The organism is Streptomyces sp. NPDC058373 (assembly GCF_042723275.1).
In the GTDB taxonomy this organism is placed as follows: Bacteria; Actinomycetota; Actinomycetes; order Streptomycetales; family Streptomycetaceae; genus Streptomyces.
The window spans coordinates 1-101,180 of the sequence record NZ_JBHXJE010000020.1; the positions used below are offsets into that span (position 1 = coordinate 1).

Annotated in this window: 84 protein-coding genes, 4 tRNA genes, 2 pseudogenes and 1 riboswitch; of the genes and pseudogenes, 49 read left to right on the forward strand and 41 right to left on the reverse strand. The window is 72.6% G+C overall.

The window, feature by feature from the left end; translation table 11 throughout:
• The first annotated feature begins 322 nt into the window (after positions 1-322).
• Both ACFWMZ_RS14295 and ACFWMZ_RS14300 read left to right on the forward strand, forming a co-directional pair.
• A complete protein-coding gene (locus ACFWMZ_RS14295; protein WP_003949502.1) occupies positions 323-619 on the forward strand; it encodes a type II toxin-antitoxin system VapB family antitoxin in 297 nt (98 codons plus the stop codon).
• 196 nt (positions 620-815) lie between these two features.
• Positions 816-1,541, forward strand: coding sequence for a LytR C-terminal domain-containing protein (locus tag ACFWMZ_RS14300; RefSeq protein WP_383172798.1), 726 nt, complete (start codon positions 816-818; stop codon positions 1,539-1,541).
• 78 nt (positions 1,542-1,619) lie between these two features.
• Here the strand turns inward: ACFWMZ_RS14300 and upp are convergent, their stop codons facing one another.
• Complete coding sequence (gene upp, locus ACFWMZ_RS14305; protein ID WP_383172800.1) at positions 1,620-2,255, reverse strand: uracil phosphoribosyltransferase; 636 nt, start codon at positions 2,253-2,255, stop codon at positions 1,620-1,622.
• A gap of 663 nt (positions 2,256-2,918) precedes the next feature.
• On the opposite strand from upp, the gene ACFWMZ_RS14310 reads away from it, so the two are divergent.
• The 7 genes from ACFWMZ_RS14310 to ACFWMZ_RS14340 all read left to right on the forward strand — a co-directional run bounded on the left by ACFWMZ_RS14310 (position 2,919) and on the right by ACFWMZ_RS14340 (position 7,717).
• The gene (locus ACFWMZ_RS14310; protein ID WP_383173039.1) at positions 2,919-3,125 is read left to right on the forward strand and encodes a hypothetical protein; all 207 of its coding nucleotides are present in this window, start codon (positions 2,919-2,921) and stop codon (positions 3,123-3,125) included.
• Positions 3,126-3,389: 264 nt separating this feature from the next.
• Positions 3,390-3,932 (forward strand): hypothetical protein, encoded by a 543-nt coding sequence (locus ACFWMZ_RS14315; protein WP_383172802.1) that lies wholly within the window; start codon positions 3,390-3,392, stop codon positions 3,930-3,932.
• A gap of 142 nt (positions 3,933-4,074) precedes the next feature.
• Positions 4,075-4,503 carry a tRNA adenosine(34) deaminase TadA gene (gene tadA / locus ACFWMZ_RS14320; protein ID WP_383173041.1) on the forward strand — a complete coding sequence of 143 codons (429 nt, stop codon included), beginning with the start codon at positions 4,075-4,077 and terminating at the stop codon, positions 4,501-4,503.
• A 78-nt stretch (positions 4,504-4,581) separates the two neighbouring features.
• A tRNA-Ser gene (locus tag ACFWMZ_RS14325) sits at positions 4,582-4,666 on the forward strand.
• 376 nt (positions 4,667-5,042) lie between these two features.
• Complete coding sequence (locus ACFWMZ_RS14330; RefSeq protein ID WP_383172804.1) at positions 5,043-5,219, forward strand: hypothetical protein; 177 nt, start codon at positions 5,043-5,045, stop codon at positions 5,217-5,219.
• A 360-nt stretch (positions 5,220-5,579) separates the two neighbouring features.
• Positions 5,580-6,464, forward strand: a complete 885-nt coding sequence (locus tag ACFWMZ_RS14335) for an RNA polymerase sigma factor SigF (RefSeq protein ID WP_383173043.1) — start codon at positions 5,580-5,582, stop codon at positions 6,462-6,464.
• A 230-nt stretch (positions 6,465-6,694) separates the two neighbouring features.
• Complete coding sequence (locus ACFWMZ_RS14340) at positions 6,695-7,717, forward strand: RNA polymerase sigma factor SigF (RefSeq protein ID WP_383172806.1); 1,023 nt, start codon at positions 6,695-6,697, stop codon at positions 7,715-7,717.
• A 223-nt stretch (positions 7,718-7,940) separates the two neighbouring features.
• On the opposite strand, the gene ACFWMZ_RS14345 is transcribed toward ACFWMZ_RS14340, so the two are convergent.
• Positions 7,941-8,150 carry a hypothetical protein gene (locus tag ACFWMZ_RS14345; protein WP_383172808.1) on the reverse strand — a complete coding sequence of 70 codons (210 nt, stop codon included), beginning with the start codon at positions 8,148-8,150 and terminating at the stop codon, positions 7,941-7,943.
• Positions 8,151-8,424: 274 nt separating this feature from the next.
• On the opposite strand from ACFWMZ_RS14345, the gene ACFWMZ_RS14350 reads away from it, so the two are divergent.
• From ACFWMZ_RS14350 to ACFWMZ_RS14365, 4 genes are all read left to right on the forward strand, one after another.
• A complete protein-coding gene (locus ACFWMZ_RS14350; protein WP_383172810.1) occupies positions 8,425-8,928 on the forward strand; it encodes a MarR family winged helix-turn-helix transcriptional regulator in 504 nt (167 codons plus the stop codon).
• A 113-nt stretch (positions 8,929-9,041) separates the two neighbouring features.
• The gene (locus ACFWMZ_RS14355) at positions 9,042-11,558 is read left to right on the forward strand and encodes an MFS transporter (protein WP_383201699.1); all 2,517 of its coding nucleotides are present in this window, start codon (positions 9,042-9,044) and stop codon (positions 11,556-11,558) included.
• A gap of 546 nt (positions 11,559-12,104) precedes the next feature.
• A complete protein-coding gene (locus tag ACFWMZ_RS14360; RefSeq protein WP_383172814.1) occupies positions 12,105-12,929 on the forward strand; it encodes a YceI family protein in 825 nt (274 codons plus the stop codon).
• 223 nt (positions 12,930-13,152) lie between these two features.
• Positions 13,153-13,614, forward strand: a complete 462-nt coding sequence (locus ACFWMZ_RS14365) for a PPOX class F420-dependent oxidoreductase (RefSeq protein ID WP_383172816.1) — start codon at positions 13,153-13,155, stop codon at positions 13,612-13,614.
• Between the two features lie 52 nt (positions 13,615-13,666).
• Here ACFWMZ_RS14365 and ACFWMZ_RS14370 read toward each other — a convergent pair whose 3' ends face one another.
• Together ACFWMZ_RS14370 and ACFWMZ_RS14375 are read right to left on the reverse strand one after the other, a co-directional pair.
• Complete coding sequence (locus ACFWMZ_RS14370) at positions 13,667-14,539, reverse strand: TetR/AcrR family transcriptional regulator (protein ID WP_383201702.1); 873 nt, start codon at positions 14,537-14,539, stop codon at positions 13,667-13,669.
• Positions 14,529-16,088, reverse strand: coding sequence for an MFS transporter (locus ACFWMZ_RS14375; RefSeq protein ID WP_383172821.1), 1,560 nt, complete (start codon positions 16,086-16,088; stop codon positions 14,529-14,531). Before ACFWMZ_RS14375 ends, ACFWMZ_RS14370 begins: the two co-directional genes overlap by 11 nt.
• 145 nt (positions 16,089-16,233) lie before the next feature.
• Between ACFWMZ_RS14375 and ACFWMZ_RS14380 the strand changes: the two genes are divergently transcribed.
• A complete protein-coding gene (locus ACFWMZ_RS14380) occupies positions 16,234-17,106 on the forward strand; it encodes an endonuclease/exonuclease/phosphatase family protein (RefSeq protein WP_383201705.1) in 873 nt (290 codons plus the stop codon).
• Between the two features lie 24 nt (positions 17,107-17,130).
• Here the strand turns inward: ACFWMZ_RS14380 and ACFWMZ_RS14385 are convergent, their stop codons facing one another.
• The 3 genes from ACFWMZ_RS14385 to ACFWMZ_RS14395 form a co-directional block, all read right to left on the reverse strand.
• A complete protein-coding gene (locus ACFWMZ_RS14385; RefSeq protein ID WP_383173045.1) occupies positions 17,131-17,781 on the reverse strand; it encodes a winged-helix domain-containing protein in 651 nt (216 codons plus the stop codon).
• A gap of 276 nt (positions 17,782-18,057) precedes the next feature.
• Positions 18,058-18,948: a DUF2797 domain-containing protein gene (locus ACFWMZ_RS14390; protein WP_383201708.1), complete on the reverse strand. Its 891-nt coding sequence runs from the start codon at positions 18,946-18,948 to the stop codon at positions 18,058-18,060.
• Positions 18,949-18,980: 32 nt separating this feature from the next.
• The gene (locus tag ACFWMZ_RS14395; protein ID WP_383201711.1) at positions 18,981-19,475 is read right to left on the reverse strand and encodes a GNAT family N-acetyltransferase; all 495 of its coding nucleotides are present in this window, start codon (positions 19,473-19,475) and stop codon (positions 18,981-18,983) included.
• 128 nt (positions 19,476-19,603) lie between these two features.
• Between ACFWMZ_RS14395 and ACFWMZ_RS14400 the strand changes: the two genes are divergently transcribed.
• Positions 19,604-19,954 carry a hypothetical protein gene (locus ACFWMZ_RS14400; protein ID WP_383201714.1) on the forward strand — a complete coding sequence of 117 codons (351 nt, stop codon included), beginning with the start codon at positions 19,604-19,606 and terminating at the stop codon, positions 19,952-19,954.
• Between the two features lie 52 nt (positions 19,955-20,006).
• Here ACFWMZ_RS14400 and ACFWMZ_RS14405 read toward each other — a convergent pair.
• Together ACFWMZ_RS14405 and ACFWMZ_RS14410 are read right to left on the reverse strand one after the other, a co-directional pair.
• Positions 20,007-20,079, reverse strand: a tRNA-Arg gene (locus tag ACFWMZ_RS14405).
• Positions 20,080-20,445: 366 nt separating this feature from the next.
• Positions 20,446-20,536, reverse strand: a tRNA-Ser gene (locus tag ACFWMZ_RS14410).
• A 205-nt stretch (positions 20,537-20,741) separates the two neighbouring features.
• On the opposite strand from ACFWMZ_RS14410, the gene ACFWMZ_RS14415 reads away from it, so the two are divergent.
• Together ACFWMZ_RS14415 and ACFWMZ_RS14420 are read left to right on the forward strand one after the other, a co-directional pair.
• Complete coding sequence (locus ACFWMZ_RS14415; protein WP_383201717.1) at positions 20,742-21,224, forward strand: SSI family serine proteinase inhibitor; 483 nt, start codon at positions 20,742-20,744, stop codon at positions 21,222-21,224.
• 165 nt (positions 21,225-21,389) lie between these two features.
• Positions 21,390-26,999 carry a PAS domain-containing protein gene (locus tag ACFWMZ_RS14420; RefSeq protein ID WP_383201720.1) on the forward strand — a complete coding sequence of 1,870 codons (5,610 nt, stop codon included), beginning with the start codon at positions 21,390-21,392 and terminating at the stop codon, positions 26,997-26,999.
• Positions 27,000-27,131: 132 nt separating this feature from the next.
• On the opposite strand, the gene ACFWMZ_RS14425 is transcribed toward ACFWMZ_RS14420, so the two are convergent.
• From ACFWMZ_RS14425 to ACFWMZ_RS14450, 6 genes are all read right to left on the reverse strand, one after another.
• Positions 27,132-28,781, reverse strand: a complete 1,650-nt coding sequence (locus tag ACFWMZ_RS14425) for a long-chain fatty acid--CoA ligase (protein WP_383201723.1) — start codon at positions 28,779-28,781, stop codon at positions 27,132-27,134.
• Positions 28,782-28,995: 214 nt separating this feature from the next.
• Positions 28,996-29,553 carry a SigE family RNA polymerase sigma factor gene (locus ACFWMZ_RS14430; protein WP_383172837.1) on the reverse strand — a complete coding sequence of 186 codons (558 nt, stop codon included), beginning with the start codon at positions 29,551-29,553 and terminating at the stop codon, positions 28,996-28,998.
• Positions 29,554-29,723: 170 nt separating this feature from the next.
• A complete protein-coding gene (locus tag ACFWMZ_RS14435) occupies positions 29,724-30,905 on the reverse strand; it encodes a glycoside hydrolase domain-containing protein (protein WP_383201726.1) in 1,182 nt (393 codons plus the stop codon).
• 308 nt (positions 30,906-31,213) lie between these two features.
• Positions 31,214-31,525, reverse strand: a complete 312-nt coding sequence (locus tag ACFWMZ_RS14440) for a hypothetical protein (protein WP_383172841.1) — start codon at positions 31,523-31,525, stop codon at positions 31,214-31,216.
• 292 nt (positions 31,526-31,817) lie between these two features.
• Positions 31,818-31,904, reverse strand: a tRNA-Ser gene (locus tag ACFWMZ_RS14445).
• Positions 31,905-31,956: 52 nt separating this feature from the next.
• A complete protein-coding gene (locus tag ACFWMZ_RS14450; RefSeq protein ID WP_383172843.1) occupies positions 31,957-33,363 on the reverse strand; it encodes a S1C family serine protease in 1,407 nt (468 codons plus the stop codon).
• Between the two features lie 263 nt (positions 33,364-33,626).
• Here ACFWMZ_RS14450 and ACFWMZ_RS14455 point away from each other — a divergent pair, with 263 nt between their 5' ends.
• The 3 genes and pseudogenes from ACFWMZ_RS14455 to ACFWMZ_RS14465 all read left to right on the forward strand — a co-directional run bounded on the left by ACFWMZ_RS14455 (position 33,627) and on the right by ACFWMZ_RS14465 (position 36,664).
• Positions 33,627-34,484, forward strand: a complete 858-nt coding sequence (locus ACFWMZ_RS14455) for a glycerophosphodiester phosphodiesterase family protein (protein ID WP_383201790.1) — start codon at positions 33,627-33,629, stop codon at positions 34,482-34,484.
• Positions 34,485-34,785: 301 nt separating this feature from the next.
• A pseudogene (locus tag ACFWMZ_RS14460) lies at positions 34,786-35,411 on the forward strand (ATP-binding protein).
• 260 nt (positions 35,412-35,671) lie between these two features.
• Positions 35,672-36,664, forward strand: a complete 993-nt coding sequence (locus ACFWMZ_RS14465; RefSeq protein WP_383172845.1) for a DUF5926 family protein — start codon at positions 35,672-35,674, stop codon at positions 36,662-36,664.
• Between the two features lie 882 nt (positions 36,665-37,546).
• Here ACFWMZ_RS14465 and ACFWMZ_RS14470 read toward each other — a convergent pair.
• The gene (locus ACFWMZ_RS14470; RefSeq protein ID WP_383201728.1) at positions 37,547-38,248 is read right to left on the reverse strand and encodes a bifunctional DNA primase/polymerase; all 702 of its coding nucleotides are present in this window, start codon (positions 38,246-38,248) and stop codon (positions 37,547-37,549) included.
• 618 nt (positions 38,249-38,866) lie between these two features.
• On the opposite strand from ACFWMZ_RS14470, the gene ACFWMZ_RS14475 reads away from it, so the two are divergent.
• On the forward strand, positions 38,867-40,273 hold the full coding sequence (locus ACFWMZ_RS14475; protein ID WP_383172849.1) for a PP2C family protein-serine/threonine phosphatase: 1,407 nt from the start codon (positions 38,867-38,869) through the stop codon (positions 40,271-40,273).
• 133 nt (positions 40,274-40,406) lie between these two features.
• A complete protein-coding gene (locus tag ACFWMZ_RS14480; protein ID WP_383172851.1) occupies positions 40,407-41,885 on the forward strand; it encodes an aminopeptidase P family protein in 1,479 nt (492 codons plus the stop codon).
• A gap of 173 nt (positions 41,886-42,058) precedes the next feature.
• On the opposite strand, the gene ACFWMZ_RS14485 is transcribed toward ACFWMZ_RS14480, so the two are convergent.
• The gene (locus ACFWMZ_RS14485; protein ID WP_383172853.1) at positions 42,059-42,508 is read right to left on the reverse strand and encodes an ATP-binding protein; all 450 of its coding nucleotides are present in this window, start codon (positions 42,506-42,508) and stop codon (positions 42,059-42,061) included.
• A gap of 224 nt (positions 42,509-42,732) precedes the next feature.
• On the opposite strand from ACFWMZ_RS14485, the gene ACFWMZ_RS14490 reads away from it, so the two are divergent.
• The 9 genes from ACFWMZ_RS14490 (at position 42,733) to ACFWMZ_RS14530 (ending at position 53,117) form a co-directional block, all read left to right on the forward strand.
• Positions 42,733-43,503 carry a hypothetical protein gene (locus ACFWMZ_RS14490; RefSeq protein WP_383201731.1) on the forward strand — a complete coding sequence of 257 codons (771 nt, stop codon included), beginning with the start codon at positions 42,733-42,735 and terminating at the stop codon, positions 43,501-43,503.
• A 140-nt stretch (positions 43,504-43,643) separates the two neighbouring features.
• Complete coding sequence (locus tag ACFWMZ_RS14495; protein WP_383201734.1) at positions 43,644-44,453, forward strand: YcnI family protein; 810 nt, start codon at positions 43,644-43,646, stop codon at positions 44,451-44,453.
• A 78-nt stretch (positions 44,454-44,531) separates the two neighbouring features.
• The gene (locus tag ACFWMZ_RS14500) at positions 44,532-45,185 is read left to right on the forward strand and encodes an SCO family protein (protein ID WP_383201793.1); all 654 of its coding nucleotides are present in this window, start codon (positions 44,532-44,534) and stop codon (positions 45,183-45,185) included.
• Positions 45,182-45,718, forward strand: a complete 537-nt coding sequence (locus tag ACFWMZ_RS14505) for a copper chaperone PCu(A)C (RefSeq protein WP_383201736.1) — start codon at positions 45,182-45,184, stop codon at positions 45,716-45,718. Before ACFWMZ_RS14500 ends, ACFWMZ_RS14505 begins: the two co-directional genes overlap by 4 nt.
• Before the next feature lie 6 nt (positions 45,719-45,724).
• Positions 45,725-47,851 carry a copper resistance protein CopC gene (locus tag ACFWMZ_RS14510; RefSeq protein ID WP_383201739.1) on the forward strand — a complete coding sequence of 709 codons (2,127 nt, stop codon included), beginning with the start codon at positions 45,725-45,727 and terminating at the stop codon, positions 47,849-47,851.
• A gap of 6 nt (positions 47,852-47,857) precedes the next feature.
• Positions 47,858-49,102: an iron uptake transporter deferrochelatase/peroxidase subunit gene (gene efeB, locus ACFWMZ_RS14515; RefSeq protein ID WP_383201742.1), complete on the forward strand. Its 1,245-nt coding sequence runs from the start codon at positions 47,858-47,860 to the stop codon at positions 49,100-49,102.
• 135 nt (positions 49,103-49,237) lie between these two features.
• Entirely contained in the window at positions 49,238-50,173 is a 936-nt protein-coding gene (pheA, locus tag ACFWMZ_RS14520) for a prephenate dehydratase (RefSeq protein WP_383172866.1), read from the forward strand.
• An 821-nt stretch (positions 50,174-50,994) separates the two neighbouring features.
• On the forward strand, positions 50,995-52,266 hold the full coding sequence (gene serS, locus ACFWMZ_RS14525; protein ID WP_383172868.1) for a serine--tRNA ligase: 1,272 nt from the start codon (positions 50,995-50,997) through the stop codon (positions 52,264-52,266).
• 26 nt (positions 52,267-52,292) lie between these two features.
• Positions 52,293-53,117, forward strand: coding sequence for an HAD family hydrolase (locus tag ACFWMZ_RS14530; RefSeq protein WP_383172870.1), 825 nt, complete (start codon positions 52,293-52,295; stop codon positions 53,115-53,117).
• 105 nt (positions 53,118-53,222) lie between these two features.
• Here the strand turns inward: ACFWMZ_RS14530 and ACFWMZ_RS14535 are convergent, their stop codons facing one another.
• From ACFWMZ_RS14535 to ACFWMZ_RS14550, 4 genes are read right to left on the reverse strand one after another with little or no spacing between them, the layout of a single operon-like run.
• Entirely contained in the window at positions 53,223-53,942 is a 720-nt protein-coding gene (locus tag ACFWMZ_RS14535; RefSeq protein ID WP_383172872.1) for an ABC transporter permease, read from the reverse strand.
• A gap of 13 nt (positions 53,943-53,955) precedes the next feature.
• A complete protein-coding gene (locus tag ACFWMZ_RS14540; protein ID WP_383172874.1) occupies positions 53,956-54,867 on the reverse strand; it encodes an ABC transporter ATP-binding protein in 912 nt (303 codons plus the stop codon).
• A complete protein-coding gene (locus tag ACFWMZ_RS14545) occupies positions 54,864-55,745 on the reverse strand; it encodes an ABC transporter permease (protein ID WP_383172876.1) in 882 nt (293 codons plus the stop codon). The genes ACFWMZ_RS14540 and ACFWMZ_RS14545 overlap by 4 nt, the downstream gene beginning before the upstream one ends.
• Positions 55,742-56,803 (reverse strand): ABC transporter ATP-binding protein, encoded by a 1,062-nt coding sequence (locus ACFWMZ_RS14550; RefSeq protein ID WP_383173051.1) that lies wholly within the window; start codon positions 56,801-56,803, stop codon positions 55,742-55,744. Before ACFWMZ_RS14550 ends, ACFWMZ_RS14545 begins: the two co-directional genes overlap by 4 nt.
• Before the next feature lie 402 nt (positions 56,804-57,205).
• Between ACFWMZ_RS14550 and ACFWMZ_RS14555 the strand changes: the two genes are divergently transcribed.
• Both ACFWMZ_RS14555 and ACFWMZ_RS14560 read left to right on the forward strand, forming a co-directional pair.
• Positions 57,206-59,023 carry an SDR family oxidoreductase gene (locus ACFWMZ_RS14555; RefSeq protein WP_383201745.1) on the forward strand — a complete coding sequence of 606 codons (1,818 nt, stop codon included), beginning with the start codon at positions 57,206-57,208 and terminating at the stop codon, positions 59,021-59,023.
• A 473-nt stretch (positions 59,024-59,496) separates the two neighbouring features.
• The gene (locus tag ACFWMZ_RS14560) at positions 59,497-59,955 is read left to right on the forward strand and encodes a hypothetical protein (protein ID WP_383201748.1); all 459 of its coding nucleotides are present in this window, start codon (positions 59,497-59,499) and stop codon (positions 59,953-59,955) included.
• A gap of 25 nt (positions 59,956-59,980) precedes the next feature.
• Here the strand turns inward: ACFWMZ_RS14560 and ACFWMZ_RS14565 are convergent, their stop codons facing one another.
• Positions 59,981-60,883: an LLM class flavin-dependent oxidoreductase gene (locus ACFWMZ_RS14565; protein WP_383201750.1), complete on the reverse strand. Its 903-nt coding sequence runs from the start codon at positions 60,881-60,883 to the stop codon at positions 59,981-59,983.
• A 165-nt stretch (positions 60,884-61,048) separates the two neighbouring features.
• On the opposite strand from ACFWMZ_RS14565, the gene ACFWMZ_RS14570 reads away from it, so the two are divergent.
• On the forward strand, positions 61,049-61,942 hold the full coding sequence (locus ACFWMZ_RS14570; RefSeq protein WP_383201753.1) for a Cof-type HAD-IIB family hydrolase: 894 nt from the start codon (positions 61,049-61,051) through the stop codon (positions 61,940-61,942).
• A 16-nt stretch (positions 61,943-61,958) separates the two neighbouring features.
• On the opposite strand, the gene ACFWMZ_RS14575 is transcribed toward ACFWMZ_RS14570, so the two are convergent.
• The 6 genes and pseudogenes from ACFWMZ_RS14575 to hisC form a co-directional block, all read right to left on the reverse strand.
• The gene (locus ACFWMZ_RS14575) at positions 61,959-63,002 is read right to left on the reverse strand and encodes a peptidoglycan DD-metalloendopeptidase family protein (RefSeq protein WP_383172886.1); all 1,044 of its coding nucleotides are present in this window, start codon (positions 63,000-63,002) and stop codon (positions 61,959-61,961) included.
• Positions 63,003-63,129: 127 nt separating this feature from the next.
• A pseudogene (locus ACFWMZ_RS14580) lies at positions 63,130-64,852 on the reverse strand (GAF domain-containing protein).
• A gap of 89 nt (positions 64,853-64,941) precedes the next feature.
• A complete protein-coding gene (gene cydD / locus ACFWMZ_RS14585) occupies positions 64,942-68,646 on the reverse strand; it encodes a thiol reductant ABC exporter subunit CydD (protein WP_383201757.1) in 3,705 nt (1,234 codons plus the stop codon).
• Positions 68,647-68,734: 88 nt separating this feature from the next.
• On the reverse strand, positions 68,735-69,736 hold the full coding sequence (gene cydB, locus ACFWMZ_RS14590) for a cytochrome d ubiquinol oxidase subunit II (RefSeq protein WP_383172892.1): 1,002 nt from the start codon (positions 69,734-69,736) through the stop codon (positions 68,735-68,737).
• Between the two features lie 14 nt (positions 69,737-69,750).
• Positions 69,751-71,259, reverse strand: coding sequence for a cytochrome ubiquinol oxidase subunit I (locus ACFWMZ_RS14595; RefSeq protein WP_383172894.1), 1,509 nt, complete (start codon positions 71,257-71,259; stop codon positions 69,751-69,753).
• Positions 71,260-71,450: 191 nt separating this feature from the next.
• On the reverse strand, positions 71,451-72,533 hold the full coding sequence (gene hisC / locus ACFWMZ_RS14600; RefSeq protein WP_383172896.1) for a histidinol-phosphate transaminase: 1,083 nt from the start codon (positions 72,531-72,533) through the stop codon (positions 71,451-71,453).
• Between the two features lie 386 nt (positions 72,534-72,919).
• Between hisC and ACFWMZ_RS14605 the strand changes: the two genes are divergently transcribed.
• From ACFWMZ_RS14605 to ACFWMZ_RS14615, 3 genes are all read left to right on the forward strand, one after another.
• A complete protein-coding gene (locus ACFWMZ_RS14605) occupies positions 72,920-74,041 on the forward strand; it encodes a LacI family DNA-binding transcriptional regulator (RefSeq protein ID WP_383172898.1) in 1,122 nt (373 codons plus the stop codon).
• Between the two features lie 183 nt (positions 74,042-74,224).
• Positions 74,225-75,292: a metallophosphoesterase gene (locus tag ACFWMZ_RS14610; protein WP_383172900.1), complete on the forward strand. Its 1,068-nt coding sequence runs from the start codon at positions 74,225-74,227 to the stop codon at positions 75,290-75,292.
• 398 nt (positions 75,293-75,690) lie between these two features.
• A complete protein-coding gene (locus ACFWMZ_RS14615; RefSeq protein ID WP_383172902.1) occupies positions 75,691-76,620 on the forward strand; it encodes a hypothetical protein in 930 nt (309 codons plus the stop codon).
• Positions 76,621-76,773: 153 nt separating this feature from the next.
• Here the strand turns inward: ACFWMZ_RS14615 and thiC are convergent, their stop codons facing one another.
• Complete coding sequence (gene thiC / locus ACFWMZ_RS14620; RefSeq protein WP_383201760.1) at positions 76,774-78,567, reverse strand: phosphomethylpyrimidine synthase ThiC; 1,794 nt, start codon at positions 78,565-78,567, stop codon at positions 76,774-76,776.
• A riboswitch (TPP riboswitch) is annotated at positions 78,560-78,717 on the reverse strand. It overlaps the preceding gene by 8 nt.
• A 71-nt stretch (positions 78,718-78,788) precedes the next feature.
• On the opposite strand from thiC, the gene ACFWMZ_RS14625 reads away from it, so the two are divergent.
• A complete protein-coding gene (locus ACFWMZ_RS14625) occupies positions 78,789-80,177 on the forward strand; it encodes a YibE/F family protein (protein ID WP_383172906.1) in 1,389 nt (462 codons plus the stop codon).
• Positions 80,178-80,221: 44 nt separating this feature from the next.
• On the opposite strand, the gene ACFWMZ_RS14630 is transcribed toward ACFWMZ_RS14625, so the two are convergent.
• The 4 genes from ACFWMZ_RS14630 to ACFWMZ_RS14645 all read right to left on the reverse strand — a co-directional run bounded on the left by ACFWMZ_RS14630 (position 80,222) and on the right by ACFWMZ_RS14645 (position 82,518).
• Positions 80,222-80,659, reverse strand: coding sequence for an SsgA family sporulation/cell division regulator (locus ACFWMZ_RS14630; protein ID WP_383172910.1), 438 nt, complete (start codon positions 80,657-80,659; stop codon positions 80,222-80,224).
• Positions 80,660-80,756: 97 nt separating this feature from the next.
• Positions 80,757-81,575 (reverse strand): IclR family transcriptional regulator, encoded by an 819-nt coding sequence (locus tag ACFWMZ_RS14635; RefSeq protein WP_383201763.1) that lies wholly within the window; start codon positions 81,573-81,575, stop codon positions 80,757-80,759.
• Between the two features lie 171 nt (positions 81,576-81,746).
• A complete protein-coding gene (locus tag ACFWMZ_RS14640) occupies positions 81,747-81,962 on the reverse strand; it encodes a DUF5326 family protein (protein WP_383172917.1) in 216 nt (71 codons plus the stop codon).
• Between the two features lie 238 nt (positions 81,963-82,200).
• Complete coding sequence (locus ACFWMZ_RS14645) at positions 82,201-82,518, reverse strand: cupin domain-containing protein (RefSeq protein WP_383172920.1); 318 nt, start codon at positions 82,516-82,518, stop codon at positions 82,201-82,203.
• A 119-nt stretch (positions 82,519-82,637) separates the two neighbouring features.
• Here ACFWMZ_RS14645 and ACFWMZ_RS14650 point away from each other — a divergent pair, with 119 nt between their 5' ends.
• The 7 genes from ACFWMZ_RS14650 to ACFWMZ_RS14680 all read left to right on the forward strand — a co-directional run bounded on the left by ACFWMZ_RS14650 (position 82,638) and on the right by ACFWMZ_RS14680 (position 88,456).
• Entirely contained in the window at positions 82,638-83,018 is a 381-nt protein-coding gene (locus tag ACFWMZ_RS14650) for a phage holin family protein (RefSeq protein ID WP_383172922.1), read from the forward strand.
• A 199-nt stretch (positions 83,019-83,217) separates the two neighbouring features.
• The gene (locus tag ACFWMZ_RS14655) at positions 83,218-84,342 is read left to right on the forward strand and encodes a cystathionine gamma-lyase (RefSeq protein ID WP_383172924.1); all 1,125 of its coding nucleotides are present in this window, start codon (positions 83,218-83,220) and stop codon (positions 84,340-84,342) included.
• A gap of 240 nt (positions 84,343-84,582) precedes the next feature.
• Positions 84,583-85,488 carry a LysR family transcriptional regulator gene (locus tag ACFWMZ_RS14660; RefSeq protein ID WP_383201766.1) on the forward strand — a complete coding sequence of 302 codons (906 nt, stop codon included), beginning with the start codon at positions 84,583-84,585 and terminating at the stop codon, positions 85,486-85,488.
• 47 nt (positions 85,489-85,535) lie between these two features.
• Positions 85,536-86,018, forward strand: coding sequence for an NUDIX domain-containing protein (locus ACFWMZ_RS14665; RefSeq protein ID WP_383201769.1), 483 nt, complete (start codon positions 85,536-85,538; stop codon positions 86,016-86,018).
• 256 nt (positions 86,019-86,274) lie between these two features.
• Positions 86,275-87,153, forward strand: a complete 879-nt coding sequence (locus ACFWMZ_RS14670; RefSeq protein ID WP_383201772.1) for a GNAT family N-acetyltransferase — start codon at positions 86,275-86,277, stop codon at positions 87,151-87,153.
• 216 nt (positions 87,154-87,369) lie between these two features.
• Positions 87,370-87,828: a MarR family winged helix-turn-helix transcriptional regulator gene (locus tag ACFWMZ_RS14675; RefSeq protein WP_383201775.1), complete on the forward strand. Its 459-nt coding sequence runs from the start codon at positions 87,370-87,372 to the stop codon at positions 87,826-87,828.
• 184 nt (positions 87,829-88,012) lie between these two features.
• Positions 88,013-88,456, forward strand: a complete 444-nt coding sequence (locus ACFWMZ_RS14680; protein WP_383173052.1) for a GNAT family N-acetyltransferase — start codon at positions 88,013-88,015, stop codon at positions 88,454-88,456.
• 159 nt (positions 88,457-88,615) lie between these two features.
• Here ACFWMZ_RS14680 and ACFWMZ_RS14685 read toward each other — a convergent pair whose 3' ends face one another.
• From ACFWMZ_RS14685 to dnaB, 3 genes are all read right to left on the reverse strand, one after another.
• On the reverse strand, positions 88,616-90,016 hold the full coding sequence (locus ACFWMZ_RS14685) for a serine hydrolase domain-containing protein (RefSeq protein ID WP_383201778.1): 1,401 nt from the start codon (positions 90,014-90,016) through the stop codon (positions 88,616-88,618).
• A gap of 65 nt (positions 90,017-90,081) precedes the next feature.
• Positions 90,082-90,582 (reverse strand): GNAT family N-acetyltransferase, encoded by a 501-nt coding sequence (locus ACFWMZ_RS14690; RefSeq protein ID WP_383201781.1) that lies wholly within the window; start codon positions 90,580-90,582, stop codon positions 90,082-90,084.
• Positions 90,583-91,025: 443 nt separating this feature from the next.
• Positions 91,026-92,495 carry a replicative DNA helicase gene (gene dnaB, locus ACFWMZ_RS14695; RefSeq protein WP_383172939.1) on the reverse strand — a complete coding sequence of 490 codons (1,470 nt, stop codon included), beginning with the start codon at positions 92,493-92,495 and terminating at the stop codon, positions 91,026-91,028.
• 469 nt (positions 92,496-92,964) lie between these two features.
• Between dnaB and ACFWMZ_RS14700 the strand changes: the two genes are divergently transcribed.
• Positions 92,965-94,302, forward strand: coding sequence for an MATE family efflux transporter (locus ACFWMZ_RS14700; RefSeq protein WP_383201784.1), 1,338 nt, complete (start codon positions 92,965-92,967; stop codon positions 94,300-94,302).
• 202 nt (positions 94,303-94,504) lie between these two features.
• Here the strand turns inward: ACFWMZ_RS14700 and rplI are convergent, their stop codons facing one another.
• From rplI to rpsF, 4 genes are all read right to left on the reverse strand, one after another.
• Positions 94,505-94,951: a 50S ribosomal protein L9 gene (gene rplI, locus ACFWMZ_RS14705; RefSeq protein ID WP_383172943.1), complete on the reverse strand. Its 447-nt coding sequence runs from the start codon at positions 94,949-94,951 to the stop codon at positions 94,505-94,507.
• Between the two features lie 18 nt (positions 94,952-94,969).
• Positions 94,970-95,206: a 30S ribosomal protein S18 gene (gene rpsR / locus ACFWMZ_RS14710; RefSeq protein ID WP_003949403.1), complete on the reverse strand. Its 237-nt coding sequence runs from the start codon at positions 95,204-95,206 to the stop codon at positions 94,970-94,972.
• 66 nt (positions 95,207-95,272) lie between these two features.
• Entirely contained in the window at positions 95,273-95,866 is a 594-nt protein-coding gene (locus tag ACFWMZ_RS14715; protein ID WP_383172946.1) for a single-stranded DNA-binding protein, read from the reverse strand.
• Between the two features lie 75 nt (positions 95,867-95,941).
• Positions 95,942-96,232 (reverse strand): 30S ribosomal protein S6, encoded by a 291-nt coding sequence (gene rpsF / locus ACFWMZ_RS14720; protein ID WP_003949400.1) that lies wholly within the window; start codon positions 96,230-96,232, stop codon positions 95,942-95,944.
• A gap of 302 nt (positions 96,233-96,534) precedes the next feature.
• On the opposite strand from rpsF, the gene ACFWMZ_RS14725 reads away from it, so the two are divergent.
• The 3 genes from ACFWMZ_RS14725 (at position 96,535) to ACFWMZ_RS14735 (ending at position 99,268) form a co-directional block, all read left to right on the forward strand.
• Positions 96,535-96,849, forward strand: a complete 315-nt coding sequence (locus ACFWMZ_RS14725) for a hypothetical protein (protein WP_383172949.1) — start codon at positions 96,535-96,537, stop codon at positions 96,847-96,849.
• A gap of 177 nt (positions 96,850-97,026) precedes the next feature.
• Positions 97,027-98,148, forward strand: coding sequence for a lipid II:glycine glycyltransferase FemX (locus tag ACFWMZ_RS14730; protein WP_383172951.1), 1,122 nt, complete (start codon positions 97,027-97,029; stop codon positions 98,146-98,148).
• Between the two features lie 88 nt (positions 98,149-98,236).
• Positions 98,237-99,268, forward strand: coding sequence for an alanine racemase (locus ACFWMZ_RS14735; protein WP_383172953.1), 1,032 nt, complete (start codon positions 98,237-98,239; stop codon positions 99,266-99,268).
• A gap of 233 nt (positions 99,269-99,501) precedes the next feature.
• On the opposite strand, the gene ACFWMZ_RS14740 is transcribed toward ACFWMZ_RS14735, so the two are convergent.
• On the reverse strand, positions 99,502-101,034 hold the full coding sequence (locus tag ACFWMZ_RS14740) for a glycosyltransferase family 87 protein (protein WP_383201787.1): 1,533 nt from the start codon (positions 101,032-101,034) through the stop codon (positions 99,502-99,504).
• Positions 101,035-101,180 lie beyond the last annotated feature (146 nt).

Below are 101,180 nucleotides of genomic sequence, written 5' to 3' on the forward strand. Positions count from 1 at the left end.
CCCACGCGTCCTCGAGGCTGCCGTCCGCCTGTCGGGTCCGCCTCCACGGGCTCTCCCCCCCCCCGCAGGCGGGGCGCGGATGGCGGCCACCCCTCCAGCCCGGCCGACGCTTGAGGCCACTTTTCAAGCCCGGCCGGCGCCTGAGGCCACCCCTCCAGCCCGGCCGGCGCCTGAGGCCATCCTTCAAAGCCCGGCCGGCGCCTGAGGCCATCCCAGCCCGGCCGGCGCCCAGGGGGCGCCAAACCGGACACTTACCCCCAATCCCGATGAGGGGCCCGCAGCAGAGCTGCGGGCCCTGCCCCGGGCCCGGTAGGCTTCCCGTGTGATCTTCAAGCGCATCGGAAACGGCCGGCCGTACCCCGACCACGGCCGGGAATCCACCCGGCAGTGGGCGGACGTGGCACCGCGCCCGGTCCGCCTCGATCAGCTCGTGACGACCAAGGGCCAGCTCGACTTGGAGACCCTTCTCGCCGAGGACTCCACCTTCTACGGCGACCTCTTCGCCCACGTCGTCAAGTGGCGGGGCGACCTCTACCTGGAGGACGGCCTGCACCGCGCCGTCCGCGCCGCCCTCCAGCAGCGCCAGGTGCTCCACGCCCGCGTCCTCGAACTGGACTGAGCGGACCACCGCACTCCGCAGCCGCCCCGCGCACCCCCACGGAGGAGCGCCGCGTCGGCGCCCCGGTCGTGCCCAGGCCACGGAGGCGACCGTTCCGCATCTGCTCGCGACCGAACGGGCCCTTTTCCCACCGGACAGGACCAAGCGGTAGATCCTTTAGTAGGCATTGCCCCTGGCCGGCATTACGCTGCGCCTCATGAGCATGCTCACTCCCCCCGGCATGGGCGGCAAGTACCGCATCACGGGGGACAAGTACCCCCGCATGCGCCGTACGGGCGGCCGCCGCAAGCTGGTCCTGGCGGCCACCGGCGGCGTGCTGGCCCTCGGACTCGTCGGCTGGGGGACGTTCCAGCTCGTCGACGTCTTCACCGGCGGCTCCGCCGCCACCGCGGCGGGCGGCCGGAACTGCCCCCAGCCCGCCCCCAGCGCCTCCCCCGCCAAGGCCGATCCTCTCCCCGCGCCGGGCAAGATCAAGGTCAACGTCCTCAACGCCACCGAGCGCGGCGGCCTCGCCAAGGAGACCGCCGACGCGTTGAGGAAGCGCGGCTTCGCCATCGGCGAGGTCGGCAACGCGACCAAGGAGTACGACAAGAAGGTCAAGGGCACCGCCCTGCTGCTCGGCCCGGCCGAAGCGGTCGACGGCGCCTTCTCGGTCCTCTCCACCCAGGTCGGCGGCGCCCAGCAGAAGGTCGAGGCCCCGGGCGCCGGCGGCAAGCCCACCAAGGCGGCCAAGGCCGCCGGCAAGAAGGCGGACGAAGCGGCGGACGAGCCCGCCAAGGGCTCCCGCAAGCCGAACGAGATCGACCTGATCATCGGCGACGGTTTCAAGAAGCTGACCCCCGAGGCCGCCGCCACCGGCGCCCTCAAGGCGCTCAACGCCCCGAAGCCCTCCCCGTCCCCCTCGCCGGGCGGCCGCTGCTGACCCGCCCCCGGCACACGACCGCGCCCCCGGGATGTCCTCACGGACCCGGGGGCGCGGTCGTACCGTATGCGGAACGCCTCAGTCGGCCTGGCCGTACATGCGGTCGCCGGCGTCGCCGAGGCCGGGGACGATGTAGCCGTTCTCGTTGAGCCGCTCGTCGACGGAGGCGGTGACGACGGTGACCGGGGTCCCCGCCAGCTCGCGCTCCATGATCTCGACGCCCTCGGGCGCGGCCAGCAGCACGACGGCGGTGATGTCGTCGGCGCCGCGCCGGATCATCTCCTGGATGGCGGCGACCAGGGTGCCACCGGTGGCCAGCATCGGGTCGAGCATGTAGACCTGCCGGCCGGTGAGATCCTCCGGCATCCGCGCCGCGTAGGTGGACGCCTGGAGCGTCGACTCGTCGCGGATCATGCCGAGGAAGCCGACCTCGGCGGTGGGCAGCAGCCGCACCATGCCGTCGAGCATGCCGAGCCCGGCCCGCAGGATCGGCACGACCAGCGGACGCGGGTGCGAGAGCTTGACGCCGGTCGTCCGCGCGACCGGGGTGTCGATGTCCACCTGCTCGGTGCGCACGTCCCGCGTCGCCTCGTACGCGAGCAGGGTGACCAGCTCATCCGCCAGACGACGGAAAGTGGGGGAATCGGTGCGCTTGTCGCGCAGCGTGGTGAGCTTGTGCGCCACCAGGGGGTGGTCGACGACGTGTATCCGCATGCCATCCACAGTAACGGGCAGGTCGGACCGGGCCTCCCTCAGATGGCATCAACGCGGCGCGCCGGGGGAAAGTGGAGGAAAGCTCCCGGGACCCGCGCGGGGGTGGCGAAGCAGCCCTGAGGTGGTGACCTGGTGCCGGAACCGTCCGGACCTCGCACGGAGCGCGACCGCGCTCCCGCCCGCGACGGCGAGCGGTCACGCGTGGGCGAGCCTTCGGCGTCGCACGGCCCCGGCCCAGGGCGCGGCGAGGCACCGGCGGACCCGTCCGGCAGGGCCCCGGCGGACCCCTCCGGAGAGGCCGAGGCTCGCCCCGCCCCCGGCGGGCGCATACGCACCCGCGAGGGATCGCCCGCACCCGCCCGCGACCAGGCTCGCCCCACCGGTGGCAGGCGCGGCGGGCCCCCTGCCGGCGCCCCTGCCGAGGCTGACGGGCGCCCCGGCAGGGCGGCTGACCCCGGCCGCGCCCCCGACGCCGAGTGCGCAGCCGACCACGACCAGGAGCACGCTCAGGACCGCGAGCACGAGCTGGCCCGCCGCCGGGCCCGGGCGCGGATCCGCGAGCGCACCCTCGACCGCGCCCTGGAGCGCGCCCCCGGCACCGGCCGGGAGGCCGACCCCGGCCCGGCGGGACGCCGCAGGCGGGCGACGGGCGGGCCGGACGCGGTGGCCGCCCCCGCCGCTCCTGTCGGCCCCGCCTCCGTGGGCGAGGGCGGCGGCGAGCCCGAGTCGGACGCCGAGCGCCGTCGCAGGCGGGCCCAGTTCCTGCGCGAGCTGACCGAGGCCAAGGAGCTGCGCGCCCGGGTCCAGCCGCGCCGCGCCCGCGCCGCCCGGATGCGCCAACAGATGCGGATGCGTACGTTCCGCTGGTGACGGGGCGCGGGCGGCGCGCCCGTACCCCCTCCCGCCCCAGGCGCCCCACCGGCCCGGCACACGCCCTGCCGCACTCCCTCAGGCGGCCCGGCGCGCCCCCGGACGCCCCCGATCCACCCCGCCGGACGCGCGACGCGCACGCGGCACGCGGAAGACCTCACCTGACGGGTTCCTTTCTGCCACGATTCCGGTGGGCGGGGCACCCCGCCTGCCTCCGCCGGAGGAACCGCCGACCGGCACACCTAGGACAGTGGGAGAGTCACGGTGTACTTCGCCGCACTGCTCGCGCGCACCGAAGTCGGGTGGGAAGCGAGCGACACAGACCTCGACGACGTGGAGACCCTGTCGGACCTCACCGATCTGGCCCGCGAGGCCACGACGGACGACGACACGGTCCTGGCCTACATCGAGCAGGAGGACACGTGGTTCGGCATCGTCCGGGTGGACGGTGAGGACGACCCGCGTATCTACGTCTCGGACGCCGCTGCGGCCGCCCGTAGCTCGTACGGGGAGATGCTCCTCACCGACGAACTGCTCGGCCGCACCCCCGAGGACGACGACGTCCTCGCCGACCTCGACCTCGACGGCACGGAGGAGGGCGAGCCCTACCGCGAGGACCAGGACGACGACACCTACGACACCGGCGACCCGGCCGACCAGGCCGGAGCCGGACCCCTCGGGGACGGCGCGCTCCTCGCCGACCTCGGGGTCGGCGAACGGGAGCTGCACGCCCTGCGCCCCGGGGACGCCCTCAGCGAGATCGCCGACGTGCTCGGCGCGGCCGAGGTGCTGGAGGCGGTCCGCTGACCGTCCTGGCCCACCGCGGCTGACCGCCCGGGCGGGTACGCGGCCGGGCCGGTAGGTTCCGAGTGTGAAGAGCACTTGCCCGGAGCCCGCCGGTCCGGCCGGACCCGTCCCCGACCCCGTCCGCACCCCCTGGGAGCCCGCCATGCGGCAGGCCCTCGCCGAGGCGCAGCGGGCGGGGCGCGGTGGCGACGTACCCGTGGGCGCCGTCGTCCTCGACCCGGCAGGCCATCTGCTCGCCGCCGCCCACAACGAGCGCGAGGCGGCCGGCGACCCCACCGCGCACGCGGAGGTCCTCGCCCTGCGCCGGGCCGCCGCCCGCGCCGGTCGGTGGCGGCTGACCGACTGCACCCTGGTCGTCACCCTGGAGCCCTGCACCATGTGCGCGGGCGCCGCCGTCCAGTCCCGCGTCGACCGCGTCGTCTACGGCGCCCGCGACGAGAAGGCCGGCGCCGCGGGCTCCCTCTGGGACGTGGTCCGCGACCGCCGCCTCAACCACCGCCCCGAGGTCGTCGAGGGCGTTCTCGCCGCCGACTGCGCCGCCCTCCTCACCGAGTTCTTCCGCGCCCGCTGATCCCGCGGCCCCGGCCCTCTTCGGTCTGTGCGGATACCGATTTCAGCCCACGGCCCCCGATGGTCTAAGCTCTCTCTCGGTAGCGTGTCCGAGCGGCCGAAGGAGCTCGCCTCGAAAGCGAGTGTGGCGCAAGTCACCGTGGGTTCAAATCCCACCGCTACCGCTGACATCGTCCCCCACCTGTGGAAACACAGGTGGGGGACGTTCTGCTTGCCGGCCTTCCACGCCGGAGCACCGGGACGGCCTCGGGGCCCGGCTCTCCCACGGAGCCGGGCCCCGAGGCCGTCCGCCGCCGGGCGGTCGCAACCTCGCCCGCCCCCGTACGGCGTGGACGGCCGGGACCGTTCCCGCCCGGCGAACGAACCCACCCGGGGGCCATTGGTCCCGGAAACCTCACACGGCTCCCCGGCCGAAGATCGGCTCATCGCGTTAAACTTCCGCGATCCGTCGCACAGGCGACCAGTCGGGTGGCGGAACCGGGACGGCCGACGAGGGCGTCCCCGCCAGCGGGAACCGGGACGCCAGGGGAGGCGGCAGGGGTGGTGCACGCCAAGAAGGTCGCGCTGTACGTGGTGGTGGTCTTCCTGCTGTACGTGATCATCACCGACCCGGAGAAGGCGGCAGACTACGTCCAGATGGGCTTCGAGGGCGTCTCCAACGCCGCCGAGGCCGTCGGCGACTTCATGACCTGGGTCGCCAACGGCGGAAGTTCCTGACCCACCCCCTCCCGGATGCCGCCGCGTGGCATCGCCCCCGGGTGGCGGCGGCCATACGGAGGCAGTACGCGCCCCCGGCGGCCCGGACGGGCCATCGCGCGCGCTGCGCGCCCCGGCGCGCACCCCCGGGCTCGTACACTCCGCACACATCGCGCGCGCCTCAGCACGTTTGCACCATTTGCGCCAACTTGCCCCTCAACACGGCTTTATCGGGTGCTTGCACACAGTGCATCCGTCTTGTGATGCTATGACCGCTTTTGACGGATAGTTGACGATCAAGGGGTGGCGTTGCCCGTGCCGGCCAGAACCGCGCCTCACGCACCGCCCCAGGACGGTCCCGGCCCGGGCGGCGCGAACACCGTGCCCGGCGCCGGAGCCGCCCCGGGTGCCGAAACCGTGCCCGGCTCGGGCGCGGAGTCGGGGCGGGCGCCGCGCAGCGCGCCGTTCCGGCCGGGGCGGGCCTCCGACCCGGCCGCCCGCAAACGCGGGGCTGACACCCGCGCCCTCACCCAGCTCCTCTTCTCGCAGCTCAAGGAGTTGGAGCCGGGCACCGCCGAGCACGGCCGGGTCCGCAATGCCCTCATCGAGGCCAACCTCCCCCTCGTCCGGTACGCGGCGGCCCGCTTCCGCAGCCGGAACGAACCGATGGAGGACGTCGTCCAGGTCGGCACCATCGGCCTGATCAACGCCATCGACCGGTTCGACCCCGACCGGGGCGTGCAGTTCCCGACCTTCGCCATGCCGACGGTGGTCGGCGAGATCAAGCGGTACTTCCGGGACAACGTCCGCACCGTGCACGTCCCCCGCCGCCTGCACGAGCTGTGGGTGCAGGTCACCAGCGCCACCGAGGACCTGACCACCGCGCACGGCCGCTCCCCGACCACCGCGGAGATCGCCGAGCGGCTGCGGATCGGCGAGGACGAGGTGCTGGCCTGCATCGAGGCCGGCCGCTCGTACCACGCGACCTCGCTGGAGGCGGCCCAGGAGGGCGACGGCCTCCCGGGGCTGCTGGACCGCCTCGGCTACGAGGACCCGGCGCTCGACGGCGTGGAGCACCGCGACCTCGTCCGCCACCTGCTGGTGCAGCTCCCCGAGCGCGAGCAGCGCATCCTCCTGCTGCGCTACTACAGCAACCTGACGCAGTCCCAGATCAGCGCGGAGCTCGGCGTCTCGCAGATGCACGTCTCCCGCCTGCTGGCCCGGAGCTTCGCCCGGCTGCGATCCGCAAACAGAATCGAGCCCTAACCGGAACGGGTTGTCTCGATTCGCGGCCCTGGCTGCGCGAAAAGCCCCACACCCCCCATTTCCGGGGCCAACTCCCCCTTTTTTTGTCGACTTACCGCTACAGCGTGTTGCCGACATGTGACATTCTGCGGGAACGGCGTTTGCCGCAGGCTCACCGCCGGTATTCAGGTGGAGGCTGCGTTCCTCGACGAGGGCGTCGCCGCGACCGTCCGCGACCTCAAGGGGGTGGCATGTCCGCAGAACAGGGCAGCTCGAAGGTGCTCACGCTCAGCAAGAGTGCCCCCGGTGTGCTCGGCCGTGCGGAATTCCCGCATGTCCCGCCGCCGGAGACGACCCGTCAGGAAGACGCGTTCCGGCCCACGGCCCCGCCGCAGGCCGTCCATGCGGCCGGACCCCCCGGCGCCACGGACACCGCAGCCCCGCTCCCGGAGACCGACGAGGCGGCCCCGGCCGACCTCCCCGAGTCCTCGGGCGCGCTCGACACCCGCACCCTCTCCCGCTCCCTCTTCCTGCGCCTGCGCGAGCTGACGGCGGAGGACTCCGGCGGCCAGGACAGCCCCGAGCGGGCGTACGTCCGCGACACCCTCATCGAGCTGAACCTCCCCCTCGTCCGGTACGCGGCGGCCCGCTTCCGCAGCCGGAACGAACCGATGGAGGACATCGTCCAGGTCGGCACCATCGGCCTGATCAAGGCGATCGACCGGTTCGACTGCGAGCGCGGGGTGGAGTTCCCCACCTTCGCGATGCCGACGGTGATCGGCGAGATCAAGCGGTTCTTCCGGGACACCAGCTGGTCGGTGCGGGTCCCGCGCCGCCTCCAGGAGCTGCGCCTCGCGCTCACCAAGACCAGCGACGAGCTGGCCCAGAAGCTGGACCGCTCACCGACCGTCCCCGAGCTGGCGCAGGCGCTCGGCGTCTCGGAGGAGGACGTCGTCGACGGCCTCGCCGTGGGCAACGCCTACACCGCCTCCTCGCTCGACTCCCCGGCCCCCGAGGACGACGGCGGCGAGGGCTCCCTCGCGGACCGCCTCGGGTACGAGGACGCAGCGCTGGAGGGCGTGGAGTACCGCGAGTCGCTGAAGCCCCTGCTGGCCAAGCTGCCGCCGCGCGAGCGCCGGATCATCATGCTCCGCTTCTTCGCCAACATGACCCAGTCGCAGATCGGCGAGGAGGTCGGCATCTCCCAGATGCACGTCTCCCGCCTCCTCACCCGCACCCTGGCCCAGCTCCGCGAGGGCCTGATCGCGGACTAGCCACCACTCCGGCACCCCGCTTCCGGCGGCCGGCCGTACGTCCCCTCCAGGACGTACGTCCGGCCGCCGCGGCATGCCCGCACGCGCCCCCACACTCCCCCGCCCACAAAGAAGCGCGCCCCTCACGAAGAGGGACGCGCGTCCACCACCTGCCCCGCCCGCCCCCGACGAGCCAGCTTCGGGAGCCAAAGGGGCGCGTCGTTGTCGAGCGAAGCTCCAGAGATCAGGAGAACGCCAGCCAGCCGACCGCGGCCAGGATCACCACGACGGCGACAATCCCGACGATCACCCCCACCCGGGGCCCGGAGGACCCGGTGGCCTGGGGCTGCTGCCCGGCGGGGCCGGGCTCGTCGACGAAAGCGCGGAACATCTGCGTACTGCCGGCCGGGTCGTGACCCTGGGGACCCTGCGGCGACTGGGGGTTGTGTGCCATGGGCCAGGACACTAGCGAATCCGGGCCGCACGCCCAACCCTCGGGGGATCTCGGCCGGTTCGTCCGGTGCGCCGGCGGCGGGCGCGAGGAGGCCGGGGCGGGGGCCCGTACCGGGCGGAGTCAGCCTTTTACCGGTTGTGTCCGGCGCTTTGCCGGGCTTTACGACTGCGACCCCAGAGCTTTGCCGACTCTTTAGCGCGATTGCCCCATTTTCGTTTGCCTGCGGCAACCATCCAGTTCTATCGTTGCCCTAAGCAACAAACAGGAGAGGCCGATGGCTGCTCAGTCCCAGTACGAGCAACTGGCCCGTCAGCTCAGCGCCATCGGAGCTGTGAAAAGAGGACTCGCACGCGTCCTGCCGCACGACTGCCCGCCCGGCTCCATCGCGGTACTCAACCTTCTCGACCTGCACGGCGAGATGCGGATGAGCCGGATGGCCGAGCTGCTGGCCGTCGACATGTCGGTCACCAGCCGCCATGTGGCACACGTGGCGGACCGCGGCTGGCTCGACCGGTCGCCGGACCCGTCGGACCGCCGGTCCCGGATCCTCCGTCTCACGCCCGAGGGCAAGCTCCTGCTGACCGAGCTGTCCGAGCGCTATGTCAGAGCGCTCGGCCACTACATGGAGAACTGGTCGGACGAGGAAGTCGACCAGCTCATCTCGCTCCTCGGCCGCCTGCGCGAGGACTTCGGCGACTGCCGCTCGATCCCGAGCCGGCTCACCGATGAGCCCGCGGGGGCGCCGAGCGACGACCCGACCGTCCGTACCTCCCTCTAGGACGCGCGGACGGCGGGCCGGTCCGGCCGCACCCGCGGTGGGGACCGGCCCGCCGTCCGTGTCCGTCCGGACGGGGGACGTACATCCGCGCACGATGTAAGAGAAGGATTTTCATGGCAACAACCACGCCGGAAGGTGTGCGGGGCAGCCATGCCGCCAAGCACGGCGGCGCCGCCGCGGCGTCTGCCGGTGCGCCCATGTCGCACCGGCAGATCATGGAGGCGCTCTCCGGGCTTCTGCTCGGCATGTTCGCCGCGATCATCTCGTCGACGATCGTCTCCAACGCCCTGCCCAAGATCATCGGAGACCTGGGCGGCGGGCAGAGCGCGTACACCTGGGTCGTCACCGCCTCGCTGCTGACCATGACGGCCTCCACGCCGCTCTGGGGCAAGCTCGCGGACCTGTACAACAAGAAGGTCCTGGTCCAGATAGCCCTGGTCATCTTCGCGATCGGCTCGATCGTCGCGGGGCTGTCGCAGGACCCGGCCATGCTCATCGCCTGCCGGGCGGTCCAGGGCATCGGCGCGGGCGGTCTCGCCGCGCTGGCCCAGATCATCATGGCCGCGATGATCGCGCCGCGTGAGCGCGGCCGGTACAGCGGCTACCTCGGCGCCACCTTCGCCGTGGCCACCGTCGGCGGCCCGCTCCTCGGCGGCGTCATCACCGACACCTCGTGGCTCGGCTGGCGCTGGTGCTTCTACGTGGGCGTGCCCTTCGCCCTGATAGCCCTGCTGGTGCTCCAGAAGACCTTGAAGCTGCCCGTGGTCAAGCGGGAAGTGAAGGTCGACTGGACCGGCGCGTTCTTCGTCGTCGCCGCGGTCTCCCTGCTGCTGGTCTGGGTGACCTTCGCCGGGGACAAGTACGACTGGATGTCGTGGCAGACCGCGGTCATGGTCGGCGGCTCGGTCGTGCTGGCGCTGATCTTCATCCTGGTGGAGTCGAAGGCCAGCGAGCCGATCATGCCGCTGCGGCTCTTCCGCAACCGCACGATCACCCTCGCCTCGCTGGCCTCGCTCTTCGTCGGTATCGCGATGTTCTCCGGCACCGTCTTCTTCAGCCAGTACTTCCAGCTGGCGCGCGGCGAGTCGCCGACGATGTCCGGTGTCATGACGATCCCGATGATCATGGGCATCTTCATCTCGTCCACGGTCTCCGGCATCATCATCACCAGGAACGGCCGCTGGAAGGCGTGGCTGGTCTCCGGCGCGGTGCTGCTCACCGCCGGCCTCGGCCTGCTGGGCTCGATCCGCTACGACACTCCGTACTGGCACATCGCGTTCTTCATGGCGCTGATGGGTCTGGGCGTCGGCATGATGATGCAGAACCTCGTGCTCTGCACCCAGAACCAGGTGGCCCCCTCGGACCTCGGCTCCGCCAGCTCCGTCGTCACCTTCTTCCGCTCGCTCGGCGGCGCGGTCGGCGTCTCGGCGCTCGGCGCGGTCATGGCGAACAAGATCGGCGACTACGTCAAGGACGGGCTGACCGAACTCGGCCCGAAGGCCGCCGCGGCGGCCGAGCAGGGCGGCGGCTCCAGCGGCGGCTTCCCCGACCTGAACGCCATGCCGGCCCCGGTCCGGACCGTCTTCGAGGCGGCCTACGGCCACGGTATCGCCGACGTCTTCCTGATCGGCGCCCCGATCGCGGCCCTCGCCCTGATCGCCGCGATCTTCATCAAGGAGGTCCCGCTGCGGACCCAGGGCGCCCTCGCCCAGTCCGAGAGCGAGCAGACCGCTCCGCTCCCGGCCGCCGAGGAGACCCGGGTGCCCGCGGGCGTCGGTGCCGCCACCGCGGACACCGCGTTCGGCGCGGGCGGCCAGCAGGCGGCCCCCGCCCGGACCCAGGCGTTCGATGCGGCCCCGGCCGTGTCGAACGGGATCACCGTGCACGGCTCGGTCCGGGGCGCGGAGAACGCGCCGGTGGTGCACGCCACCGTCACGCTGATCTCGCTCGGCGGGCGCCAGCTCGGCCGCGCGGTCGCCCAGGGCGACGGCTCCTACGCGCTGGACGCCCCGGAGCCCGGCAGCTACGTGCTGATCGCCTCGGCCGACGGCTTCCAGCCGCAGGCCTCCACCATCGTGGTCGGCGAGCAGCCCCTCGGCTACGACATCCTGCTCAGCGGGACGAGCGGCCTGACCGGAGCGGTGCGTACCGCCGACGCCGGGACCCCCGTGCCCGGCGCGATGGTGATCGTCACCGACGTGCGCGGCGACGTGCTGGCCACCGGTGCCAGCGACGAGGCGGGCGCGTTCGCCTTCACCGAGCTGGTGCCCGGCGCGGTGACCGTCGCGGTCAACGCCGAGGGCCACCGCCCGGCGGCGCTCCCCGTCGAGGTCGGCGCCACCGGCGTCACCCACGTCGAGGTCGCCCTGCACACCGGCGCCCGCGTCCAGGGCGTCGTACGCGCCGCCGGCGGTCCGCTGGCCGGGGTGCGTGTCACCCTGGTCGACGCCGCGGGCAACGTGGTCGCCACCCGCACCACCGCCGAGGACGGGGCCTACGGGTTCGCCGACCTCGACGGCGGCGAGTACACCGTGATCGCGACCGGCTACCCGCCGGTGGCCACCGCGGTCAGCCTCAGCGGGCCCGGCACCGACGGGCACGACATCGAGCTCGCCCACCCCGGCGAGTGACCCCGCCCGCGCCCGGCGCCCTCCTCGCGAGCGGCGCCGGGCGCGGCGGCCACAGGCCGCGGGGCCGGCGGGCGTTTCCAGCGGAGGCGCCGGGCGGAACCCGTGGAAGGGCCCCGGACAGGGTGGTGGACCGGCAGGGGACGGCCGGTCCGCCGCCGTCCGGGGCCCGTCGCCGTCACCGGGTCCGGCCGCGCCGCGCCGGGCGGCTCCACCCGTAAGGGTCGCCTCGCGGCGAAAGGGGTGCCGGGGGCGAACCGTTTCGGTACGGAGGTGTCGTACGGATGCGGCGTCCGGACGGGGAACCGGGCACGGGTGGACCATCGGGGGCGCGGGCGGGAGAGCCGCCCGCACAGACAGACTTCCCGCCTCTCGACCGCCGGGCTCGCGCCCGGGCGGGGAGGGGCGGGCCGGAGGCACCGGGCCGCGCTTCGCGGCCGCGGCGACCGGTCCGGCCAGGGGGCGCCGTGCAGGACTTCACGGCCACCCCGGCGCCGGACCGGCTCCGCACACCGAGAACAGCGGAACTGCGCAAGGGAGAGAGACCGGATGGGACTCACCGCACGGATTCGGACCCGCGACGGATGGGCAGTACCCCACGCCGTCGTCACCGTCACGGACATGACCGGACGCCAGATCATCCGTGCCGACGCCGACACGGACGGCATGGTCGAGGAGCCGGCCGAGCTGGCCCCCGGCCCGTACACGGTCATCGTCACGGCGGTGGGCTACGGCCCGTCCGCCTCCACCGCGCTGGTCGGCGCGGGCGGCCGGGCCGACGCGGGCACGGTCGTGCTGACCCGGCAGGGCGGTACGGAGCTGCCCGCGCCCGGGACCTGGACGGTCGACCCGGCGCACTCGACGGTGGGCGCGGTCGCCCAGCACCTGGGGATCTCCAGCGTGCGCGGCCGGTTCACCGACTTCACCGCGCGGATCGAGATCGGCGGGGACGACGGCTGGTCCAAGTCCCGCGTGGAGGCGGTCATCCAGGCCGCCTCGATCGACACCGGCAACCAGATGCGGGACGGCCACCTGAAGTCCCCGGACTTTCTCGACGTGGTCAACTACCCGCAGCTCACCTACCTCAGCTCCGGCCTCACGGTCGCGGGCGAGGACCGCTGGACCGTCCACGGCGACCTGCGCATGCACGGGGTCTCCCGCCCGGTCGACCTGGACCTGCGCTACCTCGGCACCGGCTCCGACCCCTGGGGCGGCACCCGCGCCGCCTTCAGCGCCACCGCCGAACTGCGCCGCGAGGACTTCGCGATGAACTACAACCAGGTCATCCAGGCAGGGATCTCGGCGATCGGCACGAAGCTGCGGGTGGAGATGGACATCCAGGCGGTGCAGGGGGAGGCGCTGCCGCAGGGGTGAGCCCTCGGCGGGCCCGGAGCGGGGCGTGGGCGCTTCCGCGCGCGCGGGGCGGTCTGCGGGCCCCCGCCTCGGCCCGGAGGCCGTCAGCGGGCGCCCCGGGGCGGCGCCGGTCCAAGATGGCTCAATCGCCGGCCGGGCTTTGTTCGAGCCCGTCCGGCGACACGTACGGCCCTGCCGTCGCGGGCGCCCGGCGCCGCGCCCCAGCCCCGCGTAGGGTGCGGGAATGTCTCCCTCCATCGCCACCAACACCCGGGTCGACCGCGCGGAGTTGCTGGACTTCGTCCGGCCCCGGCACCGGGCCCTGCTGCTCACCGCCCGCGCCGACGGCTCCCCGCAGGCCTCTCCGCTGACCTGCGGGGTCGACGGGGAGGGCCGGATCGTCGTCTCCACCTACCCGGAACGGGCCAAGACCCGGAACGCCAAGCGGAATCCGAAGGTCAGCGTCGTCGTGCTGAGCGACGAGTGGAACGGGCCCTGGGTCCAGATCGACGGCACCGCCGAGGTCGTCGACGCGCCCGACTCGGTCGAGCCGCTGGTCGAGTACTTCCGGGTCATCTCCGGGGAGCACCCCGACTGGGACGAGTACCGCGCCGCCATGGTGAAGCAGGGCAAGTCGCTCATCCGGATCACGCCGGAGCGGTGGGGCCCGGTCGCCACCGGCGGGTTCCCGGCCCGGTCGGCCTGAGCCGGTCTCCGTACGGCGGGCCCCGGCCCGGCACCCGCCGTACGGGCATCCGTCAGGCCTCCCGCGCCACCATCGCCTCGATCCCGGCGACGAGCAGGTCGAGGGCGAGGGTGAAGTCCCGCTCCCGCATCTCCTCCACGGTGTGCCCGCCGCGCTCCGCCAGCAGGCGGCCCGGCTCCGTGAAGTCACCTTCCAGGCCGGGGTGTTCGCGGATCGAGCCCATGGCGTGGCGGAAGTAGGCGTCCTGCGTCATCCCCGCCTGCCGGGAGCGTTCGACGTAGTGGCCCTCGAAGGTGCCGAAGCCGTGGACGAACTGCGAGACCGCCGCCATGGCGCCCGCGCGGGTGGCCGGCGCCAGCCCGGTCCCGGCCAGCACCGCCCGCATCCGGCGGGAGAACGCCATCGAGTGCGGGCCGATGTTGAGGTAGGTGCCCGCCAGCGTCGACACCCAGGGGTGGCGGACCAGCAGAGCGCGGTAACCGGCGGCCAGGCCCCGCAACTCGGCCCGCCAGTCGTCGGCTTCGCCCGGCTGCCCGCTCTCCCCGGCGTCCCCCGTCCCCAGCTCGGCGAAGGCCGCGTCGAGGGCGAGCTCCAGCAGGTCGTCCTTGGTGTCGACGTACCAGTACAGGGACATCGCGGTGACGCCCATCTCGCCCGCCAGCCGCCGCATCGAGAACTTGGGCAGCCCCTCGGCGTCCAGCAGCCGCACCGACACCTCGGTGATCCGCTCCCGGTCGAGCCCGTTGCGACCCGCGGACCTGGCCGGTCCGGCCTGCTCCTCCGCGTCGGCCAGCCAGATGCTGGGCCGGGGCGGGGCCGTCTCGGCGGGGACGCCGGGTCCTGCGGCGGGCTCACCGGTCGCGCCCGGGGGCGGGGGAGCGGCGGCCTCCGGCCGGGCGGCGGGGCGTCGGGCGTCACGCGGCACGGGGAGCGCCTTCCTCGGTGTGGTCGGAGCCCGGCTCGGCGCGCTCCGCGCGGCTCAGCAGGTAGGCGGCGAGGAGGCCGCCGGTGAGGACGGCGGCGGCGCCGACGAACTGGCTGGTGGAGAGCCCGGTCGAGAAGGAGTCGGTGACCCGCTCCCGCGCCGCGTCGGAGTCGGCCGCCGCCATCGCCGCCGGGAACGACCCGGCCGCGCCGACCCCGAGGAGGGCGGCGAACCGGGAGTTGAGGACGGCGCCGAGGACCGCCACGCCGAGCCCGTTGCCGAACTCGGCGAGGGTGCCGTTGATACCCGCGCCGACCCCGGCCTTCTCGCGGGGGATCGCGCTCATGATGGCCAGCGCCATGGCCGGGTTGGCGATGGCGCAGCCGACGCCGATGAAGAGCAGCCCGGCCAGCACCCCGGTGTACCCGTCCGAGGCGAAGAGGGCGATCGAGGTCACGCCGACGGCCAGCATCGACATGCCCACGCCGATCGCGGCGGGGGTGCCGAGCCGCTTGGTCCAGCGGGACGATATCCCGGAGAAGTTGAGCACCACCACGGTGAGCGCCAGCGGCGCCGTCCTGAGCCCCGCCTCCAACGGCCCGTACCCCAGCACGAACTGGAGGTGCTGGGTCAGCAGGAAGAGCGAGCCGCCCATGCCGAAGGTGATGAGGACCGCGCCCGCCACCGCGCCGGTGAACCGCTTGTCGCGGAAGAACTGCATGTCGAGCATGGGGTGCGGCACCCGCAGCTCCCAGAGGACGAACCCGGTCAGCACGGCGAGGCCCAGCCCCGCACCCGCCAGCACCGTGGGCGAGCTCCAGCCGTGCTCGGGGCCGGAGATGATCGCGTAGACCAGTGAGGTCATGCCCACCGTGGAGAGCAGCGCGCCGACCAGGTCGGGCCGGTCGCCGCGCGGGTTCTTCGACTCCGGCACCAGCGCCACCACGGCGACCACGCCGATCAGCACGACGGGCACGTTGACGAGGAAGATCGAGCCCCACCAGAAGTGGTTGAGCAGCACACCGCCGATGAGCGGACCGGCCGCGAAGCCGAGCGCGTTGACCGCCGCCCAGATGCCGATGGCCCGTGCCTGCTCCTGCGGCGCGAAGATCTGCATGGCGACCGCGAGGGTGGTGGTCAGCAGCAGCGCGCCGCCCACCCCCATCCCGGCGCGGGCCGCGATGAGCTGCGCGGAGGTGGTGGCGAGCCCCGCCACCACTGACCCGATGCCGAAGAGCACCAGCCCGGTCAGCAGCATCTTGCGGCGCCCGTACCGGTCGGCGGCGTTGCCCGCGGTGAGCAGCAGCCCGGACTGCACGAGCGCGTAGGCGTTGATCATCCACTGGATGTCGGAGGTGGAGGCGGCCAGTTCGCGGGTGAGCGAGGGGATCGCCACCGTCAGCACGGTGTTGTCGAGCAGCACCACCAGTTCGGCCAGGCAGATCACCCCGAGGATGAGCCAGCGCTGGGGGTGGCCCTGCGCCTCCGGGGCGGGGTCGGGGGCGTCAGGGGCCGGCGCGGGGGCCGGGCTCTCGGCGGACGCGGTCATCCGTGGGGCTCCTCGGGTCCTGGGCGGGGGGTACGGGGCGGGTGCCACTGACTTATACACCGTAAAGCCAGCCTTCTACGGTGTAAAACCCTGCCTCTCCCGATACCGTTCCGGGGCTCGCCACCCACCCGGAAAAGAGGCAATCATGCGCATGGACCTGGCTTTGAGACGCCATGTCGTACCTCTCCTTCTGGCCATCGGGCTCGTCCTGACCGCCTCCACCACCGCCCATCCGGCCACTCCGCGCCCGGTTCCGCTCCGCGTCGCCACCTACAACATCCACGCAGGGGCGGGGGAGGACGAGGTCTTCGACCTCCCCCGGCAGGTGACCGCCCTGCGCTCCCTCGACGCGGACGTCATCGGCCTCCAGGAGGTGGACGTCCACTGGGGCGATCGCAGCCAATGGCGCGATCTCGCCCGTGAACTCGCCCGCCGACTGGGAATGCACGTCGCTTTCGGGCCGATCTACAGCCTCGATCCGGACCCCGCCGCCTCCCGCCCCACGCCCCCGCGCCGGGAGTTCGGCGTCGCCGTCCTCTCCCGCCACCCCGTGCTGCGCACCCGCAACCACGAGATCACCCGGCTCTCCACCCAGGGCGACACCCCGCTCCCCGAGCCCGGCCCCGGTTTCCTCCAGGCCACCCTCTCCGTCCGGGGCGTCCCCGTCGACGTCTACGCCACCCACCTCGACTACCGTCCCGACCCCGCCGTCCGCGCCGCCCAGGTCGCCGACATGCTCCGCGTCATGGACCGCCCGTGCCCGGGCCGCTGCCCCGCCCACCTCCTGCTAGGCGACTTCAACGCCCGCCCCGACGCCCCCGAACTCGCCCCGCTCTGGCGCACCTTGCGCGACGCCGACCCGGGCGCGCCGACCTTCCCCGCCTCCGCGCCGGACCGCCGCATCGACTACGTCGCGGTGGGGGCGGGGCTGGAGATCCGCTCGGCCCGGGTCGCCCCGACCGGCACCGCCTCGGACCACCTGCCGCTCGTGGCCGACCTGCGGCTCGCCCGGCGCTGACCCGCGAGGCGGCGGGCGCCGGGCTCAGCCCGTGCCCGCCGCCTTGAGGACGTACCCGGCGCCCCGCCGCGTGTGGATCATCGGCTCGGCCCCACCCGCGTCGAGCTTCCGCCGCAGGTACGAGATGTAGAGCTCGACCAGGTTCCCGCGCGCCTCGGCGCCCGCGCCCCAGACCCGCTCCAGGATCTGCGCCTTGCTCAGTACGCGGCGCGGGTTGCGCATCAGGTACCGCAGCAGTTCGAACTCGGTGACGGTCAGCCGTACCGGCACCCCGGCCCGCGTCACCTCGCGCGCCTCCTCGTCCATCACCAGGTCCCCCACGACCAGGCGCGGCGTGCGGCCCCCGGCCGAGTCGACCAGCGCCCGCACCCGGGCGACCGCCCGCGCCCCGTCCCCGCTCACGAAGAGCACCGGCACCTCCGGCAGCACCTCCCCGAGCCGCGCCAGCCGCCCGCGCACATCCGCCGGAATCCCGTCCAGCACGACGACATCCGGCCGGAACTCCCGCGCGACGTCCACGAACTCGGCCCCGGCACTCACCACACACCACCCCTCGGCCCGCAACGCCGCCCCGAGCGAGGCCCCGTCGCCGCCGGCGGCGCCCAGCAGCACCCGGACAGTCTCCTCCGCCGACGCCACCTGTCGCCGCGCCGTCACGATCCGTTCCGCGTCCATCGTCAGGCTCATGCCGGCCATCGTGGGCCGGGGGCCTGAGAGGCCACTGAGCGGAACCTATGAATCCGCTGAGAAATTGGGGGAGGGGGGCGGGGCCGCCCTTTTCGGGCGGGGTGCCGGTCGGCGGGACCGCCGGGAAGCGCCGGTCGGGCGGAGGCCGGATTCGAGGGGAGACCTGTCGGGCGGACCCCTGTCCCGAGGGCACCGGCCGGGCAGAGACCCGCCCCGAGCAGGACCGGCCGGGCAGAGCCGTCCGAGCGGAACGCCGACCGACCCTCAGAACAATCCGCCCTGCCGATGCGAAGGCCGCAGCGCCCGCACCTCCACCCCCGAAGTGACCGCCGCCGCCTCGCCGCCCCCGCCCCTCGCGACCAACCGCCACCCGGCCATCCACCGCGTATCGACGACCAGCAGCCGGCCGCCGGCCCCCTGCCGCGCCAGATGCAGATCAGGCCCGGCGGCCCCCACCAGCCTCCCCACCACGACAGCCCCGTCCCGCAACCCGCCCACGACCGCCTCGGCCCCGGCCCACTCCCCGTCCCCCAGCCGGAACACCTCCGCCTGGTCGACCACCGCGAACTCCGCCCGCTCCAACGCCTCCGGCCACCCGGGGAGCCCCACGGCCCGCCCGTACAACTCCGCCAACTCCCCCGTCCGCGCCTCGGCCGACGGCAGCTCCCCGCGCACCGCCCGCTTCCGCGCGTACGGCACCCGGTCGGGCACCCCCAGCGCCGCCCGCAGCAACTCCTCCGCCCGTCGCGCCGCCATCAGCGGCCCGCGCCCCAGCCAGCCGAACGCCACCGCCCCCTGCTCCAGCAGCCGCGCCGCCCCACGGTCCTCGCGCGTGATGCCGACCTTGACCATCCCGGGCCCGAACCAGGCCAGATACACCGCGTACGGCCGCGGATCGTCCGCCATGGTGTCCGCCGCCACCGACTGCGCCCGGTCCAGCCGAGCGCACTCCTCGCACTGCGCCCGCGTACTCCCCGCCCCCACCTCGGCCCCCACCGGACACACCACGCGCCGCCCGCCCCGCCACACCCCGAGGCACCGCCGCTCCCCCACCACCCCGAACGCCACCGCGTCCCCGAACCGCAGCGCGCTCCCCCGCTCGCCCCTTCCCTCTCCCCACCACCCGAGCACGGGCCCGCCCTCCCGCCACGCCATCCCGGTGCACCACCACACGCGCCCCACTCCCCTCACAACGCCTTGTAGTACCTGACCAGCGGCAAGGCGGTGTGCCCCGCCTTCTCGTACGTCCTGCGCGCCGCCGCGTGCCCAGGGTCCCCACCGGTCCAGATCGACGCCAACGTCACCCCTCTGCCCCGCATCCACTCCGTGGCGAACCCGGTCAGCAGCGTCCCGACGCCCCGCCCCTGAAGCTCCGGATCGACCGCCAGCATCTCCACGGCCCCCGCCCGCTTCCCCGCCTCTTCCTCACCCTCCAGCACCACCGCCACGAACCCCACCACGCCCCCCGCCGCCTCGTCCTCCGCGACCCACACCTCCGCCTTCCCGCCGGTACAGACCTCCTCCACCGCACCCCGCTGCGAAACCCGCCAGTCCGGATACTCCCGCCGATAGATCTCCCCACCCATCACCTCGGCAGAGCTCGCGAACACCGGCTCCCACGCCCGCAACGACAGCTCCACCACGGCCCCGAGATCCCCACCCACGAACTCCCGAACCCGCACGCCCGTCCCTCCACCGCCCACAGCAGCCCCTCTCTCGTCGACCGCGCCGAAAGATACGCGTCCCGGGCCACACCTCGCCGGTCCTTTCCGCCCGGCCCGACGGCGCGCGCACCGCCTACTCCGCGCCCATGACGGACTCCGACACCTTCCGCGCGGCGGTCGCGGTGTGCGCGGCGACCATGCTGAACAGCGACGCCTCGCCGTACGAGTCGGCACTGGAGATCCTCGGCCTCGCGAGCGGCGGAGTGCCGGCGGACGACGGCGACGAAGCGCCGCACGCGCTCGCCTCCATCTGGGGTGAACTGACCGACTGGGTCGAACTCAGGCCCGCCGAGACGGAACAAGCCGAGGAGCACATGCTCACCGCTGCCCGCGAGTGGCTGGCCACCGCGGGCGACCGACGGGCCGAGCACCGGCACTTCGACCGCTGGCTTCACGACGTCCTCGGGTACGAACGCCCGACTCCGCCTCAGCCCTGAACGCACAACGCGAGAGGCCCCCAGTCTTCTCCTGGGGGCCTCTCGCCTGCTGTGCACTCGGCAGGATTCGAACCTGCAACCTTCTGATCCGTAGTCAGATGCTCTATCCGTTAAGCTACGAGTGCTTGTGCTTCCCGGGTTTTTTTCGCCCCGGTCGGCGTTGCGTGGACAACATTACATGACCTGCGGCGTGAGGCGAAATCCGATTAGCCCACCCCCTCTGACCTGCGGAAACGCCCAAGTGGGTGATCTGGAGACTCCGGGGCCCGGGGCGTGTGGCGGAGCTCCGGAGCAGAGTTCCGGCGGGTGCCGCGGCCGGCGAGGGGCTGATCCCGCCCCCTCTTCCCGCCGGATGGCAAGCCCCCGGGCCGGGCCGATGCCGGCGAAGCCCCTGCGGCACTCGGGCCGGGGCCTCGCGGGCGGCGGAGTGCGGCGCGGCGTCCCCGGCACGACGAAGCCCCGACCGCTGGGCGATCGGGGCTTCGGTGAGGCGGAGGCGGAGGGATTTGAACCCTCGATGGGGGGTAAACCCCAAACCGCATTAGCAGTGCGGCGCCATAGACCGGACTAGGCGACGCCTCCAGCACACCCTCGCGCGGCGAAGGTGCGTCCAGATGATGACACAGCCAGGTGGCCCGTCACCAATCGCCACCCAAGGTACTAGGCGCGATGCCCGCAGGGCAAAGCTTTCTTGGCGTGGTGCGGGAGCGGAACGTCGGCGGCGGCGGGGCGTTAGGCAGGGCGCCGGAATGCCCGGCGCTCTGTACCGGACGACCTGGAGCCTGCCTTGCTGCGCCGTATCGCCCTCGCCCTCACCGCCTCCGCCGCCCTGCTGGGCGCCCTACCTCTCGCCGCGCAGGCGCACTCCCAGCCCGCGCCCTCCGGGCCCGTGCCGCCGCCGATCGGGGTGCCGGGGCTCGGCGCGGGGCCGGGGCTCGGCGGGGCGCAGGACCGGCTGACGGTGACCGTGCGGGACGCGGGGGCGGGGGACGGGACGTACGAGCTGCGGTGCCGGCCCGGCGGCGGGGATCACCGGGACGTGGTGGGTGCGTGTGCGCGGCTGGCGGAGTTGGCGGCGGAGGGGCGGGATCCGTTCGCGCCGGTGCCCCGGGACGCCATGTGCACCATGCAGTACGGCGGGGACGCGACGGCGCGGGTCGAGGGGAGCTGGCGGGGACGGGCCGTGGACGCGTCGTTCGCGCGGACCGACGGGTGCCGCATCGCGAAGTGGGACCAGCTCGTCCCTGTCCTGCCCTCGACCGGATCATGACGGGACCCGCGCACAAGGCACACACCTCCTCCGTGCGACCTCCCTCTCATCCGGCACCCGGGGACCGGTCTGCCCGTAGACTCCTTCCCGTGACAGGCTGCGGACCCGGGGACAGGATGACCCGAGAGGTCGGCAAACCGCAGTGATCAGGGAGGAACCGTCGTCGTGAGCAGCAGGCCATCACGAGGCGCTGCTCGCCTCGCAGCAATACTCGACGCGCTCCCCGACGCCCTGGTGCTCGTCAACTGCAACGGCACGGTGGTCAACGCCAACACCATCGCCCTGGAGACCCTGGAGGCCCCCGGGACGGCGCTGGTCGGGCGCGGACTGCTCGACCTGCTCCCGCAGTTCGACTCGCGGCTGATCCCCGGGTCGATGCGCCGCCCGGAGTCCATCGACGAGCAGGGCCGTACCAAGCCGACGCGGATGACGGCCCGGCGTACCGACGGGTTCGAGTTCCCTGTCGAGGTGACCAGCGCGAGTCTCGCCGACGGGCGGGAGTCCGGCTGGGGTGCTCCCTCGCAGTTGGGCACGGGACCGGGCGAACAGCGGTACACCGGCGACGAGCTGCTGATGATCGTGGTCCGCGACCTCTCCGGGGCCGTCGACACCGAGGCCGAACTGGCGCGCTCGCAGCGGCAGACGGAGATGATCCTGCGGGCGGCGGCCGAGGGCGTCGTCGGCACCGACACCGACGGCCGGGTCGTCCTGGTCAACCCGGCGGCGGCGCAGATCCTCGGCTTCCGCGCCGGGGACCTGGGTGGCCGGGAGTTCCACACGCTGGTCCTGCACTCGCGGGCCGACGGCGAGCCTTTCCCGTACGCCGAGTCGCCGCTCGCCGACACGCTGCGCTCCGGGCGCAAGCACCGGGTGCGGGGGCAGGTGCTGTGGGCCAAGGACGGCTCGCCGGTGCCCGTCGACCTCACCACCGCGCCGGTCCGCGACGGCGACCAGCTGGTCGGCGCCGTCGTCACCTTCACCGACCGCCGCGCCCACGAGGAACTCGTCGCCGAGCACGCCGAGGAGAAGGCGCGCGCCGAGGAGCGCTACCAGGAGCTGGCCGAGCGCGAACAGCGGCGGTACGAGGAGCTGGAGAGCTCCTCCACCGAGAAGTACCAGGAGCTGGAGCGCACCTCGCGCGAGCGGTACGAGGAGCTGGAGCGCACCTCCCGGGAGCGGTACGAGACGCTGGAACGCGAGTCCACCGAGCGGTACGAGACGCTGGAGCGGGATTCCACCGAGCGGTACGAGGCGCTGGCGGAGCGCGAGAAGGAGCGGTACGCGGCGCTCGGCGAGCGCGAGAAGGACCGCTACGAGGCGCTGGCCGCCCGCCACGACCAGTTGGTCGCGGTGCTCTCCGACTCGCTGCGCGGCCCCCTCGACCACCTGCGCAGCGAACTGGGCTCACTGGCCGCCGACCCGGCGGGCCAGCTCTGGCCCGAGGCCAACCAGATCCTGCACCACCTCTCCGCCGGGTACGCGCGGATGACGACCCTGGTCGACAACGTTCTGGGCTACCAGCGCCTGGACGCCGGACAGGACACCCTGGACCGTAAGAAGGTGCTGCTCGACGAGGTCATCGCGGCAGGTGTCGAGGGCGCCGTCGAGCTGATCGGCCCGGGCCGGGCGCAGTTCGCGGTGCACGCCCCGTCCATCGAGGCGGAGATCGACCCGCACCGCTTCGCCACCGCGCTGGCCCACCTGATCGCCGACGTGGCCGGCATCGACGCCACCGGCAACGCCCGGCAGACCCCGCAGGCCATGGCCGGGGGGTACATCGACTCCACGGTGGTCGTCGCGGCGGCCCTGCGCGGCAACGCGGTACGCATCGAGGTACGCGGCCCGTTCGCGGGCGGCGACCCGGTGCACGAGCCGATCGTGCGCGGCATCGTCCGGGCCCACGGCGGCGTCCTCCAGACCCACGCCATGCCCGGCATGAGCGGCAGCGCCTACGTCCTCGACGTGCCTCTCGGCGAGGGCGCCGGTGCGGTCCCCGCCCGGGCGCAGGACGAGCTCCCCGCCGGGTCCGTCCCCGCCCAGGCGTGCGACGGCGACGCCAACGGTGGCGAGTCCGAGGCGGAGCGGCCGCACGGGCGGCGGCGCAGGCGGGCCGCGCCGCGTTCCTCCGTCGACTCCTTCCTCGGTGCCTCCACCGACGGCGCCGCCGAGCCCGGTCAGGTCGCCGCCGCCGCGCCCACGGGTCGCCGCCGCGGCCGCCGGGCGGCCGACGAGACGCCCGTGGAGGGTGTTGAGGTCGAGCAGGCGGGCGAGACCCCGGCGGCGGGCAGCGCCGTCGCGCTGCCCGCGCCCACCGGTGCCTCCGAGGGCGGCACGGGGCGCAGGCGCCGCCGGGCCGCCGCTGCGGAGGGTGAGACCGCCGCGGCCGCCGCGACCTCGGAAGGGGCGGTCACCACCGCCGCCGAACACGCCGCCGGTACCGCGGCCTCGGCCAGCGCGCTCGGGGGAACGGTGCCTCCGCAAGGGGTGCCCCCGACCGGACGCCGGGCCGCCCAGCCGGCGCTGCCGCCCGCGGGGTCGAGCGGCCCGGGCGCCGCCGTCGTCATCGCCCCGGGCGTCCGCCCCGGGCTCACCGCGGCCGTGCCGCGCCCCGCCCAGGCGCCCGACGACCAGCGGCCCGCCGGCGGTCACCGGCCGGCTCCGGCCGCCTCGGGCATGCCCGCGCTGCCCCCGGCCGGTGGGCAGCCGCAGGGCGAGCGGCCCGCACTCGGCGCCCCCGGGGTGCCGGGAGCCGAGCACGTGTCAGCTCTGCCCGGCCAGGCCCCCGCCCCGCAGGCTCCGCATGCCGGAGCGCAGGGGCCCGAGGCCGGCGTGCCGGTGCCTCAGGCGGGAGCCGCCACTCCCGCTCAGCCGCCGCACCCCGGCACGCCGAACGGCCGAAATGCCCCTGGAGCGGTCCCGCCGGGCGGGGCGGCTCCGGGTACGGCTCCGGGTCAGCAGCCCGGCGTGCCCGCGCCCACCCCTGCGGCCGGTCAGGCGGGCGCCTCCCCCGTGGCGCCCCCGTTCGCGCCGCCGTCCGGCCCGACCGCCGCGTCCACCGGGACGGCCGTGCCCGCGCAGCCGACCGCCCCTAGCCCTGCCACGGGCCCCGTCCCGCCGGTCACCGTCGCGCCCGGTGTCCCGGTTCCGCCCGCCCCGGCAGACCCCGCCACCCCGGCGACCCCCGCCCTGCCGACCGCCGTTCCGGTACCGGCGACGCCGGCGAACCCGCACACGGCGGCCACGCCTCCGGCGTCCCCCGCCGAAACCCCGGCCCCGAACCCCGGCGCCCAGCCGGGCCTGCCCGTCGCCCCGGCGACGCCCGGCGCCCCGGTCCAGCCGACCGCCCCGGCCCGGCCCGCCGGCCCGACGGCCCAGGGTGCGGCGGTGCAGGGTTCGGCGGTGCAGGGCGCGCCCCCGGCGCCGGGATTCCCGGAGAGCGCCGTGCCGCACGCGCCGGTCCCGCCCGGCTTCCCGACGGAGGCCGTCCTGCCGGGCCGGCAACCCGGTCAGCCCGCACCCCAGCCTCCGGCCGGGGGCCCGCTGACGCCGCCGTTCGCCGTCGGCGATGCGCTCCAGGCCGCCGCGTCCGGGACATCGGTGCCGCCGAATGCCCCGTCGGCCGAGGGGACCGCACCGGCGCCCGTGGCCTACCCCGCCCCGGGCGCCGGTGCGGTACAGCCGCAGCACCCGTTCGCGCCGCCGCGGGCCGCCGGTGCGCAGGAGGCCGCCGCGCCCTCGATGCCGCTACCGCCGGTGAGCGGGGCGCCGACGGCTCCCGGCGCCCCTGGCACCCAGCCCGCTCCGGCACCCGGCACCGCCGCCCAGCCCGTGGAACAGGGCACCCCGCCCACCGGGCTCCCGGGGCAGCACTCCGTCGCCCCGGGGCAGCCCGTGCCGCAGCCGGGCCTGCCCGTCCAGCAGCCCGCCGTTGCTCCGGTGCAGGTTCCGCCCGGCATGGCGTTCCCCGGTGTTCCTGCCGCTCAGGAGCCGCGGGCCGGGCAGGCGTTGGCCGGTCATCAGGCGGCGGCTCCCCGGCGTGCCCGCCGGGCGTTGGCCGACGGGCCCGGGCAGGCGCAGGGCGAGGGCCAGGCCGCGGAGGCCGGGCCCGGGTTCGCGCTCCCCGCGGAGGACGCCGCGCACGGCCCGGCGGGACACCCCGCGCTCGACCACACCCCGCCGCAGCCGCATCCGCTGCCGTCCGCCTCGGTACCGCTCCCCGAGGCGACGCCCGCCGGAGGCACGCCGGTCTCGCCGCCCGCCGCGGAGGGCTGGGCCGCGCCGGCCACGGCGACCGGATCGGTGCCGCTGCCGGAGGCTGCTCCCCCCGCCGAGGCGCAGGAGCCGACCAGCGGGCCGCAGACAGGCACGGTCCCGGGGCTTCAGGGTGAGCCCGAGACGGTTTCACGTGAAACATCGCCCGTCGAAGCGGGCAGCCCCGAGCCGCCTGTTTCACGTGAAACATCCACCGAGGCGCCGCTCGACCATGTTTCACGTGAAACATCGCCCGAAGCGCCCGCTGCTCCGGTTTCACGTGAAACATCCCCGGCCGCGCCGGTGGCGCAGCCGCAGCGTGTGGCCCAGCCGCTCCCGGCGGAGACCGCCGAGCAGCAGGCGGCCACCGCGCAGAATCGGGCGTTCAGCGTGCGCACCCTCGGTCAGGGCGTCCCCTTCGCGGCGCCCGGCCGTCCGGCCGAGCCGCAGCGCCGTCCGCTGAACAATCCGGCCAAGCCCCCGCAGAACCCGCCGCCGCCCGCGACGCCCGCCGCGGGGCGCCGCCGCAAGCTGGGGACGCCCCCGGCCGCGGAGGAGGGCGCGCCCGCGCCGCGGCAGGCCGCCCCGCAGGCGCCGCAGCAGCAGGCGGCTCCCGTGCCCGCCGCGCCCGTACAGGCGCCGGCGCCGACGCCCGAGACCGACGGCTATCCCGCGCAGGGCCGCTCGTACGCGATAGGCGCGCCCGACGAGGGGGCCGAGGGGCCGGAGCCGCTGGACGGTCCCAACGGCGCCGTGGAGGTGGCCAACCAGCCGCAGCCGCAGCCGCAGGACGCCGAGCTTCCCCCCGAGCCGCTCGACAACCCCCGGCGTCTGCTGGTCTGGCCGGCGCCCGACGTCTCCACCCAGCAGGCGCTCAGCGACCGCGGGTACCGTCCGGTGATCGTGCACTCCCGGGAGGAGGTGGACGCGCAGATCGCCGCCTTCCCGGCCGCGCTCTTCGTGGACCCCCTGACCGGCCCGATCACCCGGACCGCCCTCCAGTCGCTTCGCCAGGCCGCGGTCGCCGCCGAGGTCCCGGTCCTGGTGACCGCCGGGCTGGGGCAGGCGACGCGGGAGGCGGCGTACGGTGCCGACCCGGCCGTCCTCCTCAAGGCGCTCGCCGCGCGGGACAGCGAGCAGCACCCGTCGCGGGTCCTGCTCATCGAGGAGCGCGAGGAGATCGCGCTGGCGCTCACGGCGGCGCTGGAGCGCCGGGGCATGCAGGTCGCCCGGGCCACCACCGACAGCGACGCGGTCACCCTGGCCACCCAGATGCACCCCAACCTCGTGGTGATGGACCTGATGCAGGTCCGGCGCCGGCGGGCCGGGGTCGTGGACTGGCTGCGGGCCAACGGCCGCCTCAACCACACCCCGCTGGTCGTCTACACGGCCGCCGGGATCGACCCGGCGGAGCTGACGAGGCTCGCCTCCGGGGAGACCGTCCTCTTCCTGGCCGAACGCTCGACCAGCGAGGACGTCCAGGCCCGGATCGTCGACCTGCTGGCGAAGATCGGCACCAACTGAGGCAGGCGTCGGGCGAGGCGACACCCGAGGTCGCGGCGCCAGGCGCGGGAACAGCGAGAAGGGGCGGTGTCACACGGACACCGCCCCTTCCCGGCTCGGCTCTCCCGGCGTCTCGCCCGCCGTTCGGCCCGGCTACAGCGTCGTGACGTCCAGCCCGCCCTCGGCGTACTGGCGGCGCAGGACCTTCTTGTCGAACTTGCCGACGCTGGTCTTGGGGACCGACTCGATGACCGCCCACCGCTCGGGCAGCTGCCACTTGGCGACGGAGCCCGCGAGGAACTCGCGCAGCTCGGCGAAGCCGGTGGTGACCCCCTCCTTGAGGACGACTGTGGCGAGCGGGCGCTCGCCCCACTTGGCGTCGGGGACGGCGACCACGGCGGCCTCGGCGACGTCCGGGTGGGCCATCAGGGCGTTCTCCAGCTCGACGCTGGAGATCCACTCGCCGCCGGACTTGATGACGTCCTTGGCACGGTCGGTGAGGGTGAGGAACCCGTCGGGCGTGATGACCCCGACGTCCCCGGTCTTCAGCCAGCCGTCGGCGCTGAACTTGTCGTCGGGCCGCAGCGGTTCGCCGTCCGTGCCCCCGTAGTACGCGGCGGCGATCCACGGCCCGCGGACCTCCAGCTCACCGGCGGAGGTGCCGTCCCAGGGCAGGTACCCGCCACCGGGGCCGGCGAGCCGGGCCTCGACACCGGCGGGGAAGCGGCCTTGCGTGAGCCGGTAGGCCATCTCCTGCTCGGTGCCCACGGCGTGGGCCGGGGGCCGGGCGATGGTGCCGAGCGGCGAGGTCTCCGTCATGCCCCAGGCGTGGCAGACGCGCATGCCGAGCTGGTCGAAGGTCTCCATCAACGAGGGCGGGCAGGCCGAACCGCCGATGGTCACCTGGGTCAGCGAGGAGACGTCACGGGGCTTGGCGGCCAGCTCGGCGGCGAGGCCCTGCCAGATGGTGGGGACGGCGGCGGCGTGCGTGGGCCGCTCGGTCTCGATCATCTCGGCGAGCGGGCCGGGCTGGAGGAAGCGGTCGGGCATCAGCATGTTGACGCCGGTCATCAGCGTGGCGTGCGGCAGGCCCCAGGCGTTCACGTGGAACTGGGGGACCACCACGAGGCTGGTGTCCGCGTCGGTGAGGCCCATCGACTGGCTCATGTTGACCTGCATGGAGTGCAGGTAGATCGAACGGTGCGAGTAGACGACGCCCTTGGGGTCACCGGTGGTGCCGGAGGTGTAGCACATCGACGCGGCCGCACGCTCGTCTAGTTCCGGCCAGTCGTACCGCGTGGCACGGCCGGCGAGCAGCTCCTCGTACTCGTGGACGCGGGGTGCCGCGCCTTCGAGCAGGGTGCGGTCACCGGGACCGGAGACGACGATGTGCTCGAGGGAGGGCAGGTGCGGCAGCAGCGGGGCGAGCAGCGGCAGCAGCGAGCCGTTGACGATGACCACCTTGTCGGCCGCGTGGCCGACGATCCAGGCGAGCTGCTCGGCGGGCAGCCGCAGGTTGAGGGTGTGCAGAATTGACCCCATGCACGGAATGGCGAAGTACGCCTCCACGTGCTCGGCGTTGTTCCACATCAGGGTGGCGACCCGGTCGTCCGGCCGGACACCCAGTTCGTCCTTGAGGGCGTGGGCGAGCTGTGCGGACCGCTCGCCGATCTCACGGTAGGAGCGGCGCTGCGGCTCGGCCTCTCCCGTCCATGTCGTGACCTGCGAGTCTCCGTGGATCGTCATGCCGTGCATGAGAATCCTGGTCACGGTCAGCGGTACGTCCTGCATGGTGCTCAGCACGGCGTCCTCCCGGGGGCGCTACGCGGCAGTAGGTTTGGCCTGATTGTCAGGCCATACCGCTCGGTATGTCACTAGCCCCGGGGTCTTGAAATCAGAGCGAAGGGTGCTGTACAGGGCAGCCGAGGACGAGGGCGACGTTCGGACCGGTACCGGGTGGCTCCCCGCTCCGACCGGCCGCGACCAGGCCCTTCCGGCGGCCTGCGCCGCAGGACGGTCAGCGGGCGGCGGTCAGCTCCGGGTCGGTGCGCAACTTGCCGAGCGCGCGGGAGACGGCACTCTTGACAGTGCCGACCGAGACGCCCAGGATCGCCGCCGTCTGGACCTCGCTGAGGTCCTCGTAGTACCGCAGGACCACCATGGCGCGCTGGCGGGCGGGGAGCTTCATGATCGCGCGCCACATGGCGTCGCGCAGGCTCTGCGCCTCCGCCGGGTCGACCGCCGGGAGGACCTCGGGCTCGGGCAGCTCCTCGCAGGCGAACTCGTCGACCTTGCGCTTGCGCCACTGCGAGGTCCGCGTGTTGACCAGGGCGCGGCGCACGTACCCGTCGAGCGCCCGGTGGTCCTCGATGCGCGGCCAGGCGACAAACGTCTTGGCCAGCGCGGTCTGGAGGAGGTCCTCCGCGTCGTTCGGGTTCGGTGTCAGCGAGCGCGCGGTCCGCAGCAGCACGGGCTGCCGGGCCTCGACGTAGGAGGCGAAGGACGGGTAGCGCGCCGAAGAGACGCCGCCCGCCGTCGACGTGCCGGTGCGGTCGGACACCTGGGTCACTGTCATGGCTCCACGCTAGGAGCGCGACCCCGTCGCCGGATCGCCCACAGGTCCCGAAGCCCCGTCCCCCTCTGGGTGTAGGACGGCCCGGCTCCGCACCTCCTGAAGGTGGATACCCCGCCGGGGCCTCTCAGGGGCCGCCCCGGAGACCGGGCGGCCCCCCGCCCGCCGACGGTTCAGCCGATCCGGGCCACCGGGGCGCTGACCAGGTTGCGGTCGATGGTCAGGGTGCTGCCGCCGTGCGTCTCCTGGACGTTCCCGGTGTACTGGTGGACACGGCCGTCCGGGGCCCAGGCGTCCTGGGCGAGGACGGGCTCGCCCCACAGGTCGGCCTTCTCCTGCCAGCGCGCGAACCAGACCGCCACCGGCAGGTCGGTCGTCCCGGCCCGCCGCTCGCTCTCCAGGTGGGTGATGCCGGAGGAGGCGCTGGAGTAGAAGCCCGGCAGGTAGCCGCTGTCGGTGACAGTGCGGTTCCACGCGCGGACGAAGGCGAGCGTGGTCGCGGCGCACGCCGCCTTCCGGTGGTCGTACGCCTCCATGTCGAGGTAGAGCGCGCTCCCCTTCCCCATGCCGAGGGCGGCCGCGCGGGCCACGGCGTCGGCACCCTCCTCGGCGCCCTGCTTCCCGGGGTCGCCGCTGATCCGGACGTGCTGCTTGTTGGCGGCGCCGACGCAGGGCGACTGGGAGCCGACGTAGATCGGCAGGACGCTCCAGCCGAGGCTGTCGGCCTCGCCGAGCCACTCCCGGGTCAGGTGCGGCTGGTCGGGGCAGGCGCGGCCGCGGCCGCCGAAGTAGACGCCGACGCCCCGGTAGTCGGAGGCGCTCCAGTCACGGAGGACGCCGATGGACGGGGTCCGGCAGGTGTCGAACGCCTTGCCGCGGAAGACGTTCGCCTGCGCCGGGGCGCCGAACCCGACCCCTGGGAGCGGCCAGGAGGGCGGGAACTCCACTTCGCCGGGGGCCGGCTGGAGCGGGGCCTGGGCCTGCGAGGCGGACGGGGCCTGCTGACTCTGGGGGCCGTGGGCGGGGCGGGTGGCGGAGCCGGACGGCGGAGTGTCCGGTGCGGAGGCGGCCAGGGGCGCGGGCGCGTCCACGTCAGCGCGCGCCGGGAGCGCGGGGGGCGCGGGGGGCGCGAACTCCGTCCCGGAGGAGGCGAGCCCGGGGACGGCGTCGCCGAAGGCCTGCCCCGGCGCGCTGAGCGCTCCGGAGCCGTCCGGGAGCTCCACGCCCTGGTCCGCGCTCACCCGCGGCCGGTCGGGGGCGTCGCCGTACGCGCCCGTCGCCCCGGTACCCGTGGCGACCGCCGCCACCACCGCCGCCAGTGCGACCCATCCTCTGATCATCATTTGGCGTCTCATGTGACGAGTGAAGATCGCCCCGACCGGGACGAGCAGGGGGCGCGCCCCGGCTTCATCCGTACGGAGGCGGCGAAACACCTCGTACGCGTGGCCCGGCACCTCGGCAGCGCGGGCACGGCCCTCGCCCGCCGGCCCGCGAGCCCCGGGTCGTACGCCCGCTCGTACGGGCGACGGCCGCCAAGGTGTCCGACCCGGTGCGGGCCCCTGACCGGCCCCGCACGCCGCTGCGCGGCGGTGCGTCTCGCACCGCCGCGCAGGCAGGTCGTCCCATGGCCTTCGACCCCCGTACGGACCATGGGGTCCCGGACTCACCAGAGCTGGCTGAAGTCCACCCAGACGCTCTTGTCGGACTGGTCGATCGAGGTGAAGGCCGAGTCGTTGACCTGGGCCGAGCTGTTCTCGTTCGAGGCGCCCGAACCGACCGCCTGCTGCTGGGTGGTGGCGGAGTTGCCGCTGTTGTCGCCGTCGACCCCGCTGCCGTTGACCGTCGCCACGGCGGCGTTCGATCCGTCGTTCGCGAACGAGCCGTTGTCGGCGACGGCGACACCCGCGCAGAGGGCTGCGGCCAGCGGAAGAGCGACGACGGCGGCGAGAACGCGAGCGGTGCGGATGCTTGCCATGTGTTCCTCCATAGCCGGGAGGTCCCCGGTAAATGCCTTGTTCCCCCGGGCAGTTGGCCGACCGCCCGGAGGTGCTGTGACGTGCTGGATCAGAATTGCCCAACGCCGAGGCCAGGAACCACCCAAGACACCCTGCTTCCCCCTCAAGTGTGATCATTTTCTTCTAAACCCGTCATGGCCCCCGACAGGCCGGCACGCACGCGCCGCTGAGGCCGCCAGGGGCCGCGCACGCGGAAGGGGCGCCTCCTCGCGAAGACGCCCCTTCTGCTCACTGCCACGTTCTCGGCCTGCGCGGAGGGTGTGGGATTTGAACCCACGGTGGTGTCGCCACCACGACGGTTTTCAAGACCGTTCCCTTAGGCCGCTCGGGCAACCCTCCCCGCGCCACCGGACGCGTCGGGGCGTGGTGGCGCGGGGACAAGAGTAACGGCTCAGTCGTCGCCCTCGCGCTCGCCCAGGGTGACGTCGACGGTCTCGGTCTTGCCGCCGCGTTCGTAGGTGATCTTCACGGTGTCGCCGGGCTTGTGGGTCCAGATCTCGCCGATGAGGGTGGGGCCGCTGTCGATGACGGTGTCGTCCAGCTTGGTGATGACGTCGCCGGACTTGAGGCCCGCCTTGGCCGCGGGGCCGTCGGGGGAGACGGCCGCCGACCCGCCGGGGCCCTCGTCGGAGATGGTGGCGCCCATGCGGTTGTCCTCCAGGGAGACCGAGGCGCCGATGACCGGGTAGATGGGCTTGCCGGTCTTGATGAGCTGCTCGGCGACGTTCTTCGCCTGGTTGACCGGGATGGCGAAGCCGAGGCCGACCGAACCCGCCTGGCCGGAGCCGCCCATGCCGCTGCCCGCCGACTGGATGGCGCTGTTGATGCCGATGACGGCGCCGCCGGAGTCGAGGAGCGGGCCGCCGGAGTTGCCCGGGTTGATGGAGGCGTCGGTCTGCAGCGCGCTCATGTACGAGCTCTTGGAGGCGCCGCCGTCGCTGGAGGCGACCGGGCGGTTCTTGGCGCTGATGATGCCGGTGGTGACCGTGTTGGACAGGCCGAAGGGGGCGCCGATGGCGATCGTGGAGTCGCCGACCGCGACCTTGTCGGAGTTGCCGAGCGGCAGCGGGTCGAGGCCGTCGCTGTCGCGCAGCTTCAGCACCGCGACGTCGTACCCCTCGGCACGGCCGACCACCTCGGCGACGTACTTCTTGCCGTTGGAGAAGGTGGCCGAGAGCTTGCCGCCGTCGGCAGCCGAGGCGACGACGTGGTTGTTGGTGAGGATGTGGCCCTGCTTGTCGTAGACGAAGCCGGTGCCCGTGCCGCCCTCGCCGTCGCCGCCCTGGGCGTCGATGGTGACGACGCTCGGCAGCGCCTTGGCGGCGACACCGGCCACCGAGCCGGCCTCGCGCTTGACGCTCGCCGGGGTGTCGGAGGCGGAGACGGTGGTGGAACCGGTTCCTCCGTCGCTGTCCCTGGCCGCCCAGTACCCGATGCCGCCGCCGACGCCGCCCGCGATGAGCGCCGCCGCCAGCACCGCCGCGACCAGCCCGCCGCGCCGGCCCTTGGCGGGGGCGGGCGGCTGGTACGAGGCGCCCCAGGCGGGGCCGCCGCCGGGGGTCGCGTACGAACCACCCTCGGCGTACGCCGGGGTGGCGGGGGCTTCCGCGTAGGGGGAGGGGGCGCCCGGAGGAGGCGGCGGGGGCCAGTCCCCGGCGGGTGCGGGGTGCTGCGTGCCGCCCCTGGCGGGGTCCACCGGGGCGGGGGGCACGGACGGGGCGGGCGGCACGGAGGGGGGTACCTGCGAGCCCTCGGTACCGGCGCCCTCGGTCCCTGAGCCCTCGTTCTCGGTGCTCACAGCTAGTTCTCCTCGGTCCACGGCGATCGGTCACGGTCGCGGCCCGGTGCGGCCCGACTGTCCAGATGTTCGCAGTCAGCTTTTCCCACCGGACGTCAGGGCACCGTAAGGCGACCCTGTGCACCCACCGCCATCTCTTACTTCCGGCAAAACGGGCGCGTGCCGGGAAAGGTTCCCTGCCACGCCCCTCCACCCTGCCGGAGACCGGCGCCGGGTGCTTGTTTTACGCGTCTGCCCGCCCGTGGTGACACCATGACCGGGTGATGCCCACACCAAGGGAACCCATCAAGGTCATCGCCCACCGCGGCGCCTCCGAAGACGCCCCTGAGCACACGCTGGCCGCCTACCGCAAGGCGATCGAGGACGGCGCCGACGGCCTGGAGTGCGACGTGCGGCTGACCGCCGACGGGCACCTGGTCTGCGTCCACGACCGGCGCGTCAACCGCACCTCGAACGGCCGCGGCGCCGTCTCCGCCCTGGAACTCGCCGACCTCGCCGCCCTCGACTTCGGCTCGTGGAAGGACACCACCCGGGTCGGCCCGGTGGGGCCGGGCGCGGGGCTGGACACCGCCGTGCCGGTGCCGCCGGTGAGCGAGCGGCCGCAGTGGGACGCCGAGCACACCTCGGTACTGACGCTGGAACGCCTGCTGGAGCTGGTGAGCGACGCCGGCCGCAGGGTGGAACTGGCCATCGAGACCAAGCATCCGACGCGCTGGGCGGGGCAGGTCGAGGAGCGGCTGATGGCGCTGCTCCACCGGTTCGGCCTGGACGCGCCGCGCTCGGCCGCCGAGTCGCCCGTCCGCGTGATGAGCTTCTCGGCCCGCTCGCTGCACCGGGTACGCGCCGCCTCGCCGCATCTGCCGACGGTGCAGCTCATGCAGTTCGTCGGCGTACGCCACCGGGACGGACGGCTGCCGCCGGGCGTGGGCATCTCCGGACCGAGCATCCGCATCCTGCGCGGCCACCCCTCTTATGTGGACCAGGTCCACCAGGCCGGGAACCGGGTGCACGTGTGGACCGTGGACCACCCCGCCGACGTCGCCCTCTGCGCGGAGCTGGGGGTCGACGCGGTGATCACCAACCGGCCGCGGGCGGTACTGGAGCAGCTGGGGCGGGGCTGAGGGCGGGCCGCGCCCTCCGGGCGGGCCGTGACGGGGCGCATCCGGGCGCCTGTTCCGAGAGTGCGGGGCACCCCCCGCGCGCCGGGGTGCGCCGCTATCCGGCGGAACCGCTGCTCATACGCCCGCGAGGAGCGAGCGAAAGTGTGAAAGGGGCCACGCTGGCGGAAGCGGTTGTTTCGCTTCCAGGCTGGATCGGTCGGTGGGCAAATGGGTCTAAATGCGCCCGTAACACCTCGTCAATCCTCTGATTTTCCTCACGGGGAGTGCACCGGCGCGTTCTTTGGGTGGCCGCTCCCGCTGAATGCGCCACGGCGAGCGGATTGGCCGGTTTCCGGTCGGATGCAATGGGGCATTCACCCTCTGGCGTGGGGCAAAGGAGGTCCGGGGGTGGCGTTGGTGGTGGCACAAGAAGTGCCCACGTCGTCGAGCATGGCTGTTCCTCACGGCCCTGCGGGCGTGGGGAAGGCGCGACGCCGCATGCGCGAGCAGTTGCGCATGAGCGGAGTATCGGATTCAGCCATAGACGATGCCGTACTGATCCTGTCCGAGCTGCTGAGCAACGCCTGTCGGCATGGCCGTCCGCTCGACGACGCCCCCATCGGGGACGGCGACGTGCGGGCCGCCTGGCGGGTGGACGCCCGCGGCAGGCTCACGGTGGAGGTCACGGACGGCGGCGGGCCGACCCGCCCGGTCCCGTCCACCCCGTCGGTGACGGCCAAGGGCGGCCGGGGGCTCAACATCATCACGGCCCTCTGCGAGGAGTGGGGCACCCGCGACGGCGCCTGCGGCGAACTCACCGTCTGGGCCCTCCTCTCCGCCGGACACCGGCGCGAGGACTTCGCGGAGCGCATCGCCGCCCCGCCGGTCTCCGCCCTGGCGGGCCTCGACTTCACCGACGCCCTGGCGGTTCTGGACGACCTGGCCTGAGCCCGGTCCCGGCTTCCGGTCCGCGTACGCCAGCTGGACGGCTGCGCGCCGGACCGTCCGCCCGTACGCCGGACAGCCCGCGTCCTCTCCCATACGGGGGCGGCCCGGCAGGTCAGCCCGGCCGCGCGGGCACTCGCCCGTACGAGCCCTGCCGGGCGGGGCGCACGCGGGGGCGACGGCCGGGGTGACGCAACGTCGGTGCGGCGGGGAACGGCTAGGCTCGCGCCCGTACCAGACGAGCCGTACCGGGGAGAGATCCGATGGCCAAGAAGCGTCCGCAGAAGCCGGGCAAGAAGGCACAGCTCGCCGACGGGGAGATCCCGGTCGTCGGCGCCCGCGAACCCTGCCCGTGCGGTTCGGGCCGCCGGTACAAGGCGTGTCACGGGCGGGCCGCCTCGCACGCCGTGACCGAGCTGGTGCAGCGCCCGTTCGAGGGGCTGGCCGGTGAGGGCGACTGGGTCGCGCTGCGCGAGCTGGTGCCCGCGGCCACCGTCGAACTGACCCTGAAGGACGGCCTGCCCGAGGGCGTGCCCTCGGTGACGCTGGCCACCGTGCTGCCGCTGGCCTGGCCGGCGCTGCGCCGCGAGGACGGATCCGTCCTGCTCGGCCTCCAGAACGACACCCCCACCGGCGACCTCAGCCGGGACCTGGCCGACACCCTGCTGCGCGCCCTGGAGGCCAAGCCGGGGACGCCGGTCGAGGCGCGGCGGGTCCCCGCCCAGTCGGACGCCTCGGCCGCCGAACGGCCCCGGCTCCAGGACCTGCTGGACCCCGGGGCGGCGTTCGAGCCGCAGGTGCACAGCGGGTTCGAGTTCTGGGTGCCCGAGGCGGAGTCCGGGCAGACCTCGCCCGAGGTGGCGGCCTCGCTGGAGCGGGCCAACGAGGCGGCCATCCCCACGGCGCGGCTGAGCGGCGTCGAGTGGGCCTACTGGTGCCGGACGCCGGAGAAGAACCACCTGCGGTGGGTCATGCCGCACGGCGAGGAGCGACTGCTCGACGCACTGGCGCGGCTGCACGCGGCCGGGGCCTCCTCGCTCGGAGAGGGGACGCGGCTCGTCGGGTCGTTCCGGGCGCACGGGCTGACCGTTCCGGTGTGGGACCTGCCCACCGAGATGGGGGCCGAGGATGTGGAGAAGCCTGCGGCGGCCTTTGCCGAGCGGCTGGCCTCGGCGCTCGCCGAGGAGGCTCCGCTGAGCGCCGAGGAGCGGCGGGCCCGGGGTGGGCTGACCAACCGGCAGGTCACGCTCAACTGAGGGGCCTCAGGGGCCGGCTGGGCTGTAGGAGGGCCGGCCCCGGCGGGGCTTGGTCTGCCTCGTGTGACGGCTGGGCCGGCCTTTGCCGTCTGACCGGTTGGCCGTGTCCGTCGCAGGTGGGGTGGCCTCAAGCGCCGGCCGAGCCGGGGTTCGGCTTCTGTCCGTCTCGACCGTGCCGGTTCAGGGTGGTCTCAAGAGCCGGCCGGGCTTGGGGGTTTTCGGTTGCCGGTGGTTTTGAGTGCCGGCCCGGCCAGGGTTCGCGGCTGCTCCGGTGCGTGGGTGGGTGGGGCCGCACCGGTGTACCTCCTCACAGACTGACGAGGTGGGAGCACGTCCTGACTGCGGGCTACTCCCGTCAGTCTGCTGCGGGGGCACCCCGGCCCGCCCCCACCCCACGGTCTCGTACGGCCATCCGCCGGTGGGGAAGGGCGGTCGGTGGGGGGTGTTGGTCGGTGGGTGGCCGGTACGGGGAGTGTCGGTGACTCGTGTCACAAATCGCTGTGTTGGGTGGGGAATCGCGTTGTGCGGGGCGGCGATCGAATTTGCTAACCGGCGAACTCTTGTTACGGTTCAAGTAGCCCGGTTGCTGGTGCATCCCCCGTCGCCAGCAACCGGGCCCTTCCATGTCCGGACGCTGTCCGGATGGGGTTGAGCCGCCTCCGCCGCGCTGGTGCGCGATGCCGGACCGGCGGGGTGCGCCCCCACACCTTTTCTCGTACACCGCCGCGCGCGGGTGGTGCGCTCCCGGGTTGTCGGGGCGACCACCGCGCTGCGCGTTGCCGGTAGTTGGCGTGGTTTGCGTCTGGCCCTCTCCCCTTCAGCCGTGCCGCACCGGGCCGGTCAGGGTGGGTCTGCGGCGCGGGTGCCGCGTGGCGACGGGTTCTACAGGTCGGTGGCGTTGACGCCGGTGGCGTTCAGGGTGTCGACCAGGGCGTCGAGGACGGTGCCGACCTCCGGGAGGGCGGGGCCGTCGGGGGACGCGGTCGGCGGGCGCTCCCAGCGGACCCGGCCCGCCTCCTTGGCGGAGGGGGGCAGGAGCAGGTAGCCGCCCTCGCCGTGGAAGCGGAGGGAGCCGGGGACGTGGTCCTTGGCGTAGAGGAGTTCGCCGAGGCGCGGCAGGGAGTACGGGGCGACCAGCAGGGCCCAGCGTTCGGGGGTCGCGAGGACGGCGCCGGTGGCCACGCCCGCCCGGTCGAGGGCGGTGAGGGCGCGGGCGGCGGCCACGGCGGGGAGGCTGACGGCGCTGGCGCCGTGTCCGGTGGCGAGGAGAACGGGAGCGGCCGGGCGCTCGCTCCACCACCAGCGGACCATGCGCTCGTCGGTGGTGGCCGCGAGCAGGCCGGGGTCGGCGGGGTGGTCGCCGGGCAGGGCGCACTCGGGGTCGGGGCAGCCGCAGCCGGTCGGGGTGCCGGGGCTGAGCCGGGCGCCGGGGACGACCGGCCAGTGCCGGTGGATCGCGGCCACCGCCACATCGGTCAGGTCGGGCTGGTCGGTCGGGTGGGTCAGGTCGGGGCAGGCCGCCGGGGCGCTCCCGCGGGTGCGCCGGGACCGGAGCTTGCGTCGCCTTCCGAGGATCTCGCGCATGAGCGCTCGTTCCTTTCCGTTGAACGCCGAGGGTCATCACACTGGACGTGCGTCATTTCACCGTGCGTACAAACTGGCGCATCACATCCCCGGCCTGTGGCAGGGGGCGCCCCGTGGGGCCGTGCGTGGAACCAGGCGGAGGACGGCGACGCCTGGCACTTGCCGGAACCGCGCTCGCGGACCGGAGAGTCCCGTCGCCTCCGCCGCGGGAGGATGGGGCGCGGTCGCTGTCGACTGGGACGCCCGGGGCGGCTGTCAGGTTCCTGGAAACCTGCCTGCCCCCGGTCCACACCCTCATGGTGTACGTACCCGGCACGGCCGTTGTGACGCGTCCTCCCGAAGCATTCGCCCGGGGGCCGTCTGCGCTCCCTCGGCCGAACGAGGTCAGTCGACCGCAATATGCGGTTCCCGCTGACACTTTCGAGCCAAGTTCGCTTTTCCGGCACGGGTGGCCCATACCCCCACGCCACCCGCAGGAACCTGGGGAATCCCGGCAGGACAATGCTGGACATCTCGTCTTCATTGCGTGTAGATGTGGACCCATTGTCGGCGGCGCGGAATCACCTGGGGGTTTGCGATGCTTTTGAGCAATACGCACCGACCGGAAAACCGTAGAACATGACAGCCCCACACTTTCCCAATGTGGCCGGAATCGATTCCACGGTTCCCGCCCCCGCGCAGACTGTCGCACCCTCTGCGTCCACTCCGGCCGCTGCGGCCCCCTCGCCCGCGACGGTCATCCAGGACCGCCTCGCCGGCTGGGTCTCCGACCTCACCACGCTGCACGAACTCACCGAGCGGCTGATCGCCACCTCCACCGTCGACGCCGCCCTCCAGGAACTGCTGCACGCCGGAGCCTCCCTCGTCGGCGCCCGGCGCGGCCTCGCCGCCCTGGAGCCGGGCGGGCCGGACAGCCCGCGAGCCGCCTTCAGCGGCCTCGGCCTCGGCCGCGCCGACCTGGGGCACATCGAGACGGTGCCGCGCGCCGCCTCCTCGTACGGGCGGCTGCTCGACGAACCGCTCGGCGGGCGGCGCGAGATCTGCCACCCCGACCTCGCCTCGGACCTCACCGCCGACCCGCGCCACCGCGAGGTCGCCGCCCGGCTCGGCTGGGCGGCCAGTTACGCGGCGGCGCTGGAGACCCGGGGCGAGGGGCGGTTCGGCGCGGTCGTCTGGCTGTACGACGAGCCGGCCGAGCCCGATGAGCGGCGCCGCCACCTGGCTGGGCTCTACCTCCGCCAGGCCGGGGAGCACCTCGCCCGCCTCCTGACCCTCGACGCGGCCCGCGCCACCGTCGCCACCCTGCGGGAGGAACTGCTGCCCAGCCGCCTGCCGCGGGTCGCCGGGGTGCGGCTCGCCGCCCGGCACCGGACCGGCCCGCGCGGCGGAGGCGACTGGTACGACGCGCTGCCCCTTCCTGAGGGCGCTCTCGGCCTGGCCATCGGCTCGGTGACCGGGGCCGGGCCCAGCGCGGTGGCCGCCATGGGGCGGCTGCGCGCCTCCCTGCGGGCGTACGCGGTGATGGAGGGGGAGGACCCGGTCGCGGTCCTCTCCGATCTGGAGCTGCTGCTGCGGCTGACGGAGCCGGCCCGGTCGGCGACGGCCCTGTTCGGCTACTGCGACCTGACGGCCGGACCGGGGCCCGAGCGCGGGCGGCGGCTCGTGCTGGCCGGCGCCGGGCACTGCCCGCCCGTCGTCGTCAGCGAGCGGGGCGCCGAGTTCGTGGAGACCTCGCTCTCCGCGCCGCTGGGCATGCTCGCCTGCTGGGAGGCGCCCAGCGTGGAGCTGCGGCCGCGGGCGGGCGACACCGTTCTCCTCTACAGCGACGGGCTGCTGCGGCGCACCGGCGACTCGATGGACCGGGCCTTCGCCCGGCTGCACTCGGCCGCCGCCTCCGTCCCCAAGGGCCGCCGCGACGACCCCGGCGCCGTCGCCGACCATGTCCTCGACGCCCTGCTGCCCGAGGGGACCGACGACCCCGACAGCGCTGAGGACATGGTCCTGCTCGCCGCTCACTTCGACTGACGCGGGCCCTGGCGACCCGCCGCCGGGGCTCGCCCTTCCGGGTGACGGGACCAACAGGCACAGGGCCCTACGGCGCCCCCTGGAACGGACATACGATGGATGAACATCCCATGTCACATCCAGGAGGAATGCCGTGGCCGAGGAGCTCTCGGAGACCCCGAAGGAAATCGATGAGGCCGTGGCGGACTCCGGCGACCAGCCGATCAAGCAGCGGAAGAACGGGCTGTACCCCGCACTCTCCGACGAGCTCGCCGAGAGCATGACGCAGGGCTGGGCCGACACCGAGCTGCACGACCTGCAGCCGATCGAGCAGGCCGCCGAGACCGCCGCCCGCCGCGCCGCGCTCTCCGCCCGCTTCCCGGGCGAGCGACTCGTCGTCCCGGCAGGCAACCTCAAGACCCGCTCCAACGACACCGAGTACGCCTTTCGCTCCTCGGTGGAGTACGCGTACCTCACCGGCAACCAGACCGAGGACGGCGTCCTTGTCCTGGAGCCCACCGACGGCGGCCACGAGGCCACCATCTACCTGCTCCCCCGCTCCAACCGTGAGAACGGCGAGTTCTGGCTGGACGGTCAGGGCGAGCTGTGGGTGGGCCGCCGCCACTCGCTGACCGAGGCCGAGCGACTGCTCGGGCTGCCCGCCGAGGACGTGCGCGAGCTGCCCGCCGCGCTCCAGGAGGCCACCGGCCCCGTCCGCGTGGTCCGCGGCTACGACGCGGGCATCGAGGCGGCCCTCGCCGACAAGGTCACCGCCGAGCGCGACGAGGAGCTGAAGGTCTTCCTCTCCGAGGCCCGGCTGGTCAAGGACGCCTTCGAGATCCGCGAGCTCCAGAAGGCCGTGGACTCCACGGTCCGCGGCTTCGAGGACGTCGTCCGTGTCCTCGACAAGGCCGAGGCCACCTCCGAGCGGTACATCGAGGGCACCTTCTTCCTCCGCGCCCGCGTCGAGGGCAACGACATCGGCTACGGCTCCATCTGCGCCGCGGGCCCGCACGCCACCACCCTGCACTGGGTGCGCAACGACGGCCCGGTCCGCTCCGGCGACCTCCTGCTGCTCGACGCGGGCGTCGAGACGCACTCCCTCTACACCGCCGACGTCACCCGCACCCTCCCGATCAACGGCACGTACTCCCCGCTCCAGCGGAAGATCTACGACGCCGTGTACGAGGCGCAGGAGGCGGGCATCGCCGCCGTGCGCCCGGGTGCCAAGTACCGGGACTTCCACGAGGCGTCGCAGCGGGTGCTGGCCACCCGGCTCGTCGAGTGGGGCATCCTCGAAGGCCCGGTCGACCGGGTCCTGGAGCTGGGTCTCCAGCGCCGCTTCACGCTCCACGGCACCGGCCACATGCTCGGCATGGACGTCCACGACTGCGCCGTCGCGCGGACCGAGACGTACGTCCAGGGCACCCTGGAGCCCGGCATGTGCCTGACCGTCGAGCCCGGCCTGTACTTCCAGGCGGACGATCTGACGGTGCCGGAGGAGTACCGGGGCATCGGTGTCCGGATCGAGGACGACATCCTGGTCACCGAGGACGGCAACCGGAACCTCTCCGCCGCCCTGCCGCGCACCTCGGACGAGGTCGAGCGCTGGATGGCCGAGCTCAAGGACTGACGCGACTGACGCGGCTGTAGCGAGGGGCGTTGTTTCACGTGAAACAACGCCCCTCGTCATGTTTCACGTGAAACATGCGCTGAGGTGCGTTTCACGTGAAACAACGCATTGCTCCCTTTCGGGGGATCGTTCGTATGTTTCACGTGAAACATCGCCCGTTCCGCCGGGTTCGGCTAGACAGCCACCAGCGGGGCGTCCTTGCGCCACTTGAGGATCTTGTCGAACGAAACGACTGCCCCGGCCCGGCCCGGCTTGTTGCCGAAGTGGGCGTGATCGGAGAGCTTCTCGATGAGATCCAGTCCCCGGCCGCTCTCGTCCTGCGAAGCGGTCAACGGCACGCTGCGGGCGGGCCGAGCGGGGAATCCGGGGCCCGAGTCGGCCACTTCGATCCGACATCGCTCACCGTCCAGGTAGGCGGTGACCCGGTAGGCACTGTCCGGTTCGACCGATCCCGCTCCCCCGTGTTCCACCGCGTTCGCGCACGCTTCGCTCAGGGCGACGGACAGATCGTAGGAGATGTCGGGGTCGACACCTGCTGTGTCCATCGACCCGATGAGCAGGCGACGGGCGAGCGGCACACTTGCGGCATCGCGCCGCAAATGGAGTGACCACATGATGCTCATGCTCCAGCCTCCTGACCGCGGCTCGACATACCGATACGTATTGCCCCGCCACCCGTGAGGTAAGCCCCTGGGCTCCCCGCACTGTCGCGACGGTGCGCGACGCGGGCCGCGGCGTGGGGGTAAATGCGCATACGCCCGCACCGCTGGGCCGAGAAGCTGAGGTACCCGGACTTTGCGGACCTGCCGTACCGCCGGGGGGCCGCCGGTGCGATGATGAGCCGGTCATGGCTGCCCCCCACGCGTACGCGCAGGCCGGAAGAGGTCTCCGGCTCCTGAGGGCCGCGGTGTTCACCGCGGTCTGCGTCGTGGTGTCCGCGGCCGGGCACGTCTTCGCCTCCTGCCTCGCCCTGCCGGGCTGGGCTCTGGGCGCCGCCTTCCTCGGGGTCTTCCTGGTGGCGGCGGCCCTCGCCGGACGGGAACGCTCCCTTCCGGGGATCGTCCTCTCGCTGGCCGCCGGCCAGATCGCCCTGCACGCCCTGTTCGGGGTGGCCCAGCAGGGCGCTGCCAAGGCTGCCTCCGAGGCGACTCTGGTGGCCCGCGCCGGGGAGCTGACCTGCGGACACAGCGGGGCGATCTCCCCGCACCAGGCGAAGCAGATCCTCACCACGGCGGGGCTCGACCCGCACAGCCCCTCGACACACCAGCACACGGGGCTCGCCGGGCTGCTGCCCTCCCTGCCGATGTTCCTCGGCCACCTGCTGGCCGCGCTCGTCGCGGGCTGGCTGCTGCGCCGCGGTGACCTCGCGCTCTTCCGGCTGGTGCGGCTCTCCGCACTCGGCCGCGAGGAACTCCGCGCCCACGGGGCGCCGGTCCGCGCGCTGCGGGCCGCCCTGCGGCTGGTCCGGGCGCTGCGCGCCGGACTCGCCGCGGACCGCACACCGTGGACCCGGCGTCTCGCACCGCCCGAGCCGCCCCGGCTCCGGGCGGCGGAACTCCAGCACTCGGTGAGCAGGCGGGGACCCCCCGCCGCCGAGGTGTACGTACTCGCACTCTGACGCGGCACTCCACGACGCCCGTGCGCACGCCTCACGGTGTGCCCGGCCGGGACGGGAGGGGTGCCGCGGGCTCCGCGCGCGCCCACGCGCCGGACACGTACCGCCTCACTCGTTCACCACTGCCGAAAGTGGAGTTCCTCATGTCTGTCGACAACACGGCCACCGTCACCGCCTCCCCGGCCCCCTCGCGCCGCCGGCCGTGGGCCGCGCGCGGCTCCGTCCTCGCGGTGGCCGCCGCCGGGGTCGTCCTGCTCGCCGGTCCCGCCGCCGCGCACGTGAGTGTGCAGCCGCAGGGCGAGGCCGCCAAGGGCGGCTACGCGACGGTCAACTTCAAGGTCCCCAACGAGCGGGACGACGCCTCCACCGTGAAGCTGGAGATCAACTTCCCGGCCGACCACCCGCTGACCTCGGTCATGCCGCAGCCGGTCCCCGGCTGGGACGTGAAGGTCACCAAGGAGAAGCTGGACAAGCCGCTGGAGAGCCACGGCAACAAGATCACCGAGGCCGTCTCCAAGGTCACCTGGACCGCGGACAAGGACGGCGTCGCGCCCGGCACCTTCCAGCAGTTCCCGGTCTCCCTCGGCGCGCTGCCCGAGGACGCCGACCAGCTCGTCTTCAAGGCCATCCAGACGTACGACAGCAAGGAGGTCGTGCGCTGGATCGAGGAGCCGAAGGAGGGTGGCGAGGAGCCGGAGTCCCCGGCACCGGTGCTGGCCCTGACCGCGGCCTCCGGGGGCGGCCACGGCGCGGATGCCTCGGACGACGAGTCGGCGGAGGACGAGTCGGCCTCCGCCGGCCACGGTGACGACGCCGACAATGCCTCGTCCGAACAGGCCGCCGACGGCTCCAGCGACTCCACCGCCCGCATCCTCGCTGTCGTCGGCATCCTCGTCGGCCTCGCGGGCGTCGCCTTCGGCGTCCTGTCCGGACGTCGGCGTACCACTAGCTGAACCCTGCGGTGTGCACCGGGATCATGACCGTGGAACGGTCACCCGGTGCACACCGCACCCGATCCCTGGGACATCACCATGCGCAAGAAGACCCTGCTCGCCGCCGCCCTGCTCTCGGCCTCCGCCCTCACCCTGACCGCCTGCGGCGGCTCGGCGGACAGCGACAAGCCCGTGGCGGCGGTCTCCTCCGACGCCGCCGCCGAGAAGGCGGCCACCGTCCTCGACCAGCCGTTCAAGAAGCCGGACCTCGTCCTCACCGACACCCAGGGGAAGAAGTTCGACCTGCGGGAGCGGACCGCGGGCAAGCCCACCCTCATCTACTTCGGCTACACCAACTGCCCGGACGTCTGCCCGCTGACGATGAGCAACATCGCCATCGCCAAGAAGGCGCTGCCCAAGGCCGACCAGGAGAAGCTCCAGGTCGTCTTCGTCTCCACCGACCCGGAGCACGACACCCCCGAGGTGCTCGGCTCCTGGCTGAAGGGGCAGGACCCGGAGTTCATCGGGCTCACCGGCGACTTCGCCACCATCCAGGGCGGCGCCCGCACCATCGGCATCTCCATCGACGAACCGACCGAGGACAAGAACGGCAAGCGGGTCTCCATGCACGGCAAGCAGGTCATCGCCTTCTCGCCGAAGGACGACTCCGGCTACGTGCTGTACGGCGACGACGCCACCGCCGACGACTACGAGAAGGACCTGCCGAAGCTCCTCACCGGGGCCAAGCCGTGAGGCGCCGCTGGCTGATCAGTGGGGCGCTCGCCCTGGTCGCGGCGACCTCGCTGGCCGCCTGCTCGGACGCCGGCGACGAGGCGTCGGGCGCCCCCGAGCTGGCGGTGACCGGTGCCTTCATGCCGCAGCCGGTCAACGCCGACATGGCGGCCGGGTTCTTCACCGTCACCAACAAGGGCGGCGCCGACCGGCTCACCTCGGTGACCAGTCCGTCCGCCGAGCGGGTCACGCTTCACAGCACCGAGGACGGGACCATGCGCGAGCAGGACGCGTTCGAGGTGCCCGCGGACGGCACCCTCGACTTCAGCCGAGGCGGCAACCACCTGATGTTCGAGGAGCTCCCCGAGCGTCCGGCGGTCGGCGACTCGGTCGAGGTCACCCTGCACTTCAGCGAGTCGGGCGAGATCGAGGTCTCCCTCCCGGTGAAGGAGGCCACCTACAACCCGGCCAAGGCGTCGGGGCCCGGGCACGGCACGGCGCACCCGGCGGACCGCCGGACTGCGGAGGCGCACCACGGCACAGTGAGGAGCTGACCGCTGATGACCAGCACGGAAACCGGCCTCCGCAGAGGTGGCACGGCACCAGGGGGCCAGGCCGCCGTACGGCTGCTGGCCGTACTCCTCGCCGTGGTCATGGCCGGGCTCGTAGTGCTGGCCGGGGCCGGGAGTGCGGGGGCGCACGCGGCGCTGACCGGAAGCGACCCGCAGCAGGACTCGGTGGTCGAGCAGGCACCGACCGAGGTCTCGCTCACCTTCTCCGAGCAGATCGCGGTCGACGAGGACGCGATCCGCGTCCTGGACCCGTCGGGCAAGCGCGTCGACACCGAGGAGGCACCGCGGTCGCTCGGCTCGGGCGGCGCCCAGTACGCGGTGAAGCTGCACGCCGGACTCCCCGACGGCACCTTCACCGTCGCCTACCAGGTCGTCTCGGCCGACAGCCACCCGGTCGTGGGCGCGTTCACCTTCTCCATCGGCGCGCCCTCCGAGACCAGCGCGGCCGTCCCCGACCAGGCCGCGGGCGGCGGCGCCGTCGGCGCGCTCTACGGCATCGCCCGCTACCTCTCGTACGCCGGGTTCACCCTGCTGGTCGGCGGGGCCGCCTTCGTGCTGACCTGCTGGCCGCGCGGGGCCGGGGCGCGGCCGATGCAGCGGCTGGTGGCGTTCAGCTGGGTCGGGCTGACCGCGGCCACCCTCGCGATGCTGCTGCTGCGCGGGCCCTACACGGGCTCCGGCAAGCTGGCGGACCTCTTCGACCTGGCTGTGCTCGGCGGCGTGCTGGAGACGAAGACCGGGGCGGCGCTCGTCTCCCGGTTGCTGTTGCTGGCCGCAGCAGCCCTCTTCGTCGCCGTCCTCTTCGGTACGTACGCGCGGCGCGAGGACCCGAAGGAGCGGCGTGATCTGACCTTCGGGCTGGCGATCGGCGGGGCCGTGGTCGCGGCGGGGCTCGCGGCGACCTGGGCGATGTCCGAGCACGCCTCGACCGGGCTCCAGGCGGGCATCGCCATGCCGGTGGACGTGCTGCACCTGCTCGCCGTCGCGGCATGGCTCGGCGGGCTCACAGCGCTGCTGGTCGCGCTGTACCGGGGCCCGTCCGTGGAGCGTTCCGCCGTGCGGCGGTTCTCCCGGGTGGCGTTCGGCTCCGTGGTGGTGCTGGCGCTGACCGGGCTCTACCAGTCGTGGCGTCAGGTCGGCTCCTGGTCGGCGCTGACCGGCACCTCGTACGGGCAGTTGCTGCTGGTCAAGATCGGGCTGGTCGCGGTACTGGTGGCGGTGGCCGGGCTGTCGCGACGGTGGACGGGGCGGCTGGGGGAGGCGCCGGCGGGCGCCGAGGCCCAGGAGCAGGGGGCCGGGGACGAGGAGCTGGATGCGACGCCTCCGGTCGCGGACGCCGCTGCCCGCCCGGCTTCGGACGCGGACGCCGACGGGTCGCGGTCGGACACCGACGGCGGGGAGCGTACGGAGGTCGGGGTGGCCCGGGCCGAGGCGGTCCCGCGTGCCGAGGGCCAGGTGGCCGTCGCGCGGGCCGGGGACGAGGAGGACGGCGCGTCAGAGGCGGAGCCCGTGGCGGGCGCCCGGGTCCCGGCGCAGGCCGACCCGGCGCGGGAGGCCCAGTTGCGGCGCCAGCAGGAGGCCACCTCGGCCGCCGCCCGCAAGAAGCGGCGGGACGGCGACCCGGAGCGGTCCGGGCTGCGGCGCTCGGTGCTGCTGGAGGCGGGGATCGCGGTGGTCGTCCTGGCGGTCACCACGGTGCTGACGACGACGGAGCCGGGCCGTACCGAGGAGGAGGCGGCAGCCGGTACCTCGGCGGCCGCCGCCCAGCAGCAGGGTCCCGTCTCCCTCAACGTGCCGTTCGACACGGGCGGCAAGGACGGCAAGGGCACCGTGCTCCTCGACGTCGACCCCGGGCGGAGCGGCGACAACGCGCTGCACGTCTACGTCCAGGGGCCCGGCAAGGAGCCGCTGGACGTTCCGGAGGTGAAGGTGGCGCTGACGCTGAAGGCGCAGGAGCTCGGTCCGCTCACCGCTCCGCTGGACCGCATCTCCGAAGGACACTGGAGTGCCGCCGGGGTGCAGATTCCGCTGGCGGGTCGGTGGACGGTCGCGGTCACCGTCCGGACCTCCGACATCGATCAGGTGACCGTGAGCAAGAACGCAAGGATCGGCTGAACCACCATGGCGGACACCCCCCTCCAGCGGCCGGTGACCCGGCGGCGCCTGCTCGGCACCGCCGGGGCGACCGGCCTCGCCCTCGGCGTGACGGGCGCCGCCGCCGGTTACACGGCGGCGGCTCCCTCCGACAGCGTGACGCCGCTGACCGAGGTGGGCTCCCGGCGGGAGATGTTTCACGTGAAACATCAGCCGGGCATCACCACGCCGCTGCACGCCCGGGGCCATCTGATCGCCTTCGACCTGGCGCCGGGGGCGGGCCGCAAGGAGGCGGCTGCGCTGCTGCGCCGCTGGTCGCAGACGGCGGCCCGGCTGATGGCGGGGGAGCCCGCGCCGGCGGGCGGCCACGACACCGGGATCGCCCTGGACGCGGGGCCGTCCGCGCTGACGGTGACCTTCGGGTTCGGGCACAGCTTCTTCGCCCGTACCGGCCTGGAGAAGCAGCGGCCGGCCGCGCTGGATCCGCTGCCGGAGTTCTCCTCGGACCGGCTCGACGCCCGACGCAGCAACGGCGACCTGTGGGTGCAGATCGGCGCGGACGACGCGCTCGTCGCCTTCCACGCGCTGCGAGCCGTGCAGAAGGACGCCGGCCAGGCCGCCAGGGTCCGCTGGCAGATGGACGGCTTCAACCGCTCCCCCGGCGCCACCGAACGGCCGATGACCACCCGCAACCTGATGGGCCAGATCGACGGCACCAACAACCCGGCCCCCTCCGACGAGGACTTCGAGGCCCGGGTCCGGGTGCCCGCCGACGGCGATCCGGCCTGGATGGCGGGTGGCTCGTACGTCGTCTTCCGCCGTATCCGGATGCTCCTCGACGACTGGGAGCAGCTCCCGGTCCGCGAACAGGAGGCGGTGATGGGGCGGCGCAAGGCCGACGGCGCGCCGCTCACCGGCGGTGACGAGACCACCGAGCCGGACCTGGAGCGCGTCGGCAGGGACGGCGACCTGGTCATCCCGCTCAACGCGCACGCCCGCATCGCCCGCCCCGACCAGAACGGCGGGGCCGCCATGGTGCGGCGCCCCTTCTCGTACCACGACGGCATCGACGACAAGGGCGTGCCCGACGCGGGGCTGCTCTTCCTCTGCTGGCAGGCCGACCCGCTGCGCGGCTTCGTCCCCGTCCAGCGCAAGCTCGACCGGGGCGACGCCCTCTCCGCGTTCATCCGGCACGAGGCGAGCGGGCTGTACGCGGTCCCGGGCGGGGCGGCGGAGGGCGGGTACGTGGGGCAGGAGCTGCTGGAGGGGTGACGCGGCCGGGCGCGGCCGGGACTTCGGGATGGGGGCCGACCCGTGACCTGCGGTGCGATCCGCAGAGCGAAAGGCTCCGTCCGGTGGTTGGTCGGGGAGACGGCGGACGGCCACGGGGAGACTAGGGTTTCCGTCATGTCAGCCACCCGCTACGCGTATCTGGGCCCCGAAGGCACCTTCACCGAGGCCGCGCTCCGTCAGCTCCCCGAGGCCGCCACCCGGGAACTCGCCCCGATGGTCTCCGTGCCCGCCGCCCTCGACGCGGTCCGCGCGGGCAAGGCGGCGGCGGCCCTGGTGCCGATCGAGAACTCGGTGGAGGGCGGCATCACCACCACGCTCGACGAGCTGGCGGTCGGACAGCCGCTGATGATCTACCGCGAGGTGCTGCTGTCGATCTCCTTCGCCCTGCTGGTACGCCCCGGCACCCAGCTGAGCGACATCAAGACGGTGACCGCGCACCCGGCGGCCCAGGCCCAGGTCCGCAACTGGCTCGCCGCCCACCTCCCCGAGGTCCAGTGGGAATCTGCCGCCTCCAACGCCGACGGCGCGCGCCTGGTGCAGGAGGGCCGGTACGACGCGGCCTTCGCCGGAGAGTTCGCGGCCGCCACCTACGGGCTGGAGCCGCTGGTCACCGAGATCCACGACGCGGAGAACGCGCAGACCCGGTTCATCCTGGTGGGCCGCCCGGCCCGGCCCTCCGCGCCGACGGGCGCCGACAAGACCTCGGTCGTCATCTGGCTCGGTCCCGACCGGCCCGGCGCTCTGCTGGAGCTGCTCCAGGAGTTCGCGGTGCGCGGGGTCAACCTGATGCTGATCCAGTCCCGGCCGACCGGCGCGGGCATCGGCAACTACTGGTTCGCCGTCGATGCCGAGGGGCACATCGCCGACCGCCGCGTGGCCGAGGCGCTGATGGGGCTCAAGCGGCTCAGCCCCGACGTCCGCTTCCTCGGCTCCTACCCGCGCGCCGACGCCCGCCCTGAGGACCTGGCGCCGCTGCGCCCGGGGACCTCGGACGGGGAGTACGTATCGGCGGCCGACTGGCTGAACCGGTGCCAGGACGGACGGTTCTGAACGTTTCTGAGCGGGCTCTTCCGGGGCGGGGCGCCCTCGAAACGCCCCCTCATGACGGGCCCCACCTGCCGGTTCCTCTTGTCCACAGAGTTATCCACAGGCACGGCTCTCGACCTGGGGACAAGTCGACACGTGAGGGCGGCATCATCGACAAATCGGCGAACTGGCTCCAACGGCTGCACACTGCTCCAAAAGGGGTCCCGTCACCTTAATTCTCGTGATCAACCCTTTGAGGTGAACCATTTCCACTCGAAAGCGCGGGTGCACGGGGTTTGATCCGGGAATCCCGCGACCGGGACACCCCTTCCGGAAGCCCACGTTCCGGCATCCACAGATCAACCCCACAGCCTGTGGATAACTTTCGGCGACACGCCTTTCCTGTGGACAACAACAGGGAGAGGAGGCCCCAAGTAGGCGCTTTCGAGCGGGAGTCGGATCGTTCCGGGACGGATCTCGCTGGTGGGAAGGGGAGAGGCCCGGCCCGCGTGCGGCTTTCTCACGGCTGCCACGGCCTTCTTCACCACTGCCACGGCGCCCCTCCCGCCCGGAATCCTTCAGCGCCGCCCGCCCTGTTTCCGGAGTTCCGCCCGTTTCGGCACTCGTGAAATCCGGACCGGAATCCATGCGCTCCGGAGCCGGGAATCCTGACAGAACGGGCTGCGGGCCACCCACCGGACGGAGGTGGTCCGCATGGTCCCCTACGCCCCCACGCTCGCGCCCGCCGGGCCGGGGCCGCCTGCCGCGCCGGGCGAAGAGGACGTTTCGCACCGGGTTCGATATCGAGTCGTAGGGCGCGAGGCGGCACCGGTAGCCTGGAGGACGTGATTGACCTTCGCCTGCTTCGTGAGGACCCCGACCGTGTGCGCGCCTCCCAGCGCGCCCGTGGAGAGGACGTCGCGCTCGTCGACGCCCTGCTCTCCGCCGACGAACGGCGCAGGTCGTCCGGCGTCCGCTTCGACGAGCTGCGCTCCGAGCAGAAGTCGCTCGGCAAGCTCATCCCCAAGGCCACCGGTGACGAGAAGGCCGAGCTGCTGAAGAAGGCCGGCGAACTCTCCGCCGCCGTCAAGGCCGCCGACGCCGAGAAGGACGACGCCGACCAGGAGGCCAAGCAGCTCCTGCTCCGCCTGGGCAACGTCGTCCACCCCGACGTGCCGGTCGGCGGCGAGGAGGACTTCGCCGTCCTCGCCGAGCACGGCACCATCCGCGACTTCGCCGCCGAGGGCTTCGAGCCCCGCGACCACCTGGAGCTCGGCGAGGCGCTCGGCGCCATCGACGTCGAGCGCGCCGCGAAGGTCTCCGGCTCGCGCTTCTACTACCTGACCGGCGTCGGCGCCCTGCTGGAGCTGGCCCTGGTCAACGCCGCCATCGCCCAGGCCACCGCCGCCGGCTTCACCCCGATGCTGACCCCGGCGCTCGTCCGCCCGCGCGCCATGGAGGGCACCGGCTTCCTCGGCCAGGCCTCCGAGGACGTCTACCACCTGGAGAAGGACGACTTCTACCTGGTCGGCACCTCCGAGGTCCCGCTCGCCGCGTACCACATGGACGAGATCGTCGAGGCCGACAAGCTGCCCCTGCGGTACGCGGGCTTCTCCCCGTGCTTCCGCCGCGAGGCGGGCACGTACGGCAAGGACACCCGGGGCATCTTCCGCGTCCACCAGTTCGACAAGGTCGAGATGTTCTCGTACGTCGCGCCGGAGGAGGCCGAGGCCGAGCACCAGCGGCTCCTCGACTGGGAGATCCAGTGGCTGCAGAGCCTGGAACTGCCCTTCCAGGTGATCGACGTGGCCAGCGCCGACCTCGGCTCGTCGGCCTCGCGGAAGTTCGACTGCGAGGCGTGGATCCCGACCCAGGGCAAGTACCGCGAGCTGACCTCCGCCTCCAACTGCACGGAGTTCCAGGCCCGCCGCCTGTCCGTGCGGATGCGCGAGGGCAAGAAGGTCCAGCCGCTGGCGACGCTCAACGGCACGCTGTGCGCCGTCCCCCGCACCATCGTCGCGATCCTGGAGAATCACCAGCAGGCCGACGGCTCCGTGCGGGTGCCGGAGGTTCTCCGCCCGTACCTCGGCGGACGCGCCACCCTCGACCCGCAGTAGCCACCCAGTCTGGAGCCGTTCGCCACGTGAACCCCGTCCGTTCCGCACCCGTGTTCCCGTACAAGCTCGTCGCCACCGACCTGGACGGAACGCTGCTGCGGCCCGACGACACGGTCTCCGAACGCACCCGTGAGGCACTCGCCGCGGCCACCGCGGCGGGTGCCGCGCACATCGTGGTGACCGGCCGCTCCGTCGCCTGGACCCGCCACGTCCTCGACGACCTCGGCTACGACGGCATCGCCGTCTGCGGCCAGGGAGCGCAGGTCTACCACGCGGGGGAGCACCGGCTCCTCACCTCCCTGACGATGGACCGCCGCCTCGCCGGTCTCGCCGTCGACAAGATCGAGGCGGAGATCGGGCCGCTGCTGCTCGCCGCCGCCCGCGACGGGCTGGACGGCGAGGTGCTCATCGGCCCCGGCTACCGGGTCCAGGACGGCCCCCTCGCCTCGATCCCCTCCACCGACCGGGCCGACCTGTGGGCCGCCCCGATCAGCAAGGTCTACCTCCAGCACGCCACGCTGGACGACGACGAGCTGGCCGCGGCCGCGCTGCGGATCGCGGGTGACCTGGTCGGCGTCGTGATGGCCGGGCCGGGCGTGGTCGAGCTGCTGCCACTGGGCCTCTCCAAGGCCACCGGGCTCTCGCTGGCGGCCCGGCGCCTCGGCACCAAGGGCCCGGAGACCATCGCCTTCGGCGACATGCCGAACGACATCCCGATGTTCGGGTGGGCCGGCCACGGCGTCGCCATGGCCAACGCCCACCGCGAGCTGAAGGCCGTCGCCGACGAGCTGACCACCTCCAACGCGGAGGACGGCATCGCCGTGGTCCTGGAGCGCCTGCTCACCGGCTGACCTTGGCCACGAGGGGAGCCGGTCGCCCGCGGCTCAGATCCCCTGCCCTCGTCCGGGCCCGTGCCCGGACGAGGAACGGGGCTCCTGCCCCGCGCCCCGCTCCGGTCACTCCTCCCCGGCCACCGTCAGGCTCCGCAGCTTCTGGCCCGCGTACCAGGTGGCCAGTACGGTCGCCGCGACCAGCAGGATCACCGCCGTCGGCAGCGCCACGTCGGAGGTGACGGCGTCGCCGCCGGTCACCTTCTCGGCGATCGCCAGGGCCCATTGCTGCACGCTGAGAGTGCGGGCTCCGCTGATGAGCGAGGCGAAGAGGCCCTCCCATATCAGGGCGTAGACCAGGCCGAAGACCACGGCGTGCCGGGTGACGGTGCCCAGCAGGAGGAAGAGCGCCGCGTAGGCGATGGAGGCGACCAGCGCCGCCACCGTGTAGGCGACGGCGAGCTGTCCTCCGTTGCCGTTGAGGATGAAGCCCGCGACCAGGGTGGGTATGGCGGAGAACGCCATCGTCACGCCGATGGCGACGATCAGCTTGGTCAGGATGATCGTGGGCCGCTTGATCGGCTTCGCCAGTAGATACACCACCGAGCCGTCGTCGATCTCGGGCGCGATGGCGCCGGTGCCCGCGATGACGCCGATGATCGGCACCATGACGGCGAGCGAGAACCCGCCGAGGACCGCCTCCGCCGTGCTGTCGTCGGCTCCGGTGAGGAGCCGCACCGCGCCCGCGATGACGATGAGCAGGGCGGGGAGGACGAAGAGGATGAGGGCCCGGCGGCGGCCGAGCAGTGCCCGGTAGGTGAGCCGGGCGACCGTGGGGTCGTACATCGCTGAAGGCTCCTTACGCCGCGACGAGATAGGAGAAGACCGATTCGAGGGACTCGTCGGACGGCGACACCGAGGAGAGCCGGATGCCGTGGTCGCGTGCCACCCGGGGCAGCAGCTCGGTGAACCGCGCGAAGTCGACCGCCTGGATGCGCAGCATCCCCTCCCGGGTGTCCACCTCGATGCCGGAGGTGGACGGGTCCGCTATCAGCGCGGCGGCCAGCGCCCGGTCGTCGCTGGAGCGCACCACGTACTGATGGGGGCGGTCGGTCATCAGGCGCCGGATGCGGCGGAAGTCCCCGGAGGCGGCGTGCCGGCCCGCGACGACCACCTCGATGTGCGAGGCGAGCTGCTCGACCTCCTCCAGGATGTGCGAGGAGAACAGCACCGTCCGGCCCTCGTCCCCCATCCGCCGCAGCAGCTCCATGAGCTGCATCCGCTGACGCGGGTCCATGCCGTTGAACGGTTCGTCCAGCAGGAGCACCGAGGGCTCGTGCACCAGCGCCGAGGCCATCTTGACCCGCTGCCGCATCCCCTTGCTGTACGTGGCGATCTTGCGGTCCTGGGCGTACTCCATGTCGACCGTGGCCAGGGCCCGGGCGGCGGAAGCGGCGTCCAGGCCGTGGAGTTCGGCGTTGGCGACGACGAACTCGCGGCCGGTGAGGAAGTCGTACATGGCTTCGCGCTCGGGGACGATCCCGATGTGGTGGTAGACCGACTCGTTCCGCCAGACCGGGCGGCCGTCGAGGGTGACGGTGCCGGTGGAGGGGGCGAGGAAGCCGCCCATCATGTTGATCAGCGTGGACTTGCCCGCGCCGTTGGGCCCGAGGAGGCCGGTGACGCCGGGGCCGATCGTCATGGTGATGTCGTTGACCGCGACGACGTTCCCGAACCAGCGGGAGGCGTGGTCGATGCTCAGGGTGGTCACAGTCCGGCCTTCCGGTAGCGGCGCATCAGCAGGCCGTAGCAGCCGGCGATGACGCCGAGGACGACGAGGAGGTGCACGGCCCCGCCGGCCGTGGAGGGCCCGGCCCCGCCCGGGTACGCCGAGGTGGCGCCGAGGAAGGCCGTCTGCACGCCGTCGATCAGGGTGATGGGGGAGAACAGGCCGATCCAGCCGACCGCGTCGGTGCTGCCCTGCTGGAAGGCGATGGCCTGGACGGTGGAGACCGCGCCGTAGGTGATGGTGAAGACGGCGATGACCGCGGCGATCCCGAAACCGCGGCGCGGCGTGACCGCCGACACCACCAGCCCGATCCCGGCGAAGAGCAGCGAGAGCAGTGCCACCGAGACCATGCCCTGTCCGAATCCCGCCGTCTGGTCGGCGAAGTCGAGCTCGGCGAGAAGAGCGCCCGCGTACAGCACCAGAAGCGGGACGGCGGTGAGGAGGAAGAGCGCCGAGGCCATCGCCGCGTACTTGGCGAGGACGTAGTCGGCGCGCTCGATGGGGCGGGAGAAGTAGAGCGGCACCGTCTTGAAGCGCAGGTCCCGGGAGACCGACTGGGGTGCCTGGGAGGCGATGTAGAGACCGATGACGGCCTGCATGACGACGGCGTAGCGGGTGTAGTCGACCGGGAGGCTCTTGAGGCCGGTGGTGACCGTCACCGCGACCATGACGGCCGCGGGAAGGCACATCACGGCGAACAGCAGCATCGGCAGCACCTTGGACTTGGCCGACCGGCCCAGGCCGTAGGCGCCGCGCAGGCTCTGCGAGTAGAGGGCGCGCCGGGCGTGGGCGCGGCCCAGGCGTGGGCCGTCGTACTTCCGGTAGCCGATGTTGTGGATCTGTGTGCTGTCCACGGTCATGACCGACCGCCTCCCGCCGTGCCTCGGAGGGACTTCGCGGCCGGTGGCGCCGGGACGGCGGCGGCCGGCGGAGGCCCTGATCGGTCGTGCCGCGTGCTCGCGGCCGGGGTCTGCCCGGCTCCGGTCGCGTCCGCGTCCGCGTGGAAGACGTCGGCGATGTGGCGGCGGCGCTGCTCCATGCGGACCAGGCCGAGGCCGAGGTCGACGACGAGATCCCGCACCAGGTCGCGGGTCTCCTCGTCGGCCTCCTCCAGCAGCAGGCTGTGGCCGGCGCCGGGGAGGACGCCGCCCGGGCCGGCGGTGACGCCCCGGTCGTGCAGCGCCGCCAGCAGCGCGGCCGTGCCGTCCGGGTGTGCCTCGGTGTCGGTGACCTCCACCGCCAGCGTGGTGGTGGCCCCGGTGAAGTCGCCGGTGGAGCTGGAGCGCAGCAGGCTGCCGCCGTCGATGACGACGACGTGGTCGCAGGTGCGCTCCAGCTCGCCGAGGAGGTGGGAGGTGACCAGGACCGAGATGCCGAAGTCGGCGTGGATGCGCCGGATCAGCTCCAGCATGTCGTCCCGGCCGACCGGGTCGAGGCCGTTGGTCGGCTCGTCCAGGAAGACCAGGTCCGGGTCGTGGACCAGCGCCTGGGCCAGCTTCACCCGCTGCTTCATGCCGGTGGAGTAGCCGCCCATCGGGCGGTATCGCTCTTCGTAGAGGCCGACGTGGCGCAGGGTGTCGGCGGTGCGCTCCCGGGCGGCGGTGGGAGGCAGGCCGGACATGCGCGCCATGTGCACGACGAACTCCGTGGCGGAGACGTCGGGTGGCAGGCAGTCGTGCTCCGGCATGTACCCGACGCGCTCGCGGATGGCGCCGCCGTGGGTGGAGACGTCGAGCCCGAGCACCTCCGCTCGTCCCTCGGAGGCCGGGGACAGGCCCAGCAGAATCTTGATGAGCGTCGACTTCCCGGCACCGTTGGACCCCACGAGGCCGGTCACTCCGGGCCCGACGTCCATGGTCAGCCGGTCAAGCGCGGTCACCTTGGGGAACCGCTTGCTCAGGCTTTCGGTCGCGATCACAGTCACACCTCGAACGTAGTGGCGTGTGCCACAGAGGTCGTCAGACCACGGGGGTGTCCTCACATCAGACTCCGGTACTACGAGCCCGTAAGGGAGGCCCTACCCGGGTACGGGAGCGCGTCGGGGTCGCGGAACGGGGCGCGGAGCACACGTGTTTGAACGCCGACCGCTATTGGAAGAGCTGTCCACAAGGCTGGTGCACACCTATTGACGGAGCCGCCGGGGGTTGCCAGATTCGTCGGTGCCACGGTGCGGAACCACGCCCGTCGGCCCTGGAGACGCACCGGCCGGCCCGGCGGGTGCGAGCGGCGCCCGCCAGGACACGGCAAGGAAGTGCGGAGCGGGCCCGACGTGGTCCGGCCGCACCCCTCGCGAACGACGAGAGAGACGGAGTACAGGGGCATGGGGGGTCTGCGCGGCGCACGTGAGCGCTGGGTGCACACAGGCGGGGTGGAGCTGCGCGTCGCGGAGCTGGGCGACACGAGCAGGCCCACCGTCGTCCTGGTCCACGGCTACCCGGACTCCAAGGAGGTCTGGTCCGACGTCGCCGCCCGCCTCGCCGACCGCTACCACGTCGTCCTCTACGACGTCCGCGGCCACGGCCGCTCGACCGCGCCCCGGCCACTGCGCGGGGGCTTCACCCTGGAGAAGCTCACCGACGACTTCCTCGCCGTCGCCGACGCGGTCAGCCCCGACGCGCCGGTCCACCTGGTCGGGCACGACTGGGGCTCGGTGCAGTCCTGGGAGTTCGCCACCGTCGAGCGCACCCGCGGCCGCGTCGCCTCCTTCACCTCCCTCTCCGGTCCCTCCCTCGACCACTTCGGGCACTGGATCAAGAAGCGCGCCACCCGCCCCACCCCGCGCCGCCTGGCCCAGCTCGTCAACCAGGGCGCCAAGTCCTGGTACGTCTACATGCTGCACACCCCGGTCCTGCCGGAGCTGGCCTGGCGCGGCCCGCTCGGCAAGCGCTGGCCGCGCATCCTGGAGCGGCTGGAGAAGGTCCCCGCGGGCGACTACCCGACGCCCTCCCTGGGGAACGACGCCGCCCACGGCGCCTGGCTCTACCGGGACAACGTCCGCACCCGCCTGCGCCGCCCCCGCCCCGACCCGTACGCCCACGCCCCGGTGCAGCTGATCACGCCGACCGGGGACATCTTCCTGTCGGAGCGGCTCTACGACGAGCTGGAGTCCTGGGTTCCGCAGCTCGTCCGCCGCACGATCCCGGCCAAGCACTGGGTCCCCCGCACCCGGCCCGACCAGCTCACCGCCTGGATCGGCGAGTTCGTCGACAGCCGGGAGGCCCTGCGCCAGAGCGGCCGCGCCACCTCCCTCACCCTGGTCGAAGGGGGCCGCCCGCGGGGGAGCGCCCGTCGGCGGGCGGCACTCGCGCGCTACGCGGAGCGGTTCGCCGGGCAGCTGGTGCTGGTCACCGGCGCGGCCGGGGGCATCGGCCGGGCCACCGCGCTCGCCTTCGCCGCGGCCGGCGCGCGCGTGGTCGCGGCCGACCGGGACGGTGCCGGGGCGGCCGGTACGGCCCGCGCGGCCCTCGCGGCGGGCGCTCCCCGCGCCTGGGCCGAGACCGTGGACGTCGCCGACGAGCAGGCCATGGAGGAGTTCGCCGCCAAGGTCGGCGCCGAGTACGGCACCGTGGACATCCTCGTCAACAACGCCGGAACAGGGCTCTCCGGCCCGCTCCTCGACACCACCCCCGAGGACTGGCGGCGCGTCCTGGACGTCAACCTCTGGGGCGTCATCCACGGCTGCCGCCTTTTCGGCCGCCACATGGCCGACCGGGGACAGGGCGGCCACATCGTCAACCTCGCCTCCGCCGCGGCCTACCTCCCCTCCAAGACGCTCCCCGCCTACAGCACGTCCAAGGCCGCCGTGCTCATGCTGAGCGAGTGCCTGCGGGCCGAACTCGCCCCGCAGTCCATCGGAGTGACCGCGATATGCCCCGGCCTCGTCAACACCGGCATCACCCGCACCTCCCGCTTCGCCGGCGCGGACAAGGACGAGGAGGCGAAGCGTCAGCGGCGCGCCGCCAAGCTGTACGGCATGCGCAACTACCCGCCGGAGAAGGTCGCCGACGCCATCCTCCGGTCGGTGCTCGACAACAGCGCCGTCGTCCCGGTCACCCCGGAGGCCCGCGGAAGCCGCCTGCTCGCCCGTCTCTCCCCGAAGGGGGCCCGCGCTTTCGCACGGCTCAACCCGCCTGTGTGAGGGCGGGGAGGGGATTCGATTGCTCTCTCCCTGAGCAGGGGCAGAGCAGCTCGGAGAATGTGGCGCTGCGGGCCGCTGCCTGTGCCTGACCGGCGCGGTCCCCGCCCTCAACCCGGTTGTCTACGCGCGCGACTGATGCGCCATCACCTCCGACTGGGTACGAAGTTGCCCACACCCGACGGCAGTTATCCACAGACGCAGCCCTGGTCGCTGTGGATAACGCACCCCTGCTGTGGATCAAACCTCAATACATCGTTGAATTACGCACAGTTGCAGAGGCTAACCAGCCGTGCGGGCCGTTCCGTGCGCGAAGCCACCTCCCCGCTCGTCGCCAAGGCCCCGACCGCCGCCCGCTGACCACACCCGCGCCGATCGCCCCAGGCCCGTACGCCCCTCGTGCACCGCCCGCACACGCCTTCCCCATGCAGCGGACCCGAGGTGCCGACCCCTTCGGCGCCCGGCAGACTCGGCGAGTGAGCTACCCGCACCTGCCCACCACGCGGGCGGCCGTCACAGCGGTCCGCGAGGTCGCCGAGGGCTTCCACCGCACGTGCAAGGTGACTGACGACATCGGCGCCGACCGGGTCTCGCGCGGGGCCGCGGTCGCCCCGTACCCGCCGGTCGGGGACGAGGAGCGGCCGCTCCCGCACGAGGCGTACGTCGAGCTGAGCGGGACGCCCGCCGTGCAGGTGCGGCTCTTCGCGGACGGGGACGCGTCGGTCTGCGTGGAGGGGGTCGAGTGCCACGACCTCGACCGGGAGGTGGTCCCCGCCTTCCTCGCCTCGGTATACAGCGGCCTGGTCCGTCTCCGGCTCCGGGCCTTCCCGCCCAGTTGCCACCTCGTCGTCCCGCTCCCCTGCGGGGCCGAACACCGCGCGTACGTGTCGCCGCTGGAGCTGACCGGCTGGCTGCTGGGGCGCAGGGGCGGCTGAGGCGCGCACGCCGTGCGGTCCGGCCTCAGGAAAGCTGCCCGGCCGCCTCGGTGGCGATCCTCTCGAAGACGCCCTGATCGGCGGCGAAGTCCGAGTCGGCGATCGGCCAGTGCACCACGATCTCGGTGAACCCCATCTCCTGGTGGCGCCCGGCGAACTCCACGAAGGCGTCGACGGAGTCCAGCGGCCGGGCCCGCTCCGGCGTGAACCCGGTGAGCAGGGTCTTCTCCAGCTCGGCCACGTCCCGCCCGGCCTCCTCGCAGGCCACCCCGAGCTTGGCGACCTGCCCGCGCAGCGCCGCGTCCGACTGGGCGGGCGTCCCCGCCTCGAACAGCTTCGGGTCGCCCGTCGTCACCCACGCCTGCCCGTACCGCGCCGCCAGCCGCAGCCCCCGCGGCCCGGTCGCGGCGACCGCGAACGGCAGCCGGGGCCGCTGGACGCAGCCGGGGATGTTCCGGGCCTCCTCGGCGGAGTAGAAGGTGCCGCGCTCGGAGACGGCGTCCTCGGTGAGCAGCCGGTCGAGGAGCGGCACGAACTCGGCCAGCCGGTCCGCACGCTCCCGGGGCGTCCACGGTTCCTGCCCCAGGGCGGTGGCGTCGAAGCCGTTGCCACCCGCGCCGATGCCGAGGGTGACCCGGCCGCCGGAGACGTCGTCCAGGGAGATCAGCTCCTTGGCGAGGGTCACCGGGTGCCGGAAGTTGGGCGAGGTCACCAGCGTCCCCAGCCGCAGTCGCTCGGTGGCGGTCGCGGCGGCCGTCAGCGTGGGGAGCGCGCCGAACCAGGGCCCGTCCCGGAACGACCGCCACGACAGGTGGTCGTAGGTGTACGCGGTGTGGAAGCCCAGCTCCTCGGCGCGCCGCCACTTGGCGCGGCCGCCGTCGTGCCAGCGGTCGACGGGGAGGATGACGGTGCTCAGTCGCAGGCTCATGGTCCCGAGCCTACGTGCGGCTCAGCAGACTCCTCCCGGCGCCAGGGGAGCTGCGCCGGGGCCTGGATGAGGCGGTCGCGGCGCCAGGCCGGGTTTCAGCCATCCGGGTGCCCGACCGATGGAAAGTACTCATCTGTGCGAAGACCCGCACACGCGTGCTGGCATATGCGTCACAATCGAAGGGTGACCTCAGTGACGCCGTTGCCCCGGACCCCGGCCGCCCCGTCCGTTCCGATCCGCCTGATCGCCACGGACCTCGACGGCACACTGCTCCGCGACGACAAGACGATCTCCCCACGCACCCGCGCGGCGCTGACCGCCGCGGAGCGGGCCGGGGTCGTCGTCCTGTTCGTGACCGGGCGGCCGGCCCGGTGGATGGAGGTGGTCCGGGACCACGCGCAGGGCGACGCCCTCGCCATCTGCGGGAACGGCGCCGCCGTGGTCGATCTCGGCGCCGACGACGCGAGCGGCCGCCCGCGCTTCGTCCGGATCCGCCCGCTCCTGGAGGAGACCGCGCTCAGGGTGGTGGCGGCACTGCGTGCCGACGCGCCAGGGACCAGCTTCGCCGTCGAACGCACCAGCGGCCTCTTCCACGAGCTCAGCTACCCGCCGCTGCACCTGGACCCCGCCCAGGGCATCGCCCCGGCCGAGAAGCTGCTGGCCGAGTCCACCGGCACCACGCCCCAGCCGGTCCTCAAGCTCCTCGCCCACCACAGCGAGGTGGCGCCGGACGACTTCCTGGCCCGGGCGCGGGCACTCCTCGGCAACCTGGTCTCGGTGACGCGGTCCAGCCCGACCGCGCTGCTGGAGATCAGCGCGTACGGCGTCTCCAAGGCGAGCACGCTGGCGCTGGCCTGCGCCGAGCGCGGCATCGGCCCGGAGGAGGTCGCCGCCTTCGGCGACATGCCGAACGACATCGAGATGCTGAGCTGGGCCGGTTCCTCCTACGCCATGGGCAACGCCCACCCGGACGTCCTGGCCGCCGCCACCGGCTCCACGCTGGGCAACAACGACGACGGCGTCGCCGTCGTGGTCGAACGCCTCCTCGCGGCCGGCTGATCCGCCGGGCCGCGGCTCACAGGGTCACGCCGCGCTCCGCGAACCACGGCCCGGGGTCGACGGCCGACCCGTAGTACGGGGTGAGGCGGATCTCGAAGTGCAGGTGCGGGCCGGTCGAGTTACCGGTGCTGCCGGACTGGCCGATCCAGCCCCCCGCCTGGACGCGCTCCCCCTGGTCGACGGCGGGCGCCGAGAGGTGCGCGTACTGCGAGTAGTAGCCGCCCTCGTGCTGCACCACCACCTCGATGCCGTACGCGCCGCCGCAGGCGACCCTGATGACGCGCCCGGCGCCGATCGCGCGTACCGGCGTCCCCGTGTCGATGGCGAAGTCCTGACCGCTGTGCCGGTTGGCCCACCGGTCGCCCTGGCCGCCGAAGCCCGCCGAGAGCGAGTAGGAGCGGACCGGGGTCATCCACGGCCGCCCGGTGCTGGCCTGGCGCGCGTTGTCGAGGCGGACGGCGCCCCGGCACTTGCCGGCGGTGACCGAGGCTTCGGCCTGCCGCTCCAGGCGTTCCTGGGCGTCGCGCAGCCGGTTCTCGATGCTCGCCTTGAGCTTGCCGAGTTCGTCGGCCCGGCGGGCCAGTGCGCGGGAGACCTTGGCGGCGCTCCGCTCGCCCTCGGCGAGGCGTCTCTCGGCGCGCTGGGTGCGGCCGATGGCGTTGGTGACGGCCAGGTCGGCCTGGGAGGCGGCGTGCTGACTGCGGATGAGGGCTTCGGGGTCGTCCGCCAGGAGCAGCCGGGCGGTGTAGGGCAGCCCGGCGCCCGCGCGGTACTGGGCGCTGGCGATCCGCCCGAGGTCGGCCCGGTAGGTGGCGAGGACGCGGCGCTCCTTGGTGAGGCGCTTCTCCAGCCGTTCCGCCTCCTGGCGTTGGGCACGTGAGGCCCGGAGCCCGGTCTCGTACCGCTGGGTGGCGGCGGACGCCTCCTCGTAGAGGCGCGCCACCTCGGCTCCGGGGTCGGGGGGCGTGTCGCCGCTCGCGTTGTCAGGGGAGAGGTACCCGAGGGCGAGCAGCGCGCACAGGACCGGGAGGAACAGGTGGCGGCGGTCTCGGGGGCTCATGCCCGGATCGTTGCCCGCGGGAGCGGGGACGTTCTCGCCGGACTCGTACGGGCGAGGGACTGCGTGCCCCGTACGGAGCAGGCGCGTACCGCTGAACAGGGTGGTGGCGGGCGGGGCGCGGCGGCGGTCACAGCGCGGCCTCCCAGACGACGGAGGTGCCACCGCCCCCCTCGCCGACGCCGGGGCCGTACCAGCTGTCGCCGCCCAGGGACTCGGCGCGCCGCTTGAGGTTGCGCAGGCCGCTGCGGCGCCCTCCGTCGGAGATGCCGACCCCGTCGTCGGCGACGGTGAGGCGGACCCCGGGTGTGCCGTCGGGGAGGGTGTGTCCGGCGTCGACGACCACCTCGATGCGGTGGGCATCGGCGTGGCGGAAGGCGTTGGAGAGCGCTTCGCGGAGTGCGGCGACGAGGTTCTTGCCGGTCGTCTCGCCCACCAGCGTGTCCACGGGCCCGAGGAAGCGGTGCGCGGGGGTGAAACCGAGCGGTACGGCGGCCAGGTTGATCTCGCGCAGGATGCGGGTGCGCAGCCCGGTCGGGGCGTCGGCCGACCCTGCTGGAGGGCGAAGATCGCGGTGCGGATCTCCTGGATGGTGACGTCGAGTTCCTCCACCGCCTTGTCCAGGCCCTCCTGGACGGCGGGGACGACGGAGCGGCGCTGGGCCGTCTCCAGCACCATGCCAGTGGCGAAGAGGCGCTGGATCACCAGGTCGTGCAGGTCGCGGGCGATCCGGTCGCGGTCCTCCAGGACGGCGAGGCGTTCGCGGTCGCGCTGGGCCTCGGCCATGCGCAGGGCCAGCGCGGCCTGGGTGGCGAACTGGGTGGCCAGGGTCCGTTCGGCCTCGGTGAAGTGCCGGGCGCCGATGGAGCGCGGGGTGACCAGGGCGCCCAGCACCCGATCGTCGCTGACCAGCGGCAGCATCATGCTCGGGCCGAATCCGGTGCCGACCTCGGTGCGTACCCGCGGGTCGGTTCTGGCGTCGTCCACGAGGACGGGCCGGCCTTCGAGCAGTTCGCGGACGAGTTGGCTGTCGGCGGGGACGAGGAGGCCCAGGGCACCGACCGGTTCGTCGGCGCGCGAGGAGGCGGCGACGACCTCCATGCCGCCGTCCTCGGTGGGCAGCAGGACGATGCCGGCCTTGGCGTCGGCGAGGTGGCGGGCCTGCTCGGCCACGACGGTGAGGGCCTCGTCGGCGTCGCTGCCGGAGAGCAGTGCGGTGGTGACGGCGACGGAGCCGTCGATCCATCGCTCGCGCTGTTTCGACGCCTCGTGCAGCCGGGCGTTGCCGATGGCGATCCCGGCCTCGGTGGCCAGCACCCTGAGGATCTGGAGGTCCTCGTCGGTGAAGTCGGCGCCGCCCTGTTTCTCCGTCAGGTAGAGGTTGCCGAAGACCTCGTCGTGGACCCTGATGGGGACGCCCAGAAACGCCCGCATCGCCGGGTGGTGGGCCGGGAACCCGCAGGAGCGGGGGTCGGTGGCGAGGTCGGAGCGAGGCGCAGCGGGCGGGGGTCGTGGATCAGCGCGCCGAGCAGCCCCCGGTGGCCGTCGGGGAGGTGGCCGATGGCGCGGGCCGTGGCGTCGTCGACCCCGTGGTACACGAAGTCCGACAGCCCTTGGCCGTCCTCGGCGATGACCCCGATCGCCGCGTACCGGGCGTCGCCCAGCTCGGCCGCGGTCTCGCAGATCCTGTCGAGCGTGTGGTGGAGCTCGGTGCCCGACCCCACCGAGCGCATCGCGTCGAGCAGTTGCGTGATACGGGCGGCCGGCTCGGCGGAGATCCCGTGCAGCCCCGGGGCGTCGTCGGCGGTGTCGTCCGGGGCATGGCCGGAGCGGTTCTCGGCGGTGGGCTCCATGGAGGGAGCCTAATTTGTCCGGTTGGTGACGGATGGGCGGCACTCGGCCGTGTTGGCTCCCTCCCGTTCCACGCCCCGGGCGCGGCCGTTCACGCCGGAACCTCCTCCCGGCCCAGCAGCAGGCCGTCGGTCGCCCGCTCCCTCTCCAGCATGCGGCGGAAGGGCCCGTCGCCCGAGCTCAGCTCCTCGTACGTACCGCGCTGCACGATCCGCCCGGCGTCCAGGACGACGACCTCGTCGACCGCCTCCAGCCCGGTGAGCCGGTGGGTGATGAGGACGGTGGTCCGCCCTCGGGTCGCGGCCAGCAGGTCGGCGGTGAGGCGGTCGGCCGTCTCCAGGTCGAGGTGTTCGGCGGGCTCGTCGAGTACGAGGAGCGGGAAGCGGGCCAGCAGCGCCCGGGCCAGGGCGAGCCGCTGGCGCTGCCCGCCGGAGAGGCGCGCCCCGTGCTCCCCGACCGGGGTGTCCAGCCCGTCGGGCAACGTGTCGGCCCACTCCAGCAGGCGGGCCCGCGCCAGCGCCTCGCGGAGTTGGGCCTGCGTCGCGGAACGGTCGGCGAGGAGGAGGTTCTCCCGGAGGGTGCTGTCGAAGACGTGGGCGTCCTGCGCGCAGAGGCCGACCAGGCGTCGTACGGCGTCCCCGTCCAGCTCCGTGGCGGCGGTGCCGGCCAGCGTGTAGCTGCCGCTCCCGGGGTCGAGGAACCGCAGGAGGAGCTGGGCCAGCGTGGTCTTGCCGGAGCCGGAGGGCCCCACCACGGCGATCCGGCACCCCTCGGCCACGGTCAGGTCGATGCCGCTGAGGGCGTCGCGCGTCTGCCCGGGGTAGCGGGCTCCCACCTCCCGCAGCTTCACGGGGAACGGGTTCTCCGGCGCCGTCCCTGCCGCCTCCGGCTCGGTGACGGGTGCGGGTGCGTCGAGCACGTCGTGCACCCGCTCGGCGCTGCGGCGGACCCGCTGCCGGAACTGGACGGCGAGCGGGAGCGCCGTCACCGCCTCGAAGGCGGCGAGCGGCGTCAGCACCACGACGGCCAGCGCCACTCCGCCCAGGGTCCCCGCGCTGACCCCCTGGACACCGACGTACGCCGCGGCCGCCGTCGTCAGGCCGGTGATCGCCGCGGTCAGGCCGGAGCCGAGGGCGTTGGCGGCGGCGCCACGGGCCCGGATCCCGGTCAGCTCGCGGTCGGCGTCGCCGGTCCGTGCGGTGCGGTGGGCGAGGGCGCCGGCGACGGTGAGCTCACCGGTGCCGGTCAGGACCTCGGCGACCCGGGTGGCGAGCACGCCCCGGGCCGGCGCCAGCCGCAGCTCGGCACGCCGGGCGAAGGCGCCGCTGATCAGAGGCGCCCCGACGCCCGCCGCCAGAAGGCCGACGGCCAGGAAGGCCCCGGCAGGCGGCAGCAGCCATGTCATGAAGAGGACGGAGGCGGCGGAGACCAGGGCGGCCCAGCCCGCCGGGAGCAGCCACCGCAGCCAGTAGTCCTGGAGGGCGTCCACATCGGCGACCAGACGGGAGAGCAGGTCGCCCCGGCGCGTGCCCCGCAGCCCGGAGGGGGCGAGACGCTCCAGCCTCCGGTACACGGCGACCCTGGTGTCCGCCAGCATCCGCAGAACCACGTCGTGGGAGACGAGGCGTTCGGCGTAGCGGAAGACGGCCCGGCCGATGCCGAAGGCCCGCGTCGCCGTCACCGCCATCATCAGGTAGAGCACCGGCGGCTGTTGGGAGGCCCGGGAGATCAGGTAGCCGGAGGTGGCCATGAGCCCGACCGCGCTGCCGAGCGCCAGGCCGCCCAGGAGGAGGGAGAGGAGGAGGCGTCCACGCTGGGGGCGTCCGGCGGCGCGTACCCGGGCCAGTGCGGAGCGCCGCATGGGCGGTTCCGGGGCCGAGTCGGTGTCCGCCGCCGATGTTTCACGTGAAACATCGCGCTGAGCCTCCGGAGACCGTGGCGTGGTTTCACATGAAACATCCGAGAAGCACCACTCCCACTCCTCGGGCGATGTTTCACGTGAAACATGGGCCCTTTCCTCGCCGACAACGCGGGCTTCAGCCCCGGCCGGCCCCCGAGGACTGACCGCCACCGTCATGGAGTCGGCCGCCGGGGCCACAGGGGCGCTCGCCGAGCCGACGCGCTGCACCGGCATGGCGTGCTCCGCCCCCTCGACCGCGGGCTTCGTCACCTCGTCCAGCCGCACCACGCGGTCGGCGGCGGCGAGCAGCGCGGGCCGGTGCACCACCAGCAGCACCGTCCGTCCTACGGCGAGCCGCCGTACCGCCTCGACGATGCCCTCCTCGCTCGTGCCGTCGAGCGACGCCGTGGGCTCGTCGAGCAGCAGGACCGGCCGGTCGGCGAGGAAGGCCCGTGCCAGCGCGACGCGTTGGCGCTGCCCGGCCGAGAGACCGGCGCCGTCCTCTCCCAACTCGGTCTGCGCACCCCGGGGCAGTCCGGCGACGAAGCTCTCCGCACCCGCCTGCCGGAGGGCGCGCGCCACTTCCGCGTCGGAAGCGTCGGGCCGGGCCAGCCGTACGTTCTCCGCGACGGTCCCGGCGAAGAGCTGCGGACGCTGCGGGACCCAGGCGATGCGCTGGTGCCACTGCTCCCGGTCGATCTCCGCCAGGTCGGTCCCGCCGACGGTGATCCGGCCCTCCGACGGGGTGACGAACCCCAGGACGGCCTGGAGCAGCGTCGTCTTGCCGCAGCCGCTGGGGCCGACGAGGGCCACCGTCTCCCCCGGCGCCACCGTGAAGTCGACCTCCCGTACGGCAGGGGCGCTCCGGCCCGGGTGGCGGACGGTCACTCCCTCGAAGGAGAGGGCGCCCGCGGGTGCGGCCCGCTTCCCGGTGTCCGGCAGAGGCGTCTCCAGTACGGCGAAGACCTCCTCGGCCGCGGCCAGCCCCTCCGCCGCCGCGTGGTACTGCGCGCCGACCTGTCGCAGCGGCAGGTACGCCTCGGGGGCCAGCACCAGGATGACGAGCGCGGCGTAGAGCTCCATGTCTCCGTGGACGAGCCGCATGCCGATGGTGACGGCCACCAGGGCCACCGAGAGCGTGGCGAGCAGTTCCAGGGCGAAGGAGGAGAGGAAGGCGATCCGCAGGGTCCGCAGGGTCGCCCTGCGGTAGTCGTGGGTGATGCGGCGGATCGACTCCGCCTGCGCCTTGGCGCGCCCGAAGACCTTGAGGGTGGGCAGTCCCGCGACCACGTCCAGGAAGTGGCCGGAGAGCCGGGACAGCAGTCCCCACTGCCGGTCCATCCGCGACTGGGTCGCCCAGCCGATGAGCGCCATGAAGATCGGGATGAGAGGGAGGGTGGCGACGATGATGGCCGCGGAGACCCAGTCCTCGGTGACGATCCGGGCCAGCACCGCCACCGGTACGACGACGGCGAGGCCCAACTGCGGCAGGTACCGGGCGAAGTAGTCGTCGAGAGCGTCCACGCCCCGGGTGGCGAGGGCGATGAGGGAACCGGTCCGCTGCCCCCCGAGCCAGCCGGGACCGAGCCGCCCGGCCCGCTCCACCAGCCGCATCCGCAGCTCCGAGGTGACGGCGGCGCTGGCCCGGTGAGCGGCGAGTTCGGTCAGCCAGGAGACCAGGGCGCGCCCGAGGGCGACAGCGGCCAGGGCCAGGAGCGGTGCGGTCAGGTCACCGGTGTCGTAGCGCTGCTCGAAGGAGGAGACGATCAGCTCGGCGAGGAGCATGGCCTGCGCGATGACCAGCCCGGCGCCGACCGCGCCGAGGACCACCACGGCGACGAGGAAGAACTTGGTGGCGCGGGCGTACCTGAGGAGTCGCGGGTCGATCGGTTTCACGTGAAACACCCTCCGGGGGCGGCCGGACGGCGGGGACGCCGCCCGGCGCGGAGGCTGGAGCCGGACGCTCCGGCCTCCGCGTGAGCGGTCAGTGGGCCTCGGCTATGTGGTGCGTGCCGATGCGCTTGCGGAAGACCCAGTACGTCCACCCCTGGTAGAGGAGGACCACAGGGGTCGCGATGCCCGCACACCAGGTCATGATCGTCAACGTGTACGGGCTTGAGGCGGAGTTGGCCGCGGTCAGGCTCCACGCCGGGTCCAGGGTGGAGGGCATCACGTCGGGGAAGAGCGAGACGAAGAGCATCGCCACCCCGGCGACGATGGTCAGCCCCGAGAGGGCGAAGGCCCACCCTTCCCGGCTCCTGGCCACGGCGACGAGAGCCGCGAGCAGCGCGCCGACGGCGATCACCAGCAGGACGGCCCCGGCGGGCTTCCCGTGGTCGGCCTGGGTCCAGAGGAGGAAGCCCACGGCGACCGCCGCGGTGACCACGCCGAGCCGCAGCGCCAGCTTGCGTGCCCGCTCCCGTATCTCCCCGACCGTCTTGAGCCCGGCGAACACCGTGCCGTGGAAGGTGAAGAGAGTGAGGGTGAGAAGGCCGCCGAGCAGCGCGTACGGGTTGAGCAGGTCGAGCACGCCGCCGACGTACTCCTTGTCGGCGTCGATCGCCACGCCGTGCACGATGTTGCCGAAGGCGACGCCCCAGAGGAAGGCCGGGAGCAGGGAGCACCAGAAGATGGCGTGCTCCCAGTTGGTCTGCCAGCGCTCATCGCTCCGCTTGGCCCGGTACTCGAAGGCGACCCCACGGACGATGAGGCAGACCAGGATGAGCAGCAGCGGCAGGTAGAAGCCGGAGAAGAGGGTGGCGTACCAGTCGGGGAAGGCGGCGAAGGTCGCGCCGCCGGCGCTCAGCAGCCACACCTCGTTGCCGTCCCAGACGGGTCCGATGGTGTTGATGAGGACCCGCTTCTCCCGCCGGTCGCGGGCGAGCAGTCTGGTGAGGACCCCGACTCCGAAGTCGAAGCCTTCCAGGAAGAAGTAGCCGGTCCACAGGACGGCGATCAGGACGAACCAGACGTCGTGGAGTTCCATACCTCAGCGCTCCCTCAGTACGAGAAGGCCATGGGGCGGTCGGCGTCGGACGCGTCGCCGCCGATCTGCTTGGGCGGATTGAGGTCGGCCTCCGTCAGCTCGGGCGGTCCGGCCTTGACGTACTTCACGAGCAGCCTGACCTCGATGACGGCGAGGACCGCGTAGAGCAGGGTGAAGATGAGCATCGAGGTGAGGACTTCGCCCTGGGAGACGCCGGGGGAGACGGCGGCGGAGGTGCGCAGGACGCCGTAGACGGCCCAGGGCTGGCGGCCCGTCTCGGTGAAGATCCATCCCCAGGCGCTGGCGATCAGTGGGAACGCGAGCGTCCAGAGGGTCAGGCGCCAGTAGAGGCGGCTGAGCCGGGGGCCGAGCACCTTGTTGCGGAAGAGCACGAGGTTCGGTACCTCGTCCTCGCCGGTCCGCAGGTGAGGGGGGAGAAGGAACCTCTTCCGGGTGAGCCAGAGCCCGAGCAGCCCGACGCCGAAGGAGGCCATGCCGAACCCGATCATCCAGCGGAAGCCCCAGTAGGCGACCGGGATGTTGGGCCGGTAGTCGCCGGGTCCGTACTTCTCCTGGTACTCGGCGTTCATGTCCTTGATGCCGGGCACGTGGTCGGTGAAGTTGTTGTGGGCGAGGAAGGAGAGGAGGCCGGGTACCTCGACGGCGACCACGTTGTGTCCCTTGTCGACGTCGCCGACGGCGAAGAGGGAGAAGGGAGCCGGCCCCTCGCCCTCCCAGAGCGCCTCGGCGGCGGCCATCTTCATCGGCTGCTGCTCGTACATGATCTTGCCGAGGGTGTCGCCGCTGACCGCGGTGAGCAGTCCGCCGACGGCGATGGTGACCAGGCCGAGGCGGAGCGAGAGCCGCATCGAGTCGATGTGCTTCTTCCGCATCAGGTGGTAGGCCGCGATGCCCGCCATGAACGCGCCGCCGGTGAGGACGGCCGCGGCGATGGTGTGGAAGAACTGCGCCAGCGCGGTGTTCTGGGTCAGCACGAGCCAGAAGTCGGTGAGTTCGGCGCGGCCGGTGACCTCGTCGATGCGGTAGCCGACGGGGTGCTGCATCCAGGAGTTGGCGGCCAGGATGAAGTACGCGGAGAGGATGGTGCCGATCGAGACCATCCAGATGCAGGCGAGGTGGATCTTGGGCGGCAGCTTGTCCCAGCCGAAGATCCACAGGCCGATGAAGGTCGACTCGAAGAAGAAGGCGATCAGCGCCTCGAACGCCAGCGGGGCACCGAAGACGTCCCCGACGAAGCGCGAGTAGTCCGACCAGTTCATGCCGAACTGGAACTCCTGGACGATGCCGGTGACGACTCCCAGGGCGATGTTGATCAGGAAAAGCTTGCCCCAGAACTTGGTCGCCTTGAGGTACTTCTCCTTGCCTGTCCGCACCCATGCGGTCTGGAGCCCGGCGGTCAGTCCGGCGAGCGAGATCGTCAGGGGGACGAAAAGGAAGTGGTAGACGGTCGTGATGCCGAACTGCCAACGCGACAGGGTTTCCGGCGCCAGTGCAAGATCCACGTCTCCTCCTTGGATCACCCGCGAACGGCGTCCACTTCGCCCCCTTGATCCACCGCAAAGAGGCGGAAAACGGGATGCGCTTGTGAACGCGTTCACATTCACAAGCATTATGTCCTACCACCTGACAAGCGAAAGAGGCGGGGCCCCCTTATCGGGAACCCCGCCTCCAGGCAGCCGGTCGGCCGCTCGCGTCAGCCGTTCTTGCGGAAGCCCTCGGCCGCCTTCAGGAACAGATCGTTCGCCTCGGTCTCGCCGATGGTCACGCGCACGCCCTCCCCCGCGAACGGCCGGACCACGACCCCGGCCTGCTCGCAGGCGTGGGCGAAGTCGACCGTCCGCTCCCCCAGCCGCAGCCACACGAAGTTTGCGTGCGTCTCCGGCACCGTCCACCCCTGCTCCTGGAGGTCGGCGACCACCCGGGTCCGCTCGCCGACCAGCGCGCCGACCCGCCCCAGCAGCTCGTCCTCCGCGCGCAGCGAGGCCACCGCCGCGTCCTGCGCGAGCTGGCTCACACCGAAGGGGACCGCCGTCTTCCGCAGGGCCGCCGCCACCGGCTCGTGGGCGACGGCGAACCCGACCCGCAGGCCGGCCAGCCCGTACGCCTTCGAGAAGGTCCGCAGCACCGCGACGTTCGGGCGGTCGCGGTAGAGCTCGATGCCGTCCGGCACCTCGGCGTCGCGGATGAACTCGCGGTACGCCTCGTCCAGCACGACCAGCACATCGCTGGGGACCCGGTCGAGGAAGCGCTCCAGCTCGGCCCGGCGGACCACGGTGCCCGTGGGGTTGTTGGGGTTGCAGACGAAGATGAGCCGGGTGCGGTCGGTGATCGCCGCCGCCATCGCGTCCAGGTCGTGCACCTCGCCGGAGTCCAGCGGCACCTGAACCGACTTCGCCCCGCTGATCTGCGTGATGATCGGGTACGCCTCGAACGACCGCCATGCGTAGATCACTTCGTCGCCCGGGCCCGAGGTGGCCTGGAGCAGCTGCTGCGCCACACCGACCGATCCCGTACCGGTCGCCACGTGCTCCCGCGGCACACCGAACCGATCAGCCAGCTCAGCCGTCAGTGTGGTGCACGCCATGTCCGGGTACCGGTTGATCTGGGCGGCCGCCGCCAGCGTGCTTTCCAGGACACCGGGGAGCGGCGGGTACGGGTTCTCGTTGGAGGACAGCTTGTAGGCCGCCGGGCCCTCCGAGGCGGAGGCGGGCTTCCCGGGCTTGTAGGCCGGAATGCCCGCCATCTCCGCACGCAACGTGGGGGTCGACTCGCTCACCGCGGTCCTCCTCATGATCATCGGTTCGAATACTTCTCACCTTATGAGGATTGGGCTTCCCGGCGCAGGGCCTCGGGCACAGGACCACGGTCCGTGGTCTGCCGCACACCGAGCGGAGCGACCTGAGGGGGCGCGCGAAAATCCGTCGCACGCCGGTGGCCTGCGCCGTGGCGCGCATCCCTCGTGAAGGTGAGTTGGAGGTCGGCCGCTGCCTCTTCCGATAAGCGGGACCATTCCTTCCGGGCATCCGAACCATCGGGTCGAATCCGCCAACTACCTGGCAATACATCAGCGTTGGCCCGTGATGACCATGCAGAAACGTCACCGTCAACGTCTGCATATGCACCCGGGCCACCCGCCTCCATGAGCCCTACTATCGGCTCGCCATGACAGCAGCAGGGGAGCACCAGGTGAGCCGAGCGGATACGACCCGCCGGGGGAGCCGGCCAGTGCGAGCCGGCATCAGAGATGTGGCCGCCGCCGCCGGCGTCTCCATCACGACCGTGTCCGACGCCCTCAACGGCAAGGGGAGACTGCCGGATGCCACCCGCCGCCACGTCCGGGAGGTGGCCGAACGACTGGGCTACCGTCCCTCGGCGGCGGCCCGCACCCTCCGTACGGGCAAGTCCGGCCTCATCGGTCTGACCGTAACCACGTACGGGGATGAACCTTTCACCTTCACGGAGTTCGCCTACTTCGCGGAAATGGCCAGAGCCGCCACCTCCGCCGCGCTCGCCCGCGGCTACGCCCTGGTGATCCTCCCCGCGACCTCCCGCCTCAGCCCCGTCGACGTCTGGTCCAACGTGGCGCTCGACGGCACCGTGGTGGTCGACCCCGCCGACGACGACCCGGTGGTACGCGAACTCGCCCGCCAGGGCCTGCCCGTCGTCTCCGACGGACGGCCGGCGGGCTCCCTTCCCGTCACCGCGTGGGTCGACAACGACCACGAGGCCGCCGTCCTCGACATCCTCGACCACCTCGCCGCGGCGGGGGCCCGCCGTATCGGGCTGCTCACCGGCACCACCACGGACATGTACACCCGCCTCTCGACCTCCGCCTACCTGCGCTGGTGCGCCCGGATCGGCCAGGACCCGGTGCTGGAGGCGTACCCCGCGCACGACCCGTGCGCCGGCGCCGTCGCCGCCGACCGGCTGCTCGCCCGCCCCGACCGGCCCGACGCGGTCTACGGGCTCTTCGACCCCAACGGCACCGACCTCCTCGCCGCCGCCCGCCGCTACGGGCTGCGCGTCCCCGACGACCTCCTCCTGGTCTGCTGCAGCGAGTCCACCGTCTACGCCAGCACCGAGCCGCCCGTCACCACGCTCTCCCTCAAACCGCGCCGGATCGGCACCGCGGTGGTCCAGCTCCTCATCGACGCCATCGAGGGAATCAACCAGGATCAGCCCGTGGAACAGGTGATACCGACCGAGCTGATCGTCCGCACCTCCTCGATGCGGCGCTCTCCGAGCATCACCGTCAATCCGCCCCGCTCCTCCGGACAGGGGTGAGCGACACGGCCAGGCGCCGGGGAAAAGTCCTCCCAATTCGGAAGGAATCCCCGGTGAACAGCGGTCTCGGCGTTATTCACCACCCCTGGTGCACCACACAGCGCGATCCTCATTCCTATGATGGGCGGACGACACCGCGGGCCGCTGCGACCAGGCAGTCCGAACCGGTGCAGAGGCGGCGCGATGGTGGTGGAGGGGTCGATGACTCAGGGGGCCAGTCAGGGACCCACGGTGCGCACGGCGACACTGCGTGACTTCCGGGTACCGGCATACGTCCAGCAGGCGGGGCCTCCGGCCGCGTCCACGCCCTCCGACGCGGAGCCGCCGGACGGCTACACCCCGACCCAGCGAGACCTGCCGGTCATCAACCGGGGCGACACCGTGCAGGTGGTCGTCGCCCCCGAGGAGACCGCCCCGCGCGCGACCGCCGACGGGCTCGGACCGCTCTACGCGGTGGGCGACGTCCACGGTTACCTCGACGAGCTGCTCGCCGCGCTCCAGGCCCAAGGGCTGGTCGACGCCGACGGCAACTGGTCGGCGGGCAACGCCCGGGTCTGGTTCCTGGGTGACTTCACCGACCGCGGTCCCGACGGGATCGGCGTGATCGAGCTGGTCATGCGGCTCTCCGCGGAGGCCGCGGCCGCCGGGGGCTACTGCAAGGCCCTGATGGGCAACCACGAGCTCCTGCTGCTGGGCGCCAAGCGGTTCGGCGACACCCCGATCGACTCCGGCGCCGGCACGGCCACCTTCCAGGCCGCCTGGCTCCTCAACGGCGGGCAGAAGAGCGACATGGAGCGGCTGGAGGACCACCACCTCCAGTGGATGTCCCGCCTGGACGCCATCGTGGAGGAGGACGACCACCTGCTCCTCCACTCGGACACCACGGCCTACCTGGACTACGGCGACTCCATCGAGGCGGTCAACGACACCGTCCACTCCATCCTCACCCGCAACGACGCCGACGAGTGCTGGGACCTCTTCCGCAAGTTCACCAAGCGGTTCGCCTTCCGCGACGAGGGCGCCTCGGCCGCCCGCGAACTGCTCGGCGTCTACGGTGGCCGCCGCGTCGTCCACGGCCACAGCCCCATCCCCTACCTGCTCGGGGAATCCGGCTCCGAGGACGGGTCCCCCGACAGCGGCCCGCAGATCGACGGTCCGCACGTCTACGCCGACGGGCTGGCCGTCGCCCTCGACGGCGGCGTCACCATGGCCGGGAAGCTCCTGGTCAGCGGCCTGCCGCTCGCGGACTGAGCCGACGGGGCCGGTCCCCGGGTACGCGACGCTCCGCCCGCGGGACAGGCCCGGTGCCCGGTCGGTCCGCTTCCGGGATTGCTCCTGGGCGCCCCGCGGCCTACGCCCGCGCGCTCCTGGTGAACCGGCCTGACCCGCCCGGTTTCCGGCCTCCCGCGGCGCCGCTCCCCCCGCCGAGAGCCGCGCCACCCGCCGCCACCGGCCACCGCGCCGCCCACCCCGCGCGCACCGGGCGGACGCGCCGGGCGACGGCGCCCGCGTCCCTGAATTCCGCAAAGTCCCTGTCATCGCAGGCCGTTACCGCTCTACCATCGGAATATCCGTAGCAGGCTCTCCTCCGTTTCCACCGACCCGCCCGCGACGTCGCGGGCGGCGATGCCCTACGGACACCTCGGGGGATGCACATGAACAGCGCTCCGCACCTGCTGAACGAGGACCGCGCCGCGTACGAGCGGCTCCTCGACGACGCCCTGCGCACCATCACCCACGGCAACGGCGGCCGGACGACAGCCGCCGGGCCCGGAGGACGGATCCCCGTCCCCGAACTGCGCCGCCTCGCGCTGGGCGGCACCGCCGTGATCACCGCGGCCGCGGCGACCGAGTACCGCCATCTCCTCTCCCTGCGCGAGGAACTGGGAGAGGCCACCAGCGCGGCCGGCTCCACCACCGGCGACGATCCTTCCTCCACGCGCCCCGGCGGCACCGGGCTCACCACCGCCGTCAGCCAGATGACCGAGGCCGCCGGCGCCGGCGCCCTGGCCGTCCTGGCGGTCCTCGCACCGCTCCTCGCGGGCACCGCGGCGTTGATCTTCCTGCTGGTCGGCTACGCCCTGCGGATGCTGGACCCCGCTCCCGCGCTGTCGCAGACCCTGCTCACGACGGGCTGGGTGTTCGCCGCGTTCGCGGCGGCCGCCCTGTTCGCCGCAGGGCTCGCCCTCCTGCTGACCGCCCACCGGCACAAGGCGCTCTTCCCGACGGCTCCGGTTCCCGCCGACCCGCTCCGGCGCGAGGTGCAGCGTGCCTCCGACGCCTGGGAGCGGGCGCTCACCGAGCGGGGCATCCTGCCCTTCCTCCACACCACGCTCGCCGAGGCGTCGGCGGCGAAGCCCGGGCCGACGCCCGGGAGCGAGGTGGAGGTTCCGGGACGCAGGTCGCCCGGCGAGGCGGACCCGGACCGCATGCCCCACCTCGGCTATGGCCGGCCCAGCTTCAGCAGCCCGGCGGAGAGCGGCACCGAGCGACCCGACTCCCGACCCTCCTACCAGAGCCCGCGGTTCGGCAGCCCCGACTTCCGTGGGCAGGATGGCGAGGGTCCTGGGCACGGGTGAACCGGCGACGGCCGGAGCGGCCGGTCGGGGGCCTCGCGCCCGACCGGCCGCTCGCCTGTTTCACGTGAAACATCGGCATGGGTGATGTTTCACGTGAAACATCGACCGCTGGGGTGTTTCACGTGAAACATCCTCGCGGGTCTCCCGCGCGCCTCAGTCCGCCAGGGGCAGATAGACCCGGTTGCCGGACTCCGCGAACTCCTTCGACTTCTGGAGCATCCCGGCCTCGATCTCCTCCTGCGAGGCTCCCGGGTCGGCCGCGTCACCGAAACGGGTCGCGATGTCCTGGCTGATCTTCATCGAGCAGAACTTCGGCCCGCACATGGAGCAGAAGTGGGCCGTCTTGGCCGGCTCGGCCGGGAGCGTCTCGTCGTGGAACTCCCGCGCGGTGTCCGGGTCGAGCGCCAGGTTGAACTGGTCCTCCCAGCGGAACTCGAAGCGCGCGTCCGAGAGGGCGTCGTCCCAGTCCTGCGCGCCCGGATGGCCCTTGGCGAGGTCGGCCGCGTGGGCCGCGATCTTGTAGGTGATGACGCCGGTCTTCACGTCGTCCCGGTTGGGCAGGCCGAGGTGCTCCTTGGGGGTGACGTAGCAGAGCATCGCCGTGCCCCACCAGCCGATCATCGCCGCGCCGATGCCCGATGTGATGTGGTCGTAGGCGGGGGCGATGTCCGTGGTGAGCGGGCCGAGCGTGTAGAACGGCGCCTCCTCACAGATCTCCTGCTGGAGGTCGATGTTCTCCTTGATCTTGTGCATGGGCACATGGCCCGGGCCCTCGATCATGGTCTGCACGCCGTGCCGCTTGGCGATCGTGTTCAGCTCCCCGAGCGTGCGGAGTTCGGCGAACTGCGCCTCGTCGTTGGCGTCCGCGATCGATCCGGGCCGCAGGCCGTCACCGAGCGAGTAGGTGACGTCGTAGGCCGCGAGGATCTCGCAGAGCTCCTCGAAGTGCGTGTACAGGAAGCTCTCCTGGTGGTGAGCGAGGCACCAGGCAGCCATGATCGACCCGCCGCGCGAGACGATGCCGGTCTTGCGCCGCGCGGTCAGCGGCACGTAGGCGAGCCGGACCCCCGCGTGGACCGTCATGTAGTCGACGCCCTGCTCGGCCTGCTCGATGACGGTGTCCTTGTACACCTCCCAGGTGAGCTCCTCGGCCTTGCCGTCGACCTTCTCCAGCGCCTGGTAGAGCGGCACGGTGCCGATCGGCACGGGGGAGTTGCGCAGCACCCACTCGCGGGTGGTGTGGATGTTCCGGCCGGTCGAGAGGTCCATGACGGTGTCCGCGCCCCAGCGGGTCGCCCACGTCATCTTCTCCACCTCCTCCTCGATCGAGGAGGTGACCGCCGAGTTGCCGATGTTGGCGTTGACCTTCACCAGGAACCGCTTGCCGATGATCATCGGCTCGATCTCCGGGTGGTTGATGTTGGCCGGGAGGACGGCCCGGCCCGCGGCGATCTCGTCCCGGACGGTCCGGGGGTCGAGGTTCTCCCGGATGGCCACGTACTCCATCTCGGGGGTCACCTCGCCGCGCCGCGCGTAGGCGAGTTGCGTCACCGTGCGGCCGGGGACGGCCCGGCGGGGCTTGCGGGGTCGGCCGGGGAAGACCGCGTCGAGGTTGCGCAGCCCACCGCGCGGGCTGGTGTGCTTGATGCCGTCGTCCTCGGGACGGACGGGGCGCCCGGCGTACTCCTCGGTGTCGCCGCGAGCGGTGATCCAGTGCTCGCGGAGCGGCGACAGACCCCGCCGGACGTCGGTCTCCACCGCCGGATCGGTGTACGGCCCGGAGGTGTCGTACAGGGTGACGGCGTTTCCGTTGGTGAGGTGCACCTGGCGGACCGGCACGCGCAGATCGGGCCGGGAGCCCTCGATGTACGCCTTGTGCCAGCCGATGGACTTCCCGGCCTCGTTCTTCGGTTCCGAGGCAGGCGTGCGTGCGTCCTGTGTGGTCATGAGACCTACTCCCTACGCCGGCATTACCCGGTAACAGGTTCGGCGGTCGACGCAGCGATGTCCCTGGTGACGACCGGTTTTGACGACCGGTCGCCCAGCGGAGGTCAGCGCCCTCTCAGCCCGGTGCTCCGAGCTCCCGCGTGTACAAAGGTGGCCCCACGCTAACGCCCTGTCGGCCGTGCTGAACAGTGGGCCTCGCCGACTCTTGCGATGATCGACCCGTGACCTCGACGACGCCACCGCCTCCGCCGCCCTCGCAGCCCCCCTCGGGCGGCCCGCCGTCCGGCCCCGGGGGGCACGACGGGGAGCCGCCGACGGGCGGCCACGGGCACTCCCACAGCCACGGCCCGGCCGCCCCGGTCTCCAAACACCTGCGAAAGGTGATCGCGGCCGTCCTGATCCCGTTCGCCGCCGCCGTTGTGGTGGGGTTGCTCGTCCTCTGGCCCGGTGGCGCTCCCGCGCATGAGCGGACCGGTGTCGGCATGGACCGGCAGACGGAGCAGGGCTCGGTCACCCAGGTGGAACAGGTCGACTGCGCCGATGTGAACGTCTCCCAGCCCCCGCCCAACGGCGACACCTCCACTCCGGAGGGCCGGTCCGCGCAGGAGCAGGCGACCGGGCAGTGCGAGAAGGCCACCGTCGAGGTGACCTCCGGGCCGCACGCGGGCCGGACCTTCACCGAGATCGTGCAGCCCGACGCCTCCCGGAAGCTGAGCCAGGGGCAGGGCGTGGTGGTCGCCTACGCTCCGGACGCGCCGGAGGAGCTCCAGTACTCCGTGACCGACGTGGACCGGAAGTTCCCCCTGGCCCTGCTGGCCGCGATCTTCGCCGTGGCCGTGGTGCTGGTGGGCCGGATGCGGGGGCTGATGGCGCTGGTCGCTCTCGCCGCGAGCTTCGCGCTGCTGACGCTCTTCATCCTGCCGGCGATCCTGCAGGGCTCGAACCCGCTGGTGGTGGCGGTGATCGGCGCCAGCGCCATCATGCTGATCGCCCTGTACCTCTGCCACGGGCTGACGGCGAGAACCTCGGTGGCGGTACTCGGCACGCTGGTGTCGCTGCTCCTGATCGGCGTGCTCGGCTCGCTCTTCATCGGCTGGGCGGCCCTGACGGGCAACACGGACGACAACACCGGGCTGATCCACGGGCTCTACCCGGAGATCGACATGAGCGGCCTGCTGCTGGCGGGCGTCATCATCGGCTCCCTCGGCGTCCTCGACGACGTGACGGTCACCCAGACCTCGGCTGTGTGGGAGCTGCACCAGGCCGACCCGACGATGGGCTGGCGCAAGCTCTACCGGGCCGGGATCCGCATCGGCCGGGACCACATCGCCTCCGTGGTCAACACCCTGGTGCTGGCCTACGCGGGCGCGGCGCTGCCGCTGCTGCTGCTCTTCTCCATCGCGCAGAGCAGCGTGGGCATGGTCGCCAACAGCGAGCTGGTGGCGGAGGAGATCGTACGGACGCTGGTGGGCTCGATCGGCCTGGTGGCCTCGGTCCCGGTGACGACGGCGCTGGCGGCGCTGGTGGTGTCGGCGGACAAGGACACAGGGGGGCCCGTGGGCAACGCTCCGGCGGCGCGCGGCGGCAGGGGGCGCCGGAGGAAGCGCTGAGGCGGGGGCCGGGAGCCGGGCTCGGTCCGGCCCGGCCCGGCCGTTCAGCCGGCGCTCTGCTCCTCGGTGAGGATGCGGCTCAGGGCGTCGTCGAGGTGCGTGTCGAAGTCCGCGTGCGCCCGCTCGCTGCCGAGCGGGACCAGCCGGTCGGTGCGGTCGAGGAAGGCGAGCAGCGGCGCCTTCCCGGCCCGGAAGAGCGCCTGCTCGGAGCCGACCTGGAGGGTGATGTGCACCTCTCTGGTGGCCTCCTGTCCGACCGGGGAGACCCGCACGTCGCCGTCGCCGGCGGCGTCCAGGACCCCGTCGACCAGCAGCTCACGGCCGAAGACCCAGGTGACAGGGGCGTCCCCGGGGAGGTGGAACGTCAGCCGCACCGCGTACGGATCGACGGTCTCGTACCGCAGCTCCACCGGGATGCGGAAGGCGAGCTCCTCGGAGACGAGGAAGCTCATCATGACCTCTGCCTGTACTGACTCGCGCATGGACTACCCCGCCAGTTGCCGCCACGTGGCCGAAATCCGTCCCGGCCCTTCATGGCATCTTGCAGAACGCCATCATTGGATCACAAGGAGTGAGTTTTCAGATGCTGATAGAGAATCGGAGTCGCCGCAGGATGCTGCCGACGTCCCGGTGCAGGAGTTGCGTGGTGACCCGCAGGCGGTCGGTCTGAGCCGCGGGGAGGGAGACGGCCATGACGGCGGCGGTGGACCCGACGGTGATCGGCACCGCCGCACAGGCCACGCCGAGCGCGTACTGCTGGTATTCCACGACCGGCTGCATGCGCTCGGTCGCGGCCAGGCGGCGCAGTAACCGCTGGCTGTCGGGGACCGAGTACGGGGTGAGCGGCTGGACGGGGTGGCGGGAGAGGTGGTCCCGGCGGCCTTCCTCGTCGAGCTGCGCGAGGAGGCACTGGCCTATGGCGTGGGCGTGGGCGGTCTCGCGGAAGTCGGCCCATTCCGCGACCGCGGGATTCCCGGGCGTGTCCGCCGTCGCCACCAGGTCGATCTCGCCGTCGCGGTACATGGCGAAGTAGACGGGGGCGCCCAGGCGGTCGCGCCAGTGGCGTAAGACGTCGTCGACGAGGTGGCGGCGGCTCTGCTGCGCGTACGCCTCGTCCAGCCGGCCGACGGCCGGGCCCAGCACGTAGACCCCGTCGACCCGGCGGAGGTACCGCTCGTGGGTCAGGGTGCGCAGCAGGTGGTAGGCGGTGGGCAGCGCCACGCCCGCCTCGCGGGCCAACTGCTTGGCGGGGGCGCCGCATTCGTGGACGGCGGCGGCTTCCAGCAGCCGCAGCGCCCGCTGGACGGAGCCGATGAGCGTGGGCGCGGCGTGGCCGTCGTCCTGGTGTCTACCCGTGGACCACTCAGCCGGTCGGTCCGCGGGCGTGGCGTGGGCCATGGTCTGGTCACCCCCGGAGAGCGTGAACCCCCGGGCGTGGCCGCCCGGAGCGGTGCGAAGACGGGGCCTTCGCGCCGGATTCCGGACTGTAGTGGGTGGCCTCGCGGCGGGTTCGGCGCTTGGGGTGCCATTCCCCCGGGTGGAGGAACCGCCGCGCCTCTGTGCTGGCGGCTACCAGCTTCCCCGGTCCGAGGACGGGAAGAACTTCCTGACCACGTAGATGAGTCCGCCGACGAGGGCGACGAAGACCAGGATCTTGAAGAGCAGCCCGACGACGAAGCCGACGACGGAGGCGATGAGGCCACCGAAGATGAAAAGGGCGAGGACCGGTATGGCGATCCACTTCACCCACCACGGAAGTCCGACGAATACCTCGCGTGCGCCCATGACCTGTCCCCTCTCTGCCTGTCGCGCCCGGGTGGCGCGGCCGACGGTGCGGCCCGGGCCCGGGTAGGCCCTCGCGCTGCCGTGTCTTCCTCGATGCTAGGCGGCCGCAGGACCCGGTGGGCCGCCCGCGCCCCCCGTCTCTCCCTGACCCTCCCCCTAGGGAACCTTCGGGGTGCCGCCAGGGTTCCCGCCCTGGCCCGGTCCACCCGGACGTGGTGCGCGGGGGCGCGGGGAGGCTTCAGCTCTCCGGCGGGGAGAAGACCACCATCACCCGCAGGTCCTCGCTGATGTGGTGGAACTTGTGCGGCACCCCGGCCGGGACGTAGACGACGCTGCCGCGCCCCACCTCGGTGGTCTCCTCGCCGACGGTGATGGCCGCCCGGCCGCTGACGACCAGGTACACCTCGTCCTGGCGGTGCGGCTGCTGCGGGTCGAGCTCGCCGGCGTTGAGGGCGTACAGGCCCACGGACATGTTCCGCTCATGCAGGAACTGGAGGTACGCGCCGTCGTTGGAGGCGCGTTCCGCCTCCAGTTCGTCGAGCCGGAAAGCCTTCATCAGCCGCTGGCCTCTCTGTTCGCTTGTCGCTGTGCGCCTTCGGCCCGGCCCGCCGCCGCCCGTGCGGCCGCGCGGTCTACGCCCTGCCGGCGCCGATCTTGTCTGTCACGATCAGACACATGACCAATTTCCTAGTCAAGACGCTGGCGAACGCGGCCGCCCTCCTGGTCGCCGTGTGGCTGCTCAAGGACATCACCCTCACCGGCGACAGCACCGGCAACAAGGCGCTCACGCTCGTTGTCGTCGCCCTGATCTTCGGTCTGGTCAACTTCCTCGTGAAGCCGGTGGTGAAGGTCCTGACCTTCCCGTTGTTCGTGCTCACCCTCGGCCTGATCACGCTGGTGGTCAACGCGCTGATGCTGATGCTGACCTCCTGGCTCGCCGGGCAGTTCGATCTGAGTTTCCACGTCGACGGCTTCTGGACCGCCGTCCTCGGTGGCCTGATCATTTCGGTCGTCTCCTGGGCTCTGAACGTCGCCCTGCCGGACCGCAAGGACTGACCGCTCAGCCCGGAACGCTCCGCGCCGAGGCGGGCCACCCTGCGGCCCGCCCCGCCATCCCGGGCCGCCGGACCGCGTCTGTCCAGGTCGTGGACCTGCCGTGCGGCGGTGCGAAGCCGTGTCCGATGCTGTGGGCGGGCGCCCCTTCGGTGGGCGTCCGCCCGACGGGGGCCTGAAGCACGCGAGAAAGGCGGACACGATGACGGGCGACGGTACGAGGGCAGTACGAGCAGGCCTGCCCGAGGTGGTGAAGAACGAGCCAACTCTCCCCGGCCCGGTCTTCGCCGCCCACTTTCACCTCCCGGGCGAGGTGAGCGGGCCGTACGCCTACGGCCGGGACGAGAATCCCACCTGGACCCATCTGGAACGCGCCATCGCCGAGCTGGACGCGCCGGGCGAGGAGGCCCACACGCTGGTCTTCGCCTCCGGTATGGCGGCCATCTCGGCCGTACTGTTTTCGCAGGTCAGCGCCGGGGACGTGGTGGTGCTGCCGGACGACGGCTACCAGGTGCTGCCGCTGGTCCGCGAGCAGCTCACCGCGTACGGGGTGGAGGTGCGCACCGCGCCGACCGGCGGCGACGGGCAGCTGGAGGTCCTGGAGGGGGCCAAGCTGCTGTGGATCGAGTCGCCGTCCAACCCCGGCCTCGACGTCTGCGACATCCGCCGCCTGGTCGCGGCGGCCCACGCCCGGTCGACACTGGTCGCGGTGGACAACACTCTGGCGACCCCGCTCGGCCAGCGGCCCCTGGAACTGGGGGCGGACTTCTCGGTTGCGTCGGACACCAAGGGCATGACCGGCCACGGCGACATCCTGCTCGGCCATGTGACCTGCCGCGACGCCGAACTGGCCGCGGGCGTCAAGCGCTGGCGCAAGATCGTGGGCGCCATCCCCGGCCCCATGGAGGCGTGGCTCGCCCACCGTTCCCTCGCCACACTCCAACTCCGCGTCGAGCGCCAGACCGCCAACGCGCTGACGCTCGCCGAAGCTCTCCGCGACCGCGCGGACGTGGCCGGGCTGCGCTACCCCGGGCTCTCCGACGACCCCTCGCACGCGATCGCCGCCGCCCAGATGCGCCGCTTCGGCTCCGTCGTCTCGTTCGACCTCGACTCGAAGGCGCGGGCGGAGCGGTTCCTGGCCGAGCTGCGGCTGGTCGAGGACGCCACCAGCTTCGGCAGTGTGCGCTCGACCGCCGAACGCCGGGGCCGCTGGGGCGGGGACGCGGTCGGGGAAGGGTTCGTCCGCTTCTCCGTCGGTGCCGAGGACGCGGAGGACCTGGTGGCCGACGTGACACGCGCTCTCGACCTCTCCCTCGACGCCCGCTGAGCCGCCGGGCCGGCGAACGTGCCGCCCGAAGCACCGCTGTGCTGCCCGGAGGCCGCACGCGTGAAGACGGCCCGAGCCTCCCCCCTCGTGGCTCGGGCCGTCCCGGACTCTCTTTCGAAGAGCCGCCTCACCAAGGCTAGTTGACTCAGCGTCAGTGTCCAATCACTGTGGCGGCAGCGACCTATCGACATATTTATAGTTGAACAGCGAGCGACGGCCTGCGACGAAGGGGTTGAGGGCGTGGATCTTGCGCTGCTGCGTACGTTCGTCACGGTCCACCGAGCCGGTTCCTTCACCCGCGCCGCCGCCCTGCTGGGCCTCTCCCAGCCCGCGGTCACCTCGCAGATACGCACCCTGGAGCGCCAGCTCGGCCGACCGCTCTTCCTCCGCAAGGCCCGCGGCGTGACACCCACCTCGGTCGGCGACGAGCTGGCCCACCGGGCGGCGCCACACCTCGACGCTCTGGTGGAGATCGCGGAGGGCGGCCTGGACCTGGAGGCGCCGCTGCGCACGCTGCATCTCGCGGGCCCACCCGAATTCATGGCGGAGCGGGTCCTGCCCGCCCTGGTCGGCCTCACCGGCAGGGACGGGCCGTCGGTCCGGCTCCGTACCGCCTTCGGCTCCGCCGACGAGGTCCTGGAAGGGCTAGCCGCCGGACACCACGACCTCGCGGTCACCAGCCGCCGCCCGCGCGGAACCCTGCTCAGCGCCGGAACGCTCTGCGACGAGGAACACCTCCTCGTGGCGGCACCCCGCTGGGCCGGACGGTTCGCACCTGGCGCGGTGCGGCACGGTGGCGCCGGGGTGCTCGACAAGGTGCCGGTCGTCGATGTCCATGAGGGCCTGCCTTTCGCCAAGCGGTACTGGGCCACGGTCTTCGACGCACCCCCTCCCGGCCACGCCGCGCTGATCGCCCCGGATCTACGGGCGGTGCTGTCGTGCGTCGTCGCGGGCGCCGGGCTGGCCGTGCTTCCCCGGTACCTCTGCGAGAACGCGCTGGCCAGCGGTGAGCTGGTCACCCTGCTGGATCCGCCGGTTCCGCCGCTGCGGACGTACTTCCTCGCCGTGCGGGCCGGCACCCAGGCTCTGCCGCACATCGCCGTGGCCCACGAGTGGCTGCTGCGGGCGTCCGCCGCCTGGGGGTGAGTCGCGGCCGATGTTTCACGTGGAACATGCGGGGCCAGATTTCCCCCATGACCGTTCGCTCCGTGGTCAAGCGCACCGCCCGTGCCGTGCTCCTCGACGGTGACCAGCTCGTCCTGATCAAGCGCACCAAGCCCGGCGTCGATCCGTACTGGGTGACTCCGGGCGGTGGCGTCGAGCCCGAGGACGACAGCGTCGTCACCGCCCTGCACCGCGAGGTCCTGGAGGAGCTGGGCGCCAAGGTCACCGATGTCGTGCCCTGCTTCGTCGACACGGTCGAACACATCGGCGAGGACGCCGAGACCACCGGCGTGAAGGTGCAGCACTTCTTCGTCTGCCGCCTGGGCACCATGGACCCGTCCCTGCGCCACGGTCCGGAGGTCGAGGACCCCTGCGGGGAGTACGAGATCGTGCGCATCCCGTTCACCCGGCTCGGCATCGCCTCCGTCCACCTGGTCCCCCTCTCGCTGCGGCACTACCTGGACGGCAACATCGAGGGCGTCCAGGCGCTGCTCGCCGCCGATCTCGGCTGAGCAGGAGCGGACGAGTCCGGACAGCGCCCCTTGCGGGCTTCCACCCGGGGCGTCACGGGGTGGCACCGTCGCGGGCGACGATGTTTCACGTGAAACAGGGCACCTCCGGCGCCCTGCTCACCCTCCGGTCGGCGGCGTACCGCGTGAGCTGCGGGAACGGGCACCTCGCGCTGCCCCGTGACCGACGGCGGGTCTCAGAATCCCCGGCTGAAAAGGCGGTGGACGCGAGGCGCCCGCGTCGGTCAACCTGAGCCGCGTGTCGACACCTGCGCTCTCCGCTCTACCCGTCCGCCCGCTCACCCTCCGGGACCTCCCGGCCTGCACGAGCCTCGCGTATGACCGGGGGTGGTCCCCGGAGGAGCACAAATGGCGCCTGCTGCTCGCGGCGGGGCACGGCGTCGGCATCGACGCTCCGGACGGACGCGGGCTGCTGGGCGCCTGCACCCTCACCGACTTCGGCCCGCAGGAGGCCCCCGCCTTCACCGCAGTCGGCATGGTACTGATCGCCGACCGGTACGCGGGGCGAGGCTTCGGCCGCCGCCTGATGGAGCACGTGATCGAGTACAGCGGCTCGGTCCCTCTCACCCTGTATGCGACCAGCAGCGGGCTTCCGCTCTACCGGAAGCTGGGGTTCACGTCCGTGGGCCAGGCGGCCACCGTCACCGGCCGCTTCTCCGCCCCCACCGCCCTCCCCGGCTCGCCGGCGCTCTCCCTCTCCCGCGCGAGGGCGGGCGACCTGCCCCGCATCCTCCAGCTCGACGCCGAGGTCTTCGGCACCGACCGGACGCCGCTGATCGCCAGGCTCCCGGCATTCGCCGACCGGTTCCTGGTGGCGGAGGAGGACGGGGAGCTGACCGGCTTCGCGGCGCGCTGGCCCTCCACCGACACCGAGGTGATCGGTCCGCTCGTCGCCCGGGACAGCGGCACCGCACAGGCCCTCATCACCGCCTTGGCCGACGGCGCCCACCGCCCCCTGCGCACCGACATCGACGTGCGGCACGCGTCGCTGCTGGGCTGGCTGCGGGAACGGGGCATGCCGGTCGTCTCCACCAACGAGGTGATGACGCGCACCCTGCCCGCCCTGCCCGGCGACTGGACCAGGCGGTTCGCGCCCCTCACCGTGGCCGCGGCCTGACGGCGGGGCACCGCCGCCGCCGTCAGGAAGGCTTCCCTCAACGCCGGGCGGCGGATACTCGTCACCGTCGGAGCGTCCAGCGTCGGGATTATTCTCTTGCGTACGCTCGTTACATGCATACGCCGGATATTGCATTCATGTCTTAAGCTGGACACAACCCGGGCTTTCGGCGCCCCGACAGGCCCGGAGGGCCCCGACAAGGAGGAGCGAGGAGCCATGACCGCCACGGACCCCGCACTGACCGCACTGGCGCAGAGCTGGTGCGCACTCTCGCTGCTGCACGGCCGCATCGAGGCGCACGTGGAGCGGGCGCTTCAGTCGGGGCACGGGCTCAGCTCCCGCGAGTACTCGCTGCTGGACGTGCTCAGCCGCCAGCACGAGGGCGAGGGAGGCCACCTGCAGATGAAGCAGGTCGCCGACGCCGTCGTCCTCAGCCAGAGCGCCACCACCCGGCTGGTGAGCCGGCTGGAGGACCGCGGCCTCCTCTCCCGGTACCTCTGCCCCACCGACCGGCGCGGCATCTACACCGACGTGACCCCGGCAGGGAACGAGCTCCTCACCGAGGCCCGCCCCACCAATGACGAGGCCCTGCGGGAAGCTCTCGACGCCGCCGCCCAGGACCCCGAGCTCGCCCCGCTCGTCCAGGCGGTCGAGACGCTGCGCACCCCCGCCTGACGGCTCCGGACCACACCGGACGGCCCTCGCGGGCTGGTCTACTGTGCCGCTCATGGATCACCTCACGAACGCGCCTCAGCAGGTCAGTCCGCACGGTGCCACGCCCGGCGCTTCCCCCGGGTCGGCCTCCCGCCAACCCACAGACGACGCCTCCGACCTCCCGGGCAGCCCTTCCGCCGACGGGCTGCTGATCCGTCGCGCCGAGGCCTCCGACGTGGCCGCCATCGTCGCCATGCTCGCCGACGACCCGCTGGGAGCCACGCGGGAGTCCCCCGACGACCTCGCCCCCTACAGGGCGGCGCAGGCCCGGCTGGCCGCCGACCCGAACCAGCACCTGGTCGTGGCCGAGCGCGCGGGGAAGGTCGTCGGAACACTTCAGCTGACCCTCATCCCCGGCCTCTCCCGGCGGGCGGCCACCCGCTCCCTGATCGAGGGGGTACGCGTCCACGCGGACGAACGGGGAAGCGGGCTCGGCACCCGCCTCATCGAGTGGGCCGTCGAGCAGTCCCGCGCCGAGGGGTGCCGGCTCGTGCAGCTGACCTCCGACGCCACCCGCGAGGACGCCCACCGGTTCTACGAGCGCCTCGGCTTCGCCGCCTCCCACGTGGGGTTCAAGCTCCAGCTCTGAACCGGCGCTACGGCGTAGCCTCGTGGCGTCCCCGCAGATCTGCCGACACACGGTGTTTTACGTGAAACACCGGACAGGCGACGTTTCACGTGAAACATCACGCCATCACCGCGCCCGGAGTGGACGTTTCACGTGAAACATTCCTCCCGACGGCTCCACTCAGCCCCACTCGCCCTGGCCACGCCACCCCTTGGGGTCCACACCTCCGGGAACCACGGAATCCGGCGCGTACGGCTCCCGCGTGAAGACGAACGATCCCAAGTCCAGGTGGGTCAAGGCCCCTTCGGCGTCCCGCACCGGCCGCAGGACCTCGCCGAGGAAGTAGCCGTCCAGCCCCCGCCACGTCCCGTCGCCGACCGCCACGAACCGCGCCGCACGCCCCGCCCCCCGCAGCGGCCGCAGCTTCACCCCGCCGTCGGCCCCGCAGTGCAGTCCGTACGGCGTCACGCCCCAGTACCAGGGCCCCGCCAGTTCCAGCACCGCCGGGTCGGTCTCCCGCATCGGCCGCCAGAGCCGCGGCATCGACGGTTCCGCCTCGGCGACGATGCCGATGAGCTCGGCGGCGAGCGTCCCGATGAGGAGCCCCGAGGTGGTGTTGGCGAGGACCACCGCCGCCAGCCGCTCGTCCTCGCCGGCCAGCACCGCGGCGAGGAAGCCGGGAAGCGAACCCATGTGACCGGTCAGCGTCCCTCCGGCGACGCTCAGAATCTGCGTGCCCAGTCCGTAGGCGCTCTCCTGGGCCCCCGGAAGGCTCGGGGCCGCCGGCGTCCGCATCTCCCGGACGGACGCGGCGCTCAGCACCGCGTCGTCGCCCTGGATCAGGAAGGCGGCGAAGCGCAGCAGGTCCCGCGTGGTCGACCACAGCTGCCCCGCCGGGGCCATGCGGCCCAGGTCGTGCGCGGGCTCCGGGAGCAGGGCGTCGGCCCAGGGGTGCACCGCCCAGCCCTCGGCGTACGGTGCCTGCGGCGCGTAACTGGTGCGGGTCAGCCCCAGCGGCTCCAGCACCTCGGCCCGCAGCACCTTCTCCCACGGCTCGCCCCGCACCTCCTCGACCAGCGCGCCCAGCAGGGTGTAGCCGGGATTGGAGTAGTGGTGGACCCGGCCCACGGGATGCCGGTGCGGCTCCTCGCCGAGCACGTCGGCCAGCTCGGGGCGGAGCGTGCCGGGACTCCGCTCCCACCATTCACCCGGCGCCTCGGCCGCCAGGCCGCCGGTGTGGGCCAGCAGCTCGGCGATGGTGGCCCGGCCGGCATCGGTGCCGGGCAGATGCTTCTCCAGGGTGTCGGTCAGTTCCAGCAGCCCTTCGTCCCGTAGCCGCATGACCAGGACGGCGGTGAAGGTCTTGCTGATCGACCCGACCCGGTACTGGGTGTCCCCGTCGACCTCCACGCCCTCCAGCGCGGAGAGCGCCCCTTCCCAAACCAGCTCACCGTCCCGCGCCACACCGGCCACCAGCGACGGCACCCGGGCCTCGCTCTGCGCACGGGCGATGCGATGGGCCAGGGCTCGGCGGGTGGCGGGCAGGAGGCGTGCCTCTGCCGGGATCTCATGCGTCGTCATGCCCCCACTCCACTCGCTCGCCACGCAGAGGTCCAGCACTTTTCCCGCCCGTCCCCCGACACGCCCTACCGGCTGCTGTAGAGCACCTGGGCGGCTCCCCATGCCTCGAACCGCTCCTTCTCCCGCAGGCCGACTGCCCGCAGGAGCCGCAGGGAGGGCCCGTTGGCGACCCGGGTCACCGCGATCACCTCGTGGTGCGACGCTCGCTCGCCTCGGTACCACGCGAGGACCGCGGCGACCGCTTCCCGTCCCAGCCCTCTCCCGGTGGCCTCGGGGAGGAGCCCGTACGACAGTTCCGTCCGGCCCGGCCGGCGCGTGTCGGGCCGGAGTTCCACGTATCCCACCGGGCTGCCGGGCCGGACGCCAGGTGCGCCCGACTGGCCGGCAACCACCGCGAAGACGCCCGGGCGCCCCACGACCGCCTGCCGGTAGGCGGCGAGATGGTCGGCGGGCACGGGGCCACCGAGATGGCGGCGGACGACGGGCTCGGTCCACAGACGCAGGAAGGCGTCGAGGTCCCCCCTCTCGACCGGCCTGAGCAGCAGCCGTGGAGTGGACAGCGACACGGTCTGCCACCCGGGACACTCCTCAACCGCGCCCCCGTCCTCCCGCCGGGCGCCGGTCACCCCTGGAGGCACCCTCGCAGCGCGGTGACGAGCCGGTTGGCCCTTTCGTCGCCGTAACCGATCATGCGGTCCCGCCCCAGAGCTCCACCACGGGCCGCCCGCCCACCCGGACGGAGACCGCCGTCCCCAGCCCCCCGAACTCCGCGAAGTTTCCCCGGAAGACGTCCGCCACGGACCCGAAGCCCTCGTCCGCCCAACCGCCAATCTCGACCGTGCCCACTGCCCACACCTCCTGTGCTCGCGCTCCACGGCCCGCACCGGCCCGTCCGACCGCGACAGGCTACGAGCCCCTCCGGTACGTCACCACGCCTTTTCGGCGCCGAGGCGCTCCGGACGACCGCCGTGCGCGGCAGCGCGTCACCGGGGCCCGTCCGTGGGCAGCCTCACCCGTGCGCCATGTCCACGAAGCGGCTGTAGTGGCCCTGGAAGGCGACGGTGATGGTGGCGGTGGGGCCGTTACGGTGCTTGGCGACGATGAGGTCGGCCTCGCCGGCGCGGGGGGACTCCTTCTCGTAGGCGTCCTCGCGGTGCAGCAGGATCACCATGTCGGCGTCCTGCTCGATGGAGCCGGACTCACGGAGGTCGGAGACCATCGGCTTCTTGTCGGTGCGCTGCTCCGGGCCACGGTTGAGCTGGGAGAGGGCGATGACCGGGATCTCCAGCTCCTTGGCGAGCAGCTTGAGGTTACGGGACATGTCCGAGACCTCCTGCTGGCGGCTCTCGGCCCGCTTCGAGCCGCCGGACTGCATGAGCTGGAGGTAGTCGATGACGACGAGCTTGAGGTCGTTGCGCTGCTTGAGACGGCGGCACTTGGCGCGGATCTCCATCATCGACAGGTTCGGGGAGTCGTCGATGTAGAGGGGGGCGGCCGACACGTCGGGCATGCGGCGGGCGAGGCGGGTCCAGTCCTCGTCGGTCATCGTGCCGGAGCGCATGTGGTGCAGGGCGACCCGGGCCTCGGCCGACAACAGGCGCATGGCGATCTCGTTGCGGCCCATCTCCAGGGAGAAGACCACGCTGGGCAGGTTGTTCTGGATGGAGGCGGCTCGCGCGAAATCGAGGGCGAGCGTCGACTTGCCCATCGCGGGACGGGCCGCGATGACGATCATCTGGCCGGGGTGCAGGCCGTTGGTGAGCGAGTCGAAGTCGGTGAACCCGGTGGGGACACCAGTCATCTCGCCACTGCGGGAACCGATCGCCTCGATCTCGTCGAGCGCGCCCTCCATGATGTCGCCGAGCGGCAGGTAGTCCTCGGAGGTCCGCTGCTCGGTGACGGCGTAGATCTCCGCCTGGGCGCTGTTGACGATCTCGTCGACGTCGCCGTCGGCGGCGTACCCCATCTGCGTGATCTTGGTGCCCGCCTCCACGAGGCGGCGGAGCACCGCCCGCTCGTGCACGATCTCCGCGTAGTACTCGGCGTTGGCGGCGGTGGGCACCGTCTGCACGAGGGTGTGGAGGTACGGGGCGCCGCCGACGCGGGTGATCTCGCCGCGCTTGGTCAGCTCGGCGGCGACGGTGATGGGGTCGGCCGGCTCGCCCTTGGCGTAGAGGTCGAGGATCGCCAGGTAGATCGTCTCGTGCGCGGGCCGGTAGAAGTCGTTGCCCTTGAGGACCTCGACCACATCGGCGATGGCGTCCTTGGAGAGGAGCATGCCGCCGAGGACGGACTGCTCGGCGTCGAGGTCCTGCGGCGGAACGCGCTCGAAGGCGGTCGCCCCACCGCTGTCCCAGCTCTCGCCGTCACGGTCCCGGCCCCCGTCGTTCCCCTTGCCCCGCCGCCGGGACGCCGGCAGCCGGTCGCCGGGTCCGGTGTCCGCGGCCCACGGTTCGTCCAAGGGCTCGGAGATACTCACCGTGCCGCCTCCATCCGTCCGCCGAGCGGACCTCTCCGTGCGCGCTTCCGTACGGCCCGACACTGACAAAGCGAGAGGCCCAACCCCTTCTCTGACGCGTCGAAGTCGTGAGATTCCTCGGTCGGAACTCAGGCCGCGCGCGGGTGGGTCGCCGGACCACGGTAGGCCCGTCGGCACCGTCAGCCAATCTGGTTATCCACAGGCCCTGTGGATGATCGACCCAATGCTGTGGAGAACTCGGCGAAACCTGTGCACGGCCCCGTGGACAGCGCTGTGAACAACCCCTCAAGAACTTCGCCACCCTACCGCTGACCTGCGCCTTCGCTGCTCGCAGGCTGTGCAGGGGAAAAACTTCCCCACCTCGCGCGAGATCGTCGCCAAACCGTTGCCCGCCGACCCGCATCCTGGGATGCAGTAAGGATCCCTAGGGCATTGCATCTATTACCTGTGGATGATTACATTGGGCGCCATGACCAAGGCAGCTCCGCAGGCCAGACCCCGTCGCCGTCAGCATGACCGCGAGATCGTCGCCCTCGCCGTACCCGCCTTCGGAGCCCTCGTCGCCGAGCCCCTCTTCGTGATGGCCGACAGCGCGATCGTCGGCCACCTCGGCACCGCTCAGCTCGCCGGACTGGCCGTCGCCTCCGCCCTGCTGACCACCGCCGTCAGCGTCTTCGTCTTCCTCGCCTACGCCACCACCGGCGCCGTGGCCCGCCGGGTCGGCGCGGGCGACCTCTCCGCCGCCATCCGCCAGGGCATGGACGGCATCTGGCTGGCACTGCTCCTGGGAGCCGCCGTCATCGCGGTGGTCCTGCCGACCGCCCCCGCCCTGATCGACCTTCTCGGCGCCTCCGAGACAGCTGCCCCGTACGCGGTCACCTACCTCCGCGTCTCCTCGCTCGGCATCCCCGCGATGCTCGTCGTCCTCGCGGCCACCGGCGTCCTCCGCGGACTCCAGAACACCCGCACCCCCCTGTACGTCGCCATCGGCGGCTTCGTCGCCAACGCCGTTCTCAACGTCGTCCTGGTCTACGGCGCCGGACTCGGCATCGCCGGTTCCGCCTGGGGAACGGTCATCGCCCAGTGCGGCATGGCCGCCGTCTACCTGGTGGTCGTCATCCGCGGTGCCCGCAAGCACGGTGCCTCGCTCAAGCCGGACGCGGCGGGGATCCGCGCCTCGGCGCAGGCCGGAGCCCCGCTGCTGGTGCGGACCCTGTCGCTGCGGGCCGTACTGATGATCGCGACGGCCGTGGCCGCACGTCTCGGTGACACGGACATCGCCGCCCACCAGATCATCCTCTCGCTGTGGAGCCTGCTCGCCTTCGCGATGGACGCCATCGCCATCGCCGGGCAGGCGATCATCGGGCGCTACCTCGGTGCCGGGGACACGGAAGGGGCCAAGGCCGTCTGCCGGCGCATGGTGGAGTGGGGCATCGGCTCCGGCATCGCCCTCGGCGTCTTGGTGGTCGTCTCCCGCCCGCTCTTCATCCCCCTGTTCACCAGCGACGGGTCCGTTCAGGACGCGGCACTCCCCGCACTCCTGGTGGTCGCGGTCTGCCAGCCGATCTCCGGCATCGTCTACGTCCTGGACGGCGTCCTCATGGGAGCGGGCGACGGCCCCTACCTCGCCTGGGCCATGCTCCTGACCCTGGCGATCTTCGCGCCGTTCGCCCTGCTGATCCCCAGCTGGGGCGGCGGCCTCACCGCGGTCTGGGGCGCGATGACGCTGATGATGGTCACCAGGGCGGTCACCCTGGGACTCCGCACGAAGTCGGGCCGCTGGTTGATCACCGGCGCCAGCCGGTAGCCCTGGGGGCTCGGTTCGGCGATGTTTCACGTGAAACATCGCCGAACCGGGCGGAGAGGCCCATGGCATGTTTCACGTGAAACATCGGGACGCCCCACACTCGCCACACGCCCGTACGTACCTTCCCGGTCCTCGGCCGCGCACGGCAAAGGGCCGCACCCGTGAGGGTGCGGCCCTTTGCTTCACGCTGCCAGATCGCTGATCAGGCGGCGACGACCTCGACGTTCACCTTGGCGGCAACCTCGGGGTGCAGACGCACGGACGCGGAGTGCGCGCCCAGCGACTTGATCGGCGCGTCCAGCTCGATGCGACGCTTGTCGACCTTCGGGCCGCCGGCGGCCGAGATCGCCGCGGCGATGTCGGCCTGCGTGACGGAACCGAAGAGACGGCCGGCCTCGCCGGAGCGGGTGCTCAGGCTGACCTTGACGCCCTCGAGCTCGGCCTTGATCTGGTTGGCCTGCTCGATGGTGGCGATCTCGTGGATCTTGCGAGCACGACGGATCTGCTCGACGTCCTTCTCGCCACCCTTGGTCCAGCGGATCGCGAAACCACGCGGGACCAGGTAGTTACGGGCGTAGCCGTCCTTGACGTCGACGACGTCACCGGCCGCACCGAGGCCGGAGACCTCGTGGGTGAGGATGATCTTCATCAGTCGGTCACCCTTCCCTTATCGCGCGGTCGACGTGTAGGGCAGCAGCGCCATCTCACGGCTGTTCTTCACAGCCGTGGCGACGTCACGCTGGTGCTGCGTGCAGTTGCCGGTCACGCGGCGGGCACGGATCTTGCCACGGTCGGAAATGAACTTCCGCAGCATGTTCGTGTCCTTGTAGTCCACGTACGTGACCTTGTCCTTGCAGAATGCGCAGACCTTTTTCTTCGGCTTGCGCACAGGCGGCTTAGCCATGGTGTTTCTCCTGTGTGATCAAGAAGTGTGGTGGCGAACCCTGATCCCTCGGGGACGCGAAGCGTCCTAGAAGGGGGGCTCGTCCGAGTAGCCGCCACCGCCGCCGGAGCTGCCGCCCCAGCCGCCGCTGCCGCCACCCTGCTGCTGGCCGCCGCCGGCAGGAGCGCTGGTCGCCCACGGGTCGTCGGCGGGAGCCCCGCCGCCGCCCTGCTGGCCACCGCCGGGGCCGCCGCCCCAGCCGCCCTGCTGGCCGCCGCCACCGCCGCCGCCGCTGTAACCGCCCTGGCCACCACGACCGGTGGTCTTGGTGACCTTGGCCGTGGCGTTCCGCAGGCTGGCACCGACCTCGTCGACGTCCAGCTCGTAGACCGTGCGCTTGATGCCCTCACGGTCCTCGTAGGACCGCTGCTTCAGCCGGCCCTGCACGATGACGCGCATGCCTCGCTGGAGCGACTCGGCGACGTTCTCCGCCGCCTGACGCCAGACCGAGCAGGTGAGGAAGAGGCTGTCGCCGTCCTTCCACTCGTTGGTCTGGCGGTCGAAGGTGCGGGGAGTGGACGCGACGCGGAACTTCGCGACCGCCGCACCGGACGGGGTGAAGCGCAGCTCGGGGTCGTCGACAAGATTGCCGACCACCGTGATAACGGTCTCGCCTGCCATGGGGTACCTCTCGGCGGGTTTGCTGCTGGCTGCTGGCTGCTACTCGGAGCCCGAGTGGATCTGAGCGGAAAGAGCTCAGTGGGTCTCGGGGCGGAGGACCTTCGTCCTCAGGACCGACTCGTTCAGGTTCATCTGGCGGTCGAGTTCCTTGACGACCGCAGGCTCGGCCTGGAGGTCGATCACCGAGTAGATGCCCTCGGGCTTCTTCTTGATCTCGTACGACAGACGACGACGGCCCCAGGTGTCGACCTTCTCGACCTTTCCGTCGGCCTCACGGACGACGGAGAGGAAGTTCTCGATCAGGGGGGCGACGGAGCGCTCCTCCAGATCGGGGTCGAGGATGACCATCACCTCGTAGTGACGCATGTAGAACCCACCTCCTTTGGACTCAGCGGCCACGGTCGTTCCGTGGCAGGAGGGTCTTGATGCGAGCGCAACGGTATCGGCCACCGCGGACGACGGATCCCGCGAGCGGGAGCCGGGTGGGCGGGCGATCCAGGATCTGGGCAGACACCGGTGCAGACGGTACAGAGTACCCGCACGACCGCTTCCGGTTGAAATCCGGCCGCCGATGCCCGCAATCTGGGTGTATCGGGTGCTCCGGCACCGGATGCGCAGCACCGGTGCCCGGCACCGAGATGAGCGCCGCTTCCGCAGGAGGTGCCCCAATGGCCCAGACGACGCGTCCGAAGACAGCCGGTTCCCTCTTCGCCACCGACGGCAAGCCCCATCCGCTCCAGGACGCCCTGATGGCCGTCACCCTCGTCCTCGGGGCGATCGCCCTGATTACGGCGGGTTTCCACCATCTGCACCTGCTCAGCTCATGGGCAGGGCTGGTGGGCATCCTCACGGGTGCCTACGGCCAGTACATCTCCGAGACGACCAGGGAACGCACCCTCCTCATCGTGGGACTCGGTGCCTCCGCCCTCGGCTTCTACCTCGGCATGGCCCACGGTGGCCTTTTCGGCGGCGTGGTCACCTGACCCCGCCCGCCTCCCGGCCGAGGGACCGTTCCGCGACGGGACGGTCCCTCGGCCGGCGGTGCGCCCCGGCCGGTTCGGTGGCGGCCCGAACGGGGCGATCACCGGCGCAGTAGGCTTCGCGCGAGAGCCGGAGCCCCTGACCCCATGGGGACACACCAGCCCGAGGAGCGCCCCGAAATGAGTCTGACCCTCAGGACCATCAGCCGTGAGCAGCATCTGGCGTATGTCCAGACCCTGCCCGCGGCCAGCCACATGCAGGTCCCTGCCTGGGCGGACGTCAAGGCCGAGTGGCGCTCGGAGAGCCTGGGCTGGTTCGACGACCGGACGGGCGAGATGGTGGGCGCCGGTCTCGTCCTGTACCGCCAGCTTCCGAAGATCAAGCGGTATCTGGCGTACCTCCCCGAGGGCCCGGTCATCAACTGGTTCTCGCCTCACCTGGAGGAGTGGCTCCAGCCGATGCTGGCCCACCTCAAGCAGCAGGGCGCCTTCTCGGTGAAGATGGGCCCGCCGGTGATCATCCGGCGCTGGGAGGCCGCCAGCATCAAGAAGGGCATCCAGGACCCGGACGTCAAGCGTCTGCGGGACGTCGAGGCCGACTTCATCGAGCCGCGTGCCTTCGAGGTCGCGGACCGGCTGCGGCGCATGGGGTGGCAGCAGGGCGAGGACGGCGGCGCCGGCTTCGGTGACGTCCAGCCCCGGTACGTCTTCCAGGTCCCGCTGGCCAACCGTTCGCTGGAGGACGTCCACAAGGGCTTCAACCAGCTCTGGCGGCGCAACATCAAGAAGGCCGAGAAGGCCGGCGTCGAGGTCGTCCAGGGCGGCTACCAGGACCTGGAGGAGTGGCAGCGGCTCTACGAGGTCACCGCCGAGCGCGACCGCTTCCGCCCGCGCCCCCTCGGCTACTTCCAGCGCATGTGGACGGCGCTGAACAACGAGGACCCCAACCGGATGCGGCTGTACTTCGCCCGCCACGAGGGGGAGAACGTCGCCGCCGCCACCATGCTGGTCGTCGGCGGCCACGTCTGGTACTCCTACGGCGCCTCCGCCAACCACAAGCGCGAGGTCCGGCCCTCCAACGCCATGCAGTGGCGGATGCTGCGCGACGCCTACGCGCTCGGCGCCACCGTCTACGACCTGCGCGGCATCTCCGACTCCCTGGACGAGTCGGACCACCTCTTCGGCCTCATCCAGTTCAAGGTCGGCACCGGTGGGCAGGCTGCCGAGTACCTCGGCGAGTGGGACTTCCCGCTCAACAAGCTGCTGCACAAGGCGCTCGACATCTACATGTCCCGCCGCTGACCCCACCGGGCACGGCACAATTCCTCCGGCGGGGCGCAACGGCCGCACCGCCCAACGACGACTGACACAGGAAGGCTCCGGACCGGCCATGGCGCTCACGCTGTACGTCGACACCGCGCGCTGGCGGGATCACCACCACCAGGTGCGCGAGCAGTTCCCGGGCATCGTCCCCGTCTGCAAGGGCAACGGGTACGGCTTCGGGCACGAGCGGCTGGCAGAGGAGGCAATCCGCTTCGGCGCCGACATCCTCGCGGTGGGCACCACCTACGAGGCGGCTCGGATCAAGGACTGGTTCAGCGGTGACCTGCTCGTCCTGACGCCGTTCCGGCGCGGCGAGGAGCCGGTCCCGCTGCCGGACCGGGTCATCCGCTCGGTCTCCTCGGTGGACGGCGTCCACGGCCTGGTCGGCGCCCGCGTGGTCATCGAGGTGATGTCCTCGATGAAGCGCCACGGCGTCAGCGAGGAGGATCTCCCGAAGCTCCACGCGGCCATAGAGGACGTCCGGCTGGAGGGCTTCGCCATCCACCTGCCGCTGGACCGCACCGACGGCACGGACGCGGTCGAGGAGGTCATCGCCTGGATGGACCGCCTGCGCGCCCACCGGCTGCCGTTGCACACCATGTTCGTCAGCCACCTGAAGGCCTCCGAACTGGCCCGCCTCCAGCAGCAGTTCCCGCAGACGCGGTTCCGCGCGCGGATCGGCACGCGGCTGTGGCTGGGCGACGAGGAGGCGACCGAGTACCGCGGCGCGGTGCTGGACGTCACCCAGGTCTCCAAGGGCGACCGCTTCGGCTACCGCCAGCAGAAGGCGGCCGGTGACGGCTACCTGGTGGTGGTCGCCGGGGGCACCTCGCACGGGGTGGGCCTGGAGTCGCCGAAGGCCCTGCACGGCGTGATGCCGCGCGCCAAGGGCGTGGCCCGTGCGGGCCTGGCGACGGTCAACCGGAACCTGTCGCCGTTCGTCTGGGCGGGCAAGCAGCGCTGGTTCGCCGAGCCCCCGCACATGCAGGTGTCGATCCTCTTCGTCCCCGCGGACGCCCCCGCGCCGCAGGTCGGCGACGAGCTGGTGGCCCACCTGCGGCACACCACCACGCAGTACGACCGGGTCGTCGAGCGCTGAGCCGACCTGCCCGCACGTGAAGACACCCCCTGGCCGCCCCGCACGGGGACGGCCAGGGGGTGTCTTTCCAGTCCTGTGCGGTGTCCGCGGTGTCCGGTGCGTGCTCTCGGCGCGCCGGGCGGAAGTCCTCGTACTGGACGTACTCGGTTCGCCCGGTGCGGTGAGAGCACGCACCGGACACCGCGGGGGACTGTGAAGGCAGCCCCCTAGGGGCCTCTGATGTGGCCGGTGTGTCAGGACGAGCCAGGGGCCGTGGGGCCGCCCGCTCCCAGGCCCTCACCGGCCCGCTTGCCCGCGCCCCAGCGCACCACCGGGCCGCTGAAGTGTGCGGCGTGCTGCGGCGGGCGGGCGGCATAGCCGAGGACGAACCTGTCCGGAGCACCGTCCAGCACCCCGCCCGAGGGGTCGTCGTCCCCGTCCCGGCGCACCACGTCCCGTTCGGGGAGCAGGGCGTCGCGCACGATGACGGCGCAGAGGTAGAGCGTCCCGGCGAGGTGGAGGCAGATCGCCAGGTGGTACCCCTCCAGCGGCAGGCCGCGCTGGGCGTCCCCGCTGCTGGTGAAGGCGAGGTACATCCAGATGCCGAAGTAGTACAGGACCTCGCAGGCCTGCCAGACGAGGAAGTCGCGCCAGCGGGGCCGGGCGAGGGCGGCCAGCGGGATCAGCCAGAGCACGTACTGCGGTGAGTACACCTTGTTGGTGAGGATGAAGGCCGCGACGACCAGGAAGGCCACCTGGGCCAGCCTGGGGCGGCGGGGCGCCATGAGGACGAGGACGGCGATCAGCGCGCAGGCCAGGACCATCAGCAGGGTCGCCAGGGTGTTGACGGTCTCCGTCGCCAGCGGCTGGCCGGAGTTCTGGGAGAGCACCAGCCAGAAGGAGCCGAAGTCGACGCCGCGTTCCTCGCTGAACGTGTAGAACTTCGACCAGCCCTCGAAGGCGCCGATCATCACGGGCCCGTTGACCACCAGCCACGCCCCCGCGGCCCCGCCGAGGGCCGTGCCGAAGGCCCGCCACTTCCCCGCCCGCCAGCAGAGCAGGAAGAGCGGCCCGAGGATCAGGGCCGGGTAGAGCTTGGCCGCGGTGGCGAGCCCGAGGAGGACGCCGAAGGCGAGCGGCCGCTCGCGCGCCCACATGAGCAGCGCGGCGGCGGTCAGGGCCACGGCCAGCAGGTCCCAGTTGATGGTGGCGGTCAGCGCCAGGGCGGGGGCGAGGGCGACGAGCAGGGCGTCCCAGGGGCGCCGGCGGTGGGTGCGCGCGACGCAGACGGCGATCACGGCGGCGCAGACCATCAGCATCCCGGCGTTGATCAGCCAGTAGATCTGCTCGCGCTCCACGAGGGCCCCCGAGCCCGGGGTGGCCCACGAGGCCACCTCCATGAACACGCCGGTCAGGACGGGGTACTCCAGGAACTCCATGTCCCCCGGCAGCCGGTCGAAGTAGGGGACCAGGCCGTCGGCGAAGCCCCGGCCCTGGAAGAGGTGGGGAATGTCGGAGTAGCAGGCGTGGGTGTACTGGGCGCCGGCACCGAAGAACCAGCCACCGTTGTAGCAGGGCAGCTTCTGCACCATGCCTAGGGCGAACATGCCGATCATGACCAGGGCGATCACCCGTACCGGCGACCACCAGGAGCGGCCGGTGAGGGCCCGTCTGCCCACGGGGCCGCCGATCAGCTCGGAGCCGGCGGCGGCCACCTCGTCCTGCCGCGTCGGCTGCACGGTGTCCCGCTGCGGTGCGCTGGCACGTGTCGTCTCTGGGCTGGGCATGGGCGCCATCCTGCCCCATGGCCCCCGGAACGACGGGAGGGCCGCCGCACCCGTTGGTGCGTCGGCCCGTGGTTTCACGTGAAACACGATGTTTCACGTGAAACATGGCGTCGATGCCCTCACTGTCCCTAATGGGGCGTGATGCC

Coding starts and splice junctions, on each gene's coding strand:
- ACFWMZ_RS14300 (WP_383172798.1), top strand. CDS start 816: ATGAGCATGCTCACTCCCCCCGGCATGGGCGGCAAGTACCGCATCACG.
- upp (WP_383172800.1), bottom strand. CDS start 2,255: ATGCGGATACACGTCGTCGACCACCCCCTGGTGGCGCACAAGCTCACC.
- tadA (WP_383173041.1), top strand. CDS start 4,075: ATGCGGCAGGCCCTCGCCGAGGCGCAGCGGGCGGGGCGCGGTGGCGAC.
- ACFWMZ_RS14340 (WP_383172806.1), top strand. CDS start 6,695: ATGTCCGCAGAACAGGGCAGCTCGAAGGTGCTCACGCTCAGCAAGAGT.
- ACFWMZ_RS14345 (WP_383172808.1), bottom strand. CDS start 8,150: ATGGCACACAACCCCCAGTCGCCGCAGGGTCCCCAGGGTCACGACCCG.
- ACFWMZ_RS14350 (WP_383172810.1), top strand. CDS start 8,425: ATGGCTGCTCAGTCCCAGTACGAGCAACTGGCCCGTCAGCTCAGCGCC.
- ACFWMZ_RS14355 (WP_383201699.1), top strand. CDS start 9,042: ATGGCAACAACCACGCCGGAAGGTGTGCGGGGCAGCCATGCCGCCAAG.
- ACFWMZ_RS14360 (WP_383172814.1), top strand. CDS start 12,105: ATGGGACTCACCGCACGGATTCGGACCCGCGACGGATGGGCAGTACCC.
- ACFWMZ_RS14365 (WP_383172816.1), top strand. CDS start 13,153: ATGTCTCCCTCCATCGCCACCAACACCCGGGTCGACCGCGCGGAGTTG.
- ACFWMZ_RS14375 (WP_383172821.1), bottom strand. CDS start 16,088: ATGACCGCGTCCGCCGAGAGCCCGGCCCCCGCGCCGGCCCCTGACGCC.
- ACFWMZ_RS14380 (WP_383201705.1), top strand. CDS start 16,234: ATGCGCATGGACCTGGCTTTGAGACGCCATGTCGTACCTCTCCTTCTG.
- ACFWMZ_RS14385 (WP_383173045.1), bottom strand. CDS start 17,781: ATGGACGCGGAACGGATCGTGACGGCGCGGCGACAGGTGGCGTCGGCG.
- ACFWMZ_RS14390 (WP_383201708.1), bottom strand. CDS start 18,948: ATGGCGTGGCGGGAGGGCGGGCCCGTGCTCGGGTGGTGGGGAGAGGGA.
- ACFWMZ_RS14400 (WP_383201714.1), top strand. CDS start 19,604: ATGACGGACTCCGACACCTTCCGCGCGGCGGTCGCGGTGTGCGCGGCG.
- ACFWMZ_RS14430 (WP_383172837.1), bottom strand. CDS start 29,553: ATGACAGTGACCCAGGTGTCCGACCGCACCGGCACGTCGACGGCGGGC.
- ACFWMZ_RS14435 (WP_383201726.1), bottom strand. CDS start 30,905: ATGAGACGCCAAATGATGATCAGAGGATGGGTCGCACTGGCGGCGGTG.
- ACFWMZ_RS14440 (WP_383172841.1), bottom strand. CDS start 31,525: ATGGCAAGCATCCGCACCGCTCGCGTTCTCGCCGCCGTCGTCGCTCTT.
- ACFWMZ_RS14455 (WP_383201790.1), top strand. CDS start 33,627: ATGCCCACACCAAGGGAACCCATCAAGGTCATCGCCCACCGCGGCGCC.
- ACFWMZ_RS14465 (WP_383172845.1), top strand. CDS start 35,672: ATGGCCAAGAAGCGTCCGCAGAAGCCGGGCAAGAAGGCACAGCTCGCC.
- ACFWMZ_RS14470 (WP_383201728.1), bottom strand. CDS start 38,248: ATGCGCGAGATCCTCGGAAGGCGACGCAAGCTCCGGTCCCGGCGCACC.
- ACFWMZ_RS14475 (WP_383172849.1), top strand. CDS start 38,867: ATGACAGCCCCACACTTTCCCAATGTGGCCGGAATCGATTCCACGGTT.
- ACFWMZ_RS14485 (WP_383172853.1), bottom strand. CDS start 42,508: ATGAGCATCATGTGGTCACTCCATTTGCGGCGCGATGCCGCAAGTGTG.
- ACFWMZ_RS14490 (WP_383201731.1), top strand. CDS start 42,733: ATGGCTGCCCCCCACGCGTACGCGCAGGCCGGAAGAGGTCTCCGGCTC.
- ACFWMZ_RS14495 (WP_383201734.1), top strand. CDS start 43,644: ATGTCTGTCGACAACACGGCCACCGTCACCGCCTCCCCGGCCCCCTCG.
- ACFWMZ_RS14500 (WP_383201793.1), top strand. CDS start 44,532: ATGCGCAAGAAGACCCTGCTCGCCGCCGCCCTGCTCTCGGCCTCCGCC.
- ACFWMZ_RS14510 (WP_383201739.1), top strand. CDS start 45,725: ATGACCAGCACGGAAACCGGCCTCCGCAGAGGTGGCACGGCACCAGGG.
- efeB (WP_383201742.1), top strand. CDS start 47,858: ATGGCGGACACCCCCCTCCAGCGGCCGGTGACCCGGCGGCGCCTGCTC.
- pheA (WP_383172866.1), top strand. CDS start 49,238: ATGTCAGCCACCCGCTACGCGTATCTGGGCCCCGAAGGCACCTTCACC.
- ACFWMZ_RS14535 (WP_383172872.1), bottom strand. CDS start 53,942: ATGTACGACCCCACGGTCGCCCGGCTCACCTACCGGGCACTGCTCGGC.
- ACFWMZ_RS14545 (WP_383172876.1), bottom strand. CDS start 55,745: ATGACCGTGGACAGCACACAGATCCACAACATCGGCTACCGGAAGTAC.
- ACFWMZ_RS14555 (WP_383201745.1), top strand. CDS start 57,206: ATGGGGGGTCTGCGCGGCGCACGTGAGCGCTGGGTGCACACAGGCGGG.
- ACFWMZ_RS14565 (WP_383201750.1), bottom strand. CDS start 60,883: ATGAGCCTGCGACTGAGCACCGTCATCCTCCCCGTCGACCGCTGGCAC.
- ACFWMZ_RS14570 (WP_383201753.1), top strand. CDS start 61,049: ATGCGTCACAATCGAAGGGTGACCTCAGTGACGCCGTTGCCCCGGACC.
- ACFWMZ_RS14575 (WP_383172886.1), bottom strand. CDS start 63,002: ATGAGCCCCCGAGACCGCCGCCACCTGTTCCTCCCGGTCCTGTGCGCG.
- cydB (WP_383172892.1), bottom strand. CDS start 69,736: ATGGAACTCCACGACGTCTGGTTCGTCCTGATCGCCGTCCTGTGGACC.
- ACFWMZ_RS14605 (WP_383172898.1), top strand. CDS start 72,920: ATGACAGCAGCAGGGGAGCACCAGGTGAGCCGAGCGGATACGACCCGC.
- ACFWMZ_RS14610 (WP_383172900.1), top strand. CDS start 74,225: ATGGTGGTGGAGGGGTCGATGACTCAGGGGGCCAGTCAGGGACCCACG.
- ACFWMZ_RS14615 (WP_383172902.1), top strand. CDS start 75,691: ATGCACATGAACAGCGCTCCGCACCTGCTGAACGAGGACCGCGCCGCG.
- thiC (WP_383201760.1), bottom strand. CDS start 78,567: ATGACCACACAGGACGCACGCACGCCTGCCTCGGAACCGAAGAACGAG.
- ACFWMZ_RS14630 (WP_383172910.1), bottom strand. CDS start 80,659: ATGCGCGAGTCAGTACAGGCAGAGGTCATGATGAGCTTCCTCGTCTCC.
- ACFWMZ_RS14635 (WP_383201763.1), bottom strand. CDS start 81,575: ATGGCCCACGCCACGCCCGCGGACCGACCGGCTGAGTGGTCCACGGGT.
- ACFWMZ_RS14640 (WP_383172917.1), bottom strand. CDS start 81,962: ATGGGCGCACGCGAGGTATTCGTCGGACTTCCGTGGTGGGTGAAGTGG.
- ACFWMZ_RS14645 (WP_383172920.1), bottom strand. CDS start 82,518: ATGAAGGCTTTCCGGCTCGACGAACTGGAGGCGGAACGCGCCTCCAAC.
- ACFWMZ_RS14650 (WP_383172922.1), top strand. CDS start 82,638: ATGACCAATTTCCTAGTCAAGACGCTGGCGAACGCGGCCGCCCTCCTG.
- ACFWMZ_RS14655 (WP_383172924.1), top strand. CDS start 83,218: ATGACGGGCGACGGTACGAGGGCAGTACGAGCAGGCCTGCCCGAGGTG.
- ACFWMZ_RS14665 (WP_383201769.1), top strand. CDS start 85,536: ATGACCGTTCGCTCCGTGGTCAAGCGCACCGCCCGTGCCGTGCTCCTC.
- ACFWMZ_RS14675 (WP_383201775.1), top strand. CDS start 87,370: ATGACCGCCACGGACCCCGCACTGACCGCACTGGCGCAGAGCTGGTGC.
- ACFWMZ_RS14685 (WP_383201778.1), bottom strand. CDS start 90,016: ATGACGACGCATGAGATCCCGGCAGAGGCACGCCTCCTGCCCGCCACC.
- ACFWMZ_RS14700 (WP_383201784.1), top strand. CDS start 92,965: ATGACCAAGGCAGCTCCGCAGGCCAGACCCCGTCGCCGTCAGCATGAC.
- rplI (WP_383172943.1), bottom strand. CDS start 94,951: ATGAAGATCATCCTCACCCACGAGGTCTCCGGCCTCGGTGCGGCCGGT.
- rpsR (WP_003949403.1), bottom strand. CDS start 95,206: ATGGCTAAGCCGCCTGTGCGCAAGCCGAAGAAAAAGGTCTGCGCATTC.
- ACFWMZ_RS14715 (WP_383172946.1), bottom strand. CDS start 95,866: ATGGCAGGCGAGACCGTTATCACGGTGGTCGGCAATCTTGTCGACGAC.
- rpsF (WP_003949400.1), bottom strand. CDS start 96,232: ATGCGTCACTACGAGGTGATGGTCATCCTCGACCCCGATCTGGAGGAG.
- ACFWMZ_RS14725 (WP_383172949.1), top strand. CDS start 96,535: ATGGCCCAGACGACGCGTCCGAAGACAGCCGGTTCCCTCTTCGCCACC.
- ACFWMZ_RS14730 (WP_383172951.1), top strand. CDS start 97,027: ATGAGTCTGACCCTCAGGACCATCAGCCGTGAGCAGCATCTGGCGTAT.
- ACFWMZ_RS14735 (WP_383172953.1), top strand. CDS start 98,237: ATGGCGCTCACGCTGTACGTCGACACCGCGCGCTGGCGGGATCACCAC.
- ACFWMZ_RS14740 (WP_383201787.1), bottom strand. CDS start 101,034: ATGCCCAGCCCAGAGACGACACGTGCCAGCGCACCGCAGCGGGACACC.